A 111,841-nucleotide genomic window follows, 5' to 3' on the forward strand; every position below is an offset into this window, starting at 1 on the left:
ATACGAGATCTTGTCTTAAGTCTCGTGGGCTCGGAGATGTGTATAAGAGACAGGGCCGGTGCTCGGCCCGCACCACGAGACGGGGACTACTCGGTCGACGAGGTCGGGCTGGGGCTGGAGGTCTGCTCCGCCTTCGGGAGGTACTGCTCGGGCATCGGAGAGCCCGGGAACCACTTCTGGTAGAGCTTCTTCCAGGTGCCGTCCTCCATCGCCTCGGCGAGGGCCTTGTCGAGGGCCTTCTTGAATTCGGGCTTGTCCTTCGCGATCGCGAACCCGGCCGGTGCGTCGAAGGACGGGATGTCGATGGCGTTCACGAGCCCGTACTGGGCCGCGTACTCCTTCGCCGCCTCGTAGTCGAGGAAGTGGGCGTCGATGCTGCCGCTGTTGACGGCCGAGATCGCCGAGTTGTTGTCGGGGAAGCGCACGAGCTCGGTGTCGGTGAAGTGCTTGACCGCGTAGGCCTCTTGGAGGGTGCCCTGGACGACGCCGAGGCGCTTACCGGCGAGGCTGTCCGCGTCGGTGATGCCGGAGTCCTTCGCTGCCATGACCGTGAGGTACCCGGCGAGGTAACCGTCGGAGAAGTCGACCGTCTGCTCGCGCTCCTTGGTGATGCCGATGGCGGCGACGCCGACGTCGAACTGACCGTTCGCGACGGCGGAGAGCAGACCGGAGAAGTCCTGACCGGTGAACACGACATCGTCGATCCCGATCCGCTTGGCGACGTCGGTGAAGAGTTCGACGTCGAAGCCGGTGAACGTCCCGTCGGCGTCGGTGAAGGTGTATGGCTTCGAGTCGCCGAGGCTGGCGACGCGGATCTGTCCGGGGGTGATGAGTCCGTACGGGTTGTCCTCGGTGCTGCTCGCGGTTCCGGCACCACCGGAGCACGCGGAGAGGATGAGGGCGGTCGCCGCAGCGACGGCGAGGAGGGCCGTCCTGCGGAGGGTGAAGCGATTCGTCACGGCGAGTCCAATCGTGGGGAGGAGTTCGTGGTGCGTGGAGGGAACCGTCGGCTCGTGTCTTGTGGACGCCGCCAGCTCCATTGCTGTCGTTCTGCTGGTGAGACCGGTCTCAATGTCGTAGGTTGAGACCGGTCTCAACAGGTTGTCCAGGACAGTACCCTGGTTCTCGGACAACGTCAACGACGCAGCAGACCCCATCGGAGGGCACATGGCAACGGATCCGGGTACCGGCAGACGCGAGGCGACGGTGTCGGACGTCGCGAAGGCCGCACGGGTGTCGAAGGCCACTGCGGCCCGCGCGCTCGGCGACTACGGTGCCGTGAGCGAGGATGTGCGGGACCGTGTGCAGGCCGCCGCGGAACGCCTCGGTTACCGCCCGAACGCCCTCGCGAAGAGCATGAACACGGGGAAGTCGAACACCATCGGGGTGGTCATCGGCGACATCGAGAACCCCTTCTTCGCTCGTGCGACCCGGGGGATCTCCGACGTCGCGCAAGCAGCCGGATTCGACCTCATCCTCGCCAATTCCGACGAGGAGGTCGACGCTGAGACGGCCGCGATCGAGCTCCTCCTCGACAAGCGCGTGGACGGGTTCATCGTCACGCCGGCCTCCTCGATCGAAACGAGAAGTTTACAAACGGCGCTCGCCGAGGGGCGTCCCGTGGTGCTCCTCGACCGTCGTGCGGCCGGCATGGAGGCCGACACGGTCGTCGCCGACAACGCTTCGGGGGCGTTGACGGCGACCCGGCACCTCCTCGCCGCCGGTCACCGCCGCATCGCCTTCGTGTCGACGCTCGCCCACGAGCACCCCTACGCCTTCGGGGACGATATGGGATCCTCCTCGGTGGGCGACCGCATCGACGGGTTCACGGCGGCGCTCGGCGAGGCCGGCGAGGAGGATGCCGCGTCCTTCGTCCACCTCAACGCCCGCGCAGAGGGGATCGACGTCATCACGCGACGGGTGCTCAGTGGCCCGGACGCCGTCACGGCGATCGTCGCGTCCGACAGCCTGGTCGGTTCCGCCGTGTTCCGGACCATCCGGGAACTCGGCTTGGCGATCCCCGGCGACGTGTCGCTCATCGTCTTCGACGACGCCGATTGGACGAGCCTCACGACGCCGCCGATCACCGTCGTATCCCAGCCGATCTACGAACTCGGGGCGGAGTCCGCGCGTCGGCTGATCGCGCGGATCGGGGGGACGGGTTTCGACGCGGAGGAGTTCGTGCTCGCCCAGACGCTCATCGAGCGCGGCTCCGTGGGTGCGCCTCCGACCCGCTGACCCCTGATCGCTGACCCGATTCGACCTCAGTCCTGTCCCTAACTCAGGAGTGCTGCGGCGTGTCGGTTGAGACACGCCGGCCGGGCGGCGCGACGCGCCGAGCCACTCCTGAGTTAGGGACGTGGAGGATCCGGTGTGAGCCGGGGGTGCGCGGCGGGTGTTGTTGTGTCCCTAACTCAGGAGTGCTGCGGCGTGTCGGGCGCGACGCGCCGGCCAGGTGGCGCGACACGCCGGGAGGCTCCTGAGTTAGGGACGTCGGCGCAGGACGAGGACGCTGTCGTCGAGCTCGGCGGGCTCGCCGTCGGGCCCGATCGCGGCGCGCGCGACGAGGCCTGCGGTGACGACCTCCCAGTCGGTCGCCTCCAGCTCCAGCGAGGCGTGGACCTCCTCGGGCGTCGGGAAGTGGGCGTGCGCGATGTGCTCGGTCGCCCAGGGCGGCGGGCCGGCGTGGCCGACGATGAGCAGCGTGCCGCCGGGAGTGACCGCCGACGCCGCACGGCGCAGGACCGCCTCCCGGGGGAACTCGACGGGGGAGTGCAGGAAGGTCGCGGTGACGAGATCGAACGACGCCGACGGTTCCCACTCGACGAGGTCGGCCTGCACCCAGGTGACGCGATCGGCGACCCCCGCCTTTGCCGCGGTCGACGCTCCGAGGGCGAGCGCGCTCGGGGAGATGTCGACCGCGGTCACGGACCAGCCCTGCCGGGCGAGCCAGACGGCGTCGGCGCCCTCCCCGCTGCCGAGCTCGAGCGCGGTGCCGGGCACCAACCCGCCCACCTCGCGCTCGAGTGCGGCGTTCGGCTTGCCGCTCCACACCTGGCCGCGGCTGCTGTAGCGGTGCTCCCAGAAGGCGGCGGGATCGGTGATGGCGGGCTCGTGCTCGGAGGTCATGGCATCAGCCTGCCGTGACACCGGCTGCGAACACGTGATTCTTGCCGGAACGGCAACGGAGGTTGTCGCTGGGTGGCCTTCGACACTTCGACAGGCTCAGTGACCGGGTTGCGGCTGGGCTGATCCGGTCACTGAGCCTGTCGACGTGCTCGCGGGGAAGGTGGTCCGGTCGCCGCCCACCGACAGGCTCAGGGGACCGGGCATCGACGCCGCGTCCGGCGTCAGGCGCGGAAGTTGAGCGCCAGGTCGATGAGGAGGCGCGTGCCGTACCCGGTCGCACCCTTCGACCGCCAGGACTCGTCCGACTCCACGAGCATGGTGCCGGCGATGTCGAGGTGCGCCCACGGGATGTCGCCGACGAACTCCGCGAGGAACAGGGCGGCGAGCGTGGAACCGGCGAACCGGCCGCCGATGTTGGCGAGATCCGCGACGTCCGAGTCGAGCTGCTTCCGGTAGCTGCGTTCGAGCGGCAACTGCCACAGCTGCTCGTCGGTGGCCTTCGATGACGCGAGCGTCTGGTCGACGATGCCCTGGTCGGTCCCGTGCACCGCAGCCGTCTTCGTGCCGAGCGCCATGATCGCGGCACCGGTCAGCGTCGCGATGTCGACGATCGCGTCGGGCTCCTCCTCGACGGCGAGGCTCAGGCCGTCGGCGAGGACGAGGCGACCCTCGGCGTCGGTGTTTTTGATCTCCACGGTGGTGCCGTTGCGGAACGTCAGCACGTCGCCGAGCATCGTGGCCGAGCCCGAGGGCATGTTGTCCGTGCACATGAGGAACGCCGTGACGCTGCTCGTGCAGTGCAACTCCTCCAGCGCCGTCATGGCGGACAGGATCGCTCCGGCGCCCGCCATGTCCATCTTCATCGCCGCGTGGGACGGGTCGGACGGCTTGAGCGAGATACCGCCCGAGTCGTACATGATGCCCTTGCCGACGAGCGCGAGGTGTCCTGCGGCCTCGATCGGCGAGCCGTCGTCGTCCTTCGGCGTGTACCGGAGCTTGATCATGCGCGGTTCCTCGACGCTGCCGGCGTTGACCCCGAGCAGGCCGCCGAGACCGAGCTCGATGAGCGCGTCCTTGTCGAAGACCTCGACGTCGAGCCCGTTGGCGGCACCGAGCGTCTCGGCCACCTCGGCGAGGTCGGTTGCCGTGAGATGTCCGGGCGGCGTGTTCGCGAGGTCGCGGGCGAGGTTCGCCGCGCGGGCGAGGACCTCACCGCGGTGCGCGCCGGTCGCGGTCTCCGGGAGGTCTTCAGCACCGGCGACGAGGTGGAGCGCGACGAGCGGGGTGCGCTTGGTCTCCCGCTTCAGCTCGGTGTAGCGGTACCGGGCGAGGAGCGCGCCCTCGACGACGAGCTGGCCGGCGGAGGCCGGGTCGAGGTCGAACGAGCGCGCCACGTCGAGGCCGATGCTCGCGAAGGAGGATGCCGCACGTGCGAAGGCAGCAGCGATGTCGCGGAGGGCTGACGGGGTGCGCTTCTCGGGGGCACCGACGCCGACCGCGATGTACGTCGGGGCGTCCTGGCTGGGGATGACCAGCGTCTGGCCGATCTCGCCGGTGAAGCCGGCGCGGGTCAGGGCCGCACGGTCGAGTCCGAGCGCGGCGGGGATGTCGTCGCCGGCACCGTCGGCTGCGGGGGCGACGGCCAGGCCGATCGCCTCGACGCCCTCGGGGAGTTCGATCGCTACGCTCAACTCGACCGCCTCGGCGTCGAGTGAGGGGGTGCGGGAGAAGGTCGGCGGGATCAGCTTGGTGGGGCGGGATGGCATGCAGCGTCCTTCGTCTCGGAGTCGGGCTGGATCCATCGTATGGGCCTCACCTGGCCGCTGACGCGAGGGGTCTGGCAGGATGCCGGGATGGGTGCATGGGGAACGGCGATCTTCTCGAACGACACGGCGTCGGACATCCGCACCGAGTACCGCGAGTACGTGCAGGACCGGGTGCCGGACGATGAGGCGACGCGACGGACCATCGCGTCGTTCGCCCACCTGGTGGAGCGCGAGGACGGCGAGCTGTGGATCCCGCTCGCGGCCGCGCAGAGCGAGGTCGGCCGACTCGATCCCGACGTGCGGACGCGGGCGCTCGCGGCGATCGATCGCGGTGCCGACCTCGAGTTGTGGGCCGAAGCGGGCCCGGGGGAGGTCGCCAGGCGGACCGCGGCCCTCGACCGCCTCCGCGAGAAGCTCCTCGGCCCGCAGCCTGCACCGAAGCGCCTCCGTCGATCGTGGCGCCACGTGGAGGACGACCTGACGCCGGGTGACGTCCTCGCGTTCACGGCTCCCAACGGACTGACCGCCCTGTTCCGGGTCGCCGGCATCCATCGGTCCCGATACGGCGACTCACCCGAGCTCGACGTCCTCGACTGGGTGGGCGAGCAGATCCCCGGGCCGGAGACCCTGGCGACGCTGCGAGCGAAGCGCGAGCCGGCGTCGTTCAGCCTGCCGGAGCGTCCGGTCGTCTGGCAGCCGCACCGCTTCCGGAGGACGGACCCCGTGTGGCACGAGGTCGGCTTCGTCCGTGTCGCACGCCTCGAGGGGTGGCCGAACAGGCCGGGCCAGACGCCGGGCCACTCCGGCCTCTGGCGGGTGCTCAACCTGGTCGTGACCCGAGACCTCCTCGACGGCACCTGGTGAGGTGAGGCGGATCGTCGCTCGCGGGGTGCGCGGGCGACGATCCGCCTCACCTCAGCGGGAGGCGACGAGCGCGGCCCGGACGTCGGCGCGCGGCTCGGCCTCGATCGCCCGCGTGTGCGCCTGGGCGAGCACGTCGGCGATGACCACGCGCTCGCCGGACTCGGCGGACCGCACGGCGGCCTCCACCATCGCGAGGCTCAGCACGTTGGCGTGCACCTCACCCGACGGGACACGCCCCGTGCGCAGGGCATCGACGAACTCGACGAGCGAGCCCGCGATCTCCTCCGGTACGTCCGGCTCGAGCTCAGCGGTCTCGACCGCCGACGGAGATCCGCCCTGCGGCGCGAGCTGCCGCTGCGGAGCGGAGTCGCCGTCCCAGACGGCCGTGCCGTGCTCGCCGTTCACCCGCCAGCTGCCGTTCCACGAGGTCTCCACGCCGTCCGCACACCAGCTGCCGCTGTAGGTGTACCGGACGCCTCCGGCGAACTCGAAGACCGCGGTCGCGGCGGCGCCGGCGGAGAACCAGCTCCACCCCGGGTTGTACTCCTCGCAGTACACGGCGATCGGGTCGCTGCCGAGGACGTAGCGGGCGGCGTCGAAGGCATGGATCGCCATGTCGACGAGCAGCACGTGCGCCATCTCCTCGCGGAAGCCGCCGAAGTGCGGTGCCTTGAAGAACTCGGTCGTCGCGGATCCGAGCCGACCGAGCGTGGCGACCTGCTCCCGGAAGGCGGCGATCGATGCGTAGTAGCGACGCGACTGGCTCGTCATGAGCAATTGCCCGCTGGCCTCGGCCGTCGCCGCCAACGAGAGGGCCTGCGCCACCGTCGGTGCGATCGGCTTCTCGCAGAGCACCGGCAACCCGGCGAAGAGCGCCTCGGTGTTCACCGGGTGGTGCGCGGCGGGCACGGTGACGTTGACGACCGCGTCCGCCCCCGTCGCCTCGGCGACGACCGACACGCTGGTGCCGACGACGACACCCTCGGGCCCCGCCCGGAGCCCGGCCTCGGTCACCGCCGACTCGGCGAGGGCCGTGTCGAGGTCGACGACGCCGACGAGTTCCGTGTCCGGGTTCGCGAGGATCGTCCGCAACCAGGCCCGTCCCATCCCGCCCGCACCGACGAGCACGAGCCGGACCGGCCTGGTGGCGTCCGCGAGCGTCGCGAAGCCACCGTCGACAGGAGCACTCATCGCGCGAGCGCCCCTTCGTACCCGCGGCCGTTGTAGAAGTCCTCGGTCTCGTACCGAAGGAGGACCGGCACCGCGCGTTCCGGACGCAGCGTCTGCGCCCAACGGACGCCGTTCGCGAGGACGCGACGGACGTGCTCGTGGTGGTAGACCGGGTAGTCCTGGTCGCCGGGGGAGAAGAAGAAGATCTTGCCGAAGCCGCGCTTGTAGGTCATGCCGGAACGGAAGACCTCGCCACCGGTAAAGGTCGAGAGGAAGACGAGCTCGTCGGGCGCGGGGACGTCGAAGAACTCGCCGTACATCTCCTGCGCCGGGATGATGAACGGGTGCGGGATCCCCTGGGCGATCGGGTGGGTGGGGTCGACGGTCCAGACGATCTCGCGGTCCTCCTCCGACCGCCACCGGAGCGTGCACGAGGTCCCCATGAGCTTGCCGAAGATCTTCGACCAGTGGCCGGAGTGCAGCACGAGCAGGCCCATACCGGCGAGCACGTGCTGGTGCACGCGCTCGACGACCTCGTCGGCGACCTCACCGTGAGCCGCGTGGCCCCACCAGACGAGCACGTCGGTCGCGGCGAGCACCTCCTCGGTGAGCCCGTGCTCCGGTTCGTCGAGCGTGGTCGTGGTCACCACGGCGTCAGAGCCGAGGTGCTCCTCGATGCCCTCCTTGATGGTCGTGTGCATGCCGTCCGGGTAGATGGCGCGGACCTTCTCCTCGATCTGCTCGTGGCGGTTCTCGCCCCAGACGAGGACGCGGATGGGGGTGCTGCTGTCGGACATGGTGGTGCTCCTTCGAGGATGCGTTGCGTGGTCGGAGAGGGTGTCGGAGTGGTCGTCGGTCATTTCACGGCACCGCCCGTCGCACCCGCGGCGATGAACCGCTGGGCGATGACGAGCAGCAGGATCGCGGGCAGGGACGACAGGACGGCGGTCGCCATCACCGCGCTCCAGTTCGAGACCTGCGAGCCGAGGTACAGGTAGATGCCGAGCGTCACTGGCCGGACGTCCTCCGTCGTCGTCAGCGTCAGGGCGAACAGGAAGTCGCTCCAGGAGAAGAGGAAGGCGAACAGGCCGGCGGTGATGAGCACGTTGCGGCTCACCGGGAGGACGATCGAGACGAAGGCCCGCACGTGCCCCGCGCCGTCGACCCGCGCCGCCTCCACGATCGACGGAGGGATGGTCTGCATCGACGCCCGCAGGATGAGGATCGCGAACGGGATGGCGTGCGAGGCGTCGGCGAGGATCAGCCCGGGGATCGAGTTGAGCAGGCCGAGGTCGTTGTACGCCGAGTAGAGGGCGTTCGCGATCACGATGCCCGGGATCATCTGGGCGATCAGGATCACGAGGAGCGCGATGCTGATCCAGCGGAACCGGAACTGTGCGAGGGCGTAGGCCGCTGGGGCCGCGATCGCGAGCGACAGGACGACGGTACCGAGCGAGATGATGAGGCTCGTGACGAGGTGCCCGCCCTGGTCGGCGATCGCCTTCTCATACCCCGCGAAGCTCGGGTTGATCGGGAAGAAGTCGCCCGTGAGTGTGTTGCCCGACGGCTGCAGCGACGCGTTCACCATCCAGTAGACGGGGAAGAGCATGATCGCGAGGATGAGGATGCCGACGACGGTGTAGCCGAGGTGGCGTCGGTCGCCGCGGTGTCGACGCGGGCCGACCGGGGCGAAGCGGCGCGTCTGCCGGCCGCCGGTCACGATGCTGGTCGTGGTCATGAGGGTCCGTGTCCTTACTCGTCAACGGCGCGTCGGTTGACGCGGAGGTAGACGATCGCGAAGAGGAGCGAGATGACGATCAGGATGTTGCTGAAAGCGGCGCCGACGCCGAACTCGAAGTTCACGAACGACTCCTGGTAGGAGCGCACCGCGAGGGTCTGGGTGGCGTTCGCCGGCCCGCCGTTCGTGAGGCCGAGGATGATGTCGAGCACCTTGATCGTGTAGACGACGCCGAGCACGAGCACGACGCTGACCACGGGGCGGAGGTTCGGCCAAGTGATGTGGCGGAACGCCTTCCAGCCGGTCGCGCCGTCGAGCGCTCCCGCCTCGTAGAGCTCGTCGGGGATGTCCTGGAGGCCGCCGTAGAGGATCGTGACGTTGAACGGGATGCCGATCCAGATGTTGACGAGGACGACCGCGAACAGGGCCACCGACGGGCTCGTCAGCCAGGGGACGCCCGACAGGCCGATGGATCCGAGGGCGGCGTTCAGGACGCCGCTGTCCTGGTCGAGGATCGACCGCCAGGTGGCGCTCGACACGATCAGGGGGAGGAGCCAGGGGAGCAGCAGCATCGCGCGGAGGAACGAGCTCAGGGGGAAGCGTCGCTTGAAGAAGACGGCGAGCGCGAGCCCGATCACGAACTGCCCGGCGATCGACCCGATCGTGAACAGCGCCGTGTTGAGCAGCGCCGGTGTGAACAGCTGGGAACTGAACACGGTCACGTAGTTCGCGAACCCGACCCACGGCGCCTCGCCCGTGAAGAACGTCTTCGTCGTGTACTCCTGGAAGCTCATCGTGACGTTCTTGACGACCGGATAGCCGAAGAAGAGCACGATGTAGAGCGCTGCTGGGAGGACGAAGCCGAGCTTGATCAGGTCTTCCCGACGGAAGCGTCGGGACCGGCGGCCGGCCCCGGCGGGGGTGCGCTTGGTCGGCGCGCCCCCGTCGGTGCCGCTGGACCGCTGGCCGGTCTTCCGGTCCTGGAGCGATGCTCCGGCGATGCCACTGCTCATCGGGATCAGCCCGCGGCCGCCTGCTTGAACGCCTCTTCAGGCGTCGCCTGCCCGGTCAGGGCGAGCTGGATGGCGGTGTAGATCTCGGTCGCGGCCTCCGGCCACTCCTCGCCGAGCTCGCCGGTGCGCGAGCGGGCGTTGGCGACCTGCTCCGTGAACGCGGCCATCTCGGGGACCTTCGCGACGTACTGCTCGGCCAGGGCCGTCTTCGTCGGGACGGTGAAGCGGGCCTCCGCGAGGGCGAGCTGGTTCTCGTCGCTCGAGATGCACTCGACGAACTTCGCCGCCTTCGCCTGCTTGTCCTTGTCGCCGGTCACGGGGACGGTCCAGACCTCGCCACCGAGCGGGGCGACAGGTGTCTGGCCGGCCTTGTTGACCGGAACCTGCACGCTGCCGTACTTGAGGTTGGTGTCGGCGCTGAGGGCCGGAATCTGCCACGGGCCGTTGATCATCATCGCGGCCTTACCGGCCATGAACTGGTCGTTCACGTCGGCCTGCGACCAGTTGATGACGCTCTTCGACGCCGAACCCGAGTCCACGAGGTCGACCTGCAGCTGGAGGGCCTCGGCGACGGCGGGCGTCGTGAGGTCGGTCTCGTCGCCGCCGTTGGTCCACATGAACGGCAGGAACTGCCAGCTGCCCTCGTAGGTGGCGATGGAGCTGAAGGCCAGCCCGTAGGTGTCGCCCTCGGTCAGTGCAGCGGCGGCCGTCTTGAGCTCGTCCCACGTGGTCGGCGGGGTGATGCCCTTCGCCGCGAGGAGGTCCTCGTTGTAGAAGAGGCCGAGGGTGTTGACCGTCGGCGCCAGGCCGTAGACCTCCCCCTCGTAGCTCGCCGCGTCGAGGATGCCCTTCGCGAAGCCCGAGGTGTCGACGCCGTAGTCGCTGAGCGGCGAGAGGCCGCCGGTCGCGGCGATCTCCTGGACGTCCGGGTTGTCGAGCATGAGGACGTCGGGCAGCGTTTTGGACGACGACTGCTGGAGCACCTTCTGGATGAGGTCCTTACCGGGGACGGTCTCGCGCTTGATCTTCACGCCGACGTCGTCCGCGCACCGGTCGAGGGCGTCGCCCACGAGGGTCTTGTCGGGTTCGTTGTTGTAGTAGTCGAGGATCGTGAGGGTGCCGGCGTCGCCTCCGGCCGCCGCGCCACCGCCACCGCTGCACGCGGTGAGGGCGAACGGGGTGATCGCGAGGATCGCGAGCGATCCGAGCACATGCGGCCGACGGATGATGCGTGGCCGGGTGTCGCGGGTGGTCGTGGATCTCATGTCATGGCTCCTTTGCCTGGTGAGTGGTGTTCGTGATGCGGTGGTGATCGTGGTGCGGTGGGTGGTTCGGTCAGCGGTCGAGTGGGATCCAGGCGGCGCCTGCGTCGGCGCTCGCCGAGACCGCGGTGAGCACGCGCTGCACCAGGAGGCCGTCGGCGAAGCCAGGTTCGGGCGCCCGGCCGGCGGCGAGGTCACGGGCGAGGTCGGCGACCTCGTGGACGAAGGTGTGCTCGTAGCCGAGACCGTGTCCGGCCGGCCACCAGGCGTCCGCATACGGGTGGCCGGGTTCGGTGACGAGGATGCGCCGGAAGCCCGCCTCCTCGGCCGGGAGGGTGTGGTCGTGGAACTGCAGCTCGTTCATGCGCTCGAAGTCGAAGACGAGCGATCCGTCGGAGCCGTCGACCTCGAGCCGCATCGCGTTCTTGCGACCGGTGGCGAAGCGGGTGGCCTCGAACGTCGCCAGGGCGCCGCCGTCGGTACGCGCGATGAACACGACCGCGTCGTCGACGGTCACCCGCCCGGTGAGGGGTTCCGCCGCGTCGCCATCCTCGGGATCGTCGCCCGCGGTGGCGCTGAGGCCGCTCGACGAGGTGGGGAGCGGCCGCTCGGTGACGAAGGTCGAGGTCAGGGCGCTCACGCCGGTCAGCTCCTGCCCGGTGACGAACCGTGCGAGATCGATGATGTGGGCGCCGAGGTCACCGAGCGCACCGGAGCCGGCCTGGTCGGCGTCGAGCCGCCAGACGAGCGGGAACGTCGGATCCGCGATCCAGTCCTGCAGGTACTGGGCCCGGATGTGACGGATCGTCCCGAGGCGACCGTCGGCGACGAGCCGTCGTGCATAGGCGAGTGCGGGGGTGCGCCGATAGCTGAAGCCGACCATCGCGTGAACGCCGCGTGCCGCAGCTCGCTCGGCCGCGGCGTTCATCCGCTCGGCCTCCTCGAGCGTGTTCGCGAGCGGCTTCTCGCACAGGACGTGGATACCGGCGTCGAGTGCCGCGATCGCGATCTCGGCGTGGAGGTGGCCAGGGGTGCAGATGTCGATCACGTCGATGTCGCCGCGGGTGAGGAGCGCTCGCCAGTCCGTCTCGACGTCGGCGATCCCGAACCGGTCGGCGAACGCGCGGGCGGCGTCGGCACCGCGACCGCTGACGGCGACGAGGTCGACCCCGCGGCCGAGGTCGAAGAAGCGGGGAGCGGTGGTCCAGGCTTGCGCGTGGATCGTGCCCATGAAGCTGTACCCGACGATCGCGACGCGCAGTGGCTGCTCGGACCGGCGGTCCTCCGTGGTCGGTACAGGCATCAGCACGGCTCCTTCGCCGGTCGAGGTCGGATCGCGCAGACCAGAAAGTTAACCGGTTTACTGCGCGCTTCGGGAACCAGCATGCACTGCGTCGCCGGAGTCGTCAAGGAGCAATTTAACCGGTTTACCGAATCGTGATCCGTGAGAGACTGACCGGACAGCACCGCACCTGAACGGGGATCCATGGCAACGATGCGTGACGTCGCGCGACTCGCAGGGGTCTCGGTCGCCACGGTGTCGTTCGTCGTCAACGATTCGAAGCCCGTGTCCCCGGCCACTCGACTGCGGGTGGAGTCGGCGATGGTCGAGCTGGACTTCCGCCGGAACGCGGTCGCCCGTGCGCTCGCGAGCCGGCGGACCCGCATCATCGCACTGCTGTTCCCGGTGCTCCAACATCGACTGTCCGACAACGCGGCCCGCTTCTTCACCGGTGCTGCGGAGGCTGCCGCTGAGCTCGGGTACACCGTCGTCCTCTGGCCGGAGCCGAGCGACCCAGACGCGCTTCGCGAGTTCACCTCCGATGGCCTCATCGACGGCGTCATCCTCATGGAGGTGCGGCTCGACGACCATCGGGTCGACCGTCTCCTCGCGGCCGGGACGCCACTGACGCTCATCGGTCGGACGCGCGACCCCTCCGGTCTGGACTACGTCGACGTCGACTTCGAGGGGATGGTCGAGTTGTCCATCGACCGCTTGCAGGCTCTCGGTCACCGGGAGTTCGCCCTGCTCGAGGAGGTCGAGCGGGCCGACCTCGACGGTTACGGCCCGGTGATCCGCGTGCAGGAGACCTTCCACGCCGTGTGCGCGGCCCGTGGACTCCGCGCTCGGACGCTCCAGTGCACTCCCGATCCGGCCGGTGGTCGCGAGATCGCGGCGGCCCTCCAGGAGGAGGCGCCCGAGGTCACCGCCGTCCTCGTGCTCAACGATCGGGCGGCCCTCGGTTTCGTGAGCGAGCTCGGCAGGCGCGGCGTCTCGGTCCCCGACGACCTGTCCGTCGTCCTCGTCGCCTCCACGCGAGAGGTGTCGGAAGCGGCCGACCCGGCACTCGCCGTCACGTTGCTGCCCGCCGCCCAACTCGGCCGAATGGGCGTCGAGACCCTCGTCGGCCGTCTCGACGGCACCCTCGGTGAACTGCGTCACGAACTCGTCATGGGCGCCTTCCTCGAGGGCGCGTCCCTCGCGCCGCCGCCCGATTGAGTCATCTCGTCGCGTGCATGGCCCGCGAGCGACCGGTCACTGCACCTCAGGGTGCCGGGAGGACTCCGCCGCTCGGTTCGCGATCGCCCGGTGCCGTGCCTGCCCGATCAGTGATTGGGTGTAGCCGACGCGGTTCATGGTGTCGTGTCGGGCGAAGTCGGTCGAGATCGGGACCTGCTCGGTGTAGGTGTACGGGCCGGCCTGGACGTTCACGGAGACGAACCCCGAGACACGCCTCTCCTTCGCGAACAGGAACAGCAGGCTGAGGAAGAAGAACCAGATCAACACGATGACCAGCACGATGGCCCACGCCGGGGTGTGGGTGGTCGTCGAGGTCTGATCGCTCGACGTCACGTTGACGTCCGCGAGCGGCCACGTGCCGGCGGGTGTCATGATCACGTCCTCAGTGACCCTGATGTTGCCGATCTGGACGAGGAGGGGCTGTGGCATCGGCGGGAGCTGGGTGGTCATGGGCATCGACCATAACCAATCGGTCCACACCGCCGCCGAAGTTCTCCACAGGCCACGATGGAGTGGAAGCCGGGGTGGCAGAGCCCCGTCACGGTCGTTGGAGACCGATCCGCGGGTAGAGCGCACGGAGCGTCTGGTCCAGCCCGCCCGTGAGCGAGCTGGCGCCGTGGTCGCCACCCGGTATCGCGAAGGTCTGGACCTTCCAGCCGGCCGCCGTCGCGGTGGATGCGGCGCGCCGCATCATGTCGGTGTAGACCGCGTCCGCCGTCCCCGCGGAGAAGAACGCCTCGGTGTCGGCGTATGTCGTCTTCGCCATGATGGTCGCCGGTTTGATCGCGTCGTACGCGTTCTGGTCGCCGTTGAACATCACGCGCAGGTTGTCCGCCGGGAGGCCGGCTCCGGGATACTCCTCGCCCGAGACACTGACGACGTTGCCGAAGGTCTGCGGGTACTTGGCTCCGTAGTAGATCGCACAGCTGCCGCCGGCCGAGTACCCGGCGACCGTCCAATCCTTCGGCGACTGGAGGATGTGCAGGTTCGCCTTCGCCCAGGGGAGGACGTCCTGCGTGACGTAGGTCTCCACCTTCCCGTACCGCCCGTCGATGCACAGCGGATCCACCGAGGGGTCGCCGAGCTGGTCCACGACGAGCGCGATGGGGGCGAGCCCCTGGTGGTCGGCGGCGATCGCGTCGAGCGCCTCGCCGATCCACTTCGCGTCGGGGTCACCCGGTTGTCCCATCATCATGAGGACGAACGGGAGCGCCGGGGGATCCTTCACGAGTGCAGCGGGTGGGTAGTAGACCTGCGCCGGGCGGGCGTTGAACCCGGAGTTCGTGTTCGGGATCCGGTCGCCGGTGGGAAGCGGGCCGAACCTGCCTGTCTTCGGCAGATCGGCCGGCGGCTTCCACGTCTCGTACAGCGGACGGGCCGGATCGCCGGTGGGCGTGCTCGTCGGCGTCACGAGGGTGATCGGCTTGCGGTTCTGGACGTGGAACATCGACCCGAGGGTGGTCTGGACACCGTACGCGCCGTTGACGCCCAGCGCCGCGGTCGCGCCGAAGACGAGGATGCACGCGACGGCGATGACGCGCCGCTGCCACGAGACGCGCCAGCAGATCGTCAGGACGGCGAGCGCGATGCCGGCGAAGACGCCGATCAACCAGGGCTCCGCGGAGCGGATCAACGGCCCGCCGAAGAGGTTGAGCACGTCGAAGACCAGCCACACCGTCCCCAGGGCGAGGAGCGCGCCGGCCAGGAGGGCGACGGCGGCGCTCAGGTACCACAGCAGCCCGGACCGACGGATGACGAGGTACAGCAGGCCGGCGATGCTGAGCCCGTCGAGCACCCAGACGAGTGGACCGTCGATGACGTCGAGGTTCCACAGCCAATCCATCGATGCTCCATCCTGCGTACCGCGATGGTTGTCAGGCTAGGCGGCCGCCCTGAGCGGGACAAGGGCCGTTGGGCGTCCTCACGGGCTCGCCCATAGGATTGAGGGGTTCCGGGAGCGGGCGCCAGCCAGGCGTCAGCACCGGAAGGTACCGCCGCGTGGCAAGCGGCACGGAGGATCCACACCCATGGCAGAGCAGTCCCATCTCGAGTCCGTCATCACCCTGGCCCAGCACCGCGGCTTCGTCTTCCCGTCGGGAGACATCTACGGCGGCACGCGGTCTGCGTGGGATTACGGGCCCCTGGGTGTCGAGCTCAAGGAGAACATCAAGCGCCAGTGGTGGAACGCGTTCGTGCGTGGCCGCGGCGACATGGTCGGTCTCGACTCCGCCGTCATCCTGCCCACCCCGGTCTGGGAGGCGTCCGGTCACGTCAAGGTCTTCAGCGACCCGCTGACCGAATCGCTCATCACCCACAAGCGGTACCGGGCCGACCACCTCTTCGAGGCGTACGAGGCCGAGCACGGCCACCCGCCGGAGAACGGCCTCGCCGACATCCCCGACCCCGAGCACCCCTCGAAGGTCGGCCAGTGGACCGAGATCCGTCAGATGTCCGGCCTCCTGAAGACCTTCCTCGGCGTCGTCGACGACGAGTCCGGTCTCCACTACCTGCGTCCCGAGACCGCCCAGGGCATCTTCACGAACTTCGCGAACGTGCTGCAGACGGCCCGCAAGAAGCCGCCGTTCGGCATCGGCCAGATCGGCAAGGCGTTCCGCAACGAGATCACGCCCGGTAACTTCATCTTCCGCACCCGCGAGTTCGAGCAGATGGAGATCGAGTTCTTCGTCGAGCCCGGCACCGACGACGAGTGGCAGCAGACCTGGATGGACCTGTGCTGGGCCTGGTTCATCGACCTCGGCATGACGCCCGACAACATCCGTTGGTTCGAGCACCCGCAGGAGAAGCTGGCGCACTACTCGAAGCGCACCGTCGACATCGAGTACAAGTTCGGCTTCGCCGGCAGCGAGTGGGGCGAGCTCATGGGTGTCGCGAACCGCACCGACTACGACCTCAAGGTGCACGCCGAGCAGTCCGGCAAGGACCTCAGTTACTTCGACCAGGCCAAGAACGAGCGGTACATGCCGTACGTCATCGAGCCGTCCTTCGGTCTGACCCGTGCGCTCATGGCCTTCCTCGTCGACGCGTACGAGGAGCAGGAGCTGCCGCCGAACGCCAAGGGCAAGATCGAGAAGCGCACCGTGCTGCACCTCGACCCGCGTCTCGCGCCCGTCAAGGTCGCCGTGCTGCCGCTGTCCCGCAACGAGGCGCTGTCGCCGCTCGCCCGCCAGATCGGCGACGAGCTGCGCGGCTCGTGGAACATCGACTTCGACGACTCGGGCGCGATCGGCCGCCGCTACCGTCGTCAGGACGAGATCGGTACTCCGTACTGCGTGACCGTCGACTTCGACTCGCTCGAGGACAACGCCGTGACGGTCCGCGACCGCGACAGCATGCAGCAGGAGCGTGTCGCCATCGACGAGCTGTACGCCTACCTCGCCACCCGCCTCAAGGGCGCGTAGGCCTCCGCCGTTTCACCCGAACGCCCGCTCGCCCATGTTTGGGCGAGCGGGCGTTTCTTCGCCCAGAAACGGGCGAACGGACGTGGATGGCTCGGGCTAGGCGTTGCCGAGTGAGGTGTCGAGGAACGCGAGCGTCTTCACCCAGGCGTCGGCGGCCGCGTCCTCGCGGTACGTGATCGTGTTGGTGTCGTTGAAGAAGGCGTGACCGGCGTCGGGGTAGACGGTCGCGGTGAACTCGACACGCGCGTCCTCCATCGTCGTGGTCAGCTCGGGCAGGCTCTGCATGAGGCCCTCGTCCTGGTCGCCGTAGAACGCGAGGACCGGGCAGGCGATGCTCGTCACAGCCTCGGGCTCCGGCGGGTAGCCGTAGAACGGGACAGCGGCGCGGATGCGGCGGTCGGCCGCGGCGAGCGCGAAGCTGTAGCCGCCACCGAAGCAGAAGCCGACGACGGCGACGCGCCCGTCGATCCCCTCCTCGTCGAACAGGGCGTCGACGGCCTTCCCCAGGTACCCGAGCGCCTCCTCGGCGTACTCGGGCGACTTCGAGGCCGAGAGCTTCTCGCGCAGCTTCGGCTGTGCCGCGGTCCTCGTCGCCTCGTCACTGTTGAAGACGAGGCTCTCGAGCTCCGCACCGATCTCCGGTGTGACGCCGGCGCCACTCAGGATGTCGGGCGCGATGACGAGGTACCCCTCCGCGGCGAACCGGTCGGCGACGTCGGTGATGTGCGGGACGAGGCCCCAGATCTCGTGGATGAGCCCGAGCCCGCCGCGGAGCTCGACGCCCTTCGGCGGATCGGCGCGGTAGGCGGTGAGGCCCTTGGTCAGCGTGATGGTCGTCATATCGCCAGTGTTCCAGCCGACCCTCCGCACCGGCTGGGGGTTGCGCTGCCCGCGAGTTATCCACAGATTCCGAACGAGCAACCGAACTGATGTTTCAGATGGCTACAGTCGAGCTGTGGCGTGCCCACGGGCCGGCTCTCCTCACCGCGAGGTGGCCCCTGGACCTCGACCTACTCCGCTCGGAGTCGTCGACATGCCGACCTGCCCCCTCGTTCCATCCGCGATCAACACCCTCGGAGGTTCTCTCGTCGTGCCCGTTCGACCACTCGCCATCGTCGGCCTGTCCGCCCGCTTCGGTGGCGCGGCAGACGCCCACCAGTACTGGCGCAACATCCTGGCGGCCCGACGCAGCGGCTCCGCCGTCCCCCGCTCGAGATGGGATCACGCCTCCTTCTTCGCGCCGCACGACCCCCGAGCGGTGCATCACGCCTACTCCGACCAGGGGTCCTTCATCGACGGCGTCGAGCAGTTCGCCGCTCGGCACTTCCGGATCCCACCCAGTCGCGCGCACGCGATGGACCCGCAACATCGCCTGCTCCTCGAGGCAGCGCGAGCCGCCTGGATCGACGCCGGGTTCGAACGTCGTCGCATCGACCGGTCGTCCACCGGCGTCTTCGTCGGGATGGCTGCGAACGATTACCGCGAACTCTCCTCGCTCCGCATCCGGGCGCAACTCCTCGGCGACGACTCGGTCCACGCGGAACACGCCGGCCCCGACCTCGCGGCGGCGATGGGCGCGCGCGTCGCCGGTGTGCGCCCGTTCCACGCGTTCTCGATGCCGGGATGCCTGCCGAACATGGGGCCGGCGCTGGTGAGCAGCACGCTCGACCTCGGCGGCCCGAGCTTCGCGGTCGACGCCGCGTGCTCCAGCAGCCTCGTCGCGCTCCACCAGGCGATCGCCGCCATCCGGTCCGGGCAGTGCTCGGCGGCGCTCGTCGGCGGCGTCAACCTGAGCCTCGTCCCGGATGCGATGGTCGCCTTCTCCCGGATCGGTGCGCTGTCACGGAGCGGGGTGTGCCGACCGTTCGACGGCGATGCCGACGGATTCCTCCTCGGCGAGGGCGTCGGCATGATCGTCGTCAAACCGCTCGAGGCCGCCATCGACGACCATGACGACGTCTACGCGGTCATCCGCGGCTCCGGGGTGTCCAACGACGGCCGGGCCGAAGGACCGATGACGCCGACGACGGACGGACAGCTGGCAGCGCTCCGCCGGGCCTACGAGGACGCCGCTGCCGACCCCGCCGACCTGGGCGTCGTCGAGGCGCACGGCACGGCCACCCCGGTGGGCGACCGCACCGAGCTGGAATCGCTGGCGGCGCTGCGTCGTCTCGGGACATCGCCGCACCGGACCGCCACGGTCACGGCGGTGAAGGCGCTCGTGGGGCACACGATGGCGGCGGCCGGGATCGCCAGCATCGTCAAAGCAGCGCTCATGGCGAGGCATCGGGTCGTCCCCGGGCAGCCCCGCCTGCGTTCCGAGGCGCACGCCGAGACCCTCCGAGACGGCCGCCTTGCGCTCGCCTCCCGCACCATCGACCCGGGCGACGACGGTCTGGGCCTCATCGGCGTCAGCTCGTTCGGGTTCGGCGGCACCAACGCGCACGTGGTGCTCGAATCACCGGCGACGCGAGCAGGTCGAGTCCGTCGGCGTGCCGCTGGGGGAGCGGCCGACGAACCGCTCCCGCACCTCCTCGTGTTCTCGGCCGCCGACCCCACGCTGCTCGGCGAGCACCTCCGTGCGGTCCTCGCCGTCCTCCACGCCGCCGACGCACCGTCCATCGCCGGCCTCGCACGGACCTTGAGCTTCCGCTCGCTCGCGAGCACCCGTCTGGCGATCGTGTGCCGCACCGCCGCCGAGCTGATCTCCGGGCTGTCGGCCGCCGTGGAGCAGCTCGCTAGCGGAGCCACCGGGGTGATCTCCGCGGACGTCTGCACCGGTGTCCGTGTCGACGAGGCCGCTCGGCGGATCGCCTTCGTCTTCCCCGGGCAGGGTAGCCAGACCCCGCGGATGCAGACTGACCTCCTCGACCGGTTCCCCGCCTTCCGTGCAGCGGCCGAGACCTTGAACGAGCAGGTGCTCGACGAGACCGGGGTCGATGTGCTCGCGGCGCTCTCCGCGGCCGACGCCGACACCCCCTCCGGAGTCGACCGTCTCACGTCCACCGAGGTCTGCCAACCCGCGCTCGCGGTGACGGCGCTCGCGGCCGTGGCGCAGTTGCGCGAGATCGGCGTGGAGCCCGACCTCGTCATCGGGCACAGTGTCGGTGAGCTGCCCGCCCTGGCGACGGCGGGCGCGCTCGAGGCGCCCGCCGCCGTGCGGCTCGCCGCGGTCCGCGGACACCACATGCGGTCGGCTGCGACGCGACCCGGCGACGGCATGACGGCCCTCGGCTGCGACGCCGAGCGGGCCGCAGCGCTCCTCAGCGGCATCGACGACGCGTGGATCGCGGCCGCCAACGATCCCCGGCAGACGGTGGTGAGTGGAACCGGCGAGGCCCTGCGCACCGTTGCGGAACGGTGCGTCGAGCACGGGGTGTCGACACACCCGCTGCGCGTCGCCACCGGGTTCCACTCGCCCCTGCTCGAGCCGATCCGGCCGGCCCTCGTGGCGGACCTGTCGCGATTCCGGCCTCGCGCGCCGCAGGTGCAGCTCGTGTCGACCGTGACGGGCCGCGCGGTGGAGACGAGCGAGGAGCTGGGCCGTCAGCTCGAGGAGAACGTCTTCTCCACGGTGCGGTTCCGCGAGGCGATCGAGTCGGCGTCCGCATCCGACGTCGGTGTCTACGTCCAGATCGGTGGGGGTTCGGCGCTGCTCGGGTCCATCCGGCGCTCCCTGGGCGATGCGCCCGACGTGCACGTCATCCCGAGCAGCGCGTCGGCGCCGGACGGCGCGGCGACCTTCCTCCGACTGCTCGGCCGGCTGACGGTGCTGGGAGCCGACCTCGACCTGTCATCGCTCGTCCCGCCAGACACCGCGGGTGTGGCGCTGCCGATCGCGCCGCTGCCGACCGAGCCGTACTGGGTCGTCCGACCGGACGCCTCCGACCCGACGACCACGCCCCGAGTACCCACATCCGAACCGCACCGACCACCCTCCCCCGTCGAACAGGATCCCCACTCCATGCGTCACAACCCCCACGACCTGCCGCCCTCCCCGCTCGCCGGACCACCGTCGGCACGACCGCCGATCCAGCCGCGAGCCGCCGAGGCCCAGGCCGACCACCTGCCCGGACTGCTCGCCCTCATGCACCGGCAGCTGAGCCTCATCGAGGGTTCCGGGCAGGCCGGTCACGCGCCCGCGTCGACGGATCCGTTCCGTTGGTCCACGGAACCCGGCTCGCCGCAGGCGGAGGTGGTCGCGCGGATGGGCCTCGCAGCCTCCCGGTCGCATCGCGCCGAGTCCGACGCGGTCATCCTCGGCATGGTGTCGCGCATCAGCGGGTTCCCGCTGGACCTGATCCGGCCCGACATGCACCTCGTCGAGCAGCTCGGATTCGATTCGCTGATGATGCGTGAGCTGATCACCCAGCTGCACACGGAGTGGCCATCGCTGCCGACCCCCGCCCAGCTCGGCGAGCGCTTCGCCGGGCGGCCCACGGTGGAGCAGGTGCTGGACGGCGTCGGGTCCCTGCTGCACCCGTTCGCCGAGGAGCCGCAACACCGGCTTCCGCGGGTCGAGACGGAACCGGTGGCTGCCGCTTCCCCGGCGTCGGCCGACCGCCCGACCCGATGGACCGAGGCCGACGCCCGCATCGAGTGCTTCCCGGAGGCGGTCGCCATGCGGGAACGCCGGCAGCAGACCGACCGCAACCCCTACTTCCTGCTCCATGAGGGGATCATCGACGCGACGACGACGATCGGCGACGCCCAGCTCGTGAGCTTCTCGAGCTACAACTACCTCGGTGTCACCGGCCACCCCGTGGTCGCCGAGACGATCGCCGACGCCGTGGCCCGATACGGCAGCTCGGTGTCCGCCAGTCGGTTCCTGTCCGGTGAGCGCCCGATCCATGCCGAGCTCGAGCAGGAGCTCGCCGACCTCCTCCAGGTGGAGTCCGCGCTCACCCTGGTGAGCGGCCACGCGACGAACGTGAGTGTCATCGGGCACCTGGTGGAACCGGGCGATCTCATCGTCCACGACAGCCTCGCGCACGACAGCATCATCCAGGGGGCGAAACTCTCCGGAGCCACCCGGCGGTCCTTCCCCCACAACGACCTGAACGCGCTCGACGACCTCCTCGGCGCGATCCGCGGCGGGTTCCGCCGAGTCCTCATCGTCGTGGAGGGCGTCTACAGCATGGACGGCGACCTCGTGCCGCTCCCGCAGCTCATCGAGCTGAAGCGGCGGCACGGCGCACTGGTGCTCGTCGACGAAGCGCACAGCATCGGAACGGTCGGCGCGAACGGGGGCGGGGTCGGCGAACACTTCGGCGTCGACCGCTCGGACATCGACCTCTGGTGCGGGACGATGTCGAAGTCGCTCGCCGGATGCGGCGGCTACGTCGGGGGCACCGCCGCGGCGATCGATTACCTCAAGTACTCCGTGCCCGGGTTCGTGTACAGCGTCGGCATCACCCCGGCGAACGCGGCCGCGTCGCTCGCCGCCCTCCGGCTCATGCGCGACGAGCCCGAGCGCCTCAGCCGCCTGCGGCAGAACGCCGACCGCTTCCGCGAGACGGCCCGGGCCGCCGGCATCGACATCGGCGACAGCGCCGACTCGCCCGTCGTGCCGTGCATCGTCGGCAGCTCGGAACGGGCGCTCGCCCTGGCGACGGCGCTCTTCGACCACGGCTTCAGCGTCAACCCGATCCTGTACCCGGCCGTACCGGACGACCAGGCGCGGCTCCGCTTCTTCATCACCGCGGAGCACACCGCCGAGCAGATCCAGCGGGTCGTGGACATCACGGCATCCGAACTCAACCGCATCACCCACGACATCGAGGTATCCGAATGACGAACCACTCCAGAACGACTCCCAGACGACGGGCGGTGATCACGCTCCTGATCGGCCTGGTGTTCGCGATCGTGGCGAGCATCGCGGGGGCCGACGTCCTCGACAACCTCAAGACGGGCGGGTTCGACGACCCGCAGTCCGACTCCGTGGCTGCAGCGGACGTGCTCGCCGACCGGTTCCCCGGCAGCGACCCGAAACTCGTCCTCGTCGTGGACGTCTCCGACGGACTCGACAGCGCCGCCGGCAGGGAGGCGCTCGACGACATCGTCGGCGCTGTTGACGATGTGGACGGCGCCAGCGTCACCGGCTCCTACGCCGACGCGGAGCAGCTGCGGAGCGACACGGACCGCGGCGTCGTGCTCGTGGCGCTCGCCGGAGACGAGGACACGGTGCAACGCGCGACCACCGCGCTCCGCGGGACGATCACCGAGGAGGTGACGTCGGCCACGGTCCGGTTCGGCGGCATCGCGGGGATCAACGACGACCTGAACGCGCAGGTCAAGACGGACATCATCGTCGCGGAGACGATCGCCATCCCGATCACCCTCGTGCTGCTGTTCTTCGCGTTCCGCGGTGTGGTGGCCGCGCTGCTGCCCGTCGGCGTCGCGGGCGTCACGATCCTCGGTTCCCTCGGCCTGCTGAACGTGGTCGCGCAGCTCACCTCGGTCTCCCTGTTCGCAGTCAACCTCGTCACCGCGTTGGGCCTCGGACTCGCCATCGACTACTGCCTGCTGTTCCTCACCCGCTATCGGGACGAACGCTCGGGCGGAGCCACCGACGAGGAGGCGTTGCGGATCGCTCGGCGGACGACCGGCCGGACCATCGTGTTCAGCGGCGTCGTCGTCGCCGCGGCGCTCGCCACGCTGATGCTGTTCGACCAGTACTTCCTGCGCTCGTTCGCCATCGCGGGACTCGTCATCGTGGCCTGCTCCGTGGTGGGCGCGGTCGTCCTGCTGCCCGCAGCCCTCACCCTCCTGGGTCGCCGGATCGACTGGGGCCGTCTGCGCTCGCGGCGCCCGGCCGGGGCCGAGGGTCGGTTCTGGTACCGGGTGGGCGACCACGCGTATCGCCGTCCGTGGTTGGCGGTGCCCGTGATCGCGCTGCTCATCGCCATGGCCGCGCCGTTCGCGCACGCGGAGTTCGGGGTACCCGACGAACGAGTGCTCCCCGCCGACGCCGAGAGTCGTGTCGTGGCGGACATCATGCGGTCCGACTTCGACGTCGCCGAGGCGGACGCCGTCTCCGTCGTCACCGAGGACTGGGCGGGGACGGACCGCGAGCTCGAGGAGTACGCCACCGGACTCTCCTCGATCACGGGCGTCGAGGCCGTCACGACGTCCCTCGGCAGCTTCGTCGACGGACGCCTCGTCGTCCCGGCCGACGCGCGGACGGAGCAGCACTTCCGTGACGGTTCGGCGCTCTGGCTGCAGGTCGCGACCGACGTCGTCCCGTACTCGCCCGAGGGCTCGGAGCTCGTCCGCGACGTCCGTGCGGTGGACCCTGGAGCCGGCTCGACCGTCCTGGTCGGTGGCCTCGCGGCACAGATGATCGACATCGGTGACTCCATCTCGGCGCGTCTGCCGTTCGCCGCCGCGGCCATCGCGCTCATGACGCTGATCATCCTCTTCCTGTTCACGGGGAGCGTGCTGCTCCCGATCAAGGCGCTGGTGCTGAACGTGGTCGGGCTGGTCGGCATCCTGGGCGTCATCGTGTTCCTCTTCCAGGACGGCAACCTGTCGGACGTGCTCGGCTTCACCCCGTCGCCCATCGCCATCTCGATCCCGATCCTGCTGTTCTGCATCGCCTTCGGACTCTCGATGGACTACGAGGTGTTCCTCCTCGCGCGGATCCAGGAACGGTTCCGTGCCACGGGCGATCTCGCGGAGGCGGTGCGGAGCGGGCTCGGTGCGAGCGGCCCGATCATCACGGCCGCTGCGGCGATCCTCGCGGTGTCGTTCTTCGCCATGGCGACCTCCGGGGTGTCGATCATCAAGATGCTCGGCATCGGTACCGGTATCGCGATCCTCATCGACGCCATCCTGATCCGCGGCGTGCTCGTCCCGGTCTTCATGCGCGTCGCCGGACGATGCAACTGGTGGGTGCCGCGGTGGCTCGCGGCGATCCACCGTCGCATCGGGATCACGGAGGGCTGAGTGGACGCGCGGTTCAGCGGCCTGTCGGCCGATGACGACCTCTCGGCGCTCGTGTCCGAGGCGACTCGTGCGGCGAACGCCCACAACACGCAGCCGTGGGGCGTGGACCGTCAGGGCGACGAACTCGTCCTCCGCCGGGATCGCACTCGCACCCTCGGCGCGAGCGATCCGCGAGGACGCGACACGATGCTGTCGTTCGGAGCGTTCGTCGAGTCACTCCTCATCTGTGCGGCGTCGGCCGGTGTCGGACTGCGCTTCGAGGCCTCCACCGGCGGTGACGCGGAGACCGATGAGGTCGGCCGGTTCTCGCGCCGCCAGGAGGGCTACCAGACGACGTTCTCCTCGGCGGACGTCCGTGGACGACGCGTCTGGCGAGGGCGATGGCGGGACGGCGCTCCTCCGCCCGACGTCCTCACGGCGGCCGCTGCGGAGGTGGAGCGTGCGGGGTTCCGGCTCGTCTCGATGCCGACCCGGGACGCCCGTCCGTTCCTCATCCGAGCCAACCGGTGGTTCTTCGGCGACGCGGCGATCGTCGCCGAGCTCCACCGGTGGACCCGCCTGTCGCCGCGCCACCCCGACTACGACGAGGACGGCCTCAACGACGCGATGCTCGTGCTGTCGAAGGTCGAACGTGCCGGCCTGCGGACGCTGATCAGCCCGCGGGTGTTCCGCACGCTTCGCGGCGTCGGGCTGCCCGGGTTGTTGGCGAGGATGTCGGCCTCCGCGACCCAGGGCTCCGGCACTGTCCTCGGTATCGTCGGACCCACCGGGGCACAGCAGGAACTCGCCGCGGGGCGACTGCTCACCCGGCTCTGGCTCGGCTTCCAGCGTCACGGCCTGTACGTGCATCCCCAGAGCGCACCGCTCGACTGTCCGGAGACCAGAGCCATGCTCGAAGAACGCTGGCAGGTCGCTCCGGACGAGCAGCTCGTCGCCTGGTTCCGGGTCGGCATCCCCGTCTCCGACCCCGCGGCGCGCGTGGCGTCCCCGCGTCGGTCGGGTGGTTGAATCCGCAGCCGCTGTGGTCGACGCTCTCCGGATGCAGGTACCGTCGGGCGTCGTCGTCTCGGCGTCCGTCGGCACCGCACCCGGGCCGTTCGGGGTCCGTCCGACTCAGGCTCTTCGGAGCACCGAATCCCGCTCGGCGCGCGACTGCGCCAGGGCGGCACTCGCGACGCTCGGCCAGCGCTCCGCGGACATCCCGACGGGGGAGGGCGGGCAACCGATCTGGCCGACCGGTTTCGTCGGGAGTCTCTCGCACTGCCCCGGTTTCACGATCGCAGCCGTCGGTCGCGTCGGTGTCGCGAGTGCCATCGGGATCGACGTCGAGGTGCACCGGCCCGTCCGTCCTGCCGTCGCGGCGACGATCGTCTGCGGGAGTGAGGCGTCCATGCTCGCGCGACTCGCCTCGTGCCATCCGCCCGTCGCGTGGAGCGCCGTGCTGTGGAGCGTCAAGGAGAGCGTCTTCAAGGCGTGGTATCCGCTCACCGGCCGATGGGTCGACTACACGGCGTGTGAGGTGGTGATCCACCCGGATCGGGGCTCGTTCGATGCGCGGGTCGTCGTGCCGGCCGGTCGGACCGCGCGCTCGACCACGCCGCGCACCTTCGCCGGACGATGGTCGGTGGTGGGCACCCACCTCTGCAGCGTCGTCATCGTCCCGGCCTCGCGGGGACAGGACGGGTGATCGGCTGATCCGGTCGGCGCGGGTACCGTTGAGGACGATGTCGTAGACCGCAGGAGGAGGGGCCATGTCGGACGAGGAACGGACGACGACGGACTGGCGTGCAGTGGCCGCCGCCCTCGCGAACGACGACGCCCGGACGGTGTACGCGCAACTCGTCCTCGGGCAGGAGCCCGACCTCGGCGCCACCCAGCGTGCTGTGCGGCGAGCCGAGCAGAGCGTTCAGGCGCTGTCTCGGGTGGGCCTGCTGGATGTTGACGGACGCACTTCGGGCAGGGCGTTCCGGGACCTCCTCGCGGCCGCCGCACCGCCGAAGCGCGAAGGGATCGACCGCTTCCTGGTCGACGGTCGGATCGTGCAGTACCCGTCGAATCCGGACGAGCGGCAGGCGCTGTTGCAGCGCGTCGCGGCATCAGCGCTCCAGCCGGGCGAGGTGGTCGACGAAGCCGAGATCAACGAGCGGTTGTCCGCGTTCCACGACGACGTCGCGGTGCTCCGGCGATACCTCGTCGACGCGCAGCTCGTCGAACGCACGCGCTCGGGGACCGAGTACGCGCTCGTCACCTGAGGAGGCCGCCCTTCGACAGGCTCAGGGACCGGTGCGCGCGACGGTGGACCTCTTCCGGTCACTGAGCTTGTCGAAGTGCGCAAGGGGTCTTGTGGGGCCGCCCTTCGACAGTCAGGGACCGGGTGTGGCTCAGTGACCGGCGGCAAGTCCACGGCCCGCCGGCCGGCGTCAGGCGCGGATGTCCTTCGTGAGCTCCTCCACGAGGGCGGCCCGCTGCTCGCGGGTGGACGGTCGACCCTCGGCGTCGGGACGCTCCTGCCACGGGAACGGTCCCGAAGCGCGGCGGTACTCGACCCCGAGGGCGTCGAGGCGGGCGAGGTGCTGCTGCAGCCGCGCCTCGAAGCCCGCGAGGTCGCGCTCGCGGCCGACCCAGGCGACCTCGGCGAGTGCGCACAGCCGCGGGTATGCCTGGTAGTCGATGACGCGGGCGGAGTCCATGTGCTCGGTCCAGATGTTCGCCTGCACCCCGATGATGTGCTCGGCCTGCGCCTCCGTCAGCTCAGCCGGCACCGGCTCGAAGGTGTACACCTCCGCGACGGTCAGCGGTGGCCCGACCGGGATCGGCTCACCCGGCAGCTCCGACTCGCGGTAATCGAGGTAGACGCGGTCGTCCGGGCAGGCGATGACGTCGTACCCCTGGCGTGCGGCGGCGACCGCACCGAACTCGCCGCGCCATGAAGCGACGGTCGCGTCCTTCGGCAATCCGCCGCCCTCGAGGATCTCGTCCCAGCCGTACAGGCGTCGGCCGGCGGCGGACAGGTGCGCCTCGAGCTGGCGGATGAACCACGCCTGCAGCGCTTCGACGGAGTCGAGCCCGCGCTCGGCCATGAGGGCTCGCGTTCGAGCGCTCGCTGCCCAGCGGGTCTTCTTCGCCTCGTCGCCACCGACGCCGATGAAGGTCGATGGGAAGAGCTCCATGACCTCGTCGAACACGGTGCGGAAGAACGCGACCGTCTCCTCGCCCATGTCGAGGATCGCCTCGTTGATGCCCCACCTCGTCCACACCGACGGCTCGTCCGCGTCCTGCGCCACATCCGGCACGCCCAGCTCCGGGTACGCGGCGATGATCGCTCGCGCATGACCGGGCAGGTCGATCTCGGGGACGACCGTGATGGACCGCTCAGCGGCGTAGGCGACGATCTCGCGCAGGTCGTCCTTCGTGTAGAAGCCGCCGTGCGGGCGGCCGTCGCCGGGAGCGTGCCGTGCTGCGCCGTGCTGGCTCTCGGTCCGCCACCCGCCGACCTCGGTCAGCTTCGGGAACGCGTCGATCTGGATCCGCCAGCCCTGGTCGTCGGTGAGGTGGAAATGGAGGACGTTGAGCTTGTGGCGCGCGGCGAGGTCGATGAACCGCAGCACGTCGGACGTGGGGAGGAAGTGCCTGGCCACGTCGAGCATGACGCCGCGCCACCCGAAGCGCGGGGCGTCGTCGATGGTCGTCGCCGGGACGGTCCAGTCGACGCCGGGGACGAGCGCACGGCGGTTGACCGCAGGGGGGAGGAGCTGGGTCAGGGTCACCGCGCCGGAGAACGCGCCGGAGGCGTCGGCGGCGACGATGCGCACACCGTCCGCGTCGACCACGAGCCGGTAGCCGCCGGCCGCGACGGTGTCGTCGTGGATGAACGCGATGCTGTCGGTCCGCAGGTCGATCCGTGCGTCGAGGTCGAACCCGGTCGACGTCTGCAGCACCCCGCGCAACCAGCGGGTCGCGGCCGAGAAGCGGCGGTCACCGCCGAGCCCGGTCGTCTCGCTCAGCGTGAAGGCGCCGTCGTGCTGCTGGATGGACACGGGCAGTGGAAGCATCGGTGGTTCTCTCCTCGAATGCTGATGGGCCGTTCTCAGGACATCTGCGGCGCGGCTGGCCGGGAACCCGGTGACACGCCGGAGGACTCCTGAGAAAGGTCCCGGATGGTGGAGGTCAGGACGGGCGGTCGACGAGGGTGGTGAGCCGGTCGGCGATCAGCGTATCCGAGACGACGGTGAGCGGCGACTGACCGGCCTCGGCGGCGAGCTCGGCGATGCTGCGGCCGACGAGCTCGCGGAGGTCGGGGTGCGACACCTGCGCAATGCGCACAGCGGACCAGTCGACGCGCTCGTCGAACGGCGGCTCGGCGAAGGCGCGTTCGAGTTCGTCGACGATGGCGTCGTCCCGGAGACGGTCGATGACGGCGTCGCCGCCACCGCCCGCCACCCAGGTGGGCAGCAGGGCGGTGAGGGCGGTGCCGCGGAGGACGCCGCCCGGGAGGATGGTGCCGGTGCCGTGATCCATGGGCCGCTCTCCAGTCGTCGGGCGATTGCGCATGTTGCAACGGGGGTTGCGTCAATGCCCGACAACTGTAAAGGGTCCGAACAAACGTGTCAACGCTGTGGAGACGGCGTTGCGGGGGAGGGTTGCTCGGCACTTCGACAGGCTCAGTGACCGGGGAAGGGTGGGCCTCGTGACCGAGGAGGTGGCTCAGCACTTCGACAGGCTCAGTGACCGGGGAGGGATGGGCCTCGTGACCGGGGAGGGGTGGGTCTCGTGACCGGGAGGTGGCTCAGCACCCAGGGCCCCTCCGTTCCCGGCTCGGCTACTCCACCAGGCGGAGGCGGACCGCCATGAACTGGCGGCCGGGCAGGTCGACCCGGACGGTACCGGTGTACGTGCCGGGCAGGGTCTCGACCGTCATGTTCCAGGTGTCGAGCACGTCGACGTGGAACTCGCCCTCGGGGAGGAAGACGTTGCGGAACCGCGGCCGGTTGAAGCCGAAGTAGCCGATGACGTACCGGCCGGCCACCCCGCCCCACGGCACGTCCCAGTCGCCGGGGAGCGGGTCGAGGACGCCCGTCGGGGACTCCGCCGAGATGCGCTCCAGGAAGGCGATGCGTTCGGGACTCGAACCGATGAGCGGACCGCCCTTCGACCAGAACAGCTCCTCCCGGTCGTTGAGGTAGGTCTCGCCGTGGCCGACGTAGCCGCCGCGGATCGCCCCCTCCCAGAACCGTCGCACCATCTCCTCGCCGGTGATGTTGCCCCAGCCCTGGTCGATGTCGCCCTCGTAGGCGCACTCGTCGATGACGATCGGCTTGCCCCACTGCTCGCGCCAGGCGTCGGTGTTCTCCGCGGTCCGGTAGACGTCGACGCGCTGCACGCTGCAGTGCGTGATCCAGGGCTTCGCGTAGTCGTAGAACCCCTGGCAGTTGTGGATGGAGTTGAGGTGGCCGTGCGGGTCCTCCGCGCCGACGACCGCCGCGAGCCGCTCCCAGTCGTCGTTCGTCTTCGCCCAGAGCAGGTCGTACTCGTTCGCCATCGACCACCACACGTTCGCGAACGCGGCGAGCCGGCGGACGGCGTAGCGGAGGTACCGTTCGTCGACGGCCGGACCGAGGTCCGCGAAGCCCCAACGGTCGTAGGCGTGGAAGAGGATCAGGTCCGCTTCAATGCCGAGCGTGCCGAGCTGGGTGATGCGTCGCTCGAGGTTCGCCCAGTACGTCGGGTCGAAGCGCTCGTGGTCGAACCCGTCTGCGAGTGAGCCGACGAAGGGGAACGTCTCCGGCTCGTTCGCGTTGTAGAGGTACGACTTCGGGAACACGCACATCCGGACCTTCGTGAACGGCGCGGCTTCGAGGGCGCGGAGCGTCTCCTCCTGCAGTTCCTCGGGCTGGTGCGTCCAGGCGTAGGCGGTCGTGCCGAGCGGGCGATGGCGGGTGCCGTCGGCGTGGGCGAAGTGGAAGCCGTCCACGCGCACCGGTCCGTGGCTGCCCGTCGTCGCGGCCGACACGGTGAACGCGCCTGCGACGCCGTCGAGTGATCGGGCGGTCGAGCTCGTGGTGAACGACCACTCGCCCTGCTCCTCGGCGAGCAGCCGCACCAGGTACCGGCCGTCGCCGTCGTAGAACCCGCCGACGGTGAGCTCGCGTGCGCCGTTCGTGAACGTCGCGCCGAGTTCCACGTCGACGAACGGGTTGCCGTGCGACGGCCCGTCCAGCCGGATCTCGACGACGCCGTACTGCGGGACGTCGCCGGGGACCGTCAGGGTCGCCGAGCCGCGCGGGACGTCCTGGCCCTCGTAGTCGGGAGCGGGCTCGATCGCGGCGCCGTAGGGTGCGCGGGCGTCGGGACCGTCGTCGACCTGTGCGAGCGCCGCCCAGAGACGATCCTTCGCCGCATCGTCCTGCAGCTCCGGCACGATCGCCGACAGCTGCCCGAGACGGATGCTGCGGAACTGCTTGGCCATCGGCGAGGCGGCGATGCCGGGCAGGAACTGCTCGAGGACGGTGCGACCCGCCGGGCTCTCGATGACGTCTCCGAAGGCGGAACTGCGGTCGAACATGGATCTCCTGTGATCAGCCGAGCGGGTCGGCGGCGGGTGCTACTGGTGCAGGCGGTGCGAGTGTTGCACGTGGAACAGTCGAGTGGGGGTTATCGCGCAACTTCTGATGCCGGAGTGGCTGCAGCAAGCGCTGCGTCCACGTCGTCGAGCATCGACGGCGGCGTGAACATGAGGAGCTGACGGACGGTCCGACCACGACTCCACTGGGTGCCGCGGCGGATGTCGTCGGCCTTGGCCTGATCGTGGGCACCCACCGAGCTGAGGAGGGCGTCGTACGCGGCCGGTCGGTCGATGATCTCGGAGAGCGGCGAGTCGAGGCCGAGCGTGATGTCGTCGTCGGCACTCGAGCCGGCGTCGGGGACCTCGACCGTCCAATCGTGGCGACCGGACCCGATCGTCTCCTCCGCGGCACCCGGCAACGCGACCGTCGCCGTCGTGTTCGGCGGCACGACCGCCGACACCCGGAGGGACGACCCTTCGCGCCGCCACGCCACCGACGCCTCGCCGTAGGGCGTGACGTGTCGGGCCTCGGCGTGGTCGAGTCCGTCGATCGGCCGCGGTGCGATCCGGAGTTCGCGGTAGCCGGGACCCGCGGGAGCCAGGCCGGCTACGGTGCGGTGCAGCCAGTCGGCGACGGCGCCGAGCGCGTAGTGGTTGAACGAGGTCATCTCGCCCGGGTTGACCGAGCCGTCCTCGAGCAGGCTGTCCCAACGCTCCCAGATCGTGGTCGCGCCCTTGGTGACGGGCGAGAGCCAGGAGGGGTTCTCGGTCTGGAGCATGAGGCGGCCGGCCGCGCGGAGGTGTCCGCCGTCGGCGAGTGCGTCGGTGATGAGCGGCGTCCCCACGAAGCCGGTGCCGATGCGGTAACCGTCGGCGCGGACGAGGTCGGCGAGGCGGTTCGCGAGGCGCTGTCGCAGGGCGGGGTCGTCGACGAGGTCGAACCGCAGGGCGAGGGCGTACGCGGTCGGCGCGTCGGACATCATCCGGCCGGCGGGCGTCACGTACTCGGCGGTGAAGGCCGCCCGACTCCGCTCGGCCAGTTCGCCGTACCGCTCGGCGTCCGCCGTCTCCCCGAGGAGCCCGGCGGTGTCGGCGAGGATCCGGAGCGATCGCGCGTGATAGGCGCTCGCGACGATGTCCGAGTCGACCCTGGCCTTCGCCGGCTGGTCCGGCGGCGCGCTCGGGTCGAGCCAGTCGCCGAGCTGGAAGGTGTTCGACCAGAGACCGTCGGTGCTCACCCGGAGCACGGCCTCCACCCAGGAACGCATCGACGGGTACTGCTCGCGCAGGATCCCGAGGTCGCCGTAGCGCTCGTGGAGCACCCACGGCACGATGGTCGCGGCGTCGCCCCAGGCCGCGGTCGGCCCACCACCGGCGAATCCGGACAGTGCGGCCGGGACCACCATGGGGACGACACCGTCCTGGTGCTCCTGCTCGAGCGCGAGGTCGCGCAGCCAGGAGTCGAGGAAGGCGGAGCTATCGTAGAGGAAGCTCGCGGTCGGGGCGAAGACCTGCAGGTCACCCGTCCAGCCGAGCCGTTCGTCGCGCTGCGGGCAGTCGGTCGGGATGCTCAGGAAGTTGCCGCGCATGCCCCAGACGACGTTCTCGTGGAGGCGGTCGAGCAGCTTGTGCGAGGAGGAGAACCAACCCGTGCGCGTGAGGTCGCTGTGGAGGACGACGGCGGTGACCGACGCCGGGTCGAATGCGCCCGGCCAGCCGTCGATCTGCGCGTAGCGGAAGCCGTGGAAGGTGAAGCGCGGCTCGATCGTCTGTTCGCCGTCGCCCGAGAGCGTGACGTGGTCGGTGGCTGCGGCGTTGCGGAGGGGACGCAGGGCGAGTTCGCCCTCGTCGAGGACCTCGGCGTGCCGGAGCGTGAGCGTCGTGCCCCGCGGGCCGGCGACGGTGAGCCGGAGGCGGCCGACGAGGTTCTGGCCGAAGTCGAGGATGGTCGTGCCCGACGGCGAGGTGAGCACCTCCGCGACCGCGCGCTCCTCGATGCGGCGGACGGGCGCGGCGATCCGGGCCTCCGGCACCGGGTGCGCAGCGTCGTCGACGAGGGCCGGGGCCCAGGTGGACGCGTCGAGCGCCGTCGTCGACCAGCCGGGTTCGACCAGGGTGGTGTCGATCGCCTCGCCGGCGTAGATGCCGCTGTCGACGAGCTCGGCACCGTCTGCCGCCGACCAGCTCGCATCGGTGACGAGCGTCTCCGTCGTCCCGTCGAGGTAGTCGAGCTGCAGCTGGGCGGCGAAGCGTGGCTGGTCGCCGTAGATGCGCTCGGCGAACTGGAAGAACCCGTACCGCTCGGTGTACCAGGCGCCGGCGACGGTCGCGGCGATGACGTTCTCACCCGGCTCGACGAGCGCGGTGACGTCGACGGTCTCGTGCACGAGGCGGTCGCCGTAGGCGGTCCAGCCGGGGGAGAGGACGTCTTCCGAGGCGGGCATCCCGTTCAGCTGCGGTTCGGCGGCACCGAGCGCGGTCCAGAACAGCCGGGCGCGACGGACGGGCCCGCCGACCGTGAAGGTGCGGCGCACCCGGATCGGTTGCGCAGGACGCTCGGGCGCTGCGAGACCGATGAAGCGGGCGGTCCAGGCTCCGTCGGCCAGGAACGCGGCCTCGACGACGGTCGGCTCGCTCCAGGGTGTCTCCTCCCCAGCAGTCGACGCGGCACGGACCTCGACGGTGCGCACCTCGTCTGGGCCGAGTGGTGGGAACGGCCAGGAGACGAGGACGGAGTCGCGGCCCTCGACACGTGCCGTGGCACCACTGCCGTCCCGGAGCTCGGCCCAGGCCTGCACCCAGTCGGAGCCAGCGGTCTCGACGGTCCAGCTCAACCGAGGCGTCGGCGTCGCAACCGCGGGGCTGTCGTCACGGGTCTCCGCCCGCAGTCGGCCGATCCGCGCGACGTGCGCGGTCATCGGGAGGTCCCGGCTGCGATGGTGACGACGTGCTCGTCCACGAGGTCGACGACGGACGATCCGATCCGGAGGGTGACGTCGCCTGGCTCGACCTGCCAGCCGTCCGCCCAGTGGGCGAAGACCCGGGCGGGCAGCGCGACCTCCCAGGCGACCGACTCGCCGGCGCCCGCGCGGACGACGGCCGATCCGACGAGCCAGCGTACGGGGCGGTCGACCGAGGAGTCCGGTCGCTCCGCGTACACCTGGACGACGTGCTTGCCGGCGCGGTCGCCGGTGTTCGTCGCGGTCCCGGAGACGCGGGCGTCACCGGAGGCGACGTCACCCGAGACCTCGCCACCGTCGATGGACCAGCTCGTGTACCCGAGCCCGTGGCCGAACCAGTAGGCGGGCGTGGCACCCGAGCGGAGCCACGCGCGGTAGCCGATGTGGATGCCCTCCTCGTAGCGGAGCACGCCGTCCACCGGGGTGACGTCGAGCACCGGGACCTCGTCGAGCGCCGCAGCCCAGGTGGTGCTCAGGCGACCACCGGGTTCGGCGACCCCGAGCAGCACGTCGGCCAGGGCGTTGCCCATCTCCTGTCCGCCGAACCAGCCGAGGAGCACGGCGGCGACCTCGTCGCTCCAGGGGAGCAGGACCGGGGCGCCGGAGTTGACGATCACGACGGTGCGCGGGTTCACTGCGGCGACAGCCCGGACGAGCTCGTCCTGACGGCCGGGGAGGGTGAGGTCGCTGCGGTCCCAGCCCTCCGACTCGACCTTCGAGTTCGTGCCGACGACCACGACGGCGACATCGGCCGCGCGGGCCGCCTCGACCGCCTGGGCGATGAGGGCGTCGGGGTCGGAGTCGTCGGGAGCGCGACCGACGGTGACGCTGATCGCGCCGAGACCGTTCTCGCTCGGGGAGAGGTCGAACTCCGCGCGGAGTTCGACGGCGACGTCGGCCTGGGCGGCGAACGCCCCGGTCGCCGACGGCGGGGCGAGCAGCGCCGCGCCGAGGTCGTTCCCGACGACCACGGGTTGCTCGTCGACGAGGAGGACGCCGTCGACGAAGAGTCGGCCGTGGAGCCCCGTGGCGAAGCCGAGTCGCAGTTGCTCGGTGGCCTCCGGCGTGTACGTGGTGGTGAGCACGAGCTGCGACGCCGTGGTGACCGGGGCGTCGCCGCCGAACCAGACGAGCGCGGTGGACCGGCGGTCCTCGGTGAAGAGTTCCGCGCCGTCGGCATCGAGGAACGTGGCGACGAGACCGGTGTCACCCGTGCGCGGGTTGGTGAGGCGCTCGAGCGGGAGTTCGGCGACGCCCTCCTGCACGATCGCGCCGACGGCGTAGTCGATCGTCGCCTCGGGGAGCGCGAGTCGGAGTCCCTCGAGTGGGCTGACGGTGTGCTCGGGGAGGACCGTGGCACTGCCGCCGCCCTGGGTGCGCGAGTCGCGGGCGTTGTGCCCGATGACGGCGACGCGGGTGAGCGTGGCGGCGTCGAGGGGCAGGGTGCCGTCGTTGTCGAGCAGCACGACGCCCGCGGTCTCGGCCTCGCGGGAGAAGGCGACCCCGTCGACCGGGGCCGGCGCCAGCGCTTCCTCGCCGAGGGCACCGACGCGGACCGCGAGCGCGAGGAGCCGGGCGACCTTGCGGTCGACGTCGGCTTCGGCGACGCGGCCGTCGCGGACGGCCTCGACGAGGGTCGCGCTCCATGCGGGAGCAGGGCCGGGCATGGCGAGGTCCTGCGACGCCGGTGCCGAGCCGAGGCTGCGGACGCCGGTCCAGTCGCTGACGACGACGCCGTCGAAGCCCCACTCCGAGTTGAGCGGCGTCTCCAGGAGGTCGTTCTCGCTCATCGTGACGCCGTCGACGGAGTTGTAGGCGCTCATGATGGCCCAGGTGCCGGCCTCGGTCACCGTGCGCTCGAACGGTGCGAGATAGAGCTCGCGGAGGGCACGCTCGCTCGCATGCACGTCGACCGTGAAGCGGTCGGTCTCGGAGTCGTTGGCGACGTAGTGCTTCGGGGTCGCGGCGACACCGTTGTCCTGCAGGCCACTGACGTAGGCGGCCGCGAGCGAACCGGTGAGTTCCGGGTCCTCGCTGAACGCCTCGAAGTGCCGCCCGCCGAGCGGGGAACGGTGGAGGTTGATGGTCGGGCCGAGGACGACGTCGACGCCCTTTCGGCGGGCCTCGGCCGCGGCGACGGCGCCGTATCGGTAGGCGAGCGACGGATCCCACGAGGACGCCAGCGCGGTCGCTGACGGGAGGTTGATCGACGGCGAGCGCTCGTCCCACAGCGGACCGCGGACGCCGGCCGGCCCGTCGGACAGGACCATGGCGCGCAGGCCGATCTTCTCGAGCGGCACCGTGGTCCAGAAGTCGGCGCCGGAGACGAGCGCGACCTTCTCCTCGAGGTCGAGTCGGGCGACGAGGGCGTCGATCGCCGCGGTGTCGACGGGCTTCGTGGCGGCGGCGTGCCGGGGAGTGGTGATGGTCATGCGATGTGGGTCCGTTCTGGGGTGGCCCTTCGACAAGCTCAGGGACCGGATGGTGGGTCTCGGGGACCGGTTGTGGGTCTCAGGGACCGGATGTGGGTCTCGGGGACCGGATGTGGGCCCTTCGACGAGCTCAGGTGCCGAGCGATGTGCGTGGTGCGCCCGGCCGGCCAGGTTCCTGGCCCCGGCCGACCGGGCGGTCGTGGTGATCCGGACGGATCAGGCGGCGGACTCCGCCGCACGCTGCTCGTCGATGAGGCGGCGTCGCTCCACCCGGCGGTCCTCCTGGCGGTCCGGGTCGGGGATCGGTGCCGCCATGAACAGGCGCTGCGTGTAGGGGTGGGCCGGGTGCGCCGTCACCTGGTCGCCGTCGCCGGACTCGACGATCTCGCCGTGGTACATGACCGCCACGCGGTGGCTGATGTGCCGGACGACTGCGAGGTCGTGCGAGATGAACAGGTAGGCGACGCCCGTCTGCTCCTGGATGTCGATGAAGAGGTCGAGTACCCGCGCCTGCGTCGACAGGTCGAGGGCCGACACGGGCTCGTCACACACGATGAGCTTCGGATCGAGGGCGAGCGCCCGGGCGATCGCGATGCGCTGCCGCTGGCCGCCCGAGAACTCCCGGGGGAGCCGTGAGGCCGCGCCGGTCGGCAGCTGCACCTGGTCGAGCAGGGATCCGACGCGCTTGCGGGCGTCGGCACCGGAGACACCGCGGACGGTGAGCGGCTCGGTGAGGATCTGCTCGATCGTGAGCGAGGGGTTGAGCGAGGAGTACGGGTCCTGGAACACGACCTGGATCTCCGAACTCAGCGCTCGGCGCTCCTTGCGCTTCAACTGCCCGATCTCCTGGTCGCGGTAGCGGATGCTGCCGCCGGTGACCGGGGCGAGGCCCAGCACGGCGCGACCGAGCGTGGTCTTGCCGGAGCCGGACTCGCCGACGAGACCGACGGTCTCACCGGGCTTGATGTCGATCGACACGCCCTTGAGCGCCTTGAACGACTGGGCACGGAACCCCTTGCCCGGGTACTCGACTTCGAGGTCCTTCACCTCGAGCAGTGACGACGTCATCGGGTCTCTCCTGTCAGGTTCGTCGCGAGTGCCGGTCGGGCGGGACCCTCGTCGAGGATCGCGCCGAGCAGCGACTGCGTGTACGGGTGCTGCGCGTGGTTGAAGATCGAGCGCACCGGCCCGGTCTCCACGATGAGACCGTTCTGCATGACCGAGACGCGGTCGCAGAGGTCGGCGACCACCCCGAAGTTGTGCGTCACGAGGAGCATCGCCATGTGGCGCTCCGCCTGGAGGTCGCGCAACAGGTCGAGGACCTCCGCCTGCACGGTCACGTCGAGGGCCGTGGTGGGCTCGTCGGCGATGATGATGTCCGGGTCCGTGGAGACGGCGCCGGCGATGAGCACACGCTGCGCCATACCGCCCGAGACCTCGTGCGGGAACGCGGCGAAGGTGCGCTTGGGGTTCGGGATGCCGACCCGCTCGAGCAGGGCGAGCGCCTTGTCCGTCGCCTCCTTCTTGCTCAGGCCGAGGGTGACGCGCAGGGGTTCGACGAGCTGGCTGCCGATCGTGAACGCCGGGTCGAGGTTCGACATCGGCTCCTGCGGGATGTAGCCGATGCGCTTGCCGCGGATGGCCGTGTACTCGCGCTCCCCGAGGGTGTCGAGTCGGGTGCCCTCGTAGCGGATCGTGCCGTCGGTGACCCGGCCGCCGCGGGGCAGGAGTCCGAGGACGCCCCACGCCGTCTGGGTCTTGCCCGAGCCGGATTCACCGATGAGGCCGTGGACCTCGCCCTTGCGGATGTCGAGGTCGACGCCGTGGACGACCTCGGTGACCCGGCCGCCCTCCTGGTCGTAGCCGACGCGGAGGTCGCGGACGCTGAGGACGAGCTCCTCGGCGCGAGCGGAGGCGCGAGCGTCGTCGTCGTGACGGATGGGCGGGACGCCGACGATCTCGTCCTCGCTGATCCCGGAGGTGCTGATCGACTGGGTGACGATCGTGTTGGAGCCCGTCTTCGACGTCGTCACGATCTTGCGACGGCGCCGACGGACGGACACGGTGCGCTCGAGCTCGTCGCGCATCGCGTTGGCGAGCAGGGTGAGCGCGATGCAGGTGAGTGCGATCGCGAGCGACGGCCAGACCATGAGGATCGGTGCCTTGTAGATGTTCGTGAAGCCGTCGTTCAGCATCGAACCCCAGGTCGGCACCGACAGGTCGCCGAGACCGAGGAACTCGAGGCCGGACTGGATCGCGATGGCGATGCCCGCGATGATCGCCGACTGGATGATGATCGGTGCGCGGACGACGGAGAGGATGTGCTTGCCGATGATGCGCGGGTCGCTGAGGCCTGAGACCCGGGCGGCGTCCACGTAGAGCTCCGAGCGCACGGCCGTGACCGCCGCATAGACGAGGCGGAAGTAGGAGGGCGAGAGCAGGATGCCGAAGATGGCCATCGAGATCCAGACCGACGGGCCGAGGACGGCGCGGGCGGCGAGGAGGACGACGATGCCGGGCAGCGCCATGATGAGGCCCGTGAACCAGGACGACACGGAGTCGAACCAGCCCTGGTAGTACCCGGCGATCAGCCCGGCGACGACCCCGATGACGATCGCGACGACGAGGGCGAGGAGCGCTGCGGCGACGCTGATCTGGGTGGCGGCGAGCAGACGGGAGAACACGTCGCGCCCGGCGCTGTCCGCTCCGAGGAGATGGTCGGCGCTCGGTGGCGCCAGGACCTGTTGCAGGGACGCGAGGTTCGGGTCCTGCGGGGCGATGAGCGGTCCGAAGATCGCGACGACCCCGATGAGCGCGAGGAACACGAGCGACGCGGCGCCGATCGGGCGCTTGAGGAGCCGACGCAGGAGGTTGACGCGGACCTGCGGGGTCGGGACGGTGAGCGGGGTTTCGATGGCGGTCATGACAGTCGCACCTTCGGGTTGAGCGCAGCCTGCGCGAGGTCGATGAGCAGGTTGACGACGACGACGATGATGGCCGTCGCGATGACGACCCCCATGACGATGGGGATGTCGCCCTGAGTCGTGGCCTGCACGGCGAGCTGACCGATGCCCGGGAGGGCGAAGATCTGCTCGATGATGACCGCGCCGCCGAGGAGGCCGATGAACTGCACGGCGAGGACCGCGAGGGCCGGGCCGCCGGCGTTCCGCAGCACGTGCTTGTAGATGACGCGGCCCGTGCCGAGCCCGCGACTGCGGAGCGTCCGGACGTAGTCCTTCGACATCGCGTCGACGACCGAACCGCGCACCTGCTGCGAGACCGTCGCGATGGCACCGATCGCGAGGGCGATGATCGGCAATGTCACCGAGGCGACCCAGCCGGAGAAGGACGTGGTGATCGGGATGTACCCGGTGGCCTTGAACAGGCGGAGGTTGATCGCGAAGGTGATGACGAGCACGAGCGCGATGAGGAAGCTGGGGATCGCGAAGCCGATGACGGAGATGAACTGGACGACGTTGTCGATCCATCCACCGCGACGGGCGGCGAGGACACCGAGGATGACGGACACGATCGCGGCGATGATGGTCGCGCCGAGCACGATCGAGAGGGTGACGGCGAGGCGGCCGGTGACGCCGGAGGAGACGAGCTGGCCGGTGAACCACGAGCGGCCGAGGTCGCCCTGGAAGGCGGAGGTGATCCAGTCGAAGTACTGCACCGGCAGCGGGCGGTCGAGGCCGAGTTCAGCCGCCTTCTTCGCGACGGTCTCGGTGGTGGCGCTCTGGCCGAGGATCCGGCGGGCGATGTCGCCGCCGCCGAGGTAGAGGAGGGAGTACGCGATCACGGAGATCACGAAGATGAGGACGACGCCGGACACCAGGCGTCTGAGGATGAATCCGAGCATGGGTCACTCCAGGAAGTGGGTGAGTGAGGGGTGTTGGGGCCGGCCCGTCCGAGCGCTGGGCACTCGGGCGGGCCGGGGTCGAACCGATGTGCAGCCGGCCGGTCCCGGTCCCTGAGCCGGTCGACGGGCGAACCCCTCGACCGGCTCAAGGATCAGCGGACTACTTCGGCTGGATGTCGTAGATGGACGGGTACGCGTTCGTCGGGATCATCTTGACGGTCGTGTTGGCGTCCGTCGCGAAGCTGCCCTGCACCCGGTAGAAGGGGGCGAACCAGGCCTGCTCGACGATGTAGGCGTTGAGTTCCTTGGCGACCTTGCCCTGCGTCGCCTCATCGCCGTACTGGATCTGCTTGATGTACTCGTCGACCTTTGGGTCGTCGTACTTGAAGGGGTTGAAGACGGCGTTCGGGGCGATCATGAACTGGATGAGCTGCCAGTCCGGGTTCTGCTCCAGCGCCATGAAGGAGACGGGGAACTTCGGGGCCAGGAGGTCGGCGATGAAGTTGTTGCCCGGGTCCGTGTACTCGGCGGTGATGCCGACGTCGGCCAGCTGCTGCGAGATCAGCGTGTAGGTGGTGGCGCCGAGCACCGTGGAGGACGGCATCGAGAGCGTCAGGCCGTCGGCGTAGCCCGCCTCGGCGAGCAGTTCCTTGGCCTTCTCGGGGTCGTAGCCGTAGCGGTCGTCGAGCGACTTGTCGTAGGCGGGGGAGTTCTCCGGGAAGACCTGACCCGTGACCGTGCCGTTGTCGTTCTGCAGCGCCTTGAGCAGCGCCGGGCGGTCGAAGGCGTAGTTGATGGCCTGGCGGACGCGGACGTCGGCGATCGCCGGGTTCATCGTGCCGGCGCGGTCGAGGAGCAGCATGCCCTGGAAGTCGAGTTCGTTGGCGTTGACGGTCCAGCCGGCGCCCTCGACCTCCGCGAGGTTGTCGTTGTTGGCGAGCTTGATGCCGTTGACCTCGCCCGACTTGACGGCGTTCAGGCCTGCGGTCGCGTCCTGGAGGACGTTGATGGTCAGCTTGTCGTAGTGCTGCCAGTCCTTGTTCCAGTAGTCGGGGTTCGCGGTGTAGCTGTAGCTCGTGCCCGTGACGGTCGCGGCCGTGTCGAGCACGTACGGTCCGGAGCCGACCGGGTTGGTGGCGAGGTCGGGGCTGTCGAACGACTCGGCGCTGGCGATCAGGCCGGGGTCGCGGGTGAGGTAGTTGAGCATGGCCGGGTCGGGTGCACTCAGGGTGATGACGACGGTGGTGTCGTCGGGTGCCTCGACGGAGGCGACGCCCGCGAAGTAGCCGGCGTCGGGGGAAGTGCCGGTCTTGAACCGCTCGAGGTTCTGCTTGACGACGTCGGCGGTGAGCTTCGACTTGTCGGTGAAGGTGACGTCGTCGCGGATCTTGAGCGTCAGGACGGTGTTGTCGTCGTTGTACTCGTAGGAGGTCGCGAGCGACGGGACGATCTCACCGTCGGCGGTGGCGACGAGCAGGGTGTCGAAGACGGCCTGGTAGAAGGGCGAGCGGTTGCCCCACTCCGAGCCGGCCGGGTCGAACGTGGTGGGGGGAGTGATCGCACCCAGGATCAGGGTGCCACCGGAGCCGCTGTCAGAGCCGGAGGTGCTACCGGAGCATCCGGTGAGCACGAGTGCAGCAGCGGTGACCGCGACGGCTGCGGTCGTCTTCCATCGGAACATCTTTGTCCATTCGCTGTGAGCAATCCCTCATCGGATCGCTGGTGATTGAGGACGCTAGCATGAAACCCGAGTGGTCACTAGCTTTTTGTTTTCGGCCATGTCACAGTTGGATCACGACCAGGCCGCGGCGTTCGACGGGGAACGCGCTATCGTGAAGCCGTCCGAAGGGGGAGGTCGTCCGATGACATCGGTCAAGACCGGGAACAAGCCGCAGGGGAAGCCCCGCGGTGCATATGCGAAAACCGGTATGAAGCGCGTCGCGATCCTCGACGCCGCGCTCGCCGTCTTCGCCAACGGGGGATATCGCGCGGGTTCACTACGGGAGGTGGCCGCGCAGGTGGGGATGAGCGAGGCCGGGCTCCTGCACCACTTCCCGAACAAGAGCGCGCTGCTCGCCGCCGTGCTCTCGCACCGCGACGACCTCTCGGCGACGCTCGTGCCGATGGACGGCGACGACCCGATCGAGACGCTCCGGGGGCTGGTCGCGCTCGCCCGGTACAACGCTTCCGTGCCCGGCGTGGTCGCGCTCTACTGCACGCTCTCAGCGGAGGCGACCTCGCCCGACCACCCGGCCCACGACTACTTCGTCGAGCGCTACGAGGGCACGCGGGGTCGGCTCGAGCGCACCTTCGGGCTGCTCGTCTCCGCAGGACGGGTGCGGGCTGACTTCCCCACCACCAGCGCGGCCTTCATGACCCTCGCGCTCATGGACGGCCTGCAGGTGCAGTGGCTGCTCGCGCCGGAGTCGGTCGACATGGCGGACGAGCTCCACGCCTTCCTGTCGGGGCTCCTCGGCCAGGAGCTCTAGGCGCCGAGCGGCCGGCGCGGCAGCAGGAGATCCGCCCGGGGGCAGGAGCCTCCGGGCGAGTGCGTCCTGCTTCGGCGCCGATCTCCTGCTGTCGCGCTACGGTGTCGTCGTGCGAGCGTCGCGGAGGTCCGCGCCGACGGAGGCGTACGAGACGCCGCGGCGGTGCCGGGTGAACGGTACGGAGACGACGTCCGTGGCGACGATGATGAAGCCGAGGATCCCGATGATCCCGACGATCGTCTGGGTGAGGCCGCTCGTAGCGTCGGGTATCTGCGCGGCGGTCGTCGTGGCGATGTACGGCAGGGCCACGACGGACCCGCGGTAGAGGCGGCGTGCCACCGAGCCGCGTCCGTCCGGCCACTGCGGGGCGAGCCAGACGAGACGTTGCCCGAGCGACGCGCCGCTCCCGATGAGCGCCGGCAGGACGATCACGAGGACGACCGTGCCCGCGCCGATGCTGAGCACCTCGGGCAGCGTCGGGTCGTTGGCGGTCCCGGTCGCGCCCGTGAGCAGGACGCGTGGGACGACGAAGACGAGCGACAACACCGTGATCGACAGGTTCACGGCGAACGCGTCGAGCACCATGCCGAACCAGCGTCGCCAGACGGTGATGGGTCGCGCCCGGTCGCGAGTGGCACGAAGGGCTCGCGCGCTCGGCATCCACCCGAGGACGATCGGGGCGATGAGTGCTCCGATCGCGGCGCCCGCCGTGTTCGTGATCACGTCGTCGACGTCCGCCACCCGGTAGGCGCATTCGTACAAGCCCCAGATGCCCGTGTACTGCGTCGACTCGATCAGGAGGGAGACGAGCGCCCCGAGCAGGATGGAGACACCGAGCCCGCGGTTCCAGTACCGCCGCGCGATGGCGCCGAACGGGATGAACAGGATCACGTTCAGGACGACCTGGAGGAACGCGTGGCTCGTCAGGGTGCTCAGGACGGAGAGCCCGGCGGTCTCCCGTGCGATGTCCCCGATCGAGTGTCCAGGGATCAGCTCGAGCGCGCCGTGGGCCGTGCTGCAGTTCGCGCGCTCGTCCGGCAGCGGCAGCAGCGTGTACGCCACGAGGGCCACCGCGTAGACACTGACCGCCGCAGCGCCGATCACCCGGGGGAGCGACATCTGGCCGTAGCGACGGAGCTGCACGAGCAGGATCGGGCCGAGGACGGCGAAGAAGATCACCGTGCCGCCGACGAGTCCGACCCACGCCTGCCATGTCCACCCGCTCATTCCGACAACTGTAGGGCGCTCGCCGCGCCGTCGGCATCAGTCGGCGGACGGACCCCGGTCATCCTGCGGAGGGTGCCGAACGGCGGATCCCGCGTCCGATGCAGGCGATGATGGAGTGTGCCGACGCTCATCGTGACCACCCATCCCGACCCCGACTCCCTCACCCACCACCTCGCCCAGCGGCTCGCGCAGGAGCTGCGATCGACCGCCGGCTCGACCAGCGTCGAGGTCGCAAACCTGGCTGCGGAGGGCTTCGACCCGCGGTACACGCTCGCCGACCGCCACACCTACCGCGTCGGCGGGGACTTCACCCCGGACGTCGCCGCCGAGCAGGAGCGACTCGACCGGGCCACCGACCTCGTCCTCGTGTTCCCGGTGTACTGGTGGTCGGCGCCCGCACTCCTCAAGGGCTGGTTCGACCGCGTGTTCGTCAACGGCTGGGCGTTCGGCCTCGACGCGGACGGTGGGATCGTCCGGAAGCTCGACCGCCTGCGCGTGCACCTCGTTCCGATCGCCGGTGACGACGCCGGGGTCTACGACCGCCACGGCTACGAGCAGGCGATGCGGACGCAGCTCGAACACGGCATCGTCGACTTCTGCGGCGCTCGCCGTGGCGTGACGACCTTCGTCCACGACTCGGAGGGCGAGGACGCCGATGCGCGGACGCGTGCGGTGGAGGCCGCGGTGGACGCGGTCGTCGGGGCGATCCGCGCCTGACCGCCCTTCGACAAGCTCAGGGACCGCCCTTCGACAGGCTCAGGGACCGGGTACCGTCACTGAGCCCAACCCCGGTCACTGAGCCGAACCCCGGTCACTGAGCCGCCCCCTCCGGTCACTGAGTCTGTCGAAGTGCTACGCCGTGAGCGTGCGGTTCAGCCGTTCGGTCGCGGTGTCCATGTGGTGCTGCATCGCGGCCGTCGCGGCGGCGGGGTCGCCCGACATGATCGCCTCATAGACGGCCTCGTGCTCCTCGAAGGCGCGCTGGGCGTCGACGTCCTCGTGGATACCGCGCTCCACCCAGATGCGGAGCAGCGAGCGGATGCTCTGCAGGAGGTCGGACAGCACGCGGTTCCCGGTGGCGGAGGCGAGCTCCAGGTGGAACTTGAGGTCGGCCTCGATGAACTTGGTGCGGTTGGCACCCGCCTCGCTCATCGCGGTGAGGTGGTTGCGGAGCCGGTTGCGTGCCATGTCGTCCATGCGCGTCGCGGCGAGGCCGGCGGCGAAGACCTCGAGCTGCCCGCGCACCTCGATGAGTTCGCGGGTCCGTGGTTCGCCGAGCATGAGGCCCCAGCTGAGCGTCTCGGGGAGGAGCTCGGAGACGCTGCCGCGGAGGTAGGTGCCGCTGCCCGGGCGGACGTCGACGACGCCGAGGATCTCGAGCGCCGCGAGCGCCTCGCGGACGGCAGAGCGCCCGATGCCGAGGGATGCGGCGAGCTGGCGTTCCGGTGGGAGGCGGGTCCCCGGAGCGATCTCACCGCTCGTGAAGTGGTCGAGCAGGCGCTTCGCGACGGCGGAGACGGCGGATCCCACGGCGACCGGTCCGAGGCTGGACGAGATGTCGTCGGTCGGCCGATCCGGGAACGCAGGCATGGGTTCACTGTATCGCGGCCCTTCGACAAGCTCAGGGACCGGAAGGAGGGCTTCAGGGACCGGGAGGGGGCTTCAGGGACCGGGAGGGGTGCTTCAGGGGCCGGGAGAGGTGTTCGGGTACGAGGCGGGAGCTCGGAGACCAGCGATGCTTGAATTGGTCAACCGGTTGATGTATCGTTCATTCCGGTCCGGCCCGGACCACGCCCTGCCCGCGGCATCGATGCCGCCCACCCGAGGAGTCATAGTGGACACCACCGCCCCCGCGGCCAATCCGGCTGTCGAGCGATCAGCCATCCGGAAGGTCTCGATCCGTCTCGTGCCGTTCGTGGCGCTGATGTTCTTCATCAACTACCTGGACCGCACCGCGATCGGGTTCGCCGCCCCCAACGGCATGAACGAAGACCTCGCGCTCTCCGCCGCCCAGTTCGGCTTCGCGTCCGGCGTCTTCTTCATCGGCTACATCCTGCTCGAGGTGCCCAGCAACCTCGCGCTCAACAAGTTCGGCGCCCGCCGCTGGCTCGCCCGCATCATGGTCACCTGGGGCATCGTCGCGGTCCTGTTCACCTGGGTCGCCAACTTCGAGCAGCTCGCGATCCTCCGCTTCGTGCTCGGTGTGGCCGAAGCCGGCTTCTTCCCCGGCGCGATCCTCTTCCTGAGCCTCTGGGTCCCGGCCAAGCACCGCAGCAAGATCCTCGCCCTCTTCTACCTGGCGCAGCCGCTCACCACCGTCATCGGCGCACCCCTCGCCGGGTGGCTCATCGGCCAGCACGGCGTGTTCTTCGGCCTCGAGGGCTGGCGGTTCATGTTCCTCGGCGTCGGTCTCCCGGCCATCCTCATCGGTGTCATCGCCTGGTTCTACCTGAAGGACCGCCCCGCGGACGCCAAGTGGCTGACCACCGAGGAGCAGGTCTGGCTCACGGCGGCTCTCGCACATGAGAAGGCCACCACGGAGCAGAAGCAGGGCCACGTCAGCCTCAAGCACGCGTTCACGAGCGGTCGTGTCTGGATGCTCGCGTTCATCTACTTCGGCTTCATCTACGGCCTCTACGCGCTCGGCTTCTTCCTCCCCACGATCATCGAGGGCTTCCAGGAGACGTTCGGGACCGAGTTCAACGTCATGCAGAAGGGCCTCATCACGGCGATCCCGTACGTGCCGGCCGCCATCGCCCTGTACTTCTGGTCTCGTGACGCGACGCGTCGCGGCCTGAAGACCTGGCACATCGTCATCCCCGCGATCGTCGGCGCCGTGAGCATCCCGCTCGCGCTCTTCGCCAACTCGCCCGCTCTCACCATCGCGATCATCGCGGTCACCGCCATGGCGATCTTCGCCGCGCTGCCGAACTTCTGGACGCTGCCCACGCAGTTCCTCACCGGTGCGGCAGCGGCTGCCGGCATCGCGCTCATCAACACGGTCGGCAACCTCGCCGGCTTCTCGGCGCCGTACATCACCGGCGCCGTCGCGGACCTCACCAAGGTCGGCGACACCCCGCAGTACGTCGTCCCGATGTTCATCGTCGGTGGCTTCATGATGATCTCCGCCACGCTCATGGTGATCCTCTCCAAGCAGCGGAGCTCTCGCGAGCTGCGCGTCTCGCACGACGACCTCACGGGCAAGACCCGATGACGCGCCTCTTCAACGACCCGGCGGACTTCGCCGACGAGATGATCGACGGCTTCGTCGCCGCGAACCGCAACCAGGTCCGGCGCGTGACCGGCGGCGTCGTCCGGAGCACCCGGACGCCCGAGGGCACGGTCGCGCTCGTCATCGGCGGTGGCTCCGGCCACTACCCGGCGTTCGGCGGCATCGTCGGACAGGGCCTCGCTCATGGCGCGGCGATGGGCAACCTGTTCGCCTCGCCGTCCGCGCACCAGGTGGAGTCGGTCGCGAAGGCGGCGCAGCGCGGGGGCGGCGTCCTCCTCAGCTACGGCAACTACGCGGGCGACGTGCTCCACTTCACCCAGGCGCAGGACGCGCTGAACGCGGCGGGCATCCCCACCCGCAGCGTCGCCGTCACCGACGACATCTCGAGCGCGCCCCTCGCCGAGAAGCACAAGCGTCGGGGCATCGCCGGCGACCTCACCGTCTTCAAGTCCGCCGCCGCCGCGGCCGAGGCGGGCTACGACCTCGACGAGGTCGTCCGCGTCGCCACCCACGCGAACGAGCGCACCCGGTCCTTCGGCGTCGCCTTCAGCGGCTGCACCCTGCCGGGCGCGACCGAGCCGCTGTTCACCGTGCCCGAGGGCCGCATGGCGGTCGGCATGGGCATCCACGGCGAGCCCGGTATCGACGAGACCGACGTGCCGACGGCCGATGAGCTCGCCAAGCTGCTCGTCTCCTCGCTGCTCGCGGAACTGCCCGAGGGCGTGACCGAGGCCACGGGCGCGCGCGTCGGGGTCATCCTCAACGGCCTCGGCTCCGTCAAGTACGAGGAGCTCTTCGTCGTCTACCGCGCCGTCGCGGCCCAGCTGGAAGCCGCGGGCGTCGAGGTCGTCGACCCCGAGGTCGGCGAGCTCGTCACGAGCTTCGACATGGCCGGCGTCTCGCTCACGCTCTTCTGGTTGGACGAGGAACTCGAGGGCTTCTGGGCTGCCGGTGCCGACACCCCCGCCTACCGCAAGGGCGTCGTCGCCGCGGCCGAGCAGCTCGACCCCTCGGAGCTCGTCGCCGAGACGACTGCCGAGATCCCTGAGTCCACCGACGAGTCACGGGCCGCCGCCGCGGTCGTGGTCGAGGCCCTCGACGCGCTGGTCCAGGTCATCGACACGAACGTCGAGGAGCTCGGACGGATCGACGCCGTCGCGGGTGACGGCGACCACGGCATCGGCATGCAGCGCGGTGCTCGTGCCGCCGTCACCGCCGCACACACCGCCGCCGATGCCGGGGCCGGTGCCCACACCGTCCTGCACCTGGCCGGCGACGCCTGGGCGGACCGCGCCGGCGGCACGTCCGGCGCCCTGTGGGGCCTCGCGCTCCGCTCGGTCGGAACCGCCCTCGGCGACGAGGCCGCACCAGGTCGCAGCGACGTCGCGACCGGCGTGCAGGCCGCGGTCGACGGCATCATGTCGTTCGGCAAGGCCGAGGTCGGACAGAAGACGATGGTCGACGCGCTCGTGCCGTTCACCACCACGTTGAGTGCAGCCGTCGCCGACGGTTCCGACCTCGTCGCCGCCTGGACGACCGCCGCTGCGGCTGCCTCCACCGCTGCCGCTGAGACCGCGGACCTCCTGCCGAAGATGGGCCGCGCCCGTCCGCACGCCGAGAAGAGTCTCGGTACCGTCGACGCCGGTGCCTACTCGTTCGGCCTGATCGTCACGGCGATCGTCCCCGTCCTCGAGCGTGCCGCCAGCACCACCGCGCCGGACGGCTCCACCAGCACCACCACCAACGAAGGAGTACACGCATGACCGATCAGCTGCGCATCGTCATCGGCTCGGATGACGCCGGGTTCGACTACAAGGAGATCGTCAAGCGCGACCTCGAGCAGCACGACGGCGTCGCCTCGCTCGTCGACGTGGGTGTGGACGCCGATGGCCACACCGCCTACCCGCGCGTCGCGATCGCCGCCGCGGAACTCGTCGCGTCCGGCCAGGCCGACCGCGCGCTCCTCTTCTGCGGCACCGGCCTGGGCGTCGCGATCGCCGCCAACAAGGTCGCCGGCATCCGCGCCGTCACCGCACACGACAGCTTCTCGGTCGAGCGCGGTGTCCTCAGCAACAACGCGCAGGTCCTGACGATGGGCCAGCGCGTCATCGGCATCGAGCTCGCCCGCCGCCTCGTCCGCGAGTGGCTCACCTACCGCTTCGACGAGACCAGCGCGAGCGCCGAGAAGGTCGCCGTCATCGGTGAGTACGAGGCGACGGGCTCCTGCTGATGACCACCCCGTCCCCGTCGGCCGTGCCCACGTCGACCGCGCCCCGCGTGGTCGGCGTGAGCCTGAAGATGTATTTCGGCCACGCGCAGACCCTCGAGTGGATCGAGCAGGTGGGCGCCTTGGCCCGTCGGCACGAAGCCGTGGTCGATGGTCGCGTGCGATTGTTCGTCATCCCCGGCTACCTCGCGGTCGCGCCGTCGGTGGCGGCCCTCGCCGGGACGGGCGTGCTGGTCGGAGCACAGGACCTCGCGAGCGCGGACCGTGGCGCGTTCACCGGTGAGGTCGGCGGCCCCGAGCTCGCCGAAGTCGGCGTCGCCGTGGTCGAGGTCGGCCACGCGGAGCGCCGCTCCCTCTTCGGCGAGACCGACGAGGTCGTCGCCGAGAAGACCGCCGCGGCCCTCCGCAACGGCCTCTCGCCGGTCCTCTGCATCGGCGAGGTCGAGCGCACGACGCCCGAGGCGGCTGCGACGGAGTGCGTGCGCCAGCTGGACTCCGCGCTCGCCGATGCTGTGGCGGGGCCGGTGATCGTCGCTTACGAGCCCGTGTGGGCGATCGGTGCGGCTGAACCCGCGTCTGCCGAGTACGTGCGAGCCGTCGGCGCGATCCTGAAACAATCGATCGCCGAGCGTCCCGACCGGGTCGGCAGTTCCGTCATCTACGGCGGCAGTGCGGGTCCCGGTCTGCTGACCGCCCTCGGTGACGACGTCGACGGCGTGTTCCTCGGACGCTTCGCCCACGACGTCGCGGCGCTCGAGGCCGTGCTCGACGAGGCCCTTCGACAAGCTCAGGATGGCACCCTTCGACAGGCTCAGGGACCGAGGACAGCATGATCGGCTTCGGCACCTACACCTTCTTCTGGGAGGGCTCCGAGCTCGCACCCGAGCGCTTGAGCGTCATCGGCATGATCGAGCGCACGGCCGACGCCGGCGTCGAGCTCTTCCAGATCTGCGACGACGCCCGCATCGAGGCGATGTCCGACGATGAGCTGCGCCAGATCGCCGAGGTCGCGCGCGAGCTCGGGGTCACCCTCGAACTCGGGACGAAGGGGATCGCGGTCGCGCACCTCGAACGCTTCCTCCACATCGCCACCGTGCTGGGCGCGAAGCTCCTGCGCAGCATGGTCACGTCGGGCGACGACCGGCCGTCCCACGCGGACGCCGTCGATCGACTCCGCGCGGTGCTCCCGGCGTTCGAAGCGGCCGGCGTGACGATCGCGCTCGAGACCTACGAGCAGCTTTCGTCGCAGGAGCTCGTCGACCTCGTGAGCGCCGTCGACCACCCGAACCTCGGGATCTGCCTCGACCCGGCCAACACCGTCGCACGACTCGAACACCCGAGCGACGTGATCGCCCGCACCGCTCTGTACGTCCGCAACATCCACGTCAAGGATTTCGCGTTCACCCGTCGGGGTGGCTGGGTCGGCTTCACCCTCGAGGGTGCCCCGCTCGGCACCGGCCTGCTCGACTACCCAGCCCTCACCGCCGTCGTCCGACCGGACGAACGCGGTGTCAACCAGATCATCGAACACTGGCTCCCGCTCGGCGACTCCATCACGGAGACGATCGAGCTCGAGCGCACGTGGACCGCACACAACCTGCAGTACCTGAGAGAAGGAAGATCATGACCGACACCACCACCGTCGCGGACCAGCTCACCATCGCCGTCATCGGCGCGGGCGGCAAGATGGGCATGCGCGTCTCCAACAACCTCGTGAAGACCAGCCACACCGTCTTCTACAGCGAGGTCTCGCCCGCCGGCCAGGAGCGCGTGACCGAGGCCGGTCGCGAGCTCACCGAGACCGATGCGGCCGTCACCGACGCCGACGTCGTCATCCTCGCCGTCCCGGACCTCGCCCTCAAGGCCGTGTCCGCCGGCGTCGTCCCGCTCATGAAGTCGGGCGCCGTGCTCCTCACGCTCGACCCGGCCGCAGCGTACGCGGGTCTGCTGACGCGTCGCGACGACGTCATCCAGGCCGTCACGCACCCCTGCCACCCGTCGGTCTTCGTCGAGCGCCACACGCCTGAGGAGTACGCGGACACCTTCGGTGGCATCGCCGCTCTCCAGGACGCCATCGCGGCGATCGAGTCCGACGACGCTGAGAAGCAGGCGCAGGTCGAGGCCGTCGTCCGGGCGATCTTCGCCCCAGTCGGTGAGGTCCACTGGGTCACGGTCAAGCAGCTCGCGCAGCTCGAGCCGACCCTCGTGGAGACGATCGCCTGCATGATCGGTGCGCTCCTCAAGGAGTCGCTCGACGAGGCCGTCAACACCATGGGTGTGCCGGAGCCGGCCGCTCGTGCGATCCTCCTCGGCCACACGCAGGTCGCCCTCGCGAACTCGCTCAAGGGCGACAACCCGTTCTCCGACGCGTGCCTCATCGCGATGGACTACGGCCGCAGCGCGATCATCAAGGACGACTGGAAGAAGGTCTTCCAGGACGACGAGCTCGACAAGAACCTCGCCGCCATGCTCCACCTCGACAAGATCGAGCGGTAACCCACTTCCCCGACTGTTCGCAATTCAGGACGTGCCCGGCGCGTCGGCCCGCTCCACCCCCGATCCGGGTCGGCGCGCCGCGGCGGTCCTGAATTGCGAACGTCGCATGCGGTCAACCGGTTGTGCCGGATAGGCTGCAGACGACCCGATGCACCACCCCGCGACAGCCACTGCGACACCCGCGACCACCCCCGCAACACCGCACGAGAGACAGGCGACGATGACTGGACGACTTGCAGGAAAGACCGCGCTCGTGACGGGTGCCGGATCGGGGATCGGACGTTCGGTCGCCGAACGGTTCGCGCGGGAGGATGCCGCCGTGGTCTTCTCCGACCGCGACATCCAGGCCGCCCGCGATGCGGCGGCACCCTTCCCGACCGCCATCGCCGTGCGACTCGACATCGCCGACGAAGCGAGCGTCGAGGCCGCCTTCGCGGTCATGGACGCCGCCGGGAAGACCCCGGACGTCGTCGTCGCGAACGCCGGCGTGCAGCTCTTCGGCCAGGACGCGAAGATCGCCGACCTCGACCTCGAGGTCTGGCAGCGCACGGTCGACATCAACCTCACCGGCACTTTCCTCACTGCGAAGCACGCCGTCCGCGCCATGCTCGGCCGGGGCGGCTCGATCATCCTCACGGGCAGCCCGACCGGTCTCAACGGCGAGGGCGCCGACTTCACGGCGTACAGCTCGACGAAGGCCGGGATCCACGGCCTCGGCCGGACCGTCGCCGCGGCCTACGCCGATCAGGGGATCCGCGTGAACACCGTCGTCCCCGGCTACACGGAGACCCCGCTCGTCACCGCGATCTCCGGCGACCCCGAGTCCCGCGCCGCGATCGTCGGGCGCATCCCGCTCGGTCGTCCCGGCCAGGCCTCGGACGTCGAGGGCATCATGGTGTACCTCGCCAGCGACGAGTCGAGCTTCGCCACCGGAGCGACCTTCCGGGTCGACGGCGGCATGACGAGCCTCTGAGCCGACGATCATGACCTCGCGTTCGGGAACCACCTTCCGCGTCGCATCCGACCTGCTGCTCGACCGCGAGCGCGACGCCCTCGCCGTCGGCCGGGGGCCCTGGTCGGCCTCGCTCCGCGGCTCTGAGCTGGACGACATCGCCTTCGACGGCGAGCTCGTGCTGCGCAGCATCCGCTTCGTCGTCCGCGACCAGGACTGGAAGACGTTGCCCGTCATCGTCGACGCGGTCGACCACACGACGAGCGGCCTGCATCTGCGCGGCCGCGCCGGTGACGACGGCGAGGTCGTCGCCTGGTCCCTGTCGGTCGACCTCGGCGCGTCGACACTGCGGGTCGAAGTCCGGGCCGAGGTGACCGCCGCGTTCCGGCGCGCGCGCATCGGCCTCATCGTGCTGCAGTCACCGACCCTGGCCGGCACCGAGCTCGTCGTCGGCCACCCGGAGGGCTCCACGACGACCACGCGCCTCCCGGATCACGTCGCTCCGCATCAGCCGGCGATCCGCATCGAGTCCCTCGCCTGGACCGGCGACCGCATCGCGACCACGGCCCGCTTCAGCGGTGACGTCTTCGAGATGGAGGACCAGCGCAACTGGACCGACGCCTCGTTCAAGACCTACTCGACGCCGCTCTCGTTGCCGTTCCCCGTCGCGCTGGCGGTCGGTGACGTCGTGGAGCAGTCCGTCGAGGTCAGCTGTGCTCGGGTCGACGCTGCCGAGCCCGCCGACGCCCCGCTGGCGACGCCGCTCGCCGTGACCGTCGTGCCCGAGACGGAGTTCGCGGCGCAACGAGAGGACCCGGTACCTGAGGCTGTCGACGGGCGGATCGGCACGCCACTCGACAGCGTCGTCCCGGCGATCTCGACCTCGGTCTCCAGCGACCCCGATGGCGGTCGCGCTGGTGCGGTGGTCCCCGACACGATCACCGGGATCCTCGTGGAGATCGATCCGACGAACCAGGACTGGCCGGCCATCCTCGACCGAGCCGTGCGCCAGGCCGGCACCAGACCCCTCGACCTCCGACTCGTGCTCGGGACGGGCGAGGAGGCCGAGCCGGTGCTGCGACGGCTCCGCGACGCGGCCGTGCCCGTCATGCGCGTCGGGGCGTTCCATCGCCGCACCCACCTCTCGGAGGTCACGCTGTTGACCGCGCTCGGCGACGTCCTGCGAACCCTGTGGGCCGAGGGCCCACCACACCCCGAGCTCGTCGGCGGCACCCGCGCGCACTTCACGGAGCTCAACCGCAGCCACGCGCGCCTCGAGCGCTGGACGGGTCCCGTGGCGTTCAGCATCACGCCGTTCATGCACGACCGCGGCGGGCACCAGCTCGTCGAGTCGCTCGGCATGCAGGCGGTCGTCGTGGCGGACGCTGTCAGGATCGCCGACGGCCGCCCGTTGCACGTCGGGCCGGTCACGCTCGGCGCCCGCTACAACGCGGTCGCCACGACGAAGGCGGGCGCGGGAGTCACGGCCGACCCGGATCTCCGCGCGGGGTTCGGCGCGGAGCTGGTGCCGGGCGCCACCGACGACCGGCAATCGGCGGAGGCCCTCGGTGCGTGGGTGGTCGCGAGTGTCGCTGCCCTGGCCGTTCCCGGCGTCGAGTCGCTGTCCTACTTCGAGGCGACCGGGCCGCGAGGTCTCGTCGCCGCCGACGGCACGGTCACGGCCGCTGGCCGGGCGCTCGGGTGGATCGCGGAGCTCAGCGGAAGCAGACGCGTCGAGGTCGAGATCGGGGGTCACCGCATCGGTGACAGCTCGCCCGTCTCACCTGAGGGGGTGACCGCGTTCGCCGCTGTGGATCCTGCCGGACGGACGGTCGTGATCCTCGGCAACCTGGCCGAGGCGCCGGTCAGGATCCGTCTCGTCGGCGCGTCGGAACCCCGCACCGTCGACCTCGCGCCAGGCGCGGTGGTCCGGGTCGAGATCGCCGGGTCGAGTTCGTAACTCCTGCTCGAGACGCTCGGTCGACTCGCCAGGCCCGGTTCAGGCCCTGCACGGTCGATGCAGCAGGAGTTGCGAACCGAAGTCGTGCTCAGGAGTCGTGATCAGGCGAGCGGGCGCCGGAGGATGGCGAGATCCAGCCAGCGACCGAACTTCGTCCCCACCTCAGGCAGCAGGCCGACCTGCTCGAAGCCGAGCTTCGTGTGCAGGGCGATCGACGCCGTGTTGCCGGCCTCGATGAGGGCGATCATGACGTGGTGGCCGTCGGCGGTCGCGCGGTCGAGCAACTCCACGAGGAGCGCCTTGCCGAGCCCGCGCCCCTGCGCATCGGGGTGCACGTAGACCGAGTTCTCGACGGTGTGGCGGTAGCCCTCCTTCATCGCGTACGGCCCGTAGCTCGCGTAGGCGAGGACGCCGCCCTCGGGGAGTCCATCGTCGGGGCCGTCGGCGACGGCGACGAGCGCGACCCGACCGGCCTCCTGATGGCGGGCGAGCCACGCCTCACGCTCGGCGAGGTCGGGGGTGACCTCGGTCCAGATGGCGACACCGTTCGCGACGGCGTCGGAGTGGATGGCGAGGACGCCAGGCAGGTCGGCGGGTTCGGCGGGACGGATGCGCATACATCGATCGTAGAGCGCCCTTCGACAAGCTCAGGGACCGGCGCTGTTGGGGGCTCAGGGACCGGCGGTGGTTGGGCTCAGGGATCGGTGGTGTCGGGCTCAGGCACCGATGGTGTGCGGCTCAGGGACCGACGGTGTCGGGCTCAGGGACCGGGAAGCCCAGGGCTCAGGGGCCTGTTGCCCGCGACGGGTAGATTCGAGGCATGTCCTCCTCCACTCCGCTCCCGATGGAGCAGCTCACCGCCGTCCTGAACGCCGAAGTCGCCCGCTACGCCGCGCGCGGTTGGACGGTGTCGTCGGTGCAGGGCCAGCAGGCCGTGCTGCAGCGGCAGAAGCGCATCGGCTGGTTCTGGAACCTGATCCTGACGCTCATCACCGGCGGGCTCTGGCTCATCGTCGTGATCATCCGCGTCGTGAACCGCAAGGTCGAGTCGCTCATCGTGACGGTCGACGCCTACGGTCGCATCTCCACGCGACGCTGACGGTCGGAGCATGAGCGACCGCGGCGAGAGCGATCCCCGGGAGACCGACGCCAGAGCTGTCATCGCCGCCGAGCGCGCCCGCGTCCAGCGGCGGACGCTCACGGTCGTCGTGATCAGCCAGGTCCTCGGCGGCGCCGGTCTCGCCGCCGGGGTGACGGTCGGGGCGCTCCTCGTGCAGGACGTCCTCGGCAGCATGAGCCTCGCGGGCGTCGCAGCCGCGCTCCTGACCCTCGGCTCCGCGCTCACCGCCTTCCTCGTCGGGCGCGTCACCCAGCGGCTCGGCCGGCGCATCGGGCTCGGACTCGGATTCGCGGCGGGTGGCGTCGGCGCGATCGGTGTGGTCGTGGCCGCCACCACCGCCCTGGTGCCGCTCCTCTTCCTGTCGCTCTTCGTCTACGGCGCTGGCACGGCCACGAACCTCCAGGCGCGCTACGCGGGGACCGACCTCGCGACCCCGGCCCGACGTGGTTCGGCGATCAGCGTCGCGATGGTGTCGACGACACTCGGCGCCGTCGCCGGACCCAACCTCGTCGAGCCGCTGGGATCGTTCGCGACCGGCCTCGGGCTGCCGTCGCTCGCCGGGCCGTTCCTCCTCGCCGCGGTCGCCTACCTCGCGGCCGGGACGGCGTTCCTCGTGCTGCTCCGACCCGACCCGTTCCTCCTCGCCCGACGTCTCGATGCCGAGCTCGCGCAGCTGGAGGTGGAGCAGACCGCCGCGGAGCAGGTGGGATCGAAGCAGGTGTCGCCGACGACCGCCGCACGCCCGCGTCCCGGCGTCGGCGCCTACGTCGGCGCCGCGGTCATGGTGGTCACGCAGATCGCGATGGTCGCCATCATGACGATGACCCCCGTGCACATGCGGGCGCATCACCACGGTCTCGGTGAGGTCGGGCTCGTGATCGGGATCCACATCGCGGCGATGTACCTCCCCTCGCTCGTGACCGGCGTCCTGGTCGACCGCATCGGCCGCACGCCGATGGCGATCGCCGCGGGCGTGACCCTGCTGCTCGCGGGTGTGACGGGAGCCCTCGCTCCGGTGGATTCGCTGGGCCTGCTGATCCTTGCGCTCGCGCTCCTCGGCCTCGGCTGGAACTTCGGCCTCATCGCGGGCACCGCGCTCGTCGTCGACCACACCGTGCCGGCCAACCGCGCACGCACCCAGGGCACGCTCGATGTCCTCATCGCCCTCGCCGGCGCAGGTGCCGGCGTCATGTCGGGTGTGGTGATGGCCGGGGTCGGCTACGAGGCGCTGTCGATCGCGGGCGGGGTGCTCGCGCTCCTGCTCATCCCCGTGCTGCTCTGGGCCCGCCGGGTCACGCCTCGCGGGTGAGCCCGCTCGCCGCTGAGCTGGCGACTTCAGAGGAATCGGTAGACATCCTGGGCGAACTTCGGCACACCCGCCTGAGCGAGCGACTGCAGCAACTCGTCCATCGTGAGCGAAGGCGACTCGTAGGTGGCGACGAGATGCTCGAGCACTGAAAGGGTGACACCCGGGTACAGGTCCAGCTGATCGAGGAGGAACTCGTCCGGATGGACGACCTCGATGTCGAACAGGCTCACGGACTCCGGTGGGAAGTCGGTGATGTTGAAGGTCACCAACACCTCGGCATTGGCGCGGACCGCCGCGGCCAGGACGTGGCGGTCCTTCGGATCACAGGTCATTCCATCGATCAGATCGTCGTATCCGCTCACCAACGCGTCGGGGAAGGCGCGCCCCATCGTGGACAGCCGTTTCTCGACGAGCGTCACGTCGACCCCGTGACCCCGAAGATTCCGGTCGAGCTCGGTCATGACGCCCACCGACCACAGCGGTCGGAACGCGCCGCGGTGGGCAAGCCACAAGAACACGTCATTCAGGGTCGAACCGTACAGCGCACACGTGTCGAAGAATGCGGGAAATGCCATGCCCTCGCGTCACTCCTCGTCGAGGCGCTTCAGCGTCGGCATCGACTCGGAACGAAGTGCGGATCCTTGGCCCGCCCGAGCCAGATCCGTCAGCGCGTCGCGACGTTCGCTCCGCGCTTGTTCCTGGAACTCGACGACATCGCGAAGCATCACCCGTCGGTGGCGTCCGCGCTTTTCGTGAGCGATCTCTCCCTGTTCGAGGAGTTTCACCAACGTCGGTCGCGATACGCCGAGGAAGTCGGCCGCTTCCTGCGTCGTCATCTGCGTGCTGTAGGGCGCGACCGTGACTCCGTGACCGTTGGCCAACGCGTTCGCGACCTGCTCGAGCGCGCGGAAGATCTCGTCGGGGATGGACCGCTGGGAGCCGTCAGGAGCCACGAGCGCCGCCTGGCTCGCGTGTGTGGTGAGGTACGACTCGATCGCCCGGAGCGTCTTCGCGAAATCGATGATGTCGGCCCGGGTGTCGCCGTCGGGAAGGTAGGTGCGAGGCTTGCTGGTCGCGCGAGGCGTGTCGAGGGGATTCACAACTCGATTCTATTCGAAAGATTCGAAAAGAACCTGGCTATTCGGCTGCGGCGGGTACGCGGACGGTGAGGGCTCCGGGCTCGATCCAGGTGTTGATCGCGACGGCCTTGCCGAAGCCGTCGCCGTCGAGCTCGATCTCCTCAGGCTTGGAGAGTCGGGCGACGAACCGCTTCGCCGTGCCGTAGCGGAGCTCGCCGTCGTCCTTCTGCTTGCCGGCGAGGGCCTTGCCCGCCTTCGCCCGGCGGAGGACGCCGTTCACCCAGGCGACCTTCGCCCAGATGCGGATCCAGCCGAGGATTCCGCCGGGACGCATGAACATGAGGTCGAACAGCCCGTCGTCGACGACCGCGTCGGGCAGCAAGAGGATGTTGGCGGGGAGCGAGCCGCAGTTCCCGATGATGACGGTGTGGACGGTCGCGCGCGTCTGCGGCTCGTCGTCGATCCGGAACCGCAGGTGCAGCTCGTCCGGGTCGCGCAACGACTTCACGATCGCATCGACGTAGGCGGCCCAACCGGCCTTGGCCTTGAGGTCGTCGTCGGTGTTCTTGATCATCTTCGCGTCGATGCCCATGCCGGCCATGACGACGAACACATGGCGGTCGCGGGAATGGTCGGCGCGCTCGATGTCGATGACACCGAGGTCGATCGCCTTGTCCGTGCCGGTGAAGGCCGTGATGACGGAGCCGGGCAGGTCGTTGAGCGTGAGGTCGAGGTTCCGGGCGAGCAGGTTGCCGGTACCCGACGGGAGCAGGGCGAGCGGGACGCCGCTGCCGCGGAGGCCCTCCGAGACGGCGCGGACGGTGCCGTCACCGCCGGCCGCGATGACGAGGTCGACGCCCGCTGCGATGGCCTCGGCGGTGACCCCCTGGCCGACGTCGTCGACGGACGTCTCGAACCAGAGCGACTCGGCCCATCCTGCGTCGGACGCCGAGCGCTCGACCGATTCACGGAGTGCGTCGAGGTCGACCTTCACCGGGTTGTAGATGATGGCGGCGACCTTCGTGGCGGTGGCGTCGGCCGGCGCGGTCGTGCTCTCAGGAGTCGTCATCCGATCAGCATAGGAGCGGATTCCGGCAGCGTGGATATCTCGTCTCCGGGTTGACGCGGCACGTGGGTTCTGTAGGCGGCGGAAGAGTATCGTTGAGTCCTTGCAGGCACCGTCCATGCCCGCCACGAACGCAGTGTCCGCGGCGGCCTCCCCATCGTGATTGCGACATCGTGAAGATCCTCTCCATCCAGTCAGCCGTGGCCTACGGGCACGTCGGCAACTCCGCGGCCGTGTTCCCCCTCCAGCGCATCGGCGTCGAGGTGATCCCGGTCAACACGGTGAACTTCTCGAACCACACCGGGTACGGCGCGTGGCGCGGGCCCCTGATCTCGCCCGAGCAGGTCGGCGAGGTCATCACCGGTGTCGAGGAGCGCGGTGCGTTCCCGCAGATCGACGTCGTGCTCTCGGGCTACCAGGGCGGCGTCGGCATCGGCGACGTCATCGTGGACGCGGTACAGCGGGTCAAGGCGGCGAACCCCGACGCGCTGTACGCGTGCGACCCGGTCATGGGCAACGCGAAGTCCGGGTGCTTCGTCGCCCCGGAGATCCCCGACCTGCTGCGCGACCGCGTCGTGCCGAACGCCGACATCATCACGCCGAACCAGTTCGAGCTGGGCTTCCTCACGGGCACCGAGCCCGCGTCCCTCGAGTCCACGCTGGCGTCGGTCGAACTCGCGCGCGCGATGGGTCCGTCGGTCGTCCTGGTGACGAGCGTCGAGCGTCCTGACCGCGACCCCGAGACGATCGAGATGCTCGTCGTGGACGATGCCGGTCGGTGGATCGTCCAGACGCCGCTGCTGCCGTTCAAGGCGAACGGTTCCGGCGACGTCACGGCAGCCCTGTTCGCCGCGCACTACGGCGAGACCCGCGACGCGAAGCTCGCCCTCGAGCGCACGGCGTCGAGTGTGTTCGACCTCGTGGAGCTCACGTACCGCTCCGGCCAGCGCGAGCTGCAGCTCGTCGAGGCGCAGGAGTTCTACGCGAACCCGCGGATGCAGTTCACCGCGACGGCGGTCTGAGCCCGAATCCAGCTCCTCAGCTCCCCTTCCGGTCCCTCCGCTCCCTTTCCGGTCCCTGAGCTTGTCGAAGGGCGGGGTTGTCCGTGTGCACTTCGACAGGCTCAGTGACCGGGGAGGGTGTCTCGCAGTTGTGGTCCCTGAGGTCCCCTTCTGGTCCCTGAGTTCCTCTTCTGGTCCCTGAGTTCCTCTTCCGGTCCCTGAGCTTGTCGAAGGGCGGGGTTGTCCGTGTGCACTTCGACAGGCTCAGTGACCGGGGAAGGTGTCTCGAACGGTTTTCGGTCCCTGAGCTTGTCGAAGGGCGCACTTCGACAAGCTCAGTGACCAGGGTGCCTCAGTGCTTCCTCACCGCACGGCGCGGCAGGCGAGGTGGAGCGCGAGGCGCACCTCCGGGTCCGCCATGTCGACGCCGAGGAGCTCCTGCGCGCGGGTGATCCGCGTCGCGACGGTGTTGCGGTGCAACCCGAGCGCGGCGGCCGTCGGTGCGACCGCGGACTCGTGGTCGAGGTAGGCGGACAGTGTCGTCAGCAGTTCACCGTTGCCGGTCTGCAACGGTGCGAGGAGCGACCGCGCAGCCGGGACGAAGGTGTCGTTGCCGGTCCAGGCGAGCAGCAGCTGTTCCAGGCCGAGGCCGTCCACCCGCACGAACCAGCCCGTCGTGGACCGGTTCGCGGCGATGCGCACCGCGTCGGACGCCTCCCCGAGTGAGGAGGTGAGACCCGCCGATCCGCTCGCCAGCGATCCGACGGCCGTCGCGACGTTGAACGAGCGTCGCGCCTCGACGTGCAGGTCGCGGAGGGCGGCGATGTACCGCTCGACCTGCGGTGGCTCCGGTGGCTCGGCGAAGGTCAGCCAACCGCTCACCCCGCGTCCGCTCGTCGTCGCGTGGGAGTCCACGGCGATCCGCCCGAGTGCGCCGGTCACGAAGCGGAGGAGTTGCAGGGCGTCCACCCGGCTCCGGCCGACGATGCGGAACGCGAGGTGGTAGCCGGTCGTCCGCCAGCCCCGCTCGAGCATGCGGCGTTCGACGTCGGGATCGGGGCGGCCTCGGAGGTCCACGAAGTCCCGCAGGACGCCGGACGACACGGATGCGTCACTGACCTCGGCGACCTCGTCGATGAGGATCCGCGCCGCGACGGCGGGCATGGCGACCTCGGCGGCGACCGCGAGCGCACTCAGTTGTCGGTCGTCGAGTCCGTCCCCGAAGAACGCGACCCGGAGGCCCTCCCGGCTCGGGCTGTCGACCCGGACCGATGCCGCAGCGCCCTGCCCGGCCTTCGTCAGGTCGACCCAGGGGCCGAAGTCGATCGCCGCGTGCACCTCCGACGGCAACCGCCCGCCGGCCTCGAGCAGGACGCCCTCGCTGTCGATGAGGGCGATCCCGTGGCCGATGCTCGTCGAGAGGTGGCGGAGCAGGTCGGCCAGTCCCTCGGCGTGGTACTCGATGGACTGCGCGACCTTGCGGACGTACCCGAGGGTCAGGGAGTCGCGGGCCTCGACGAGCTGCCAGCACGCCTTCGCGAGCAGCATCGGTCGGTCGACGTGCAGGAGCGAGAAGCCGAGTCGGTCGGCGAGCGCGCGCGTCCCCGCGCCGAAGCCGTCGGCCTCCGGGATCGCCAGGGCGAGGAAGCCGCGATCCCGGGTGCGGCGGACGAGTGCGTCCTGCTGCCATGGCCTCGTGGGTGGGGCTCCGGTCACCACGGCGAGTCGGCCGGCCCCCTCCTCGGGGAGAGCCGCCTCGTTCGTCTCGACCACCACGCCGGCCCAGTTGGCGTCGGCCGGGCCGGCGACGAGCCGCACGCCACCGTTGTCGGGGTGCGCGAGGAGCGCGCCCAACTGCAGGCGATCGCTCATGCCGGGACCTCGTCGGTCCGGACTTCGTCGAGCTCGTCCAGGCCGTAGGCGGACGGGAGCACATGGCGGAGTCGCTCCGGGGAGCCGGACCACCAGTCCGGACCGTCGACCCGGATGACGGCGACGTGTCTCGCCATCGAGATCGCCGTGACCTCGAGGATGTCCCGGGAGACCGCGTCGACCACGACGATGAGGTCCGGCGCGGCGGCTTCGAGTCGTCCGTCGGTCATGAACGCGAGCGTCTCGGAGCGGGCGACGAGACGGTGCAGCGCGCCACTGCTCCCGTCGATCCCGAAGGTGAGCACGTGCGGGTCCCGGGAGTCCGGCTCGATGCTGTTGACCCGTCCCTCCGCGAGGAGCCGTCCACCCAGCGACTCGGCCAGGGCGGTCAACGGGCCGTCGATCCGTGCGAGGAACGCGCCGCCCAGCTCGAGTGCCCGGGCGGCGTTCCCGACGATGGCGTGCGCGCGGAGGTCGCCGACGGTGAAGCCAGCGAACACCATGCCGCCGCTGCCGCCGGCCTGCACGATCGCCGCGCGGACGACGCGTTCGATGTCGAGAGCACGCTCGGTCTCGACGAGCGCGACCCCGCCGGCACCGGTGTCGCAGGTGACGACGATGCCCGGGACCTCGTCCACGAGGATCGACATCTGGTCGAGCGAGGGGACGGCACGCCCGGTCAGATCAGCGTCGACGATGGTCCTCCCCGCGGCGAATGCGAAGGGGGTGAGCCCGTTGACCCCGCCACCCTCCAACGAACAGATGGCCGGGATGCGGTGTCCGAGCCAGCGTTCCGCGGCCCCGATCAGCCGCCCGAACGGGTCCGTGCCGGGCAGGCGCTCACTGAGCAGCATCGTGGAACCGACGAAGCCGACGGCGAGACACGGGGTCTCCGGGTCGAGGTCGTCGACGCTGTGGAGGTCGAACGGCCAGGCGCGCTCGTCGCGGAGCGCCAGCTCGAGCATCGTCGTCGCGCCGCCACCTCCCGAGCCCAGGATCGCGAACCCCGTCGCCAGGGCGGGGAGGCGATCGCGCTCGAGGAGGGTCGGCATGCCCTCAGCCTAGGCTCGGACCGCCTGACCAGCTGCGAACGCATCCGCGGCTTCCGCAGCCGCTGCCTCGCCCTCGACCGGGACGAACGGCTCCGTCAGCCCGAACGCGGTCGGCCCGAAGGCGCGCAGTGCGTCCGGCGTGCGCATGAGTGCCGGCGTCGAGATCCCGAGGACCCGCACGCGTTGGCCGTAGCGGAGGCCCTCCGTGGTGATCGGCTCGGCGGTCTCGTGGTCGACGATGCAGATGAGGTCCGGCACGATCGCGACGACCTCTCCGTTCCACCGGGCGATGAGGTTCTCGTTCTGGAACGAGATCTCGAGGCGTTCGGAGCTCGACGGGTCGGCCGACCAGATGACGGCCGTGCCCTTGGCGAAGCCCTCGGTGGTGCGACGCTCCACGTCGGCCACCTTCCCGACGAACAGCTCCCGCACGTGGGAGTAGAGCGTCGTGGACAGCGTGTCGGCGATGGCGGCGAACGGCGAACGGTGCTCCTCGCGCGCGACCCGGATCGCCCGGCCGAGGGCCAGCGCCATCGAGATCGTCCGCGGCACCGCGGTGCGACGCACGTCCGCCCCGCTCATCGCGTACTCGGCGATGTGCGCGACGCCGCCGAGGCGGATCGCGATGCCGCGCGCCAACCACTCCATCTGTCGGTCGTCGTCGCCGGTGTCGATGATCACGCGCTCGCCGCGTTCCCCGGCGATGGCGAGCGGCGAACCGTGCACGCCGTAGACCGCGAAGGTCTCCATGGAGAGCTCCGGGAAGGCCCGGCCCATGCCGTCGGCGTCGACGACCGGCAGCCCGGTCTCGGCGGCCACGATGAGCGGGATCATCGAGTTGATTCCACCGCACTCGATCGGCATGGTCGCGTCGGCGGTGCGCCCGAGGTGCTCCTCGAGCGTCCGCAGGGCGAGCGTCGGTTCGAACCCGGCCGGGATCTTCTCGACCATGACCGTCGGAGCGCCCATCTGCGCGGTGGGGATGACGAAGAGGTCGTCGTCGAGGTCGTCGGGGTCGAGGATCGTGATCGAGCGGTCGCCGAGCACCTGCTTCACGAGCATCATGCCGATGTACGGGTCGCCGCCGCCGCCGGTCCCGAGGAGCGTTGCGCCTCGGGCGAGGTCGGGCAGGTCGTCCGCGGTCAGCGTCCAGCTCATGCGGCGACCTCCGGCGCAGGCGTCTCGGCCGTGCCGTCGAAGCGGTGCGAGGGCACCTCGTACCCGAAGTACCCCGGCCCGACCATCGCCAGCGCCTCAGGACTGTGCCAGCGGTCGTCGCTCGGTGCCGAGATCACGCGGACACGCTGTCCGTAGCGGAGCCCCTCGGTGGTGATGGGCTCGCCGGAGTCGTGCTCGAGCACCATGATGAGGTCGGGCGTGGTCACGAGGGTGACGCCGTCGAGCGCGGCCATGAGGTGCTCGTTCTGGAACGACAGCTCGAGGCTCGCGTCGACGCCGTCGATCCGGGCGCGACCGCGGGCGAACCCGGTGGTGGTCGCGCGCTCGACGTCGACGACCTTGCCGGAGAACAGTTCGCGACCGCCGAGCAGCTGCACGGTCCGCTCCACGGGGTCGGCCTTCTCGGCTCGGGCCGCCTCGATGCCGTCGCCGATCTCGCGGCACAGCGACAGCGAGTCGGCGACGAGCGCCTCGCGGGCCTGCGCGCCGGACATCGGGAAGCCGGAGATCATGACCGAGCAGCCCATCTCGACACAGGCCACGCGGGCGATGCGTTCGGTCCAGCTGTTGTCGACGGTCGTGAGGACGCCCGTGTTGCCCTTCTCATCGCTGAACGCGAGCGGGGAGGCGTCGATGCCGTACAGGGTCGGGAGCACCATCTGCAGCTCGGGGAAGGCCCGCCCCATCCCGTCGGCGTCGATGAGGGGGAGTCCGAGCGCTGCGGCTGCGGCGATCGGGATGGTCGAGTTCACACCGCCGACCTCGGCGCACGCGATGTGCGTGACCGGGCGACCGAGGGAGGCACTGAGGGCGTGGACCGGTGCGACGACCTCGGTGAGGCTCGGCAGCTTCTCGACCATGACGGTCGGGGCGCCCATCATCGCGACGGTGAGGACGAGCGCATCGTCGGGGACCTCGTCGAGCGTGACGACGGTGACGTCGCCGTGCTCGCGGAGCGCCTGCGCGGCGAGGAGCGCGCCGATGTACGGGTCACCGCCACCGCCGGTCCCCAGGACGGCCGCACCGCGGGCGAGGCCGGGGATGAGCTCGGCCGAGATGGTCCAGCTCATCGGAGGCCTCCCATGTCGAGGTCGCCGACGGCCTTCACCCGGATGCGCGTGGCGTTCCCGGGGAGATAGGGGATCGGGACCTCGTCGAAATCGACGATCGCGACCGACGCGGGGGAGGCGCCGGCCGCGATCGCCTTGTCGATCGCCTCGGCACGGACCTCGGCGATCGCCTCCTCACGCCGGCCGGGTTCGATGGCGTAGACCTTGTCGATCTCGCCCCCGACCTGCGCGATGGAAGCACCGATGGCGTTCGCCACGGCGTAGTTGTCGGGCCGGTGGACGGCGCCGAAGATGGGGAGTTCGTCGGAGAGCAGGATCGACCCGCCGCCGACCGCCACCACGGGGATCGGCTCTGGAGAGGTGCGCATGCGGTCGACGGCCTCGGCGATGCGTTCGCCGATCCGCTCGAGGACGCGCTCCACGAAGACCGGGTCGAGGTGGGCGACCTTCGAGGCGTCACCGATCGACGCGCGACCGGCGGCCACGGCGATGTCCGTCGCCGTGAGGGTGCTGCCGCCGAAGACGAGGGCCTCGGTCATGAGCTTGTACCCGACGGATGCCGGGCCGACCTCGGCGGTCTCCTCGTTGACGATGCTGCCGCCGCCGATCCCGATGGACAGGACGTCGGGCATGCGGAAGTTGGTGCGGATGCCGGCGACCTTGACCTCGTTCGCGGTCTCGCGGGGGAAGCCGTTGATGAGCAGCCCGATGTCCGCCGTGGTGCCGCCGATGTCGACGACCGCGCAGGTCGCGAGTCCGCTCGTGAGTGCCGCCCCTCGCATCGAGTTGGTGGGGCCGGAGGCGAACGTCGCGACGGGGTAGAGGCGCACGTAGTCCTCGTCCATGAGGGTGCCGTCGTTCTGGCTGAGGAAGATGGGCGCCTCGATGCCCTGCTTCCGGACGGCGGCAGTGAGCCCGTCGACGATCTCCGAGGCGAGCTCGCGCAGGGCTGCGTTGATGATCGTCGCGTTCTCGCGCTCCAGAAGGCCGATGCGCCCGATCTCGTGCGAGAGCGAGATGGCGACGTCCGGGCCGAGGACCTCGCCGACGATCCGCGCCGCCTCGACCTCGAGGTCGTGGTTGACGGGGCTGAAGACGGAGGAGATCGCGACCGAGCGGATGCCGTTCGCGCGCATGTCCTCGGCGTGTGCCCGCAGCTCGTCGGGGTCGATCGGCGAGATGGGGCGTCCGTCGAACTCGTAGCCGCCGTGCGCGAGGTAGCTGCGCGCGCTGATCGCCTCGACGAGCTCCGCCGGCCAGTCGACGAGCGGTGGCAGTGCGCGGGTCGCCGGGAGCCCGAGGCGCAGTGCCGCGGTGGGTGCGAGCCGCTTGGCCTGCACGAGGGCGTTGATGAAGTGGGTCGTCCCGATCATCACCGCGGTGATCTGCTCGCCGTCGAAGTGGTGGCCGCTGCGCAGTTCGCCGATCGCCTGGACGATCCCGTCGGTCACGTCCGGGGTGGTCGCGTGCTTCACGGCCGCCAGGGTGGTGGTGCCGTCCATGAGCACGGCGTCGGTGTTGGTGCCGCCGACATCGATACCGATGTGCATATGAGGGGTTCGCTTTCTGTTGGTGCGGTGGAGCGGTGTGCGGTGGAACGGTGCGCCGGGCGCCGGGTCAGTTCGTGGCGGGGGAGGTGGCGTCCGCCTGCTCGGGTGCGGCGATCTGCGAGGTGTGGGCGACGCCGACACCGCGGACCAGGCCGAGCTTGCCCGCCGCGATGTACAGCACCATCGAGAGGATGAGCGACAGGACGGCTGGGAGGCCCCAGGTGACGAAGTACCCGGTGATCGCGGACACAGCCCAGATGATGATGGTCGCCGGAACGATGCGCGGCGCGGTCGTGGGCAGGCGGCCCGAGGCGCGGGTCTCGTCGAGCTCGCCGCGCCAGCGCTTCACGATGAAGTACTCGGCGACCATGATGCCGGCGATGGGCGGGAAGGCGACGCCGAGGATGATGAGGAAGCCGGAGAACTGCCCGAGGATGCCGACCGCCGCGAGGATGGAACCGACCACACCGAGCACGATGGTGGTGGTCACGCGGTTGAGGTTCTTGCCGAACGCGGTCGAGATGAAGTTGACCAGCCCGAGCGTCGACGAGTACAGGTTCCAGTCGTTGATCTTGAGCGTCCCGGTGATGACGATGATGAGGCCGATGAGCCCGACCGACGACGTGACGATCGCGACGACGTTGCCCGACGCTGCGGCGTGGGCGAGCAGGACCCCGGAGAGGCCGATGACGAACTCACCGAGCGAGACGCCGACGACGGTCTGCTTGATGACATCGGCGCGGGACCGGTTGAAGCGGGTCATGTCGGCGGTGATGATGGCGCCGACGATGAGACCGCCCGCGACGATGCCCGTGCCGGCCCAGACGCTCATGGTGGGGCCGGGTGCCGGGCCGGTGACGAGTTCCATGAAGTCGTGCTGGGTGAGTTCGCTGATGATCGACCAGCCGACGAGGATGAGGAACAGCGGGACGGTGATGTTCGCGAGCCACTGCATGCCCTTGAACCCGTAGGCGACGATGGCGGTGACGGCGAGACCGAAGATGAGGCTCCAGGCCCACACCGGCATGAAGCCGGGGAGGAGGGCGTCGAGCGACTCGGCGGAGATGGCGCTCTGGATGCCGAACCAACCGATGAGGCTGATGCCGATCGCGAGTCCGACGAGTGACGCGCCGATCTCGCCGAAGCCGGTCCAGCGGGCGAGGAGGGCGGTGTTGAGGCCCTCCTTCTGGCCGATGATGCCGACGATGCACATGATCACCTCGAGGATGATCGAGCCGAGGAGCAGAGCGAGGAACGCCTCGCCGAAGGTCATGCTGTAGCCGAGGGTGGCGCCGAGGAGGAACTGGGACAGGGCCGACACCTGTCCGAAGCGCTGGACGGCGATGCCGAACCAGGGCTTCTGTGCGTCGGGACGGACGCGGGACAGGGCGAAGTCGTCTGCGTGTGCCATGCGAGCCATGCTGGTCTCCAGAAGTGGGGGAGGGAGCGGTGCGGGTGGCGGCAACGTTACTGACGGCTCGCCCGCAGCAGAATGTGCATGATGCAGGAATTCGCGCGCGATATCAGCACTCTGCACAGGCACCCCGTCTTACCAGGTCACTGAGTGACCCACCTGGTCCCTGAGCTCCTTCCCTCCCGGTCCCTGAGCCTGTCGAAGGGGGTGTCCTCCGTGTGCACTTCGACAAGCTCAGTGTCCGAGGAAGGCGGCTTGGTTGGTTTCGGTCTCTGAGCCGGCTCAGAGCGACGCCTGGATCACCTCGAAGGTGCGTGCGCCGTCGAGTGCCGCCATGTCGTGGCGGATGCCCGGAAACCGCGTGATGGTCCAGCCGAGCCGTTCGTACCGCTCGACGTCCGCTCGCGGAACGACGAGCTTCGCGTCGTCCGACAGCACCAGCGTCGAGGGGACGATCGGCGCCGACGGCGTCACCGGGTTCGCTGCGACGTCCTGCAGCACCTCCGCGATCATCGAGCGGTCCCACGCGGCATGGGCGGCCTCGGCGAGCGCGACGTTCGCGGGACCCGTCGCTGGGTCCGTGCGGTCGTAGAACCAGGCCAGGAGCCGAGGCAGCCCTGGGATGCTCCAGAACAGTCGTGCGCCGAGGCCTCGGCCCGGCAGTTTCAGGCCGAACCCGGGATCGAGGTAGATCGCGTGCGCCGGGCGGAGCGGCCCCACGATGTCGATGAGGAGCCGCCCGCCGAGGGAGTGGCCGACGATCGCGTCGAGGCCGTTCGGCAACGTCTCGACGAGGTCGGCCGCGAGCGAGGTGATGTCGTACTGCTCGCCCCGGGGCCGATCGGCGCGTGGGCTGGAGCCGTGACCGCGGAGGTCGACGAGCAGGAACGTGTACCGCTCCGGGTCGGCCGCTGCGACGACATCGGTCCAGGCGGCTCCGTCGGCCAGGAATCCGTGGATGAGGGCGATCCGGACCGGGCCGTGCCCGCGTTCCTCGACGTGCAGTCGCATGGCCCTCCTCCGTCGGTGCTGGGGACGACTCTACGCGGCGACACCACGCTCCGTCGCTGCGCTCAGGACCGCACGAGCAACCAGGCGAAGGCACCGAAGGACACGAGTCCGAGTGCTGCGCCGACGATCGACCCGATGAGGCTGAAGGTGGGCCAGGGAGCGCCGGGTTGGCGACTCATCCTGATGCCCTGGGCCGCGAACAGCAGCGGCACGAAGCAGGCGAGCACCGAGAACGTCCATGACCCGCCGTCTCTCGCCGTCGACGCGACGATGAAGATCGAGAACGCGGCGATGGCGATGCTGAGGATCGCGCACGCGCGTGCCGAGATCGGTTCGTTCTTCGCAGCCATGGGCACAGGGTATCGAGTGGGGCCAGCCGCCGACCAGAGCAGAATGGAGGGCATGACCGACGCCACTCCGCCGACCCTGACGGAACGACTGACGCTCACCCGCCCCACCGATCGGGATCTGCCGGAGCTCCACGAGCTCCATGCCGACCCCGCGGTCTGGACGCACCTGCCGTCCGCCCGACACACGGCGCTCGCCGAGACCCGTGACCTGATCGAGCGGTACCAGGCCGGCTGGGAGGCGAACGGTCTCGACGTGTGGGTGGCGCGTGACACCGCGACGGGTGCATTGGTCGGCATCGGCGGCCCGAGCCTGCGTGGCGGGGTCGCCTGGAACCTCTACTACCGCCTGGCGCCCGCGGCCTGGGGGCGCGGATACGCGCAGGAGCTCATCGCGGCCGCGCGAGCCGCGGCATCGGCGTCGGCACCGGACCTGCCCGTGGTGGCGTTCCTCCTGGAGCACAACGATGGTTCACGACGGGCTGCCGAACGCGCGGGGTTGGAGGTCGTCTGGCGTGGCCCCGACGCGGGCAACCCGGATCCCGATGCCGTGCGCCTCGTGTTCGCCGACCGGGTGCTCAGCGACGAGGCCCTCCGCGTGTTCGTGGGCTGAACGACCGCCGCACCCGATCTCCGAGGATGTCGAAGGACGCCGCTTCCGGGCGCGATCGGGCATTTTCGGGCAACCGGCCGCGAAACGCAAGCAGTCTGTTCACCGACGACGTTCCTCGATACGGTTGGAAGATATGTCAGCCACGGTCGAGATGGAACACATGAGTCAGGTAGAACGCGAACGCCCGCTCCTGCGCAAGGGGAGCGAGGCGAGTTTCGTCCGGTGGGCCTTCGACGGTCGCTCCTGGTGCGCCGACCTCGTGAGCGGACAGTACCGAGGCGCGACGAAGACCGGTTGGCTCCTGCAGACCGAGAACGAGCAGCGGGAACTCTCCAACCAGGAGTGGGCTCCCTGCATGGCGTGAGCCGGCACTGAGTCGCCCGACACTGCACGGAAATCCAATATTCTCGAGCAGTTTTGGGCAACTCAAGGTTCAGACGGTGATCGACGGCTCGTCGCTCACCGAGAGCGTGAGCACGGCCTTGCCGATGAGGTCGTCCTGCTCGAGGTCGCCCTCGAGTCGGCGCAGCTGACGCGCGACGTCGTTCTCGCGGTCGTCGCCGACGAGGTCGACCGACGCGACGAGGAAGAGACGTTCCGGCCCGCTGAACTCGAGGTACAGCGCCGTGACCCGCTCGATCTCCGGGTGCGACAGGAGCGCGGTGATGGTCTGCGCACGGTAGGCGGGGCTCGGCGAGGCCCCGAGGAGATAGCGCCGGTTGCGGTTGATGAGCAGCAGCGCGACCCCGCCGAGCAGGACGCCGATCGCGATCGACCCGATCGCGTCCCAGACCGGGTCGCCGGTCACCTGGTGGAGGCCGATGCCGGTTCCCGCGATGATGAGGCCGAGCAGTGCTGCGGAGTCCTCGAAGAACACCGAGCGGAGCGTCGTGTTGGAGCCGTTCACGATGTAGTCGAAGAAGCCGCGGCCGTACTTCTTCGCCGTGCGCCGGCCCTCGAGGATCGACTGGGTGAAGGAGAAGCCCTCCAGGAGGAAGGCGACGCCGAGCACGAGGTAGCTGAGGGCGTAGTCCTCCATCGCCTCCGGTGCGGTGAGGCTCTGGATGCCGTGCTGGATCGAGACGACCGCACCGACGGTGAAGATCCCGAAGGCGGCGAACAGCGAGAAGATGTACGCATCACGGCCGTAGCCGAGCGGATGTGCGGCGTCTCGTTGCTTGTCGGCCCGTTTGTCGGCGATCAGGAGGAAGATCTCGTTCCCCGCGTCGGCCCACGAGTGCGCGGCCTCGGCCAGCATCGACGCCGACCCGGTGAGCGCGGCGACGATGGACTTGGCGATGGCGACGATGACGTTGGCCAGGAAGGCGATCACGACGGTCATGCGCCAACGCTACGCCTAGCCGGGGTCCGTCGTGGACGTCCGGGTGGCTGTGCATCGGGCCGCCAGGGGGAGAGCGTCAGGACTTCAGGACGCGCAGCGCCGAGCCCTTGTGTGCGGCCTTCGCGCCGGTCTTCTCCGACTCCACGATGAACGCGGGCTCGTCCGTCGACGCCGTGAAGTGCTGGCCGTCGAAGTGGAAGTCCGCGGTCTTCCGCTCGACGACCTTCCCCTGCGTCCGCCCCTGCGAGGTGCCCCACGACACGCGGTCGCCCACTCGTACGTCTGCCATGCTGCCTCCTCGGCGCTCCACGCCGCGCGCGCGACGTGACAGCGACGATGCCAGCGTGTCGGCGGCCGGACAAGCGCTTGCGCCGCGTGAGCGCAGGGGATATCCCCCGAGGCCCGCGGGCTCCGCGGGGTTAGCGTGTCCCCATGGCCTCGTTCACTCCGGGAAGACCCCGACTCGCGCTCGGCATCGGCATCGTGGCTGTCGTGCTCGGGGTGACGCTCATCCCGGTCGCCGTCGCGAACGCCCACGGCGAGTACGGCTTCCATTTCTGGTGGATCGTCATCGTCCCGATCCTCGCCGGCCTGTACTTCGGTGTGGCCGGAGCCGTCGGGCTCCGCAACCGCCGCTGAGGCCCGCGGCGGCCGCAGGCGCCCCCGGAATCTCGCGTACCGTTGGCGGGATGAGTGACGACACCGCGACCGAGGAGCACCGCAGGACCGCTGCGCACGCCTACAGCGCGCTCGGCTGCCTACTCCTCGACGCCGGCACCTCCGTCACCGACGTCCGCGACTCCCTGGAGCGCGCCACGATCGCATCGGGCGACGAAGGCCTCGCCTTCTCGGTGCTGCCGCAGCTCATCATCGTGAACGACGTGCGCACCGGCGCGGTGCTCGCGGCCGGCAACACGCACGGCGAGCTGTCGTTCCGCGGCGCGGCGCGGGCGAACCGGCTCATGCGCGAACTCGAGCTCGGACACTGGCCGGTCGGTGACCTGCCGGCCCGCATCCAGTCGATCCGGGAGACGCCGCGCCCGCACGCGTCGATGCACTGGGTGGTCGGGAACCTGCTGCTCGCGGGTGGGCTCGCGCTGCTGTTCCGCTGCCCATGGTGGGCGATCGTCGCATCCATGCTCGTCGGTGCTTTCGTCGGCCTCGTCATCACCCTGCTGGCGCGGTGGCGGGGAGCGGTCGCGATCGCCCCGTTCGTGACGGCGTTCGTCTCGACGACGCTCGTCGGGACGCTCGCATCGGCGATGGATCTCGGTCCCGTGCCGCTGTTCGCCGTCTGCGCGCCGATCGCGATCCTCGTGCCCGGCGCGCTCATCACCAACGCCCTGCTGGAATTGACGGCGACGGACATCGTGACGGGCTCGGCACGCCTGATGTACGGGCTCATCGTGCTCGCCTTCATGGCGGCCGGGATCTCTGCCGGGGCGCTGCTCACCGGCCTGTCGATCGACCCCGACTCGACGGCGCTCGTCGGTCAGGTGGGCCGCGGGAGTTCGGACCTCGTCGGGTGGGAGTCGGTCCCGCCGCTGTGGTTCACGTGGATCGGCGTCGTGATGCTCGCGGCCGGGATCGGGATCGCGTTCGGCTCGGGCCGCTCCCTGACGCTGCTGACCATCTGCGTGATGGCGCTGACCTACGCGGGCATCGTCCTGTTCGCCCCGCTCGTGGGGAACGCGGTCGCGACGGGGCTCACCGCCGGGCTCGTGTTCGTCGTCGCTCGCATCGTCGAGCGGTATTCGGCGGCGGTGCCGTCCAATGTCACGTTCCAGCCGGCCCTGCTCATGCTCGTGCCGGGCACCGTGGGCCTGGTCTCCCTCGCGACGCTCGAGGGCTCAGCTGTCACGGCGGCGCTGACGGTCTTCATCAGCCTCTGCGTCGGCGTCAAGACGGCGGCGGTCCTCACCGGTGTCGTCATCCCGCCGGTGCGTGCGAGCGCCCGTCCTTGAGTCGCCCGGAATCGTCCGAAACCGAGCCGAATCCGTGCAGATCCGGGCGACTCAGCGGTTCAGCGCTGCCCGCGCCCGCGCCGTGATCGCGAGGATGACCTCGGTCTTCGCGTCGGCGTAGTCGTTCATGTCGTCCCAGGACCTCCCGAGCAGCTCCCGCTTGGTGCGCTCGTACAGCGCGCGGTCGTCGGCGTCGGAACGCAGGTGGTCACGGAGGAGGAGGTACTCGTCGATCTCCGGCGCGCCCTGTTCGTAGAGGTGCACGTGGACGTCGCGCTCCGGCGTCCGGACCATCCGGTGGCGGGGTTCACGGACGCGCAGCACGTAGCCGGCGGCCAGCAGGGGGTCGAGGTAGTCCTCCTCCGCCGTGATGTCCTCCACGGCGACCACGATGTCGACGATCGGCTTCGCCGCGAGTCCGGGCACCGAGGTCGAGCCGATGTGCTCGATCGCGACGGCACTGGACCCGCCCGCGCTCGTTCCGAGGGCGTCGATGATCCGCTGCCGGTGCTCCCGGTACCGTTCGGGCCACTCCGGGTCGGCGTCGTGCAGCTCGACCCGGACCGGCTCGGGGCCTCCGACCAGCTCGAGCGTCGTGACGTCCGGGCGGCAGGGGCGTCGGAGTAAGCCGTTCTGGATGGCACGGATGTTGTCGCCGAGCACCCCCGAGGCCAGCAGTCCGGAACCGAGCGGCCCTGACGGATCGGTGCCGAGTGCCGGCAGGAGGCGCAGTGCCGTGTGGGCCGGTTCGCTCAGGTGCTCGAGCTGCCAGGCGATCTCGGCCGTGCCGGCTCCGGCCTGATGCAGCTCGGCGGCCTTCGCCGCGTAGGCGGCGGCGCCGAGCGCGTGGGCGCCCATGTGCGCGACACCTGCTGCTTGCCCGGCCGACCACGCGGCGGCTTTGGCTGCGGGTGAGGACACCACCTGCGAGGCCCGGTTGGCGACGAAGCGGCGGCGGATCTCACCGGCGGTGTCGAGCTCGCCACTCGCGTATGCCCGCGCGCGGGCGATCGCGTCACGTGGACGATCGTCGTCCGGGGCCTCCGCTTCGAACAGCGGCAGCACCCGCTCGGCGCAATCGGCGGCCCACGAGGCGACGAGACGGCGGTCGGCTTCACTGAGGGACTGCGGGGAGAGCATGCTCCACCCTCGCACACCCGCCGCGCTCGGAGCGTGGGTAGGCGGGTTAGCGTAGAGGGATGGCCGCCTTGAACCTGCCCGTGATCTCCTGCAGCCTCGATCCGGCGAGTCGGAGCCGGACCCTCGCTTCAGCGAGCAGCGGGCTGCTGCGCGAGCAAGGTCACGACTCGTCCGTCATCGATCTGGCCGAGATGGAGCTGCCGCCGTTCGACAACGACCGGGTCTTCGAGAGCCCTGCGTTCCGTCGCCTGCATGCGTCGATCACTGCTGCGGACGGCGTCGTCCTCGCCTTCCCGATCTACAACTGGGCGCCGGCCGCGTCGGTGAAGTCGCTCATCGAGGCGACCGGCGCGACCGGTGAGGACGGCAGGGTCGCCGCCTGGTTCGACAAGGTCGTGACCTTCGTCTGCGCTGCCGGCCTGCCGCACAGCTACATGGCGACCGCCACGCTCGGGCAGTCGCTCATGCTGGACTTCAAGTGCGTCATCAACCCGTACACGGCCTACCTGTCGGAGCGGGACTGGGAGCGTCCCGAGGTGCTGAAGGCGGACCGCGCCGAGCGGCTCGCCAAGACGATGAGCGTGCACGCTGAGCTGTCGGCGCTCCTCGCCGAGCGGAGCTACCGCTCGGTCTGGGAGGTGTGAGACGCGGTCTCGCCACGGTCCCGCGCCTCACAACCGCACGACGAGCTTGCGGGCCGAGACGCCGCCGTGGAGTCGGTCGAGGGCCGGCTGGATCGCTTCGAGGCCGTCGCCGACCACCTCGGGGGCTGGCGCGCAGACGTATCGTCCGCCGGCGAGCGCGCCCGGCAGGTAGTCCTCCCACAGCATCGGCCCGACCTCGTTGGTCATCAGCGAGCTGCCCCACACGTACCGCGCGGAGATCCCCGCCCGACGGGCACGGACCTGCAGCGCGACGTTGGCCGCCACGAGCCGGGTCATGGTGCGGACGAACGTCAGACTCGGGCCGGCCCGACGCGGCAGCGACCCGAACGACACTGACGGGCTCGCGAGTGCGACGCGGCGTGCCCCGGTGGCGGCGGCGACGGCGACGGCTGGTTCTGCGGAGCCGGTCCCGACGGCGAGCACGCCGACGACCGAGGGACCACGGAGGGCGCTGACGAGATCCGCCACGACGGTCGGGCTGCGGTAGTCGAGCACGATGTCGGCACCGAGCTCGCGCATCCGGTCGTGGTTGTGCGGCGAGGCGGTGGTCGCGACCCGGTGGCCGGAGGCGACCGCGAGCTGGATGGCGTTGCTCCCTACGCTCGTGGCGCCGCCCCAGACGACGACGGTCGTCCCGGTGGCGGTGGGGTGCTCCGAGGGGTGGGGGAGCGCGAGGTGGTCGCGTTGGAAGAGAGCGGTCGCGGCCGTGGAGATCCCGAGCGGCAGGACGACGGCGTCCTCGTCTCGCAGACCGTCCGGGATCGGGGCAGCGAGGTCCGCCCGCACGACGGTGAACTGCTGGAACCCGCCCTCGGCGTCATGGCGCCGACCGCGCTCCATGCCGACCGCGTACGCCACGACGCGGTCGCCGACTGCGAAGCGACGGACGTCCGGCCCGACGGCCACGACCTCGCCTGCGACGTCCTCACCGAGCACGGCGGGCGAGGGAAGCCACCGGTACATGAGGTTCCCGGTCTGTTGCTTGACGTCGTCGAGCGGGTTCACCGCGACCGCTCGGTTCCGGAGGAGGAGTTCGCCAGGGCCGGGTTCGTGCATCGCGGCCGGACCGACGACGAAGTCCGCTCGGGGTGCTGGCAGCCAGGCTGCGGTGTTCGTCGGCATGAGGTCTCCAAGGGTGTTGCGGATTGGCGTGGCGATGATGACACGGTGTGTCATCACTGTACACCTGACGACACGACGTGTCATCGACTATCCTGATCGCATGGCACGCTGGGCACCCGACGCCGCTCTCCGACTCGAGGGCGCTGCGATGGCGCTGTTCGCCGACCGGGGCTTCGCGGCGACGACGGTCCCGGAGATCGCCGAGGCCGCCGGGCTCACCACCCGCACGTTCTTCCGCCATTTCGCCGACAAGCGCGACGTGCTCTTCCTCCGCGAGCGCGAGCTCCCGACGGTGGTGGGACGGCTGGTCGCCGCGGCGCCAGCAGGGCTCGACCCGCTCGCCCTGGTGATGTCGGGCCTCGAGACCGTGGCCGCCGGTGAGCTGCAGCGCTGGCGGGACGACATCGCCGCCCGCCGCGCCGTCGTCCGGTCGGAACCGCAGCTGCGCGAGCGGGAACGGTTGAAGTCGGCGGTCCTCACCGACGCGATGCGCGATGCCCTCATGGAGAGTGGTGTCGCGTCAGCCGACGCGGCGCTCGCAGCGTCCATCGGTTCGGCACTCTTCGACGCCTCCCTCGAGCAGTGGCTCGCCGGACCGGACGACGGGCTCCTCGTCGACGTGCTTCGCGCGATGCGCGCCCGACTCGGCGACCTCGCGGGGCGCTAGGGCCGATCCCGGCTCCGCGTCGGCTGCTCCGGGAGCCCGACCTGCCACAGGATGAATGCCACCGCGCTGCAGACCGCGAGCGCGGCGCCGATGATCAGTGCAGCCGTGCCGGTGGAGGCGAGCCAGTCGTGGTGGTTGATCCAGCCGGGATCGTCCTGCGGGAAGTCGAGGAACGAAGCGTAGGTCGAGATGCTCACGACGCCTGCCCCCAGGAGCGCCGCGGCCAAGACTGATGCGCACCAGGACAGGGTCAGCCAGCCTCGGGCGTGGGTCGCGCCCGGGCGCGCTCGTGTGCCTCGCGATTCCCCCATGCAGCGAGGCTATCGCGATGCCGCGCCATGAGGTCGATCGATGGAGCGGCGTCCGATGGTCGAGGATGAAGGCATGTCGAAGCAGCAGTCGGGCCCGCAGGAGCACCGCGATCCCACTACCAACCCCTACCGCATGAGTCGACGGCGCATCACGACGTGGACTGGCGCGCTCATCGCCTCCGTCGTGCTGCTCGTCGTCGTCGCGGTCGTGTTGGCCGCAATCGGCGGCGACAGTGCCGAGTCCTGGGTCGCGATCGTCCTGTTCGTGGCGTTCGGCGTACCCGTCGCTGCGGCCGCCGTCTTGGGCGGGTTGGCGATCGCCTCATGGGGGTGGGTGGCCGGCACGGTGTTCGGTGTGGGCTGGCTGACGCTACTCGTCGTCGTCGTGAACAATGGGTTCCATCTGCTCTTCGACGGTCAGGCTGTGGGGCCCGTGATCTATGACGAGGCGATCTGGCAGGCAAGCGGGGCGGGCGGACTGGTCGTCGGTGGGGTGTTGTTCTTCGTCGCCGGCTGGCAGGGCGATGTCCCGATGTGGATCGGCGGGCCGGCCGGGGGAATCGACGTCTCGCGCAGGCGCTTGAGGGGTAGAGAAGGCGACTCGGTCGGCTCTGGCGCGGTGGTCCCGCCACCGAAGCGGAAGCCGCGTCCGAAACCGAAGCGTCGCCCGAAGCAGCAGCGACGTCGCTGACGGCTCACGCGGCCCGGGCGGACCGGTCAGTCGCCGCCGCCCCCACCGCCCCCGTCTCCGCCGCCGCCGGAGTCGCCGCCACCGCCACCGTCCCAACCGCCGGAGTCGCTTCCGCCGTGGTGGCCGCCTCCATGGTGACCGTCGCCATCGACGATGAACGGCATGCCGGAGTCCGAGGTCGTACCACCGCGATGCTTCGACCCGCCGCTACGTCGTCTGGCCTGCACGGTGATCGTGAAGACGATGACCGCGACGGCGGCGAGGACCACGATCATGATGACGGTTGAGCTGTCCATGGCTCGACCGTAGCGATGTCCGACGGCTGTCGCATTACCCGCGCGGCGAGTATCGGCGTCCGACCGGACTTCAGCGCCTCGGGATCGTGGAACCGCGGAGGACGAGGCGGCCCGGCAGGTATTCGACCCCCTGCGCGACCTCCGTGCCCTCGATCGCCTCGAAGATGCGGGTGGCGGCGAGCCGGCCGAGCTGTTGCAGGTTGGCGTCGATCGACGACAGCTCCGGGCGCGAGTTGGTGGCCAGGATCTCCCAATTGTCGAAGCTGACGACCGCGACGTCGCTCGGGACGTCGCGCCCGAGGTCGCGGACGGTATCGAGCACGCCGCGGGCGATCTGGTCGGAACCGGCGACGATCCCGTCGATCTCGGGGTGCTGGGCGAGGAGCATCGCTGCGGCGTCGCGGCCCCAGTGCTCGGTCCACTCCGAGAACATCGGCGAGCCGACGAGCTCCAGTCCCGCCGCCGCGAGGGCGTTCTGCACGCCCGTCACGCGGTCCCTGGCAGCCGCGTACTGCGGCTCACCCGTGATCATCGCGATGCGGGAGCGCCCGCAGGCGATCAGGTGCTCGACGGCGAGGCGCCCGCCGTCGCGGTTGTCGGGGGTGATGGACACGTCCGTCGGATCGTCGGACGGTGCGTACGCGTAGACGACGGGGACGGGCAGCTTGTGGCCGAGCGAGGGCCGTGGGTCGGTGCTGCGACCCACGACGATGATGCCGTCGACGCGCCGGGTGAGCAGCGCGTTGAGGTGGTGCTGCTCGCGGATCGCGTCGCCGCGGGCGTCGCAGAGGAACACGTTCACCTGGCCTGCGCCGAACGCGTCCTCGGCGCCCATGAGGATGGGGATCACGAACCGGCCTTCGAGGTCGCTCGTGAGGAGGCCGACGGTGCCCGTCCGGCCGTTGATGAGGCTCCGGGCGAGTTCGTTCGGGGTGAACGAGACGGACTTCGCGGCATCGAGCACGCGCTGTCGGGTCTTCGGCGCGACCTCGCTCCGCCCGTTGATCGCCTTCGACGCCGTGGCGATCGAGACGCCCGCGATGCGCGCGACGTCACCGAGGGTCGCCGCCCGACCGGCAGCGATCCCGGTCGTCGCCGAAACATCGTTGTCTGGCATGAAACGCCCCCTCTTCATCTTTCGGAAACGTTACCGGATATTCCTCTTGACGCTAATCTGATCCCAGGCTAGCTTTACCGAAAGGGCTTTCGACAGTTTCGAAACCTCTCCCGAAGCACCGCCGGGCCCGACCGGTCCGCTCAACGAAGAGTCAGAGGAGTCACACATGCGCAGCACGCACATCACACGCAAGCAGCGGGTCGGAGGGGTGTTGGCGGCCAGCGCCCTGCTCCTCGGCCTCGCCGCCTGTTCGTCCAGCGGCGGTGGGAGCGCCCCGCTCGCCAGCGCCGGACCCGAGGGCGTCGACGACGGCTCGGAGCTCACGCTCTGGACCCGCGCGCCCCTGGAGAAGCAGGCCAAGCTGCTCGTCGAGGCCTACAACGCCTCGCACGAGAACCAGGTCAAGCTCACCGTCGTCCCGAACGACGACTACGTCGCGAAGGTGGGTGCGGCCGCCGGTTCGGACAGCCTCCCCGACCTGTTCGCCGCCGACATCGTCTACGTCCCGAACTGGGTCGAGCAGGGCCTCTTCCAGGATCTCACCGCCAACATCGACGGACTCGACTTCAAGGACGAGATCAACAAGGGCCACCTGGCCGCCGGCACGTCCGACGACAAGGAGCACGTCCTCCCGTTCGTGCTCGACCTGTCGATGCTCTTCTGGAACAAGGAACTCTACAAGGAGGCGGGCCTCGACCCCGAGCAGGGTCCGACGACCCTCGCCGAGTTCGCCGAGGACGCCAAAGCCGTGCAGGCGCTCAACAAGCCGGACACCTACGGCACCGCCACGGGCCTCAACTGCGGCGGCTGCCTCGTCTTCACCTGGTTCCCCAGTGTGTGGGCCGACGGTGAGCAGGTCATGAACGAGGACGGCACCGAGTCGCTCCTCGCCGAGGACGGCGCGAAGGAGGTCTACAGCACGTGGGCCGATCTGTGGAAGTCGGGCGCCGTGCTCCCCTCCTCGAAGGACGAGGCCGGACCCACCTGGACCGCCGGCTTCACCGAGGGCAAGGTCGGCGTCATGCCCTACCCGGCGACGCTCCTCTCCTCGACCCCGTTCGACGTCGGCGTGTCCGGCATCCCGGGGCCGAAGGGCGGCGACTCGACCTTCGTCGGTGGCGACGGCATCGGTGTCTCCAAGGACAGCAAGAAGGCCGCGCAGTCGTGGAACTTCCTCAGCTGGCTGATGTCCGAGGACGCCCAGGTCGGTGTTCTCGCAAAGGACAACGACGTGGTCTCCCGCTCCGACCTCGCGGAGAACGAGTACTCGAGCAAGGACCCGCGCCTGGTCACGATCAACGAGGTCGCATCGAAGGGTGACACCCCGTACTCGTTGAACTTCCAGGAGGCCTTCAACTCGCCGACCAGCCCCTGGCTGACGCTCGTGCGCAACGCGGTACTCGAGGGCACCGACTCCGTCGACGCCGACAACGACGCCATCACGGACGTGCTCTCGCAGTAGTCCGACCGCCGGTGCGCCGCCGTGATCCCCCCATCGCGACGGCGCATCGGCACCCACCCGTTCGAAAGGTCCCACCCATGAGTACCACCCTCGCCAGACGAGGCCCGACGGACTCGGTCGGTGCCAGGAAGCGCCGCGCCGCGCAGGCCCGTACCGGCTGGCTGTTCGCGCTCCCGACCGCCGTCTTCGTCATCCTCCTCTTCCTCGTCCCGCTCGGGCTCGTCTTCCAGATGGCGGGGTCCGACTGGCCGCTCCTCGGCGGCAACCAGGGTGTGAACTTCCCCGAGAACTTCCCGAAGGCGATCGACAACCGCTTCTTCCTCGACTCGGTCGTCTTCACGCTGAAGTACACCGTCATCGCGACGGTCCTCCTCATCGGCCTGGGGCTCGGCCTCGCGCTCCTCGTCCAGGAGTCCAGCCGATGGAAGGGCTTCCTCCGCACCGCCTTCCTCATCCCGAGCGCGCTCGGCCTCGCCTCGGCGTCGCTCCTGTTCTACGTGCTGTACTCGCCGATCGCCGGCCCGTTCGCGGACCTCACCAAGGCGATGGGCTTCACCTTCCTCGGGACCCCGGACGCGGCGCTCTGGTCGACGGTCTTCCTCATCGTCTGGCGTTTCGCCGGCTTCTACATGCTGCTCATGCTCGTCGGGCTGCAGGGCATCCCGGAGGAGGTCTACGAGGCCGCCCGCATCGACGGCGCGTCGCGTTGGCAGACCTTCCGCGACATCACCGTCCCGCTGCTGAAGCCGACCCTCGCCCTCACCACGGTGATGTGCGTCACCGGCTCGCTCCTCGCGTTCGAGCAGTTCTACATCCTCACCAAGGGCGGTCCCGACAACAGCACCATCACCGTCGTCCAGCTCATCTACAACGTGGCGTTCCAGGGCCCCAACAACCTCGGCGTCGCCGGTGCGCTGTCGGTCATCGTGCTCGCCGCGCTCATCGTCATCAACATCGTGCAGATCCGCGCGTTCAGCAAGAAGGTCGAGGACTGAGCATGACCATCACCCGAAAGGAACCGGCCACCGTCACCTCGACGATGCCCGACGTCCGTGCTCGCCGCGGCGGGCCCCGACGCGGCTCCGGCGGACCCGAGAAGTCCACCAACTTCTTCGGCATCGCGATCAAGATGCCGTTCTGGCTCTTCTCCGGCGCACTCGCCGTGATCTTCCTCTACCCGCTCGTGTGGACGGCCGTACGATCGGTCTCCCCGCTGGCCGGCACGAACCAGACCGAGGGCTGGGGGCTCGGCAACTACATCACCCTCGCCGGCTACCAGGACGGCATCCTGCAGTACATCGGCAACTCGGCGTTCGTCTCGCTGCTCACCGTGGTCCTGACGCTCGTCATCTCGCTGTTCGGCGGCTACGCCTTCGCCAGGTTCCAGTTCCGCGGCAAGAACGCCCTGTTCCTCGCGACCATCGCGATCCTCATGGTCCCGTACGCCACGCTGCTCATCCCGCTCTACGTGCTCCTCAACCTGGTCGGTCTCTCCAACTCGCTCGTCGGGGTGGCGCTCGTGCTCACCATGTTCCAGCTGCCGTTCTCGACCTTCATGATGCGGATCGCCTTCGAGTCGATCCCGAAGGAGCTCGACGAGGCGGCGATGGTCGACGGCTGCAACTCCTGGACCGTGCTCTGGAAGGTGCTCGTCCCGGCGGTCAAGCCCGGCCTCATCACCGTGGGACTGTTCGCGTTCCTCGCCGCCTGGAACGACTTCATGGCGCCGCTGATCCTCATCAACGACTCCGCGAAGATGACCCTGCCGCTCGCCGTCTCCAACCTGCGCGGCCAGGTCCAGGGCGTCGTGGACTACGGCGCGACCGAGGCCGGCGTCGTCGTCCTCGCGTTGCCGTGCATCCTCCTCTTCCTCATCCTCCAACGTCACTACGTGCGCGGCTTCATGTCCGGCGCATTCAAGGGGTAACCATGAGCACCACCATCAGGACCACAGCAACGGGCACGGGGACCAGCATGGCCCCGGTCGTCCCCACCACCGGTGCGCTCACCCCGCTCGGGCTCGACGAGGTCGGCATCACCGAGGGGTTCTGGGCGGACCGCCAGCGCGTGAACGGCACCGCGACCCTCGCGCACGTCGAGCACTGGCTGGAGCGGGAGGGCTGGATCCGCAACTTCGACCTGGCCGCCGCCGGCACCCTGCCGGAGGGTCGCCGGGGTCGCGAGTTCGCCGACTCCGAGGTCTACAAGTACCTCGAGGCCGTGGCCTGGGAGATCGGGCGACGGGGCGGTGACGACGCGCTCGAATCCCGGTTCCGCAGCGTCGTGGACCGCGTCGCCGCCGCACAGGAGTCCGACGGGTACCTCAACACCCGCTTCGGCCGGCCCGGCCAGGGCGCGCGCTGGTCGGACCTCGAGTGGGGCCACGAGCTCTACTGCCTCGGTCACCTGTTCCAGGCGGCGGTGGCGCGAGCGCGCACGAGTCCCGGTGCCGACGACGGCCTGCTCGGCATCGCGACGCGTGCCGCCGACCTCATCTGCGAGGTGTTCGGCGCAGACGGCATCCAGTCCGTGTGCGGGCACGCCGAGGTCGAGGTCGGTCTGGCCGAGCTCTCCCGCGTGACGGGGGAGTCGCGGTACCTCGACCTCGCGTCGCTGTTCGTGGAACGTCGTGGCCACGGGGTCCTCCAGGACATCGAGTGGGGGCGCGCCTATTTCCAGGACGACCTCCCGATCCGCGACGCCGAGGCGCTGCGGGGACACGCTGTCCGGGCGAACTACCTCGCCGCCGGTGCGACCGACATCGCGGTCGAACACGGGGACACCGGGCTGCTCGACGCGCTCCGCGGCCAGTGGGACCGCACGATCGCCCGGCGCACCTACCTGACCGGTGGCCAGGGGTCGCACCACCAGGACGAGGCCTTCGGTGAGGACTTCGAGTTGCCGTCCGATCGCGCGTACTCCGAGACCTGCGCCGGCATCGCCTCCATCATGTTCAGCTGGCGGCTCCTCCTCGAGGACCGCGACGTCCGGTACGCGGACCACATCGAGCGAGTGCTGTACAACGTCGTGGCGACGTCGCCGTCAGCCGCCGGCACCGCGTTCTTCTACGCCAACACGCTGCACCAGCGGACGCCCGGGGAGTCGAGCCCGGACGACGAGGTGTCGCCCCGGGCGTCGTCGTCGGAGCGCGCGCCCTGGTTCGACGTCTCCTGCTGCCCGCCGAACGTCGCCCGCACGCTCGCGAGCCTCGCGGCCTTCATCGCGACGACCGACGACCACGGCGTGCAGATCCACCAATTCGCCTCCGCCACGATCGACACCGTCGTCGGCGGTGAGCACGGCGGCCGGTTCCGGGCCGAGCTGGTGACGGAGTACCCGCGCACCGGGGTGGTCTCGCTTCGGATCGTCGAGGCTCCCACCCAGGCACTCACGGTGTCGCTGCGCGTCCCGTCCTGGGCGGACGACGCCCGGCTCGTGGTGCAGACGGCCTCGGGCTCCCGCGACGAGCATGAGGTCCCGACCGGGTACGCGGACGTCACCCGCGCGTTCTCCGCCGGCGACGTCGTCGAGCTGTCCTTCAGCATCCGGCCTCGGGTGACGCACCCCGACCCGCGCGTGGACGCGATCCGTGGCACCGTCGCGATCGAGCGCGGACCCGAGGTCTACTGCGTCGAGTCGGTCGACCTGCCGGGTGGCGACGAGTCGCTCGCCCGCGTCGAGATCGACGAGCACGCGGACATCGAGGAGGCGTCCGACGGGCGCCTGACGGTCGTGCTCCGGACCCGCCCGGTCGTGGACGCCGCCTGGCCGTACGCGGACGGGTTCGACGCCCCGGGTGACGCCGATCCGTTCACCGCGAGCATCGCCCCGTACCACTCCTGGGCGGAGCGCGGTCCGTCGACGATGCGCGTCTGGATCCCCACGACGCGGAGCTGACCGACGCCCGCGGAGCGCCGTTGAACGCCCGACACCACACCGGAACAGCTGGACTTTCGGTATGGTGTCGGGCGCTTTCGTCGTGCTGTCATCCGATTTCCGCCCGGTGTGCCGAAACTTCCGAAAAGCCTTGCGAATCCTGCGAATCTCCCGATAACCTCCCCGGGAGTGTCCTACTCACTGACGAGAGGGAATCAGACAGCGTGGTCAGAACACAGCAATCCACCCCCAAGCGGGGGTCGCGTGGATGGCGTGGCGGGATCGCGGCGACAGCCGCTCTCGCCGTCATCGGCACGACCTTCCTCACGGCGCCGGCGCAGGCCGCGAACGCCGACATCGGCTACCCGACGTTCTCGGGCAGCGACACCCCGGTCCCCGCCACCGGCACCGGCTACACGGCCGGCAACCAGCTGCAGGCGATCTTCGACGCGGACGTGGCCGCTGGAGCCGGAGCCCTCGGCGGGCCCGACTTCTGGATGGACCGGATGCTCCAGCGCACCGGCACCACCGGCAGCTTCGGCGACGACAACCAGTGGCTCTTCAGCCGCGGCCGTGCCGTGTTCATGAAGGAGCACGACCCGTCGAAGCTCGGGTTCGGCGGCCAGGTCGCCTACTGGGAGGCCATCGACGGCAAGGCCGCGTACACGGTCGCGGCGAAGATCGACGGCTCCGACGTGACGCTCACGGAGGACACGGCGAGCCGGGTGCAGACGCCGAGCTACTGGCGCAGCGTGCACCGCCACGCGGCCTCGGGGATCGAGGTCGTCCAGACGAAGTACATCACCGACGGGAACGTCGCGGTCACCGGGCTGCAGGTCCGCAGTACCAACGGCGCGCACACCGTGCAGCTCACGGCCAGCTCGGCCTACACGACGACCGTCGAGGGCGATGAGCTCACCGGCGTCGTGTCCGCGGCCAACAAGCTCACCACGATCTTCCCGCGGCTCTCCGGCGACGGCTTCACGCCGGACGGCGGCGGCATCACGGCCAGCCTCGCCGTCCCGGCCGGCGGCACCGTGTCCACCAAGGTGCAGCTCGGGTTCGTCACCGACGAGATCGCGGAGTCGCGCACCCAGTACGACGCCGTCCGCGGACTCGCGCCCGACGCCTCGTACACGGCGCAGGTCACCGCGTACAACCAGTGGTGGGCCGACAACGTGCCCTACCTGGACACGCCCGAGGACAACATCGACAAGACGCTGTACTACCGCTGGTGGCTCATGCGCTTCAACTTCCTCGACGCCGACATCCCCGGCAACGACTACCAGTTCCCCACCTCGATGGAGGGCGTGCTCGGCTACAACAACGCCATCGTGCTCACCACGGGCATGTTCATCGACGACCTCAAGTACTTCCGCAACCCGATCTACTCCTACGGCCCCTGGGTGTCGGCGGGGGAGACCTCGAAGAGCTACAAGTTCGTCGACAACCCGGGTGACCCGGCGAACTGGTCGAACAGCTACACGCAGTACATCTCCGAGGCGGCGTGGCGCTCGTACCAGCTGCACGGCGGGCCGACGGCGATCGCGGAGAACCTGGCGGAGTACGCCGAGGACGACGTGAAGGGCTTGCTCGACGCCTACGACACCGACGACAGCGGCCTCATCGACTACAACTGGGGTGCCATGACGGGCAACGACGCCGACGCGGTGTCGTTCCACGAGCGCCCGAACGCGTACATGGACCGCACCGAGAACGCGTACCTGTACTCCAACGCGCTCGCCTCGGCCGCCGCCTACCGGACGGCCGGCAATGAGGCGAAGGCCGTCGAGATGGACGAGTTCGCGCAGGGCATCAAGGACAAGGTCGTCGAGCTCCTCTGGGACGCCGACGCGAAGGTCCTGAAGCACCGGTTCACGTCCGACGGCAAGCTGGCGAAGTGGAAGGAGATCAACAACTTCTACCCCTTCACCGTCGGCCTCATGCCGAAGCCGGGCGATGCGGACTACGCCGACGACTACGTCAAGGCGCTCGACCTCTTCGCGGACGACGCCCAGTACCCGATCTTCCCCTTCTACACGGCGAACCAGGCCGACCAGGCGGACTACGGCGGACCGGGCAGCAACAACTTCTCGGTGATCAACTCCACCGTGACGTTCCGCATGCTGGCGAAGGTGCTCCGCGACTACCCGACGAAGGCGATCGACGCCGAGTGGTACAAGAAGCTCCTGTACTGGAACGCGTGGTCGCACTACCAGAACGGTGGCGACAACCGCCTGCCCGACCAGAACGAGTTCTGGTCCGACGGCGACGCCGACCCGCAGAACATCGGCTACCGCTCCTGGATCCACCACACGATCCTCGGCGCGACGAACTTCACGATGATCGAGGACACCATGGGCCTCCGTCCGCGGAGCGACGCGAAGATCGAGTTGGACCCGATCGACATCGACTGGGACCACTTCACGGCGAACAACATCGCCTTCCGCGACCAGGACCTCACCATCACCTGGGACGCACCGGGCGGTGAGCGCCACTACGGCGACAGCATCCCGGAGGGCTACTCGGTGTTCCTCGACGGCAAGCTCGCCTTCACCATCGACTCCCTGAGCAAGGTCGTCTACGACCCCGCGACGGGCACGGTCGAGGTGGCGGACGACGTCACCGTCCTGTCCTCGACGACCGCCTCGCTGCAGGCGCCGCAGGACGTCTCCTTCGCCGCCGGCGACCGGGTCGTGGACCTCTTCGCCAAGGCGGGCGCCGACGTGGACCCGGCCAGCGCCGGATCCGCGAACGCCGCCGAGGGTGCCGAGGTCAGCGCGAGCTTCTCCGCGCCGAGCCGTCCCGCCACCGCGGCGGTGGACGGCACGACCGCCAACGAGCCCTTCTGGGGAACCGCGGGGTCACCCAACGCGAAGGACTCGCTCGTGGTCGAACTCGGAGGCACCAAGACCTTCGACGACGCCAGGGTGTACTTCTACAACTCCTCGTCCACCGCCACCGTGCAGGGGTACTCGGAGCCGGCGACGTACTCGCTCGAGGTCCGGAACGGCGACACCTGGACGGCGATCCCGGCCCAGGCGCGTGGCCCGGTCTACCCCCGAGCCAACTACAACCATGTGCAGTTCCCCGAGGCCACCGGCGACGCCGTGCGGCTGACGGTCAACCACGCCGCCGGGTTCAAGACGGGGGTCAAGGAGCTCCAACTCTTCGCGACCGGCGTTGCGGCACCCGCCTCCACCAACCAGGCTCCGTCGGTGAACGCCTGGGTCGACCAGGCGAACTCCGCCGGCGGCACGCTCGCGCTCGTCGGCGAGGTCAAGGACGACGGGCTGCCGCTCGGCGACGTGACCTCCTCGTGGTCCGTGGTCGACGCCCCGGACGACGGTCTCGTCATCTTCGGTGACGCCACCGCGGCGTCCACGACCGCGAGCTTCACCGCCGAGGGTTCGTACACGCTGCGCCTCACGGCCAGCGACGGCGAGCTCACCAGCACGAAGGACCTCGTGGTCCAGGGTGCGGCGTCGGCGGGCGGTCAGAACGTCGCCCGCGAGGCGACGCCGACCGGCGAGTTCACCGCGGGGTGGAACAACGTCAACGCGGTGAACGACGGCACGGTCCTCCACAGCGGCGGATCTCAGGCCGACATCTGGGGCACCTGGTCGGGGAGCCGCCCGGCCACCCGCTGGCTGCAGTACGACTGGGCGAACCCGGTCCGGGTCGACGCCGCAACGGTGTCGTTCTGGGCCGACCAGACGAACCCCTCCTCCGGCGCCGGTGTGAACGTGCCGAAGTCCTGGAAGGCGCAGTACTGGACCGGCGACGCCTGGGCCGACGTCACGGGCGCTTCCGCCTACGGCGTCGAGCGCGACGCACCGAACGCCGTCGACTTCGACGCCGTGACCACCACCAAGCTCCGCCTCGTGCTGAGCGCGGCCGGTCCCGGCACCGGAGCCGACCCGTACGCCGGTGTCGCGGTCAGCGAGTGGGAGGTGTTCGCGGTCGCGCCGACGGCGATCGAACCCATCGATGTGCGCACCACCACGGGTGTCGTGCCGACACTGCCGTCGACGGTCGACGCGACGTTCGCGGACGGCAGCCACGCCGACCTCCCGGTCTCGTGGGCGTCGATCACACCCGAGCAGGTCGCGGGTGAGGGCAGCTTCTCCGTCGTCGGTCTCGTGACCGGCTCCGCGGTGCCGGCGAAGGCGACCGTCTGGGTGCGGGCGACCGCTCCCGGGCAGATCAACGCCGTCGACCCGGTCGCGGTCACCACCGCAGCCGGGGTCGCACCCGCACTGCCGACCTCGCTCGGTGTCCTCTACAACGACGGGTCCCGCGAGGACCTGCCGGTGATGTGGGCCACCGTCGATCCCGCGTCCTATGCGGCTGAAGGTGTCTTCGAGGTCGCGGGGACGGTCGAATCGGCCCTGCCGGGAGCGAAGTCGGCGACCGCCACCGTGACGGTCGGCGCCGGTGGCGGCGAGGAGGACGACACCGCTCCGGTGGTCGCCCTCACCGCCGACCCGGCGGCCCCGGCATCGGGCTGGCACACGGGAGCGGCGACCGTCTCGGTCACCGCGACCGACGACCGCGACTCGGCGCCTGTCGTCGAGGTGTCGGTCGACGACGCCGCCTGGGCTCCGTACACCGGTCCGATCGCCGTGAGCGGGGACGGTGTCCACACCGTCGCCGCCCGCGCGACGGACGCCACCGGCAACCGCTCGGCCTCCTCCGACGTCACCGTCCGGATCGACGCGACAGCGCCGTCGGTGACCCCGGTCGCCGACGCCGCGGCCCGCACGGTCAAGGCGACCGCGACGGACGCCGGTTCGGGACTCGCCTCCATCGAGGTCCGCATCGGTGATGCAGCGGAGTGGACGCCCTACACCAAGGCGGTCCTCGTGGGCCTGGAGGAGACCACGGTCCACCTCCGTGCCACCGACACCGCGGGCAACGTGTCCGCGGACACCACGGTCGTCGTGCCGAAGAGCGACGGTCAGCTCCGCCGGAACGTCGCGATCGGAGCCGTCCCCACGGCCTCGTTCACGGCCGCCTGGAACACGGTCGACGGTCTCAACGACGACGTCGCTCCGACCTCATCGGGTGATGTCACGCCGAACGACAACGCGACCGTCTGGGGCGCGTGGCCGGAGATCGGTCAGCAGTGGGTCCAGTACGACTGGGCCGAGGCGGTCACCGTCGGCGAGACCGGGGCGTACTTCGTCTCGAACCTCGACGACGCGGGCCTCGGCATCGAGGTCCCGACGTCCTGGAAGACGCAGTACTGGGACGCCGAAGCCGGAGACGGCGCCGGCGCATGGGTCGACGTCGAGGCGCTCGGTGCGTACGGGACCGAGGTCGACGCGTTCAACCCGGTCGCCTTCACCCCGGTGACGACGACGAAGCTGCGTCTGCTCCTCGAAGCCTCGGGCACCGAGAGCGGGAAGGGCAGCCTCGGGATCAAGGAGTGGCAGGTGTTCGAGGCGGCCGACCAGCCGGTCCCGGACGTCACCGCTCCCGTCGTGACCACCACGGTCACCCCCGAGCTGCCCGCCTCCGGATGGTTCCGCGAGGACGTGAGCGTCTCGGCGACCGCCCTCGACGACCGCGACCTCGTCGCGACCCTCGAGGCGCGGGTCGGGACCGGCGAGTGGGTGGCGTACACCGGCCCGGTGGTCGTCACCGCGGACGGGGTCACCACGGTGTCCTTCCGTGGAACGGACGCCGCCGGCAACGTGTCGGAGCCGTCGGTCGTGGAGGTGCGGCGCGATGCGACCGTCCCGACAGCCGCGGGGACGTTCGACGGCACCGCGCGCACCGTCACCGTGACCGCCGAGGACCAACACTCCGGTGTCGCGTTCACGGAGGTCCGGATCGGGGACGGGGCGTGGACCACGTACACCGCACCCGTCGCCACAGGTGAAGCGGCGACCACGGTGGCCGTCCGCGCCACCGACGTCGCGGGCAACGTCTCGGAGTCCGTCTCCGTCGACGTCCCCGCGAAGCCGGTCACGCCGGAGCCGACGCCGACCCCGGTCGACCCGACGCCGACGCCCGGCCCGAGCGAACCGAGCGGTTCGCTGACGGGTGACGAGGTGCTGCGACTCGGCGTCACGAGCGTGGCCCCCGGCGGAGCGCTGCCGGTGTCGGTGACGGGAGCCCAGCCGGGCGCGGTGTTCCGCGTCGAGCTGCGGTCGACGCCGGTGACGCTCGGGACGCTCACGGTGGGTGCCGACGGCACGGCGAACGCGGTGTTCACCGTCCCGTACACGACCACGGCCGGCGTCCACACGCTCGCCCTGGTCCTTCCGGGCGGCGAGGTGACGGCCCAGGTGACCGTCATCACGCCGGGTGCCAGCACGCCGGACGCCATCGCGTCGACCGGTGTGCCCGAGGAGGCCGCCACGTTCGGTCGCCTCGCCGCCCTCGCGGTGCTCCTCGGAGCCGCCGCCGTGCTGATCGCCCGCCAGCGGGCCGGACGCACGCAGCTCGAGCGCGGACCGACCGGACCGCTCGTCTGATCGCCTCGGCAGGCCCGGGGAGCGCATCCCGCTCCCCGGGCCTGCCCCGGCTGCCGCCCCTGCCCCCTGCGCCGGTCCCTGAGCCCGTTCACCCCGGTCCGTGAGCCCCTACCCCGGTCCCCTACCCCGGTCCCCTACCCCGGTCCCTGAGCTTGTCGAAGGGCCACCCGCACCACCACACCGATCACTGGAGATCCTCGTGTCCCGTCCCCTCCGCCTCGCCGCTCTCGGAGCCGCGACCGCCGTCCTCGCCTCACTGCTCACGGTCGTCGTCGGTTCACCACCGGCTGAGGCGGCCACGCAGAACCCCATCATCGGTGACGGCTCCGTGTACTCGGCGGACCCCGCCACCCTGGTCGTCGACGACGAGCTCTACATCTACGCGGGGCGGGACGAGGCCGGCCCAACCACGAACGACTTCATCATGAACGAGTGGCAGTCGTTCTCCACCGGCGATCCCGACTCCGGCACCTGGGAGCACCACCCGTCGCTCATGCGTCCTGAGACCGTCTTCGACTGGGCGACCTCCGGCCGCGCCTACGCGGGGCAGGTCGTGGAGGGTGCCGACGGCCGCTTCTACTGGTACGTCCCGGTCCACGAGGCGGCGAGCACGTCGGAGGACCAGTTCGGCATCGGCGTCGCGGTCGCCGACGACCCGTTCGGCCCGTGGACGGACGCGGTCGGCGGCCCGATCATCTCCCAGGCCATCCTCGGCAACACGATCCACAACATCGACCCCACGGTCTTCGTCGACGACGACGGTCGTGTCTACCTCTACTGGGGCAGCTTCAGTCAGCTCCGCGCGGTCGAGCTCGAAGCCGACATGGTGACGCTCACGGGTGACGTGCGCACGATCTCCTCCGGTGTCGACGGCTTCTTCGAAGCGGCGTGGCTGTTCAAGCGCGGCGCCACCTACTACCTCGCCTACGCGGCGAACAACGCCGGACCCGACTCCACCTGCACCCCGGCGACCTACCACGCGTGCATCGCGTACTCCTCGGCCGATTCGCCCTTCGGGCCATGGACCCAGCGCGGCCGCGTCCTCGCCCCCGTGTCGTCCACGACCTCGCACCCGGCCATCACCGAGTTCCAGGGCGAGTGGTACATCGCGTACCACACGGCCGACGCCGTCGGCGGGAACCACTTCCGTCGCTCGGTCGCCATCGACAGCGTGGAGTGGGACGACACGACCGTGCCGCCGACCATGCGCGAGGTCGTCACGACCCCGGAGCGCGGCCCCGACCTCAGCCCACGGCGCAACGTCGCACCCTGGGCGACCGCCTCGGCCTCGAACGAGCCCGTCCCGACGCAGTACTGGATCGACGCCCTCAACGACGAGACGATCCGACCGAACCCGCTGCCGCCCGACATGTGGGGCAGCTGGTCGGCGGAGCGTCCCGCCCAGCAGTGGATCCAGTACGACTGGGACCGCCCCGTGCGCATCGACAGCGCATCGATCAAGTTCTTCCGCGACGTCGCACCGGGCACCGGCAACGGGGTGTCCGACCCGTCGAGCTGGAGGCTGCAGTCCTGGAAGTCCGGAGCCTGGGTCGACGTCGTGAACCCGAGCGGCTACCCGACCTCCACGACCGCGGAGCACACCGTGACCTTCGAACCGGTCACCACCACCCGGCTCCGGGCGGTGCTCAACGCCTCGTCCAACGGGGCGAACCCGCCGGCGTATTCGGCGCTCGCCGTCGAGGAGTGGCGCGTGCTGGCCGCCGAGACGACGGGGTATCAGCCGGTCGTCGTGTCGACGATCACCGGGACGCAGCCCCTCCTCCCGGAGACCGTGCTCCTCGACGACGCGACGGGCGGCTCCGTCCGCGCGACCGTGCACTGGGACCCCGTCCCCGCGGACCAGCTCGCCGCGCCCGGATCCTTCACCGTGCTCGGCACCGCCGAAGGCTATGCGGCCGGCCGCGTCGAGGCGACCGTGACGGTCATCGACGGCACGGTCACCGAGGACACCCAAGCGCCGACGCTCGACGTCGAGACGATCGGCGTCGACGGCGCGGGGGACTGGTTCCTCGGTGACGTCACGCTGCGGGCGACGGCGCTCGACGCGGCGGACCCCACGCCGCTCATCGAGTTCCAGCGGGACGGCGGCGACTGGACCGCCGTCGCCGGGCAGCGGACGGCCGTGCAGACGATCACCGGTGACGGACCGCACAGCGTGGCCATCCGGGCGACGGACGCCGCCGGGAACACCTCCGAGGTCTGGAACGCGTCGTTCCGGATCGACTCCGGTGTACCGACCGTCGACGCGGCGTTCGATGCGGAGAGCCGCGCGGTCACGGCGTCGGCCGCCGATCCTGGCGCGCCGGAGACCGCGTCCGGTCTCGCGGGCCTCGAGGTCGCCGTCGACGGACAGGACGCCTGGGAGCCGTACACCGCGCCGGTCATGCTCGACCTCGAGGCGCACGACGTCTACCTGCGTGCGAGCGACACCGCCGGCAACGTGTCGGCGGTCACCGCCATCACCGTGCAGCGCTCGGCGGACGCCCCGCTCGAGGGCGACATCGCGTCGTTCGCCACGGCGACCGCCTCCTACTCCTCGCCGTGGACCACGGTCGACGCCGTCAACGACGGCAGTGCCTCGGGTGCGTCCTGGGGCACCTGGCCGATGGTCGGTGAGCAGTGGGTGCAGCTGAGCTGGGACCGCGAGGTCACGCTCGACGCCGCGTCGGTGCACTTCTTCGCCGACGCCGCAGACGAGGCGAACGTGGGGGTGATCCCGCCGCGCAGCTGGGTGGTCGAGACGCTCGCCGCGGACGGCTCCTGGGTGCCGGTCGACACCACGGACCCGTACACCCGGGACCGCGACGTCGCCAACGCCGTGGGCTTCACACCGGTCGCGACGTCGGCCCTCCGGGTGCGCATGCAGGCTTGGGGTGCGGCGGAACAGGGCGGATCCGTCGGGATCCTGGAGATCACGGCGAACGCGGTCGCTCCGGCGGGGGAGCCGGACACGACGGCGCCCACCGTGACGCTCGCGTCGAGTCCGGCCGAGCCGACGGGCGAGGCCGGTTGGTATCGCGAGGGCGTGTCGGTCGCGGTCGACGCTGACGACGACGTCGACGACGCCCCGATGGTCGAACTCCGGCTCGGCGACGGCGCGTGGACGCCGGCGGAGGAGGTCGAGGCGTTCGACCCGGAGACGCGGGTGCTGATGCTCGGCGCCGATGGCGTGTACGTGGTCGCGGCCCGCGCGACCGACGCTGCTGGGAACGTCTCCGAACCGGTGGCCCTGTCCGTGGACATCGACACGACCGCGCCGGAGGTCGAGGCGGTCACCACACCGGAGGCCCCCGCGACCGGACCGGTCACCGTGCGGTTCGACGCGACGGACAAGGGTTCCGGGGTCGCCCTGGTCGAAGCGGCAGTGAGGTCGGGCGACGCGGGTTCGGGTGGTGTCGGCCAGGACGATGCCGGCTGGTCGCCGGTCTCCGATGCCGGGCTCGTGCTCGACGAACCGGGCGAGCACCTCGTGCGGTACCGCGCCACCGACGTCGCCGGCAATGTCGGCGCCGAGCGTTCGGTGACCGTCACGGTCGTCGAGACGCCCGTCGACCCGGAGCCGGGGGACGGTGCCCGGGTGGTCCTCGGTGCCTCATCGGTGACGGCGGGCGGTTCCCTCGCGGTCGCCGGTTCGGGTTTCGGCGCCGGTGAGCAGGTGACGGTCACGCTCTTCTCCGACCCGGTGCGGCTCGCCACCTTCACCGCCGACGGCTCGGGCGCCGTCTCGGGTGTCGTCGCCGTGCCGGTCTCGACGCCGAACGGGGTGCACACGGTCGAGCTCCGAGGTGTCACCACCGATCGCGCGGCGACGGCCTCGCTGCAGGTGACGGGCGGTGGAGCCCTCCCGGGCACGTCTGTCGGAAGCCCCGGTGCCTCGGCGCCCGGAGCCGGCGGGGGCGGCGGTGGCGACGACCTCGCCAGGACCGGCGCCGCGCCGTCCGCGGCGCTGCTCATCGCCGCACTCGCCCTCCTCTCCGGTGTGCTGCTCGTCGCGAGGCGTCGTCAGGAGGCGTTCCGAGGTTGAGTGCGCCCTTCGACAGGCTCAGGGACCGGAATTGCTCTGGGACCGGGATGGCCCTGGGACCCGACGGACTCGGGGACTGGAAGGGCTCTGGGACCGGATGGGCTCAGGGACCGGAATGGCTCAGGGAGCGGGATGGCGTCGGCTTGCGCAATCTATCGAATAACGATAGCTTTCCATTGTTCTTCGATGGAGGTGCGCGATGCGCGGAGTGACGGTCCTGTTGCTGCGGGTGATCCTCGCGGTCGTTCTGGTGGGTTCGCTGGTGGTGCAGGTGGTGATGGTCCCGTTGCTCTGGGCGGACCTCGACGGCGTGGACGAGGTGCCGCGGACCCTGTTCGCGATCATCGTGATCGCCGAGATCATCACCTTCCAGCTCTGCGCCGTGTGTGTCTGGGCGCTCCTCGACCTGGTCCGTCGGGGGCGGGTCTTCTCGGCTCGCTCGTTCCGGTTCGTCGACGTCATCATCGGTGCGATCGCCGTGTCCGCGCTGCTCACGTTCGGGCTCGCCGTCCTCCTCGCTCCGGGCGGGATCGCGCCGGGGGTCATCGGTCTCCTCTGCGGCGCCGCGCTCGTGACCGCCGGTGTCGCCCTCGTGGTCGTGGTCATGCGGTCCCTGCTGCGTCAGGCCGTCGACCGCGAGATCGAGGCGCAGGGGCTCCTTCCGAGTTGGACGACGTGATCTGATGCCGATCATCGTGGACATCGACGTCATGTTGGCTCGCCGCAAGATGTCGGTCGGTACCCTGTCGGAGCTCGTGGGGGTGACACCGGCCAACCTCGCGGTACTGAAGAACGGCCGTGCGAAGGCGGTCCGATTCACGACGCTCGAAGCGCTGTGCGTCGCACTCGACTGCCAGCCGGGCGACCTCTTGCGCTGGGAGGCCGCGTCGGAGTGATCCGCCCCGATGCCCCGGTCGCCATGCCGGGCATACTGGAGGCACCTCGACCAGCGATCCGGAAGCAGTCATGACGTATCCTCCAAACCCTCCAGGTCCGCAGTCCCAGCTGCCGTACGGGCAGCCGCAGTACGGCCAACCGCCGTACGGGCAGCCGCAGTACATCGCGCCCCCGCCCCGGGGTGCCAGCTCGCCGGACGACCTGACCCTGCCGCTCTACGGGGCCACGTTCCGCCAGGCCACCAAGCGGTTCTTCAAGCAGTACGCGAACTTCTCGGGGCGCGCGTCGCTCAGCGAGTACTGGTGGAGTTCGCTGCTCACGACGATCCTGATCCTCATCCCGACGCTGCTCGTCATGGTCGGTGCCATCATGACCGGCGTCGCAGCAGCGACGGCTGCGCAGGAAGAAGACCTGTCCGGGGGTGGCTATGACTTCGCGGAGCCTGGGCCCATGGAGTTCGGCATGCGTGTGCTCCTCATCCTCGGCGTGATCCTGCTGTTGGTGGTGTGGTTCGCCCTCATCGTGCCGAGCCTGGCGATCACCTGGCGGCGCCTGCACGACGCGAACTTCCCCGGCCCGTACTACTTCTTCACACTCGTCCCATCGATCGGAAGCGTCATCATCCTGGTCCTCGTGCTGCTTCCGTCGAAGCCCGAAGGGCAGCGCTTCGATCGCCCGGCGCAGGTGTCGTCCGGACGCTGAGGTCGCAGGAGACGCGGTTCACTGCGGCAGTTCGGCGGCCTTCCGCAGCAGGACGTCGCGCTCACGGTCGTTCGCTGCGAGGTGCGCGGCGGTCAGGAGTTCCGAGCGCGCCTCCTCGATGCGCCCCAGCCGTGCGAGCAGTTCGCCGCGGACGCTCGGGATGAGATGCGACCCCCGCAGCGACGCATCGTCGGCGAGGCTGTCGACGATGCGGAGCGCCGTCGCCGGGCCGGTCGCCATCGATACCGCGATCGCGCGGTTGAGTTCGACGACCGGGTTCGGGGCGATCCGTCCGAGCGTCTCGTAGAGGATCACGATCTGCTCCCAGTCCGTCGCGTCCACGCTCGGAGCGACCGAGTGGCACTGCGCGATGGCCGCCTGGAGTGCGTAAGCGCCGCGTCCCCGGCCGAGGGCGTCGGCGCGGCTGAGCGCTGCCGTCCCGCGAACGATCTGCGCCCGATCCCAGCGCTCGCGGTGTTGGTCGGCGAGCAGGATGGCGGAGCCGTCGGGTGCGACGCGGGCGGCGAAGCGTGAGGCCTGGAACTCCATGAGGGCGACGAGCGCGTGCGCCTCCGGCTCGCGGTGGACGAGCGCGACGAGGCGTCGGCCCAGCCGCAGGGCCTCGTTCGCGAGGTCGGCGCGGATCCAGGTCGGTCCGCTCGTCGCCGCGTACCCCTCGGTGAAGAGCAGGTAGACGACGCCGAGGACGGCCGACAGGCGCCGGGGCCACTCGGCCGGGTCCGGCGCCTCGAAGTGGACGTTCGCCGCGGCGAGCGTCTTCTTCGCACGGGTGATCCTCGCCTGCACCGTCGGCACCGGGACGAGGAGCATCCGGGCGATCTCCTGGGTGGTGAGCCCGCTGACGACCCGCAGCGTCAGCGCCACCTGCGACTCCCGCGAGAGCGCCGGGTGGCAGGCGGTGAAGACGAGCCGCAGCACGTCGTCCCCGATCGGCTCCCAGTCGAGGTCGCTCGCCTGCTCCAGGTCACGGGCGAGCGAGCGGTACCGCTCATCGAGGGCTGCCCGACGTCGCCACCCGTCGATCGCGCGACGTTTGGCCACCATCGTCAGCCACGCACCCGGGGTGCGCGGCACGCCGTCGCGCGGCCAGTGTTCGAGGGCCTCCAGCAGCGCCTCCTGGGCGAGATCCTCCGCCAGACCGAGGTCGCCCGTCAGCTTCGTGAGGGTGGCGACGATCTGCGCGCTCTCGATCCGCCAGACGCTGTCGACCACGCAGCGGGCGGCCTCATCGCCGTCCGCCGCGCCGGTGTCGGTCATGTCGGCGTCGGTCATGTCCGTCACGCGTCGGTCGTGCTCAGGCCGGGTCGGCCGCCGGCTTCGCCACACCTTCCTGCGCCCGCCACTCCTGCTCCTTCTGGAGGTACTCGTTGTCGGCGTGGTCGGCGAAGTCCGTCTCGTCGGTCACACGGCGCACCTCGATCTTGTTGCCGGGGCCGAGCGGCGCACGGCCGGCCCATTCGATGGCCTCCTCGCGGGTGGCGACCTCGATGGTCCAGAACCCGTTGAAGAGCTCGTGGAGTTCGCCGTAGGGGCCGTCGGTGACGATCGGCGCCTCGGTCGTGAACTCGACGACGGCGCCCTGTGCGGCGTCGGTGAGGCCATCGCCGCCGACCATCACGCCGGCGTTGATCATCGACTCGTTGTAGGCGCCCATCGCGTTGATGACCGCTTCGAAGTCCATGTCCTCGAGCTTCTCGACGGACCCGCTGTTGCGCATGATGAGCATGTACTTCGACATCGTCTTCTCCTGTCGTCAGGGGCGCTGATCGCCCGCCTCACTCTGACGTCGAACGGCGAACACGGAAATCGACATCGCGGTCAGAATATCCTCGGCGGGTGCCCGATGGGGAGGGTGAACGGATCGCGGCGGCCAGGTGTCCGGCGGGAGAACAGCGGCGGACGGAAGTCGCGATTCACAGCCCAGGCAACAACTGTGGGTTGATACTGAGTCCATGGCAACTGAGATCGACCACGAAGAGATCATCCGTCAGCTCACTGCGAAGCTGAGCGAGAAGTACTCGGGGGTCGATTCCGCTCGGATCGGCGAGCTCGTGCGCGAAGAGGTCAGCGCGCTCGCCGAACGCCCGGTCCAGGATTACGTGACCGTCCTCGCCGAGCGTGCGGTCAAGAAGTCGCTGAAGCGCGCCGAGAAGTAACGGTCCCGCCACCGGCCGGATCGCTACCGGTCAGGTCTGCTCGTCAGCGCCTCGATCGAGACCACGATCACGATGCAGACGACGAGCAGGATGAACACGTTCGGGTTCAGGGTCAGCGCGTAGAGGACGACGGCGATCAGCACGAGGACGCCGATGATGACGATCGCGCGGCGTGGTGATCTCCGCCTCGTCCGGTTCAGGTCTGCCATGGTGCCCCCTCGCTGATGGTCGGTCGAATCTCCAGACTATGAGTGCCCGGCCACCCGCGCGCCCAGTCTCTGTCGATAGACTCGGCTCGGGTACTTTTGTCGATGAGTCGACAGAAGCGGTCCGGCTCGGTGTCCGTCACCGATCCGATCGCCCGTCGGTGCCCGCCCGAAGCTACGAAGGAGTACCCATGAGCGCACCGTCCGTGCAGCTGTACACCGTCCGCGACGCCATCGCCGAGGACCTGCAGGGCGCCGTCGCCCGCATCGCCGAGATCGGCTTCACGAAGGTCGAGCCATACGCGTTCGTCGAGCGCGCTGCCGAGTTCGAGACCGCTTTCGCCGCCGCTGGTGTCACGGCCCCGTCCGGCCACGCGCCCGTCATCGACGCCGCCGAGCCGGCGGTCGCGTTCGACGCGGCGTCGCGGCTCGGGATCGGAACGGTCATCGACCCCTTCATCCCCACCGATCGCTGGCAGACCGCCGACGACGCGGCACGTCTCGCCGAGCGCGTCAACGAGCTCGCCGTCCAAGCAGCGGCGTCCGGCCTGAAGTTCGGTTACCACAACCACAACTGGGAGTTCTCGACCCACGTCGACGGGCGCCCGATCTTCGAGCTGTTCGTCGAGCAGCTGTCGCCCGAGGTCGTCCTCGAGATCGACACCTTCTGGTCGACGGTCGGCGGTGCCGACACCCCGGCGTTCCTCCGTTCGCTCGGTGACCGCGTGCAGTTCCTGCACATCAAGGACGGCATCATCTCCGGTGACATCGCCACCGCGCTGCCGAGCAGCGAGAGTGCGCTCGTCGTGCCCGACGCGCTCGCCCAGGCGTTCGCGAACCAGCAGCCCGCGGGTCAGGGCCAGGTCGACATCCCGGCAATCCTCGCTGCCGCGCCGCACGCGACCCGCGTCGTGGAGTTCGACGGCTACAGCAAGGAGATCTTCGGCGGCGTCGCCGAGTCCTACGCCTGGCTCGCCGAGAACGACAAGTAGGCGCGCACCTCGACAGGCTCGGTGAGCGGGGCGCCCGTTCCCCGAGCTGCGCCGCACTGAGCCTATCGAGGTGTCGAAGGGCCCACGGGGAGTCGTTCTGTGGCTGTGGACGTGTGCTCGGGGGCACTTCGACAAGCTCAGTGACCGAAGTTGGCTCAGTCACCGAGGTCGGCTCAGTGACCGAGGTCGGCTCGGTGAGCGGGGCGCCCGTTCCCTGAGCCTGTCGAAGGGCCTACGGGGAGTCGTTCTGTAGCTGTGGACGTGTGCTCGGGGGCACTTCGACAAGCTCAGTGACCGAAGTTAGCTCAGTGACCGAAGTTGGCTCAGTGACCGGGGCGCGGGCGTGCGCAACCCCAGGACGATCGGCCGGCTCTCGGTCAGGATGGAACCATGAGCGACCAGTCCGACACCACCACCCAGCCCGATCCCGACACCGTACCCGGCATCCCGGACGCGGAGTCGCTGGAACCGACGAAGCGCACCATCGCGATCCTCGGCGCCAACGGCGACCTGGCCAAGCGGCTCCTGATCCCCGGCCTCGGCGAGGTCGTCGACGCCGCCCGCGACATTTCGCTGCAGATCATCGGTGCCGCCCGCACGCCGCAGCCGAACGAGGAGTGGCGTGCGACCGTCCGCGCCAGCCTCGAGGACGCCGGCATCGGCGCCCGGGTCGTCGACGCGCTGGTGTCGACGACGGAGTTCATCCCGACCGACGCCTCCGACCCCGACGAACTGCGTGCACTGCTCGACGCCTGCACCGGCTCGCCGATCCTCTACATCGCGCTCCCACCGTCCGCCGGGCGCAAGGTCGCCGAGGCGCTCGCACAGATCGACCTGCCCGACGACCTCCTCATCGCCATCGAGAAGCCTTTCGGTGACGACCTCGCCGACGCCCAGGCGCTCAACGCGGCGCTCGCCGAGGTCGTGCCGGAGGAGCGTCTGTGGCGCATCGACCACTTCCTCGGCAACGCGACCGTCCTCGGGATGCTCGGCCTCCGCTTCGGCAACCGACTCCTCGAGGCGGGCTGGAACGCGGATCAGATCGAGAAGGTGGAGATCTTCTACGACGAGGAGCTGGGGCTCGAGGGTCGTGCGGCGTTCTACGACCAGACCGGCGCGCTGCGCGACATGCTGCAGAGCCACCTGCTGATGGTCCTCGCCCTCACGACGATGGAGCGGCCGGACGCGGTGACGCCGACCGACGTCCACGACCGCATCGCCGAGGTCCTTGGCGCCGTCCGCCTGTGGAAGGACGATCCGTCGACCGCCCGTCGCGCCCGCTACACCGAGGGCCGGGTCGGCGACCGGCTCTTCCCCTCCTATGTGGACGAGTCCGACGTCGACGCCTCCCGCGAGACGGAGACGCTCGCACAGCTCCTGCTCCAGGTCGACACCCCGCGCTGGCAGGGGGTGCCGTTCGTCCTGCGCTCCGGCAAGGGCATCGGTGACCCGCGCCGCGAGGTCGCCGTGCACTTCCGCCGCTCGGCTGCGCCGACCGGACTGGACGCTCCCGACGGACACTCCGACACCGTCCTCCGCATGTCGCTCAAGGGCGGTGCGGTGCACCTCGACCTCATCGTGACCGGAGCCGATGACGTCGACGGCCTGCGCCGGGTCGAGCTCGAGGCCGATCCCGGAGCTGCGACCCTCAGCGCCTACGCGCAGGTGCTCGCCGGCCTCCTGCAGGAGAACACGCTGCTGTCGGTGCGCGGCGACATCGCCGAGCAGTGCTGGCGCATCGTCACCCCGGTCGTCACCGCCTGGGCCGCGGGCGAGACGCCGCTCGAGGAGTACGAGGCGGGGAGTGCCGGTCCGACGGACTGGTGACCGGGTCCCGACGCACTGCTGACCGCCTGACACGAAACGACCCGCGCCGAATGATCGGCGCGGGTCGTTTCGTGCAGCGGGCGGTTACGCCGACGGCTTCAGGACGACCTTGATGCAGCCGTCCTCCTTCTTCTGGAAGGTCTCGTACATCGCCGGTGCCTCGGCGAGCGGCACCCGGTGGGTCGCGAGGTCGAGCACGCCGAGCGGGTCGGTGCTGTCCTCGACGAGGGGGAGCAGCGTCGGGATCCAGCGGGCGACGTTGCACTGACCCATCCTGAGCGACACCTGCTTGTCGAACATCGACTTCATCGGCATGATGTCCGCCTCACCGGCGTAGACGCCGCTCAGGGACACGACGCCGCCACGGCGGACGAGCTCGAGCGCGGTGTGCAGGGCGGCGAGCCGGTCGATGCCGGCGTGCTCCATGGCCGGTCGCGCGATCGCGTCGGGCAGCACGCCGACGGCCGTCTGTGCCGCAGCCGCGATCGGTGACCCGTGGGCCTCCATGCCGACGGCGTCGACGACCCCGTCCGGGCCGCGTCCGCCGGTGGCGTCGCGGAGCTCCGCGACCACGTCGTCCGAGAGGTCGAGCGCACGGATGCCGTAGCGCTCGGCGAGGGCACGGCGCTCCGGCACCGGGTCCACGGCGAAGACCTCGAGACCGCGGTGCTTGGCGATGCGAGCCGCGAGCTGGCCGACCGGGCCCAGGCCGAGCACGGTGATCGAGCCGCCGTCCGACACCCCGGCGTACTCGACGCCCTGCCAGGCGGTCGGGAGGATGTCGCTCAGGTAGAGGTAGGACTCGTCGGGCAGGTCACGACCGACGACGATGCAGTTCGCGTCGGCGAGCCGCACCTGCAGGAACTCGGCCTGTCCGCCCGGCACCTGCCCGTAGAGCTTCGTGTAGCCGTAGAGGGAGGCGCCGCTGCCGTGCTCGGTGACCTGGGTCGTCTCGCACTGCGACTGCAGCCCGTTGCGACACATGAAGCACTCGCCGCACGCGATGGTGAACGGGATGACGACCCGGTCGCCGACCGCGACGCGGGTGACCTCCGAGCCGACGGCTTCGACGACACCCATCGTCTCGTGGCCGAGGACGTCGCCGCGGTCGAGGAACGGGCCGAACAGTTCGTAGAGGTGGAGGTCGGAGCCGCAGATGGCTGCCGAGGTGACACGGATGATCGCATCGGTGGGGGCGGTGATCGCGGGGTCCGGGACGGTCTCGACCGACACCGAACGGCGACCCTGGTACGTGAGTGCGCGCATGGATGCTCCTTCGTCGTTGTCCTTCCACCCTGCGCCTCCTGGACGTCGGGCGACTGGGGGTGGACGTCTCGTCGGAGGGCTGATACGAGCTCAGCGTGCTGCGTCGGCGGCCACGCGCTGGAGGCTGGCGAGCACCGACCGGACCGCGGATCGCGCCATCGCCTCCGGTCTCGCCAGGACGTCGACGTGCCGGACGAGGACCGCGCCGGCGACCGGTCGGAGGACCATGCCGTCGACGGCCAAGGGTGCCGCCGTGGTGCGCGGCATGACGGCGATCGCCGCCCCCGTGCGGACGACCTGGGCGGCGACCGAGAACTCGTTGATACGGTGGTCGATCCGCGGCGCCCCGCCGCTCAGTGCGCCCAGGTGATGGAGGACGCCGGCGAGCGGGAAGCCCTCGTGCGTGGAGATCCAGCGTTCGTCGCGCAGATCCTCCGGTCGCAGCTCCGACCGCGCCGCGAGCGGATGCGCCTCGTGCATCGCGATGTCGAGGGGTTCGACGAGCAGCGGCGTCACGACGAGGCGGTCGAGCGGCCACGCCGGTTCGTTCGGGAGGCGGTGGGCGATGACGAGGTCATAGTCCGCAGTGAGCCCGGCGAACCGGTCCTGCGCGACGTCGGCGTCGGCGAGGATGAGGCGCGGAACCGGACCGGTCGCATCGACTCCGGGAATGGGGCCGCTCGCGAGCAGCGGTCCGAAGAACGCCAGCCCCGCGCTGTGGAACGCGGAGACGCTCACGGGGCGCTGCTCGTGTTGGAGGAAGGAGTCCACGGCGTCCCTCGCCTCGGCGAGTGCCTCCTCGACGCGCGCGCCGGCGACGGCCAGGGCTTCGCCGGCCTCGGTGAGGACGAGGCGGCGCCCGTGCTTCTCGGTGAGCGGCACCGGCATGGTGGCCTGCAGCGCGGCGAGCTGCTGCGACACGGCCGAGGCGCTGACGTGCATGGCTGCGGCGACCGCGGCGACGCTGCCACGGTCGCCGAGTTCGCGGAGGAGGCGGAGGCGCGCGGGATCCATAAGCTTTTCCTTCATCGTCGATCCAGACACTGCCTGTTGTTCTGTCGTGTCCGTCTCCAGGAGAGTAGCGGCATGGCCCGCCGCGCACCCTCCGAACTCATCGTCGACGTGCTGCTCGTCGGGGTCGCGGCGGTGTGGGGCGCCAGCTTCCTCGCGGCGAAGGACCTCGCCGCCGTCACCGGTGTGCCGGCCGCGGTCGCCCTGCGCTTCCTGGTGGCGGTGATCGCCATCGGGCTCATCTGTCTCGTGCGACGGGAGCGGCTCCCTCGCGGACGGGGCCTGCTGATCGCGGCGGCACTCGGTTGCTCGCAGGCCGCGATCATCGGCCTCGAGACGTGGGGCGTGCACCTGACCTCGGCGACGAACGCCGGGCTGCTCATCAGCCTCGCGCTCGTCATGACGCCCGTGCTCGACGGTGTCGCGTCGCGGTCCTGGCTCCCGAGGTCCTACTTCGTCGCCGCGGTCGCAGCCGTGGTCGGTGTCGCGCTGCTCGTGTCGGACGGCGGTCTCCGCGCACCCACCGTGGGCGACGCGCTCGTGATCGCCGCCGCCGTCGTCCGTGCGGTGCACGTGACGTCGAGTGCGCACCTGACGCGAGGTCGAACCGACAGTACGCTCGGCGTCGTCTTCGTCCAGATGCTCGTGTGCGCCGGGGTGTTCAGCCTCATCACCGGTGACGGGCTCGCGGCAGCTGTCACGCGGCTCGATCTGCGTGGCTGGCTGGACGTGCTGTTCCTCGGTCTGCTGTGTTCCGTGTTCGCGTTCGTCGTCCAGCTGTGGGCGGTGCGGCGGACTTCGGCCTCGCGCGCGAGCATCCTCATGGGGACCGAACCCGTCTGGGCGCTCCTCGTCGGCGTGCTCATCGCGGGGGAGGTGATCGGCCCGCTGGGTACGCTCGGTGCGGCGCTGATCATCGTGGCGAGCTATGTCGGCCAGGCGATCGAACGCCGCCACCGCGCGCGGACGACCGGCACGGCACCCACGGTGCAGCAGGAGCCGGCGCCTGTCTGACGGGGTCTACGGTGTGGTCGCCGCGCCCGTGAGCGGCGTTCCCAGCGGTGCTGCGTCCTCGATCCGGCACACGCGGACGTCGATCTCATGGATCGGCGTCCCCGCCATCGACGTCGCGAGCACCCCGCGGATCGCATCGCCGACGAGACGGAGGGTCGCCGGGACCGGAGCCCCGTCGGTCACGCCGATGGTCACGCCGATCGTCAGCGCGCCGTCGGCTCCGCGACCGACGGCCACCTTCGTCGGCTTGTCGTCGTCACGCCAGACCGCGTCGGCGACGGTCCGCAGGACCGCACGGATCGGCGACCCGGACGCGTAGACCGTCGTGACCCCCGGTGTCGCAGCGACGACGGCGGTGAGCTGCTGCGAGAGTGCGGCATCGGTGTCCATCACGAGTCCTCCGGCCGGGCGACGCGCTGCGTGTGGATGTCGATGATCGTGACGTCGACGGCGACCACGTTGAGCTCGGTGTGCGTGGCCAGTTCCGCGACGACGCGATCCCGGATGAGCTGCGACAGCCGTTCGAGGTTGTTGCCGAATGCGGCCGAGGCGGTGATCGCCACCGTGATGGGCGCGTCCAGGGTCGTCACATCGCCGTCGAGCCGGACCCGACCGACGATGACCCCGCCGACGCTGTCGCCCACCCCGCGGATCAGGGTGCGGACGGAGCCCTCCGTGATACGGAGGTGCACCTCGGGGTCCGGGTGCCTGAGTGGGATGTCCCGCCCGGCGTGCGCCTCGAGTGAGATGTTCTGAAGGACCGCGTGCATCCAGGAGCGGTCCTGCTCGGAGTGCGTCGCCGCCTCCGACTTGAGCAGCGCCCAGGTCTGGGTGCGCAGCCGGAGCAGGGCGTCGAGGGCGAGTTGGCAACCGGGGGAGGCTTCGATGTCGGGGTCGAGGGGCTCACGGCCGCTGTCGAGGTAGTCGGAGAGCTCGTCGATGGTGTGCCCGTCGAGGTCGGCGCCGGCCAGGCCGTCGAGCATGGACTCGTGGTCGTCGTCGTTCATCGCCACACCTCCATCTCCCGCAGGACGGTCTGTCTGGCTCGCGCGAGCTGACCGCGCACCGTCGACGTCGGGACCCCGAGCGACTCGGCGATCTCGACGTACGACAGCCCGCCCGTCTCCTTGAGCATCCAGCACTCGCGCTGCATGGCGGGCAGTCGGTCGAGGACCGAGGCGAGTGCGCTCATCTGCATGCGCACCTCGACGACCCGTTCGGGGGACTGATGGGACGGGGCGGGGGCATTCCAATCCTCGATCTCGCTGTGTTCGCGGCGGCGTCTGATGCGGTCGATCGCCCGGTTCGAGACCATGCGCATCAGCCAGGACTTCACCGCGTTCGGGTCGTTCAGCCGGTCCAGCTGGCCCCACGCCTGGATGAGGACGTCCTGCACGACGTCCTCCGCCTCCGACTGGTTGCCCAGCACGCGGACGGCGTAGGCGCGCATGAGCGAACCGTGCCGGAAGACGAGGACCTCGAAGGCGGTGGCGTCTCCGTCGGCGGCGCGCTCGGCGAGGATGCCGTCCGGGAGCACCTCGAGCGAGCGCTTCACGGAGTGGTTAGAGGACGGCGAACGCGGTGAAGGCGACGGCGGTCGCGGACACGATCGCGGACGCGGCGACAGCGGCGACGTACGGAAACTGGAGCGTCTTCGCCGGGCCGTTCTCCACCGCCTCCTTGGCGCGGAGCAGGGAGACGAAGACCCCGAGGTCCTTGCCGGTGCTCGAGGCGGCGACGAAGCGGCCGTCCCGGAACTCGACCATGCCGGCGTACTCACCGTCGACCGAGGCGACCCAGAGGGTCGCGTCCGGCTCGGCCCAGGAGACCGTGGTCCCCGTGCCTCGCTCCAACACCGTGCTCATGACTGCTCCTTGCTCAACGTTCGTGTTGTTAGAGAATCTAGCTATTCATGCGTCTGCATGTACCCCACTTGACATCGCGATCCGGACTCCGCTAGACAATCTCGTTACGAGAACCACTACTGTTGGACTTCATGACCGCCCAAGCCGTTGACGCGCAGCACTACTGGTACGAACAGGATGAGCACGAGCGCGGCCGCCGCATGCTCGAGGCCATGCGTCTGTACCGTGCCGCCGAGGCCGCGATGCGTCGTCGGACCCGCGACGAGATGCACATGGGCGAGAACGACCTCCTCGCGCTGCGGTTCATGCTGCGCGCCAAGCAGGAGCGCCGTCTGGTCAGCCCCACGGATCTGGGCGCCTACCTCGGCATCAAGACCTCATCGGTCACGGTCATGCTCGACCGCCTGGAGGCGGCGGGTCACGTCGTCCGTCGGCCGAGCGAGACCGACCGTCGCCGCGTCACCGTCTCGACCACCGACTTCGCCGACTCGGAGGTCCGCAAGACCCTGAGCCACATGCACCACCGCATGATGGAGGCGACCACCGGGATCGAACCGGAGATCGCTGCGGGCATCGTCGACTTCCTCGACCGCATGCGCGAGGCCGTCGACTCGATCGACCGCACCGAGCCCGAGGGGCAGCCGCAGCACTGAGCCGCGGCTCTGAGGCGTCGATGGGCCGGGAGGCCACTCGGTCTTCCCCACCTGGTCTGAGGGGAGACAGCGAGGCGGGCCGCACGGTCTGATCCGTGTGGCCCGCCTCCGAATGTCTTCGACGATTTCGACTGCGCGCTGCGGGCCCTCCAGGCGCCGCTCGAGCCGACTCTCAGAAGTCCCCGACCTTCGATGATCCGATGGTAATCGAGCACGTGTCGGACGGCCGATGCTTGAACGGTCGGATCGCTTGTGCTACTCGGGATCGTGCTGGTGGCGGTGCCTCAGTTGTCGGCGGACAGCTCCGGGTAGTCGGTCTCCGGCATGAGCTCGAGCCCCGCCGGCGTGTAGGTGCGGTCGAGCATGGCCTGCAACCAGGTGCGGTTGAGTGCGACCGGGCGTGAGCCGGTGAACCGGAAGACGATGGGGACGCCGGTCTCGATCCAGATGGCGTAGCGGCCCGAGCCGTGTGCGGGGTCGATCGTCCAGGAGAGGAGGAACGCCTCGCCCTTGCGGAGCTTGGAGACGACGACCATCTGCACATGGGCGAGGGTCCGATCCTCGAGTTCGAGTGCTTCGTTCCCGTACCGCAGCGTTCCCATGTTCCCCAGCCGCCTGTCGTCGTCTGCGCGGTCGATCACCGCGCCGACAATTCTGGCAGCTCCCGTCGATGCGGCGCGAATGCCAGGGGCGGGATTGCTGGTCAGTCGGCGTCGAGGACGGCGTCGAGCAGACCCGGGAACCGGGTGTCGAGGTCGTCACGCCGCAGGGTGAGCGTGCGGTGGCGACCGTTCGGCTCGTTCCGGATGACGCCGGCCTCGCGAAGCACCTTCATGAGGTGGGACTTCGTCGACTTCGGGATCGTGGGGTCGAGGGCGGTGCAGTTCGCGGCGTCCATCGGTCCGTCCCGGAGCTGCCGCACCATCTCGAGTCGGTCCGGATCGCTGAGCGCGAAGAGGACGGCCGGCAGCTCGATCGCCTCGCGGTCGGGGTGCGTGAGATCGGCTGGTGTGGGCATGGTTCGATAATAGTTGAACAATGAGCGGAAAGCGCGTATCGTCCAATCGTTCGACATTTTTGGAACCGAAGGATGCCCGCCCCGTGCAGACGACGACCCCGTCACCCCCGACCCGACCCGTGCCCACCGCGGCTGACGGCGCGCCCGTGCTGCCGCGCCGTCGCTTCGGTTTCGTCCTCGCGGGGCTCGGCAGCACACTCATGCTCGCCGGTGCCAGCGCTCCGTCACCGTTCTACCCGGAGCTCCAGGAGCGGCTCGGCATCGGCCCGATCGGCGTCACCATCGCCTTCTCGGCCTACGCGCTCGCCCTGCTGGTCGCGCTCCTCACGATCGGCTCGGTCTCGGACCACCTCGGACGCCGCCCGGTGATCACCGCCGGGTTCATCGTGCTCGCCGCGAGCATGCTGCTCCTCTGGCACGTCGACTCCGGAGCGCTGCTGTACCTCGCCCGCGTGCTCCAAGGGCTCGCCAGTGGAGCGCTGCTCTCGACCCTGTCGGCGACCATCATCGATCTGGCCCCGCCCGAGCGGCCACGAGCGGCGACCCTGCTGAACGCCATCGCCCCGATGATCGGTCTCGCCTCCGGCACGATCCTCGCGGGCGTCCTGCTGCAGACGGTCGCCGACCCGTCGAGCTGGACGTTCCTACCGCTGGCGATCGCCTATCTGCTCATCGCGGCGTCCATCTGGATCGTGCCGGAGACCGCAGCCCGCACCCCCGGGTGGGCGCGCGCCATCCGTCCTCGCGCCGCCGTGCCGGTCGACGCTCGACGGCTCTTCGTCGTGAGCATCCCGATCGTGCTCGGTGGATGGGCGACCGGCGGGCTGTTCCTCTCCCTCGGGCCGAGCATCATGCACACGGAGCTCGGCGTGGACGGCCAGCTCGGAGGGGCACTCCTCATCGGGCTGCTGCCGGCCGCTGGGGCCGTCGCGGCCGCGGTGCTCCACCGTCGCCGACCCGTCGTCGCGGCCGTCTACGGGGCGTCCGCGCTGTCCGCCGGTACCGTGCTCCTGCTCGTCGCCCTGATCCTCGGGTCGCTCCCGGTCGCAGTGGTCGCCGTCGTGATCGCCGGAACCGGGTTCGGCACGGCGTTCATGGGCACGATCGCCTCGCTCGTCCCGCTCGCGCCGGCCGACGAACGCGCTGAGCTCTTCGCCGCGCTGTACATCGTCGCGTACCTGTCCTTCGGCGTGCCGGCCGTCATCGCCGGCCTGCTCGCCTCGGCCATCGGGCTCCACGCCACGGTGCTCGGTTACGGCACGGTCGTCGCGATCGCCGCGGGCACGGCCGCCGTGGTGCGCGCCCGGTCAGCGCGCTGACGGTTCGAGCCCGCTGACGACGTCAGCGCGCTGACGGCCCCTCGGCGAGGCGGTCGAGAAGGCTCGACGATCGGTACGGGATGACCTCGATCAGGGAGACCTTGGTGTTCGTCCGGACCACGCCGGGGGCAGCGAGGAGGACGCCCGCGATGCGGTGCAGGTCCTCCGTGTCGTGTGCCACGACCTTCGCGAAGAGGTCGGCGTCGCCGGTGGTCGCGTGCACCTCGACGATCTCCGGGATCGACTCGAGAGCCGCATAGGCCTCGGTCGCGAGGTCCTGACGGATGGAGATCTCGATGAAGGCGGTGAGGGGGTAGCCCAGCGCCGACAGTCGCACCCGGCGACTCGGGGCGCCGAGTGCGCCGCTCGTCTCGAGTCGACGCAGACGGGCGTGGACGGTGTTCCTCGCGACGCCGAGGGTGCGTGCAAGGGCGAGTGCCGTCATGGACGGGTCGTCGTCGAGCGCGGTCAGGATGCGCGCGTCGAGATTGTCGATGGTCGCAGGATGAGGCATGTTGCTCACTCTCGGGCTGGGAATCGAGCACGATGACCACTGCACTCTACTCGTGTTGCGCAGGACGACGAGCTGACGCATCGTTGGCGGAATGAACACCCAGCAGCCGAGCGCCGCGACGTCGAGCGCGCAGCAGGCTCCCTCCACGCCTACCCCGGCACCGTCTCCGGTCCGACACGGGGTGGTCGAGGACATCCTCGGGCTGCTCGTCGGCGTCACCGTGGTGTCGTTCGGCCTCTTCATCCTGAAGGCCGGTTCGGCGGTGACCGGCGGGACGGCCGGCCTG

Annotated in this window: 99 protein-coding genes (1 of these 99 cut by a window edge); 45 read left to right on the forward strand and 54 right to left on the reverse strand. The window is 70.0% G+C overall.

What is annotated here, in order from left to right; translation table 11 throughout:
• Positions 1 to 86: 86 nt before the first annotated feature.
• Complete coding sequence (locus ACQG07_RS14030; protein WP_071261542.1) at positions 87 to 959, reverse strand: ABC transporter substrate-binding protein; 873 nt, start codon at positions 957 to 959, stop codon at positions 87 to 89.
• A 208-nt stretch (positions 960 to 1,167) separates the two neighbouring features.
• Here ACQG07_RS14030 and ACQG07_RS14035 point away from each other — a divergent pair, with 208 nt between their 5' ends.
• Complete coding sequence (locus tag ACQG07_RS14035; protein WP_426738570.1) at positions 1,168 to 2,238, forward strand: LacI family DNA-binding transcriptional regulator; 1,071 nt, start codon at positions 1,168 to 1,170, stop codon at positions 2,236 to 2,238.
• Positions 2,239 to 2,484: 246 nt separating this feature from the next.
• Here the strand turns inward: ACQG07_RS14035 and ACQG07_RS14040 are convergent, their stop codons facing one another.
• Both ACQG07_RS14040 and ACQG07_RS14045 read right to left on the reverse strand, forming a co-directional pair.
• Positions 2,485 to 3,129, reverse strand: coding sequence for an SAM-dependent methyltransferase (locus ACQG07_RS14040; RefSeq protein ID WP_426738571.1), 645 nt, complete (start codon positions 3,127 to 3,129; stop codon positions 2,485 to 2,487).
• 221 nt (positions 3,130 to 3,350) lie between these two features.
• Positions 3,351 to 4,895 carry a leucyl aminopeptidase gene (locus ACQG07_RS14045; protein ID WP_124767962.1) on the reverse strand — a complete coding sequence of 515 codons (1,545 nt, stop codon included), beginning with the start codon at positions 4,893 to 4,895 and terminating at the stop codon, positions 3,351 to 3,353.
• An 87-nt stretch (positions 4,896 to 4,982) separates the two neighbouring features.
• On the opposite strand from ACQG07_RS14045, the gene ACQG07_RS14050 reads away from it, so the two are divergent.
• Complete coding sequence (locus tag ACQG07_RS14050; RefSeq protein WP_274498976.1) at positions 4,983 to 5,759, forward strand: hypothetical protein; 777 nt, start codon at positions 4,983 to 4,985, stop codon at positions 5,757 to 5,759.
• A gap of 51 nt (positions 5,760 to 5,810) precedes the next feature.
• Here ACQG07_RS14050 and ACQG07_RS14055 read toward each other — a convergent pair whose 3' ends face one another.
• The 6 genes from ACQG07_RS14055 to ACQG07_RS14080 form a co-directional block, all read right to left on the reverse strand.
• The gene (locus ACQG07_RS14055; protein WP_426738572.1) at positions 5,811 to 6,950 is read right to left on the reverse strand and encodes a Gfo/Idh/MocA family protein; all 1,140 of its coding nucleotides are present in this window, start codon (positions 6,948 to 6,950) and stop codon (positions 5,811 to 5,813) included.
• Positions 6,947 to 7,726, reverse strand: a complete 780-nt coding sequence (locus ACQG07_RS14060; RefSeq protein WP_426738573.1) for a ThuA domain-containing protein — start codon at positions 7,724 to 7,726, stop codon at positions 6,947 to 6,949. The genes ACQG07_RS14055 and ACQG07_RS14060 overlap by 4 nt, the downstream gene beginning before the upstream one ends.
• 59 nt (positions 7,727 to 7,785) lie before the next feature.
• Positions 7,786 to 8,667, reverse strand: a complete 882-nt coding sequence (locus ACQG07_RS14065; protein WP_426738574.1) for a carbohydrate ABC transporter permease — start codon at positions 8,665 to 8,667, stop codon at positions 7,786 to 7,788.
• A gap of 14 nt (positions 8,668 to 8,681) precedes the next feature.
• A complete protein-coding gene (locus tag ACQG07_RS14070) occupies positions 8,682 to 9,680 on the reverse strand; it encodes a carbohydrate ABC transporter permease (RefSeq protein ID WP_124767972.1) in 999 nt (332 codons plus the stop codon).
• A gap of 5 nt (positions 9,681 to 9,685) precedes the next feature.
• Positions 9,686 to 10,945 (reverse strand): sugar ABC transporter substrate-binding protein, encoded by a 1,260-nt coding sequence (locus ACQG07_RS14075; protein WP_229940496.1) that lies wholly within the window; start codon positions 10,943 to 10,945, stop codon positions 9,686 to 9,688.
• Positions 10,946 to 11,015: 70 nt separating this feature from the next.
• Positions 11,016 to 12,245 (reverse strand): Gfo/Idh/MocA family protein, encoded by a 1,230-nt coding sequence (locus ACQG07_RS14080; protein ID WP_426738575.1) that lies wholly within the window; start codon positions 12,243 to 12,245, stop codon positions 11,016 to 11,018.
• Positions 12,246 to 12,428: 183 nt separating this feature from the next.
• Here ACQG07_RS14080 and ACQG07_RS14085 point away from each other — a divergent pair, with 183 nt between their 5' ends.
• Positions 12,429 to 13,442, forward strand: coding sequence for a LacI family DNA-binding transcriptional regulator (locus ACQG07_RS14085; protein ID WP_249404621.1), 1,014 nt, complete (start codon positions 12,429 to 12,431; stop codon positions 13,440 to 13,442).
• A 36-nt stretch (positions 13,443 to 13,478) separates the two neighbouring features.
• Here ACQG07_RS14085 and ACQG07_RS14090 read toward each other — a convergent pair whose 3' ends face one another.
• Both ACQG07_RS14090 and ACQG07_RS14095 read right to left on the reverse strand, forming a co-directional pair.
• Positions 13,479 to 13,913: a hypothetical protein gene (locus ACQG07_RS14090; protein WP_159876789.1), complete on the reverse strand. Its 435-nt coding sequence runs from the start codon at positions 13,911 to 13,913 to the stop codon at positions 13,479 to 13,481.
• 88 nt (positions 13,914 to 14,001) lie between these two features.
• Positions 14,002 to 15,306 (reverse strand): alpha/beta hydrolase, encoded by a 1,305-nt coding sequence (locus tag ACQG07_RS14095; protein WP_426738576.1) that lies wholly within the window; start codon positions 15,304 to 15,306, stop codon positions 14,002 to 14,004.
• Between the two features lie 184 nt (positions 15,307 to 15,490).
• On the opposite strand from ACQG07_RS14095, the gene ACQG07_RS14100 reads away from it, so the two are divergent.
• Positions 15,491 to 16,882 (forward strand): glycine--tRNA ligase, encoded by a 1,392-nt coding sequence (locus ACQG07_RS14100; protein WP_064295424.1) that lies wholly within the window; start codon positions 15,491 to 15,493, stop codon positions 16,880 to 16,882.
• Between the two features lie 96 nt (positions 16,883 to 16,978).
• Here ACQG07_RS14100 and ACQG07_RS14105 read toward each other — a convergent pair whose 3' ends face one another.
• On the reverse strand, positions 16,979 to 17,722 hold the full coding sequence (locus tag ACQG07_RS14105; protein ID WP_426738577.1) for a dienelactone hydrolase family protein: 744 nt from the start codon (positions 17,720 to 17,722) through the stop codon (positions 16,979 to 16,981).
• Positions 17,723 to 17,972: 250 nt separating this feature from the next.
• Here ACQG07_RS14105 and ACQG07_RS14110 point away from each other — a divergent pair, with 250 nt between their 5' ends.
• From ACQG07_RS14110 to ACQG07_RS14130, 5 genes are all read left to right on the forward strand, one after another.
• Positions 17,973 to 22,676 (forward strand): type I polyketide synthase, encoded by a 4,704-nt coding sequence (locus ACQG07_RS14110; protein WP_426738578.1) that lies wholly within the window; start codon positions 17,973 to 17,975, stop codon positions 22,674 to 22,676.
• Positions 22,677 to 22,711: 35 nt separating this feature from the next.
• Positions 22,712 to 24,829, forward strand: a complete 2,118-nt coding sequence (locus ACQG07_RS14115; protein ID WP_426738579.1) for an MMPL family transporter — start codon at positions 22,712 to 22,714, stop codon at positions 24,827 to 24,829.
• Positions 24,830 to 25,837, forward strand: coding sequence for a hypothetical protein (locus tag ACQG07_RS14120; RefSeq protein ID WP_426738580.1), 1,008 nt, complete (start codon positions 24,830 to 24,832; stop codon positions 25,835 to 25,837).
• A 31-nt stretch (positions 25,838 to 25,868) separates the two neighbouring features.
• On the forward strand, positions 25,869 to 26,516 hold the full coding sequence (locus ACQG07_RS14125) for a 4'-phosphopantetheinyl transferase family protein (RefSeq protein ID WP_426738581.1): 648 nt from the start codon (positions 25,869 to 25,871) through the stop codon (positions 26,514 to 26,516).
• Positions 26,517 to 26,580: 64 nt separating this feature from the next.
• Positions 26,581 to 27,081, forward strand: a complete 501-nt coding sequence (locus tag ACQG07_RS14130; RefSeq protein WP_411557405.1) for a DUF2087 domain-containing protein — start codon at positions 26,581 to 26,583, stop codon at positions 27,079 to 27,081.
• 168 nt (positions 27,082 to 27,249) lie between these two features.
• Here the strand turns inward: ACQG07_RS14130 and ACQG07_RS14135 are convergent, their stop codons facing one another.
• The 9 genes from ACQG07_RS14135 to ACQG07_RS14175 all read right to left on the reverse strand — a co-directional run bounded on the left by ACQG07_RS14135 (position 27,250) and on the right by ACQG07_RS14175 (position 42,326).
• Entirely contained in the window at positions 27,250 to 28,881 is a 1,632-nt protein-coding gene (locus ACQG07_RS14135; RefSeq protein WP_411557406.1) for a beta-N-acetylhexosaminidase, read from the reverse strand.
• Between the two features lie 115 nt (positions 28,882 to 28,996).
• Positions 28,997 to 29,347 carry a hypothetical protein gene (locus ACQG07_RS14140; protein ID WP_426738582.1) on the reverse strand — a complete coding sequence of 117 codons (351 nt, stop codon included), beginning with the start codon at positions 29,345 to 29,347 and terminating at the stop codon, positions 28,997 to 28,999.
• A 301-nt stretch (positions 29,348 to 29,648) separates the two neighbouring features.
• The gene (locus ACQG07_RS14145; RefSeq protein ID WP_426738583.1) at positions 29,649 to 31,391 is read right to left on the reverse strand and encodes a DUF5605 domain-containing protein; all 1,743 of its coding nucleotides are present in this window, start codon (positions 31,389 to 31,391) and stop codon (positions 29,649 to 29,651) included.
• Between the two features lie 89 nt (positions 31,392 to 31,480).
• Complete coding sequence (locus ACQG07_RS14150) at positions 31,481 to 34,309, reverse strand: family 78 glycoside hydrolase catalytic domain (RefSeq protein ID WP_426738584.1); 2,829 nt, start codon at positions 34,307 to 34,309, stop codon at positions 31,481 to 31,483.
• Positions 34,306 to 36,783: a beta-glucosidase gene (locus ACQG07_RS14155; protein ID WP_426738585.1), complete on the reverse strand. Its 2,478-nt coding sequence runs from the start codon at positions 36,781 to 36,783 to the stop codon at positions 34,306 to 34,308. Before ACQG07_RS14155 ends, ACQG07_RS14150 begins: the two co-directional genes overlap by 4 nt.
• Before the next feature lie 216 nt (positions 36,784 to 36,999).
• The gene (locus ACQG07_RS14160) at positions 37,000 to 37,851 is read right to left on the reverse strand and encodes an ATP-binding cassette domain-containing protein (RefSeq protein ID WP_426738586.1); all 852 of its coding nucleotides are present in this window, start codon (positions 37,849 to 37,851) and stop codon (positions 37,000 to 37,002) included.
• Positions 37,848 to 39,707 (reverse strand): dipeptide/oligopeptide/nickel ABC transporter permease/ATP-binding protein, encoded by a 1,860-nt coding sequence (locus tag ACQG07_RS14165; RefSeq protein WP_124768000.1) that lies wholly within the window; start codon positions 39,705 to 39,707, stop codon positions 37,848 to 37,850. The genes ACQG07_RS14160 and ACQG07_RS14165 overlap by 4 nt, the downstream gene beginning before the upstream one ends.
• Entirely contained in the window at positions 39,704 to 40,645 is a 942-nt protein-coding gene (locus ACQG07_RS14170) for an ABC transporter permease (protein ID WP_079704501.1), read from the reverse strand. The genes ACQG07_RS14165 and ACQG07_RS14170 overlap by 4 nt, the downstream gene beginning before the upstream one ends.
• 160 nt (positions 40,646 to 40,805) lie before the next feature.
• Positions 40,806 to 42,326 carry an ABC transporter substrate-binding protein gene (locus tag ACQG07_RS14175; protein WP_085511321.1) on the reverse strand — a complete coding sequence of 507 codons (1,521 nt, stop codon included), beginning with the start codon at positions 42,324 to 42,326 and terminating at the stop codon, positions 40,806 to 40,808.
• Between the two features lie 247 nt (positions 42,327 to 42,573).
• On the opposite strand from ACQG07_RS14175, the gene ACQG07_RS14180 reads away from it, so the two are divergent.
• A complete protein-coding gene (locus tag ACQG07_RS14180; RefSeq protein ID WP_241160987.1) occupies positions 42,574 to 43,134 on the forward strand; it encodes a TetR/AcrR family transcriptional regulator in 561 nt (186 codons plus the stop codon).
• 96 nt (positions 43,135 to 43,230) lie between these two features.
• Here the strand turns inward: ACQG07_RS14180 and ACQG07_RS14185 are convergent, their stop codons facing one another.
• Complete coding sequence (locus tag ACQG07_RS14185) at positions 43,231 to 44,361, reverse strand: VanZ family protein (RefSeq protein ID WP_426738587.1); 1,131 nt, start codon at positions 44,359 to 44,361, stop codon at positions 43,231 to 43,233.
• 117 nt (positions 44,362 to 44,478) lie between these two features.
• Between ACQG07_RS14185 and ACQG07_RS14190 the strand changes: the two genes are divergently transcribed.
• Positions 44,479 to 45,078, forward strand: a complete 600-nt coding sequence (locus ACQG07_RS14190; RefSeq protein WP_426738588.1) for an NAD(P)H-dependent oxidoreductase — start codon at positions 44,479 to 44,481, stop codon at positions 45,076 to 45,078.
• A gap of 135 nt (positions 45,079 to 45,213) precedes the next feature.
• Here ACQG07_RS14190 and ACQG07_RS14195 read toward each other — a convergent pair whose 3' ends face one another.
• On the reverse strand, positions 45,214 to 45,951 hold the full coding sequence (locus tag ACQG07_RS14195; protein WP_064295407.1) for a FadR/GntR family transcriptional regulator: 738 nt from the start codon (positions 45,949 to 45,951) through the stop codon (positions 45,214 to 45,216).
• Between the two features lie 244 nt (positions 45,952 to 46,195).
• On the opposite strand from ACQG07_RS14195, the gene ACQG07_RS14200 reads away from it, so the two are divergent.
• From ACQG07_RS14200 to ACQG07_RS14235, 8 genes are all read left to right on the forward strand, one after another.
• Positions 46,196 to 47,575 carry an MFS transporter gene (locus tag ACQG07_RS14200; protein WP_229940051.1) on the forward strand — a complete coding sequence of 460 codons (1,380 nt, stop codon included), beginning with the start codon at positions 46,196 to 46,198 and terminating at the stop codon, positions 47,573 to 47,575.
• Entirely contained in the window at positions 47,572 to 49,356 is a 1,785-nt protein-coding gene (locus tag ACQG07_RS14205) for a dihydroxyacetone kinase family protein (protein ID WP_426738589.1), read from the forward strand. Before ACQG07_RS14200 ends, ACQG07_RS14205 begins: the two co-directional genes overlap by 4 nt.
• The gene (locus ACQG07_RS14210) at positions 49,353 to 49,823 is read left to right on the forward strand and encodes a ribose-5-phosphate isomerase (RefSeq protein ID WP_064295405.1); all 471 of its coding nucleotides are present in this window, start codon (positions 49,353 to 49,355) and stop codon (positions 49,821 to 49,823) included. The genes ACQG07_RS14205 and ACQG07_RS14210 overlap by 4 nt, the downstream gene beginning before the upstream one ends.
• Positions 49,823 to 50,653, forward strand: a complete 831-nt coding sequence (locus ACQG07_RS14215; RefSeq protein WP_426738590.1) for a triose-phosphate isomerase family protein — start codon at positions 49,823 to 49,825, stop codon at positions 50,651 to 50,653. The genes ACQG07_RS14210 and ACQG07_RS14215 overlap by 1 nt, the downstream gene beginning before the upstream one ends.
• A complete protein-coding gene (locus ACQG07_RS14220) occupies positions 50,650 to 51,447 on the forward strand; it encodes a sugar phosphate isomerase/epimerase family protein (protein WP_426738591.1) in 798 nt (265 codons plus the stop codon). Before ACQG07_RS14215 ends, ACQG07_RS14220 begins: the two co-directional genes overlap by 4 nt.
• The gene (locus ACQG07_RS14225; RefSeq protein ID WP_079704514.1) at positions 51,444 to 52,316 is read left to right on the forward strand and encodes a phosphogluconate dehydrogenase C-terminal domain-containing protein; all 873 of its coding nucleotides are present in this window, start codon (positions 51,444 to 51,446) and stop codon (positions 52,314 to 52,316) included. The genes ACQG07_RS14220 and ACQG07_RS14225 overlap by 4 nt, the downstream gene beginning before the upstream one ends.
• A gap of 220 nt (positions 52,317 to 52,536) precedes the next feature.
• Positions 52,537 to 53,289, forward strand: a complete 753-nt coding sequence (locus ACQG07_RS14230; RefSeq protein ID WP_192004127.1) for an SDR family NAD(P)-dependent oxidoreductase — start codon at positions 52,537 to 52,539, stop codon at positions 53,287 to 53,289.
• A gap of 10 nt (positions 53,290 to 53,299) precedes the next feature.
• Complete coding sequence (locus tag ACQG07_RS14235; RefSeq protein WP_426738592.1) at positions 53,300 to 55,228, forward strand: hypothetical protein; 1,929 nt, start codon at positions 53,300 to 53,302, stop codon at positions 55,226 to 55,228.
• A 101-nt stretch (positions 55,229 to 55,329) separates the two neighbouring features.
• On the opposite strand, the gene ACQG07_RS14240 is transcribed toward ACQG07_RS14235, so the two are convergent.
• On the reverse strand, positions 55,330 to 55,845 hold the full coding sequence (locus ACQG07_RS14240; protein WP_426738593.1) for an N-acetyltransferase family protein: 516 nt from the start codon (positions 55,843 to 55,845) through the stop codon (positions 55,330 to 55,332).
• A 203-nt stretch (positions 55,846 to 56,048) separates the two neighbouring features.
• Between ACQG07_RS14240 and ACQG07_RS14245 the strand changes: the two genes are divergently transcribed.
• Both ACQG07_RS14245 and ACQG07_RS14250 read left to right on the forward strand, forming a co-directional pair.
• Entirely contained in the window at positions 56,049 to 56,327 is a 279-nt protein-coding gene (locus tag ACQG07_RS14245) for a hypothetical protein (protein WP_138945899.1), read from the forward strand.
• Between the two features lie 10 nt (positions 56,328 to 56,337).
• A complete protein-coding gene (locus ACQG07_RS14250; RefSeq protein WP_426738594.1) occupies positions 56,338 to 57,657 on the forward strand; it encodes an MFS transporter in 1,320 nt (439 codons plus the stop codon).
• Positions 57,658 to 57,683: 26 nt separating this feature from the next.
• Here the strand turns inward: ACQG07_RS14250 and ACQG07_RS14255 are convergent, their stop codons facing one another.
• From ACQG07_RS14255 to ACQG07_RS14265, 3 genes are read right to left on the reverse strand one after another with little or no spacing between them, the layout of a single operon-like run.
• Entirely contained in the window at positions 57,684 to 58,232 is a 549-nt protein-coding gene (locus ACQG07_RS14255) for a PIN domain-containing protein (RefSeq protein WP_124768034.1), read from the reverse strand.
• A 9-nt stretch (positions 58,233 to 58,241) separates the two neighbouring features.
• A complete protein-coding gene (locus ACQG07_RS14260; protein ID WP_426738595.1) occupies positions 58,242 to 58,757 on the reverse strand; it encodes a helix-turn-helix domain-containing protein in 516 nt (171 codons plus the stop codon).
• A gap of 37 nt (positions 58,758 to 58,794) precedes the next feature.
• Positions 58,795 to 59,805 (reverse strand): diacylglycerol/lipid kinase family protein, encoded by a 1,011-nt coding sequence (locus ACQG07_RS14265; protein WP_426738596.1) that lies wholly within the window; start codon positions 59,803 to 59,805, stop codon positions 58,795 to 58,797.
• A 170-nt stretch (positions 59,806 to 59,975) separates the two neighbouring features.
• Between ACQG07_RS14265 and pdxY the strand changes: the two genes are divergently transcribed.
• A complete protein-coding gene (gene pdxY / locus ACQG07_RS14270; RefSeq protein ID WP_079704522.1) occupies positions 59,976 to 60,824 on the forward strand; it encodes a pyridoxal kinase PdxY in 849 nt (282 codons plus the stop codon).
• A gap of 342 nt (positions 60,825 to 61,166) precedes the next feature.
• On the opposite strand, the gene ACQG07_RS14275 is transcribed toward pdxY, so the two are convergent.
• From ACQG07_RS14275 to ACQG07_RS14310, 8 genes are all read right to left on the reverse strand, one after another.
• Complete coding sequence (locus ACQG07_RS14275) at positions 61,167 to 62,675, reverse strand: PucR family transcriptional regulator (protein WP_159876834.1); 1,509 nt, start codon at positions 62,673 to 62,675, stop codon at positions 61,167 to 61,169.
• A complete protein-coding gene (locus ACQG07_RS14280) occupies positions 62,672 to 63,727 on the reverse strand; it encodes a DUF917 domain-containing protein (RefSeq protein WP_274499003.1) in 1,056 nt (351 codons plus the stop codon). Before ACQG07_RS14280 ends, ACQG07_RS14275 begins: the two co-directional genes overlap by 4 nt.
• Positions 63,728 to 63,736: 9 nt before the next feature.
• The gene (locus ACQG07_RS14285; RefSeq protein ID WP_426738597.1) at positions 63,737 to 64,885 is read right to left on the reverse strand and encodes a DUF917 domain-containing protein; all 1,149 of its coding nucleotides are present in this window, start codon (positions 64,883 to 64,885) and stop codon (positions 63,737 to 63,739) included.
• A complete protein-coding gene (locus ACQG07_RS14290; protein ID WP_426738598.1) occupies positions 64,882 to 65,976 on the reverse strand; it encodes a DUF917 domain-containing protein in 1,095 nt (364 codons plus the stop codon). Before ACQG07_RS14290 ends, ACQG07_RS14285 begins: the two co-directional genes overlap by 4 nt.
• Positions 65,973 to 67,526 carry a hydantoinase/oxoprolinase N-terminal domain-containing protein gene (locus tag ACQG07_RS14295; protein ID WP_426738599.1) on the reverse strand — a complete coding sequence of 518 codons (1,554 nt, stop codon included), beginning with the start codon at positions 67,524 to 67,526 and terminating at the stop codon, positions 65,973 to 65,975. Before ACQG07_RS14295 ends, ACQG07_RS14290 begins: the two co-directional genes overlap by 4 nt.
• 67 nt (positions 67,527 to 67,593) lie before the next feature.
• Positions 67,594 to 68,946, reverse strand: a complete 1,353-nt coding sequence (locus ACQG07_RS14300) for a purine-cytosine permease family protein (RefSeq protein ID WP_426738600.1) — start codon at positions 68,944 to 68,946, stop codon at positions 67,594 to 67,596.
• Positions 68,947 to 69,222: 276 nt separating this feature from the next.
• The gene (locus ACQG07_RS14305) at positions 69,223 to 69,951 is read right to left on the reverse strand and encodes an alpha/beta fold hydrolase (protein WP_426738601.1); all 729 of its coding nucleotides are present in this window, start codon (positions 69,949 to 69,951) and stop codon (positions 69,223 to 69,225) included.
• A 62-nt stretch (positions 69,952 to 70,013) separates the two neighbouring features.
• Positions 70,014 to 70,301, reverse strand: coding sequence for a hypothetical protein (locus ACQG07_RS14310; protein WP_159876848.1), 288 nt, complete (start codon positions 70,299 to 70,301; stop codon positions 70,014 to 70,016).
• A gap of 52 nt (positions 70,302 to 70,353) precedes the next feature.
• Here ACQG07_RS14310 and ACQG07_RS14315 point away from each other — a divergent pair, with 52 nt between their 5' ends.
• Positions 70,354 to 70,911 carry a GNAT family N-acetyltransferase gene (locus tag ACQG07_RS14315; protein WP_274499006.1) on the forward strand — a complete coding sequence of 186 codons (558 nt, stop codon included), beginning with the start codon at positions 70,354 to 70,356 and terminating at the stop codon, positions 70,909 to 70,911.
• Between the two features lie 160 nt (positions 70,912 to 71,071).
• Entirely contained in the window at positions 71,072 to 71,275 is a 204-nt protein-coding gene (locus tag ACQG07_RS14320; protein ID WP_124768057.1) for a hypothetical protein, read from the forward strand.
• 69 nt (positions 71,276 to 71,344) lie between these two features.
• Here ACQG07_RS14320 and ACQG07_RS14325 read toward each other — a convergent pair whose 3' ends face one another.
• The gene (locus ACQG07_RS14325) at positions 71,345 to 72,253 is read right to left on the reverse strand and encodes a cation diffusion facilitator family transporter (RefSeq protein ID WP_426738602.1); all 909 of its coding nucleotides are present in this window, start codon (positions 72,251 to 72,253) and stop codon (positions 71,345 to 71,347) included.
• Between the two features lie 76 nt (positions 72,254 to 72,329).
• Positions 72,330 to 72,542, reverse strand: coding sequence for a DUF2945 domain-containing protein (locus ACQG07_RS14330; RefSeq protein ID WP_426738603.1), 213 nt, complete (start codon positions 72,540 to 72,542; stop codon positions 72,330 to 72,332).
• Between the two features lie 143 nt (positions 72,543 to 72,685).
• Here ACQG07_RS14330 and ACQG07_RS14335 point away from each other — a divergent pair, with 143 nt between their 5' ends.
• Together ACQG07_RS14335 and ACQG07_RS14340 are read left to right on the forward strand one after the other, a co-directional pair.
• On the forward strand, positions 72,686 to 72,892 hold the full coding sequence (locus tag ACQG07_RS14335; RefSeq protein ID WP_426738604.1) for a hypothetical protein: 207 nt from the start codon (positions 72,686 to 72,688) through the stop codon (positions 72,890 to 72,892).
• Positions 72,893 to 72,942: 50 nt separating this feature from the next.
• Positions 72,943 to 74,217: a threonine/serine ThrE exporter family protein gene (locus ACQG07_RS14340; RefSeq protein WP_426738605.1), complete on the forward strand. Its 1,275-nt coding sequence runs from the start codon at positions 72,943 to 72,945 to the stop codon at positions 74,215 to 74,217.
• Between the two features lie 51 nt (positions 74,218 to 74,268).
• Here the strand turns inward: ACQG07_RS14340 and ACQG07_RS14345 are convergent, their stop codons facing one another.
• Positions 74,269 to 75,357, reverse strand: coding sequence for a GrpB family protein (locus ACQG07_RS14345; protein ID WP_426738606.1), 1,089 nt, complete (start codon positions 75,355 to 75,357; stop codon positions 74,269 to 74,271).
• 59 nt (positions 75,358 to 75,416) lie between these two features.
• On the opposite strand from ACQG07_RS14345, the gene ACQG07_RS14350 reads away from it, so the two are divergent.
• Positions 75,417 to 76,001 carry an NADPH-dependent FMN reductase gene (locus ACQG07_RS14350; RefSeq protein ID WP_426738607.1) on the forward strand — a complete coding sequence of 195 codons (585 nt, stop codon included), beginning with the start codon at positions 75,417 to 75,419 and terminating at the stop codon, positions 75,999 to 76,001.
• A gap of 27 nt (positions 76,002 to 76,028) precedes the next feature.
• Here ACQG07_RS14350 and ACQG07_RS14355 read toward each other — a convergent pair whose 3' ends face one another.
• Positions 76,029 to 77,198, reverse strand: coding sequence for a zinc-binding alcohol dehydrogenase family protein (locus ACQG07_RS14355; protein ID WP_426738608.1), 1,170 nt, complete (start codon positions 77,196 to 77,198; stop codon positions 76,029 to 76,031).
• A gap of 46 nt (positions 77,199 to 77,244) precedes the next feature.
• Here ACQG07_RS14355 and ACQG07_RS14360 point away from each other — a divergent pair, with 46 nt between their 5' ends.
• The gene (locus tag ACQG07_RS14360; RefSeq protein ID WP_426738609.1) at positions 77,245 to 77,811 is read left to right on the forward strand and encodes a helix-turn-helix domain-containing protein; all 567 of its coding nucleotides are present in this window, start codon (positions 77,245 to 77,247) and stop codon (positions 77,809 to 77,811) included.
• Here ACQG07_RS14360 and ACQG07_RS14365 read toward each other — a convergent pair.
• Positions 77,808 to 78,122 (reverse strand): hypothetical protein, encoded by a 315-nt coding sequence (locus ACQG07_RS14365; protein WP_426738610.1) that lies wholly within the window; start codon positions 78,120 to 78,122, stop codon positions 77,808 to 77,810. The genes ACQG07_RS14360 and ACQG07_RS14365 overlap by 4 nt on opposite strands.
• A 73-nt stretch (positions 78,123 to 78,195) precedes the next feature.
• Here ACQG07_RS14365 and ACQG07_RS14370 point away from each other — a divergent pair, with 73 nt between their 5' ends.
• The gene (locus ACQG07_RS14370; protein ID WP_426738611.1) at positions 78,196 to 78,813 is read left to right on the forward strand and encodes a hypothetical protein; all 618 of its coding nucleotides are present in this window, start codon (positions 78,196 to 78,198) and stop codon (positions 78,811 to 78,813) included.
• 26 nt (positions 78,814 to 78,839) lie between these two features.
• Here ACQG07_RS14370 and ACQG07_RS14375 read toward each other — a convergent pair whose 3' ends face one another.
• Both ACQG07_RS14375 and ACQG07_RS14380 read right to left on the reverse strand, forming a co-directional pair.
• Positions 78,840 to 79,109, reverse strand: coding sequence for a hypothetical protein (locus ACQG07_RS14375; RefSeq protein ID WP_194643130.1), 270 nt, complete (start codon positions 79,107 to 79,109; stop codon positions 78,840 to 78,842).
• Positions 79,110 to 79,179: 70 nt separating this feature from the next.
• Positions 79,180 to 80,226 (reverse strand): LacI family DNA-binding transcriptional regulator, encoded by a 1,047-nt coding sequence (locus ACQG07_RS14380; RefSeq protein ID WP_137242738.1) that lies wholly within the window; start codon positions 80,224 to 80,226, stop codon positions 79,180 to 79,182.
• 166 nt (positions 80,227 to 80,392) lie between these two features.
• On the opposite strand from ACQG07_RS14380, the gene ACQG07_RS14385 reads away from it, so the two are divergent.
• The 9 genes from ACQG07_RS14385 (at position 80,393) to ACQG07_RS14425 (ending at position 97,693) form a co-directional block, all read left to right on the forward strand.
• Positions 80,393 to 81,688 (forward strand): ABC transporter substrate-binding protein, encoded by a 1,296-nt coding sequence (locus tag ACQG07_RS14385; RefSeq protein ID WP_274499015.1) that lies wholly within the window; start codon positions 80,393 to 80,395, stop codon positions 81,686 to 81,688.
• A 77-nt stretch (positions 81,689 to 81,765) separates the two neighbouring features.
• A complete protein-coding gene (locus tag ACQG07_RS14390) occupies positions 81,766 to 82,683 on the forward strand; it encodes a carbohydrate ABC transporter permease (RefSeq protein ID WP_192004148.1) in 918 nt (305 codons plus the stop codon).
• Between the two features lie 2 nt (positions 82,684 to 82,685).
• The gene (locus ACQG07_RS14395) at positions 82,686 to 83,615 is read left to right on the forward strand and encodes a carbohydrate ABC transporter permease (protein ID WP_338000136.1); all 930 of its coding nucleotides are present in this window, start codon (positions 82,686 to 82,688) and stop codon (positions 83,613 to 83,615) included.
• A 2-nt stretch (positions 83,616 to 83,617) separates the two neighbouring features.
• Complete coding sequence (locus tag ACQG07_RS14400; RefSeq protein ID WP_137242735.1) at positions 83,618 to 85,585, forward strand: glycoside hydrolase family 127 protein; 1,968 nt, start codon at positions 83,618 to 83,620, stop codon at positions 85,583 to 85,585.
• 203 nt (positions 85,586 to 85,788) lie between these two features.
• On the forward strand, positions 85,789 to 92,049 hold the full coding sequence (locus ACQG07_RS14405; protein WP_426738612.1) for an OmpL47-type beta-barrel domain-containing protein: 6,261 nt from the start codon (positions 85,789 to 85,791) through the stop codon (positions 92,047 to 92,049).
• A 199-nt stretch (positions 92,050 to 92,248) separates the two neighbouring features.
• Positions 92,249 to 96,094 (forward strand): OmpL47-type beta-barrel domain-containing protein, encoded by a 3,846-nt coding sequence (locus tag ACQG07_RS14410; protein ID WP_426738613.1) that lies wholly within the window; start codon positions 92,249 to 92,251, stop codon positions 96,092 to 96,094.
• 199 nt (positions 96,095 to 96,293) lie between these two features.
• A complete protein-coding gene (locus tag ACQG07_RS14415) occupies positions 96,294 to 96,773 on the forward strand; it encodes a DUF2975 domain-containing protein (RefSeq protein WP_426738614.1) in 480 nt (159 codons plus the stop codon).
• Positions 96,774 to 96,777: 4 nt separating this feature from the next.
• Positions 96,778 to 96,990 (forward strand): helix-turn-helix domain-containing protein, encoded by a 213-nt coding sequence (locus ACQG07_RS14420; RefSeq protein ID WP_137242732.1) that lies wholly within the window; start codon positions 96,778 to 96,780, stop codon positions 96,988 to 96,990.
• Between the two features lie 70 nt (positions 96,991 to 97,060).
• Positions 97,061 to 97,693 (forward strand): DUF805 domain-containing protein, encoded by a 633-nt coding sequence (locus tag ACQG07_RS14425; protein ID WP_192004152.1) that lies wholly within the window; start codon positions 97,061 to 97,063, stop codon positions 97,691 to 97,693.
• 18 nt (positions 97,694 to 97,711) lie between these two features.
• Here ACQG07_RS14425 and ACQG07_RS14430 read toward each other — a convergent pair whose 3' ends face one another.
• The gene (locus ACQG07_RS14430) at positions 97,712 to 98,971 is read right to left on the reverse strand and encodes an RNA polymerase sigma factor (protein WP_426738687.1); all 1,260 of its coding nucleotides are present in this window, start codon (positions 98,969 to 98,971) and stop codon (positions 97,712 to 97,714) included.
• A gap of 37 nt (positions 98,972 to 99,008) precedes the next feature.
• Positions 99,009 to 99,452, reverse strand: coding sequence for a YciI family protein (locus tag ACQG07_RS14435; RefSeq protein WP_191940091.1), 444 nt, complete (start codon positions 99,450 to 99,452; stop codon positions 99,009 to 99,011).
• A gap of 214 nt (positions 99,453 to 99,666) precedes the next feature.
• Here ACQG07_RS14435 and ACQG07_RS14440 point away from each other — a divergent pair, with 214 nt between their 5' ends.
• Positions 99,667 to 99,870: a three-helix bundle dimerization domain-containing protein gene (locus ACQG07_RS14440; protein ID WP_079704549.1), complete on the forward strand. Its 204-nt coding sequence runs from the start codon at positions 99,667 to 99,669 to the stop codon at positions 99,868 to 99,870.
• Between the two features lie 23 nt (positions 99,871 to 99,893).
• On the opposite strand, the gene ACQG07_RS14445 is transcribed toward ACQG07_RS14440, so the two are convergent.
• The gene (locus tag ACQG07_RS14445; RefSeq protein ID WP_079704550.1) at positions 99,894 to 100,079 is read right to left on the reverse strand and encodes a hypothetical protein; all 186 of its coding nucleotides are present in this window, start codon (positions 100,077 to 100,079) and stop codon (positions 99,894 to 99,896) included.
• A 188-nt stretch (positions 100,080 to 100,267) separates the two neighbouring features.
• Between ACQG07_RS14445 and ACQG07_RS14450 the strand changes: the two genes are divergently transcribed.
• Both ACQG07_RS14450 and ACQG07_RS14455 read left to right on the forward strand, forming a co-directional pair.
• Positions 100,268 to 101,068 carry a sugar phosphate isomerase/epimerase family protein gene (locus ACQG07_RS14450; RefSeq protein WP_426738615.1) on the forward strand — a complete coding sequence of 267 codons (801 nt, stop codon included), beginning with the start codon at positions 100,268 to 100,270 and terminating at the stop codon, positions 101,066 to 101,068.
• A 390-nt stretch (positions 101,069 to 101,458) separates the two neighbouring features.
• The gene (locus ACQG07_RS14455) at positions 101,459 to 102,895 is read left to right on the forward strand and encodes a glucose-6-phosphate dehydrogenase (RefSeq protein ID WP_426738616.1); all 1,437 of its coding nucleotides are present in this window, start codon (positions 101,459 to 101,461) and stop codon (positions 102,893 to 102,895) included.
• A gap of 84 nt (positions 102,896 to 102,979) precedes the next feature.
• Here the strand turns inward: ACQG07_RS14455 and ACQG07_RS14460 are convergent, their stop codons facing one another.
• Together ACQG07_RS14460 and ACQG07_RS14465 are read right to left on the reverse strand one after the other, a co-directional pair.
• Positions 102,980 to 104,161: an alcohol dehydrogenase catalytic domain-containing protein gene (locus tag ACQG07_RS14460; protein WP_411557449.1), complete on the reverse strand. Its 1,182-nt coding sequence runs from the start codon at positions 104,159 to 104,161 to the stop codon at positions 102,980 to 102,982.
• 90 nt (positions 104,162 to 104,251) lie between these two features.
• Positions 104,252 to 105,175, reverse strand: a complete 924-nt coding sequence (locus ACQG07_RS14465; RefSeq protein WP_426738617.1) for a LysR family transcriptional regulator — start codon at positions 105,173 to 105,175, stop codon at positions 104,252 to 104,254.
• Between the two features lie 72 nt (positions 105,176 to 105,247).
• On the opposite strand from ACQG07_RS14465, the gene ACQG07_RS14470 reads away from it, so the two are divergent.
• Positions 105,248 to 106,186, forward strand: coding sequence for a DMT family transporter (locus tag ACQG07_RS14470; RefSeq protein ID WP_426738618.1), 939 nt, complete (start codon positions 105,248 to 105,250; stop codon positions 106,184 to 106,186).
• Between the two features lie 6 nt (positions 106,187 to 106,192).
• Here ACQG07_RS14470 and ACQG07_RS14475 read toward each other — a convergent pair whose 3' ends face one another.
• Genes ACQG07_RS14475 through ACQG07_RS14490 form a run of 4 tightly spaced genes read right to left on the reverse strand, consistent with a single transcriptional unit; the run spans position 106,193 to position 108,051 of the window.
• Positions 106,193 to 106,576, reverse strand: coding sequence for a hypothetical protein (locus ACQG07_RS14475; RefSeq protein ID WP_426738619.1), 384 nt, complete (start codon positions 106,574 to 106,576; stop codon positions 106,193 to 106,195).
• Positions 106,576 to 107,193: a hypothetical protein gene (locus ACQG07_RS14480; RefSeq protein ID WP_079706159.1), complete on the reverse strand. Its 618-nt coding sequence runs from the start codon at positions 107,191 to 107,193 to the stop codon at positions 106,576 to 106,578. The genes ACQG07_RS14475 and ACQG07_RS14480 overlap by 1 nt, the downstream gene beginning before the upstream one ends.
• Positions 107,190 to 107,741, reverse strand: a complete 552-nt coding sequence (locus ACQG07_RS14485) for an RNA polymerase sigma factor (RefSeq protein WP_079704557.1) — start codon at positions 107,739 to 107,741, stop codon at positions 107,190 to 107,192. Before ACQG07_RS14485 ends, ACQG07_RS14480 begins: the two co-directional genes overlap by 4 nt.
• Positions 107,742 to 107,748: 7 nt before the next feature.
• Complete coding sequence (locus ACQG07_RS14490; RefSeq protein WP_079704558.1) at positions 107,749 to 108,051, reverse strand: hypothetical protein; 303 nt, start codon at positions 108,049 to 108,051, stop codon at positions 107,749 to 107,751.
• A 131-nt stretch (positions 108,052 to 108,182) separates the two neighbouring features.
• Between ACQG07_RS14490 and ACQG07_RS14495 the strand changes: the two genes are divergently transcribed.
• Positions 108,183 to 108,704, forward strand: a complete 522-nt coding sequence (locus ACQG07_RS14495) for a MarR family winged helix-turn-helix transcriptional regulator (RefSeq protein ID WP_411557453.1) — start codon at positions 108,183 to 108,185, stop codon at positions 108,702 to 108,704.
• 284 nt (positions 108,705 to 108,988) lie between these two features.
• Here ACQG07_RS14495 and ACQG07_RS14500 read toward each other — a convergent pair whose 3' ends face one another.
• A complete protein-coding gene (locus ACQG07_RS14500) occupies positions 108,989 to 109,345 on the reverse strand; it encodes a hypothetical protein (protein ID WP_426738620.1) in 357 nt (118 codons plus the stop codon).
• A 62-nt stretch (positions 109,346 to 109,407) separates the two neighbouring features.
• On the reverse strand, positions 109,408 to 109,722 hold the full coding sequence (locus ACQG07_RS14505) for an ArsR/SmtB family transcription factor (RefSeq protein WP_426738621.1): 315 nt from the start codon (positions 109,720 to 109,722) through the stop codon (positions 109,408 to 109,410).
• 83 nt (positions 109,723 to 109,805) lie between these two features.
• Between ACQG07_RS14505 and ACQG07_RS14510 the strand changes: the two genes are divergently transcribed.
• Positions 109,806 to 111,041, forward strand: a complete 1,236-nt coding sequence (locus tag ACQG07_RS14510) for an MFS transporter (protein ID WP_274499029.1) — start codon at positions 109,806 to 109,808, stop codon at positions 111,039 to 111,041.
• Between the two features lie 22 nt (positions 111,042 to 111,063).
• On the opposite strand, the gene ACQG07_RS14515 is transcribed toward ACQG07_RS14510, so the two are convergent.
• Complete coding sequence (locus tag ACQG07_RS14515; RefSeq protein WP_426738622.1) at positions 111,064 to 111,555, reverse strand: Lrp/AsnC family transcriptional regulator; 492 nt, start codon at positions 111,553 to 111,555, stop codon at positions 111,064 to 111,066.
• A gap of 91 nt (positions 111,556 to 111,646) precedes the next feature.
• Here ACQG07_RS14515 and ACQG07_RS14520 point away from each other — a divergent pair, with 91 nt between their 5' ends.
• Positions 111,647 to 111,841 carry the 5' end (the start) of a YitT family protein gene (locus tag ACQG07_RS14520; RefSeq protein WP_426738623.1) on the forward strand. The gene runs 474 nt beyond the window's last position, so 195 of the gene's 669 nt are visible here — the first part of the coding sequence; its start codon is at positions 111,647 to 111,649; the stop codon falls past the right edge of the window.

Origin of the sequence: Plantibacter sp. 2H11-2 (assembly GCF_050031945.1) — a bacterium.
GTDB lineage: Bacteria > Actinomycetota > Actinomycetes > Actinomycetales > Microbacteriaceae > Plantibacter > Plantibacter auratus.

What these genes read in the sequence shown, in the direction of transcription:
- ACQG07_RS14035 (WP_426738570.1), top strand. Translation starts at nt 1,168, where the DNA reads ATGGCAACGGATCCGGGTACCGGCAGACGCGAGGCGACGGTGTCGGAC.
- ACQG07_RS14040 (WP_426738571.1), bottom strand. Translation starts at nt 3,129, where the DNA reads ATGACCTCCGAGCACGAGCCCGCCATCACCGATCCCGCCGCCTTCTGG.
- ACQG07_RS14045 (WP_124767962.1), bottom strand. Translation starts at nt 4,895, where the DNA reads ATGCCATCCCGCCCCACCAAGCTGATCCCGCCGACCTTCTCCCGCACC.
- ACQG07_RS14050 (WP_274498976.1), top strand. Translation starts at nt 4,983, where the DNA reads ATGGGTGCATGGGGAACGGCGATCTTCTCGAACGACACGGCGTCGGAC.
- ACQG07_RS14055 (WP_426738572.1), bottom strand. Translation starts at nt 6,950, where the DNA reads ATGAGTGCTCCTGTCGACGGTGGCTTCGCGACGCTCGCGGACGCCACC.
- ACQG07_RS14060 (WP_426738573.1), bottom strand. Translation starts at nt 7,726, where the DNA reads ATGTCCGACAGCAGCACCCCCATCCGCGTCCTCGTCTGGGGCGAGAAC.
- ACQG07_RS14065 (WP_426738574.1), bottom strand. Translation starts at nt 8,667, where the DNA reads ATGACCACGACCAGCATCGTGACCGGCGGCCGGCAGACGCGCCGCTTC.
- ACQG07_RS14070 (WP_124767972.1), bottom strand. Translation starts at nt 9,680, where the DNA reads ATGAGCAGTGGCATCGCCGGAGCATCGCTCCAGGACCGGAAGACCGGC.
- ACQG07_RS14075 (WP_229940496.1), bottom strand. Translation starts at nt 10,945, where the DNA reads ATGAGATCCACGACCACCCGCGACACCCGGCCACGCATCATCCGTCGG.
- ACQG07_RS14080 (WP_426738575.1), bottom strand. Translation starts at nt 12,245, where the DNA reads ATGCCTGTACCGACCACGGAGGACCGCCGGTCCGAGCAGCCACTGCGC.
- ACQG07_RS14085 (WP_249404621.1), top strand. Translation starts at nt 12,429, where the DNA reads ATGGCAACGATGCGTGACGTCGCGCGACTCGCAGGGGTCTCGGTCGCC.
- ACQG07_RS14090 (WP_159876789.1), bottom strand. Translation starts at nt 13,913, where the DNA reads ATGACCACCCAGCTCCCGCCGATGCCACAGCCCCTCCTCGTCCAGATC.
- ACQG07_RS14095 (WP_426738576.1), bottom strand. Translation starts at nt 15,306, where the DNA reads ATGGATTGGCTGTGGAACCTCGACGTCATCGACGGTCCACTCGTCTGG.
- ACQG07_RS14100 (WP_064295424.1), top strand. Translation starts at nt 15,491, where the DNA reads ATGGCAGAGCAGTCCCATCTCGAGTCCGTCATCACCCTGGCCCAGCAC.
- ACQG07_RS14105 (WP_426738577.1), bottom strand. Translation starts at nt 17,722, where the DNA reads ATGACGACCATCACGCTGACCAAGGGCCTCACCGCCTACCGCGCCGAT.
- ACQG07_RS14125 (WP_426738581.1), top strand. Translation starts at nt 25,869, where the DNA reads ATGCAGGTACCGTCGGGCGTCGTCGTCTCGGCGTCCGTCGGCACCGCA.
- ACQG07_RS14130 (WP_411557405.1), top strand. Translation starts at nt 26,581, where the DNA reads ATGTCGGACGAGGAACGGACGACGACGGACTGGCGTGCAGTGGCCGCC.
- ACQG07_RS14135 (WP_411557406.1), bottom strand. Translation starts at nt 28,881, where the DNA reads ATGCTTCCACTGCCCGTGTCCATCCAGCAGCACGACGGCGCCTTCACG.
- ACQG07_RS14140 (WP_426738582.1), bottom strand. Translation starts at nt 29,347, where the DNA reads ATGGATCACGGCACCGGCACCATCCTCCCGGGCGGCGTCCTCCGCGGC.
- ACQG07_RS14145 (WP_426738583.1), bottom strand. Translation starts at nt 31,391, where the DNA reads ATGTTCGACCGCAGTTCCGCCTTCGGAGACGTCATCGAGAGCCCGGCG.
- ACQG07_RS14150 (WP_426738584.1), bottom strand. Translation starts at nt 34,309, where the DNA reads ATGACCGCGCACGTCGCGCGGATCGGCCGACTGCGGGCGGAGACCCGT.
- ACQG07_RS14155 (WP_426738585.1), bottom strand. Translation starts at nt 36,783, where the DNA reads ATGACCATCACCACTCCCCGGCACGCCGCCGCCACGAAGCCCGTCGAC.
- ACQG07_RS14160 (WP_426738586.1), bottom strand. Translation starts at nt 37,851, where the DNA reads ATGACGTCGTCACTGCTCGAGGTGAAGGACCTCGAAGTCGAGTACCCG.
- ACQG07_RS14165 (WP_124768000.1), bottom strand. Translation starts at nt 39,707, where the DNA reads ATGACCGCCATCGAAACCCCGCTCACCGTCCCGACCCCGCAGGTCCGC.
- ACQG07_RS14170 (WP_079704501.1), bottom strand. Translation starts at nt 40,645, where the DNA reads ATGCTCGGATTCATCCTCAGACGCCTGGTGTCCGGCGTCGTCCTCATC.
- ACQG07_RS14175 (WP_085511321.1), bottom strand. Translation starts at nt 42,326, where the DNA reads ATGTTCCGATGGAAGACGACCGCAGCCGTCGCGGTCACCGCTGCTGCA.
- ACQG07_RS14180 (WP_241160987.1), top strand. Translation starts at nt 42,574, where the DNA reads ATGAAGCGCGTCGCGATCCTCGACGCCGCGCTCGCCGTCTTCGCCAAC.
- ACQG07_RS14185 (WP_426738587.1), bottom strand. Translation starts at nt 44,361, where the DNA reads ATGAGCGGGTGGACATGGCAGGCGTGGGTCGGACTCGTCGGCGGCACG.
- ACQG07_RS14195 (WP_064295407.1), bottom strand. Translation starts at nt 45,951, where the DNA reads ATGCCTGCGTTCCCGGATCGGCCGACCGACGACATCTCGTCCAGCCTC.
- ACQG07_RS14205 (WP_426738589.1), top strand. Translation starts at nt 47,572, where the DNA reads ATGACGCGCCTCTTCAACGACCCGGCGGACTTCGCCGACGAGATGATC.
- ACQG07_RS14210 (WP_064295405.1), top strand. Translation starts at nt 49,353, where the DNA reads ATGACCGATCAGCTGCGCATCGTCATCGGCTCGGATGACGCCGGGTTC.
- ACQG07_RS14215 (WP_426738590.1), top strand. Translation starts at nt 49,823, where the DNA reads ATGACCACCCCGTCCCCGTCGGCCGTGCCCACGTCGACCGCGCCCCGC.
- ACQG07_RS14220 (WP_426738591.1), top strand. Translation starts at nt 50,650, where the DNA reads ATGATCGGCTTCGGCACCTACACCTTCTTCTGGGAGGGCTCCGAGCTC.
- ACQG07_RS14225 (WP_079704514.1), top strand. Translation starts at nt 51,444, where the DNA reads ATGACCGACACCACCACCGTCGCGGACCAGCTCACCATCGCCGTCATC.
- ACQG07_RS14230 (WP_192004127.1), top strand. Translation starts at nt 52,537, where the DNA reads ATGACTGGACGACTTGCAGGAAAGACCGCGCTCGTGACGGGTGCCGGA.
- ACQG07_RS14235 (WP_426738592.1), top strand. Translation starts at nt 53,300, where the DNA reads ATGACCTCGCGTTCGGGAACCACCTTCCGCGTCGCATCCGACCTGCTG.
- ACQG07_RS14240 (WP_426738593.1), bottom strand. Translation starts at nt 55,845, where the DNA reads ATGCGCATCCGTCCCGCCGAACCCGCCGACCTGCCTGGCGTCCTCGCC.
- ACQG07_RS14245 (WP_138945899.1), top strand. Translation starts at nt 56,049, where the DNA reads ATGTCCTCCTCCACTCCGCTCCCGATGGAGCAGCTCACCGCCGTCCTG.
- ACQG07_RS14250 (WP_426738594.1), top strand. Translation starts at nt 56,338, where the DNA reads ATGAGCGACCGCGGCGAGAGCGATCCCCGGGAGACCGACGCCAGAGCT.
- ACQG07_RS14255 (WP_124768034.1), bottom strand. Translation starts at nt 58,232, where the DNA reads ATGGCATTTCCCGCATTCTTCGACACGTGTGCGCTGTACGGTTCGACC.
- ACQG07_RS14265 (WP_426738596.1), bottom strand. Translation starts at nt 59,805, where the DNA reads ATGACGACTCCTGAGAGCACGACCGCGCCGGCCGACGCCACCGCCACG.
- ACQG07_RS14275 (WP_159876834.1), bottom strand. Translation starts at nt 62,675, where the DNA reads ATGAGCGATCGCCTGCAGTTGGGCGCGCTCCTCGCGCACCCCGACAAC.
- ACQG07_RS14280 (WP_274499003.1), bottom strand. Translation starts at nt 63,727, where the DNA reads ATGCCGACCCTCCTCGAGCGCGATCGCCTCCCCGCCCTGGCGACGGGG.
- ACQG07_RS14285 (WP_426738597.1), bottom strand. Translation starts at nt 64,885, where the DNA reads ATGAGCTGGACGCTGACCGCGGACGACCTGCCCGACCTCGCCCGAGGC.
- ACQG07_RS14290 (WP_426738598.1), bottom strand. Translation starts at nt 65,976, where the DNA reads ATGAGCTGGACCATCTCGGCCGAGCTCATCCCCGGCCTCGCCCGCGGT.
- ACQG07_RS14295 (WP_426738599.1), bottom strand. Translation starts at nt 67,526, where the DNA reads ATGCACATCGGTATCGATGTCGGCGGCACCAACACCGACGCCGTGCTC.
- ACQG07_RS14300 (WP_426738600.1), bottom strand. Translation starts at nt 68,946, where the DNA reads ATGGCTCGCATGGCACACGCAGACGACTTCGCCCTGTCCCGCGTCCGT.
- ACQG07_RS14305 (WP_426738601.1), bottom strand. Translation starts at nt 69,951, where the DNA reads ATGCGACTGCACGTCGAGGAACGCGGGCACGGCCCGGTCCGGATCGCC.
- ACQG07_RS14310 (WP_159876848.1), bottom strand. Translation starts at nt 70,301, where the DNA reads ATGGCTGCGAAGAACGAACCGATCTCGGCACGCGCGTGCGCGATCCTC.
- ACQG07_RS14315 (WP_274499006.1), top strand. Translation starts at nt 70,354, where the DNA reads ATGACCGACGCCACTCCGCCGACCCTGACGGAACGACTGACGCTCACC.
- ACQG07_RS14320 (WP_124768057.1), top strand. Translation starts at nt 71,072, where the DNA reads ATGAGTCAGGTAGAACGCGAACGCCCGCTCCTGCGCAAGGGGAGCGAG.
- ACQG07_RS14325 (WP_426738602.1), bottom strand. Translation starts at nt 72,253, where the DNA reads ATGACCGTCGTGATCGCCTTCCTGGCCAACGTCATCGTCGCCATCGCC.
- ACQG07_RS14330 (WP_426738603.1), bottom strand. Translation starts at nt 72,542, where the DNA reads ATGGCAGACGTACGAGTGGGCGACCGCGTGTCGTGGGGCACCTCGCAG.
- ACQG07_RS14335 (WP_426738604.1), top strand. Translation starts at nt 72,686, where the DNA reads ATGGCCTCGTTCACTCCGGGAAGACCCCGACTCGCGCTCGGCATCGGC.
- ACQG07_RS14340 (WP_426738605.1), top strand. Translation starts at nt 72,943, where the DNA reads ATGAGTGACGACACCGCGACCGAGGAGCACCGCAGGACCGCTGCGCAC.
- ACQG07_RS14345 (WP_426738606.1), bottom strand. Translation starts at nt 75,357, where the DNA reads ATGCTCTCCCCGCAGTCCCTCAGTGAAGCCGACCGCCGTCTCGTCGCC.
- ACQG07_RS14350 (WP_426738607.1), top strand. Translation starts at nt 75,417, where the DNA reads ATGGCCGCCTTGAACCTGCCCGTGATCTCCTGCAGCCTCGATCCGGCG.
- ACQG07_RS14355 (WP_426738608.1), bottom strand. Translation starts at nt 77,198, where the DNA reads ATGACACACCGTGTCATCATCGCCACGCCAATCCGCAACACCCTTGGA.
- ACQG07_RS14360 (WP_426738609.1), top strand. Translation starts at nt 77,245, where the DNA reads ATGGCACGCTGGGCACCCGACGCCGCTCTCCGACTCGAGGGCGCTGCG.
- ACQG07_RS14365 (WP_426738610.1), bottom strand. Translation starts at nt 78,122, where the DNA reads ATGGGGGAATCGCGAGGCACACGAGCGCGCCCGGGCGCGACCCACGCC.
- ACQG07_RS14370 (WP_426738611.1), top strand. Translation starts at nt 78,196, where the DNA reads ATGTCGAAGCAGCAGTCGGGCCCGCAGGAGCACCGCGATCCCACTACC.
- ACQG07_RS14375 (WP_194643130.1), bottom strand. Translation starts at nt 79,109, where the DNA reads ATGGACAGCTCAACCGTCATCATGATCGTGGTCCTCGCCGCCGTCGCG.
- ACQG07_RS14380 (WP_137242738.1), bottom strand. Translation starts at nt 80,226, where the DNA reads ATGCCAGACAACGATGTTTCGGCGACGACCGGGATCGCTGCCGGTCGG.
- ACQG07_RS14385 (WP_274499015.1), top strand. Translation starts at nt 80,393, where the DNA reads ATGCGCAGCACGCACATCACACGCAAGCAGCGGGTCGGAGGGGTGTTG.
- ACQG07_RS14390 (WP_192004148.1), top strand. Translation starts at nt 81,766, where the DNA reads ATGAGTACCACCCTCGCCAGACGAGGCCCGACGGACTCGGTCGGTGCC.
- ACQG07_RS14395 (WP_338000136.1), top strand. Translation starts at nt 82,686, where the DNA reads ATGACCATCACCCGAAAGGAACCGGCCACCGTCACCTCGACGATGCCC.
- ACQG07_RS14400 (WP_137242735.1), top strand. Translation starts at nt 83,618, where the DNA reads ATGAGCACCACCATCAGGACCACAGCAACGGGCACGGGGACCAGCATG.
- ACQG07_RS14415 (WP_426738614.1), top strand. Translation starts at nt 96,294, where the DNA reads ATGCGCGGAGTGACGGTCCTGTTGCTGCGGGTGATCCTCGCGGTCGTT.
- ACQG07_RS14420 (WP_137242732.1), top strand. Translation starts at nt 96,778, where the DNA reads ATGCCGATCATCGTGGACATCGACGTCATGTTGGCTCGCCGCAAGATG.
- ACQG07_RS14425 (WP_192004152.1), top strand. Translation starts at nt 97,061, where the DNA reads ATGACGTATCCTCCAAACCCTCCAGGTCCGCAGTCCCAGCTGCCGTAC.
- ACQG07_RS14430 (WP_426738687.1), bottom strand. Translation starts at nt 98,971, where the DNA reads ATGACCGACACCGGCGCGGCGGACGGCGATGAGGCCGCCCGCTGCGTG.
- ACQG07_RS14435 (WP_191940091.1), bottom strand. Translation starts at nt 99,452, where the DNA reads ATGTCGAAGTACATGCTCATCATGCGCAACAGCGGGTCCGTCGAGAAG.
- ACQG07_RS14440 (WP_079704549.1), top strand. Translation starts at nt 99,667, where the DNA reads ATGGCAACTGAGATCGACCACGAAGAGATCATCCGTCAGCTCACTGCG.
- ACQG07_RS14445 (WP_079704550.1), bottom strand. Translation starts at nt 100,079, where the DNA reads ATGGCAGACCTGAACCGGACGAGGCGGAGATCACCACGCCGCGCGATC.
- ACQG07_RS14450 (WP_426738615.1), top strand. Translation starts at nt 100,268, where the DNA reads ATGAGCGCACCGTCCGTGCAGCTGTACACCGTCCGCGACGCCATCGCC.
- ACQG07_RS14455 (WP_426738616.1), top strand. Translation starts at nt 101,459, where the DNA reads ATGAGCGACCAGTCCGACACCACCACCCAGCCCGATCCCGACACCGTA.
- ACQG07_RS14460 (WP_411557449.1), bottom strand. Translation starts at nt 104,161, where the DNA reads ATGCGCGCACTCACGTACCAGGGTCGCCGTTCGGTGTCGGTCGAGACC.
- ACQG07_RS14465 (WP_426738617.1), bottom strand. Translation starts at nt 105,175, where the DNA reads ATGGATCCCGCGCGCCTCCGCCTCCTCCGCGAACTCGGCGACCGTGGC.
- ACQG07_RS14470 (WP_426738618.1), top strand. Translation starts at nt 105,248, where the DNA reads ATGGCCCGCCGCGCACCCTCCGAACTCATCGTCGACGTGCTGCTCGTC.
- ACQG07_RS14475 (WP_426738619.1), bottom strand. Translation starts at nt 106,576, where the DNA reads ATGGACACCGATGCCGCACTCTCGCAGCAGCTCACCGCCGTCGTCGCT.
- ACQG07_RS14480 (WP_079706159.1), bottom strand. Translation starts at nt 107,193, where the DNA reads ATGAACGACGACGACCACGAGTCCATGCTCGACGGCCTGGCCGGCGCC.
- ACQG07_RS14490 (WP_079704558.1), bottom strand. Translation starts at nt 108,051, where the DNA reads ATGAGCACGGTGTTGGAGCGAGGCACGGGGACCACGGTCTCCTGGGCC.
- ACQG07_RS14495 (WP_411557453.1), top strand. Translation starts at nt 108,183, where the DNA reads ATGACCGCCCAAGCCGTTGACGCGCAGCACTACTGGTACGAACAGGAT.
- ACQG07_RS14505 (WP_426738621.1), bottom strand. Translation starts at nt 109,722, where the DNA reads ATGCCCACACCAGCCGATCTCACGCACCCCGACCGCGAGGCGATCGAG.
- ACQG07_RS14515 (WP_426738622.1), bottom strand. Translation starts at nt 111,555, where the DNA reads ATGCCTCATCCTGCGACCATCGACAATCTCGACGCGCGCATCCTGACC.